The sequence below is a fragment of the Solidesulfovibrio magneticus RS-1 genome (assembly GCF_000010665.1).
GTDB lineage: Bacteria > Desulfobacterota > Desulfovibrionia > Desulfovibrionales > Desulfovibrionaceae > Solidesulfovibrio > Solidesulfovibrio magneticus.
The window spans coordinates 4,353,912-4,467,125 of the sequence record NC_012796.1 but is presented as its reverse complement, the minus strand read 5'-3'; the positions used below and the strand labels follow the sequence as shown (position 1 = coordinate 4,467,125).

The window sequence follows — 113,214 nt, the reverse complement described above, 5'->3', positions numbered from 1 at the left end:
CATGCCCAGGAGATTTTCGCGGCCAAGCAGGAAAAGCTCATGCTCGACACCGAGTGGGAGATCGCCCGGCGCAAGAAGAACCGCCTGCTCATGCCGCAGTAGCGGCGCGGTGTTGTGGGGAGCGCGTCCAGGCTATGCAAACTACTAGTCGAGAAGCCCAGGCCGGCAAAGCGACGCGCGTTGTCGCGGCAGCCGCGTCCGGGCTTCGCCCTGGGCCGGACCGGCGCGGCCGCCCAGGCTCCACCGCCGGCCCTCGCCCGGAAAGGGCAAGGGGCGGAGAGGGGACCGGGACAAGGATTTGTACCGCCCCATGAGGCGCGGCCCCGGCCATGGCCATCTCCGGGTGTCCCTTGCCTGCAGAAGCCGAAAGGGCATTGGCTAATATTCCTATTTTACATGGTTTTTTGACAACTGGCCGGCCGGGTACAAATTCCTGGCCCCCTTGTCCGGGACTTGGCGGCCGGGGTAAAAGTTTTTGCACCGCGCATAGCCCCGAAACGGCCTATTGCGGGCTGGGCTGCTTGAATAACTTTTTATTATGTATTGATTTTATTGGATAAAATTATTATATTCCGGCGTTGGCACGGCTGTTGCTATTAGAGAATCATCCTTCCTCCGAAAAGGACATTTCTGAAAGCGGCTCCGGGATGGCGACCTGGAGCCGCTTTCATTTGTTGGGGCCGAGTCGTTGGGCGGCTTGGGCAACAAAAAACGCCGTCTCGGCTTGGGACGGCGTTTTTTTGTGAGTCGGGCGCAGAGGCGCTATTTGGCCGGGAACTTGTTGCGGCAGGCGCGTTCCACGCCCCAGGCCTGTTCGTCGCGTTCGGCCGCGCCGGTGTTGGAGATGATGCAGTCCAGGGCGGCCTGGGTGAAGTCCTTGCACTCCGACGCCTTGGGATCTTGGTAGCGGCATTTGCAGGCCCGGCGCATGATCATGCCGCCGTCCTGGGAGAGGGCTTTTTTGGCGTAGAGCATGGCGCAGTCGGGATAGTTTTTGGGAGCAAACGATTGGGCCGCCGCTGGCAAGGCCGTCAACAGCATGAGGATAACAGCCGAAAACAAGCGAATCATCCGGTCTCTCCTTGTTGCAGTGGGCCGAGCTTGGCGCAAACGGGCAGGCGCGTCAACCAAGGGGGCGGGCTGGGCCTAGGAAGCCGGAGGGCGGGCCTCAATGGCAAAGAGGGCGTCTTGGGCCGGGGTTGCCTGCCGGGGCGGCGGCAGGGCGGCTTTAGCCCGTATGGCCGGGGCCGGCGGAAGATCGAGGGGCGCGGGCAGCGCGGCGTTGGCGAGGCCGGCGTCGGTGGCCGTCGGGGCCGTCTGGGCGGCCGGAGAGGGCGCGTCGGCAGCCGGCGGCGCAGGCTGGGGCACGGCGGGCGTTGGCGGCGGCGCAGTAGGCGCGGCCGGCACGGGGGCGGCTGGTTTGGCCGGGCGTTTGGCGGGCTTGGGTTTGGCCGGCAGCGTGGCGTCGGGAGCCGGCGTGGGCGACGGCGTTTCGGGCTGGTCCGGGGCGGCCGGAAGCGGGCTGCCCGGCGCGGGTGCTACGGGTTTGGGGCGCTTGGCCTTGGCCGCTGGGGCGGTTTCGCTGGCCGGGGGCGGGGCTACGGTCGACGGCGCAGCCGCTGCAGGCTGGTCTTGGGCAGCGGGTTGGGCCGGTTTCGTTGCCTTGGGCCGATGGCCATCGTCGCTGGTGGGCCGGGCCGAGTTGTCCGGTCCGGGCCGCCGGCCGGGCGCGTTGTCCCTGGCCGGATTGGCCGGCTGGGCCAGGCCCAGGCCCAGGGCCTTGGCCGCGGCGGCGTTGCCGGGATCAATGGACAGGGCGCGTTCGTAGGCCCGCTTGGCCTCGGCCGGCTTATCCGCCAGGGCGGCGGCCAGGCCTTCGTCCTCGGCCAGGCGCGACAGGAAAAATCGCGCCCCGGCCGCGTTCGGGTCCAGGCCAAGGGCTTGCCCCCAGGCGCTGGCGGCCAGATCGGCCTTGCCCTGGCGACGGTAGACCAGCCCCAAAAGCTCCAGGGCGGCCGTGTTGCGCGGTTCCAGTTCCAGGGCCGCCTCCAGCTCCAGCCGGGCGTTGGCCGGGGCGTCGAGGTTCCAATAGACCAGCCCGCAAAGCACGCGCACCAGAACATCGGCCGATTCGGCCTGCTGCACCTGGGCCAGGCCGGCCAACCCTTCGGCCGTACGCCCGGCTTGCAGGGCGCACAGGGCCAGCCCCAGCCGGCCGCGCAGGTTGCCGGGGTCGGCTTTCCCCATGGCGGCAAATCGGGCCTTGGCTGCTTCGGGCTGGCCGGCCAGCAGGTCAAGGCTGCCCAGGCTCCACAGGGCGAACAGGTCGTCGGCCCGGGCGGTCAGGGCATTGTCCAGTTCGGCCCGGGCGGCGCGGACGTCGCCGCCTCCGGCCAGGGCCAGGGCCAGCCGGGTGCGGGCGTAGGGATTGTCGGGATCGGCGGCCAGGATGGCGGCAAAGGTCTGGGCCGCCAGTTCGTAGCGGCCGCGCATGAGGGCCTCGGTGCCGAGAAACAGCCGGTCGTTGCCCGTAAACGCGCCCAGGCCTGCCGGGGCAAGGCTCAGGGCGGCCGCGAGGACCAGCATGGGCAGAAAGCGCATGTGCGGGGCTTGGCAAAGCCTCGGCTGCCTGTCAAGACCGGGTATGGCCGGCCGGGGCGGTTTGGTGTAGAGGACGAAACCGCCTTGCCCCGCCCCGGGGGCCGGGCCGCGCGAGGATCGCCATGCCGCAAAAGCTTTTTGCCATCGCCGGGCTTGTCCTGGCCGCCGCCCTGGCCGGGACGGGCTGCGTGCGCCAGGAAGCGCCGCGCCAGCCCGTGGCCACGTCCTATCCGTCGCCGGATTTTCCGCCGGCCCAAGGCGCGGCCGGCCCGGCCGCGTCGCCGCCGCCGGCCGCGGGCACGCCGCCCCTGGCCGAACGCCCTCTGGCCGCGCCGGTCGCCCGGCCGGCCGTTCCGGCGACAGCGTCCCCGGCCGCCGTTCCGGCGAGTCCGGCCGCCCTCTCGGCCATCGACGCCGATGGCAACGGCCGCATCACCCTGGAGGAATGGCGAAATTTCCAGGAACGCGAGTTCCGCCGCCTGGACCGCAACAACGACGGCGTCATCAGCCGCGAGGAAATGGCCGCGCCAAGCCCCTCCCGGACTGCCACGGCCCGACCCGCGCCCTGACCGGCCGCCTGCCGTCTCCCCTTGTCATCATCAAACCACCCAAGGAGCGCCGCCATGCCATCGCCCGTGATTCCCGTTCCCAAGGGATTTTCCTTTGCCACGGCCTCGGCCGCCTTCAAGTACACCACCGGCCGCGACGATCTGGCCCTTATCGTCAGCGATTCCCCGGCCGCCGCTGCCGGCGTTTTCACCCAGAACCTCTTCCAGGCCGCCCCGGTCACCGTGGCCAAGGCCCAGCTGGCCGCCTCCGGCGGCCATGCCCGGGCCATACTCATCAACGCCGGCCAGGCCAACGCCTGCACCGGCGCGGCCGGCATCGCCGACTGCCGCGAGACCCTGTCCCTGGTGGCCAAGGCCACCGACCTTTCCCCGGAGGAGATTCTGCCGGCCTCCACCGGCGTCATCGGGGCGCGGCTCAAAATGGACAAATGGAAGGCCGTGGTCCCCACCCTGGCCGAAAATCTCGGCCAGACCCCGGCCATGGCCGCGGCCAAGGCCATCATGACCACGGACAGCTTCCCCAAGATCGCCTGGGGGACGCTCACCACCGAATCCGGCGAAGTGCGCGTGCTCGGCATGGCCAAGGGAGCCGGCATGATCGCCCCCAACATGGCCACCATGATCGGGGTGCTTTTGTGCGACGCCAAGGTCGGTTCGCTGTGGTGGCAGGAGGCCGTGGCCGCCGCCGCCGACCGCAGCTTCAACAGCGTCACCGTGGACGGCGACACCTCCACCAACGACTGCGTCCTCGGGCTGGCCAACGGCGCCTCGGAAGTGGTCATTGACTCGGCTGAGGGCCGGCAGGCCCTGCTCGCCGTCATGGCCGAGGTCTGCCAGACGTTGGCGGCCATGCTCGTGCAGGACGCCGAGGGCGGCACCAAGGTGCTGCGCATCAAAGTCACGGGCGCTGCTTCCCCGGCCGAGGCCGAGCTGGCCGCCCGGGCCGTGGGCAATTCGCCCCTGGTCAAGACCGCCTTTTTCGGCCGCGACGCCAACTGGGGCCGCATCGTCTGCGCCATCGGCCGCTCGGGCGCGGTGTTTGATCCCGACGACGTGGCCGTGCGCATCGGCGGGGTGCCGGTCTTTGAGCAGGGGATGCCCGTGGCCGACGACCTCGACGCCTTGCTCGCCCCCCACATGCGCCGGGGCGAGATCCCCGTGGACATCGAACTGGGGGCCGGCCCGGGCCGCTACCTGCTTTTGGCCTCGGACCTGACCTACGACTACATCAAGATCAACGCCGACTACCGCACGTAGCCGCCTTGCCGCCCGCCCCGCCCCAAGGCGGGGCGGGCGTACCACGAGAAGCGCCCATGACGACGGACGACCACGCCACAGTGGACATGAGCGACCGGGAGCGGGCCACGCGCCTGGCCGACCTGGTCTTCGAGGCCGGGATGCTGCGCAAGACCCCGCGCACCGGCTACCAGTTTCTTGGCACCGGCTCGGAAAACGTGGCCGAGCACAGCTTTCGCACGGCCATGATCGGCTTCATGCTGGCCGGCCAGGCCGGGGCCGACCCCTACCGGACCATGGCCATGTGCCTGTTCCACGATTTGCACGAAGCCCGTACCGGCGACTTCAACTACGTCAACAAGCTGTACAACACTTGCGACTCCCGGCGCGCCCTGGCCGACGCCCTGGCCGGCACGGGGCTGACCGCCACGGTCATGCCGCTGCACGACGAGCTTGAAGCGGCCCAGACCCTGGAAGCGCAACTTGCCCAGGACGCCGACCAGATCGACCTCATCGCCAACTTGAAGGAAGAGCTTGATCTCGGCAACCGCTACGCCGCCGCCTGGATTGAGGCGGCCATGGCCCGGCTGCGCACCGACGCGGGCCGCGCCCTGGCCAGGACGTTGGCCGAAACCGATCATGCCGAATGGTGGTTCAACGGCCCGGACCGGCAATGGTGGAACCGCAAGAACGGGCACGCCCCCAAGGACTGACCATGCGCGCCGCCGTCATCTCCGACAGCCACCTCGCGCGGCCAAACGCCTTTTTCGAGGCCGTTTACGCCGAGTACCTCGCCCCGGCCGATTACCTGATCCACTGCGGCGACCACACCGGAGCGGCCCTGTGGAGCTACCTCATCCAGCATCCTGGCCACATCTCCGTTGCCGGCAACTGCGACGGCTTCGCCCTGGGCGGCGATCCGCCGGCCCTGGCCGAGCTGGTGCTGGAAGGCGTGCGCGTGGCGGCGGTCCACGGCTGGGGGCCGCGTCCCGGCCTCTCGGCCCGCATCGCCGAGGCCCTGACCGGCCGCTTCGACGTCATCTTCTTCGGCCATTCCCACGCCGCCGAGGATACGACCTACGGCGACACGCGGCTTATTAATCCCGGCGCGCTGACGCCCGGCGGGTCGCTGGCCCTGGTGGATTTCGACAAGAACGGCTGTGACGTCCGGTTCGTGTCCCTCTAGAGTCGCGTCCGGGCGTTGTGGGAGCGCGTCGCGTCAGGCCCGGCGTGTCTACGCTTTGACGGCAAAGCCCATGTAGGAAACCGAAAGGTCGTTGCCCTCCCTGAAGTCCAGTCTTTTCCCAAGCTCCTGAAAGGTCAGCAGTCCTTTTGCCCGTTGCCGCAGCCCCAGCCAGCAGGCGAGCGGGTTGCGGCTGGTGGCGATGCCGCGCTGTTCCCGGGGGTCAAGGTCGTGGCGTCGCAGCATGGCCGCGACTTCGGCGGGCTTGAGGAATTTGTCCCATACGTGGGCCTGGACCGGAACGCCGGCATCGAAGACGGTCGTGGAGGGCCAGTCCTGCATCAGTTTGATGACGGCAAACCAACTGCGCAGCGTCCGGTTGACGGTGTCGTAGAGGAGCAGGCCGCCGGGCTTGAGCACCCGGGCCATCTCCGCGATCACGGCCGCCGGTTCGTCCACATGCTCCAGCACATCGCAGCAGGCGACGGCGTCGAAGGCTTCGTCGACAAACGGCAGGGCCTCTCCGCGCCCAACGCGGTAGACGATGTCGAACCCTGCCTCGGCGGCATGGGTCCGGGCCGTTGCCACGGATTCCGGCGCGGGGTCGACGCCGGTCACCCGCAGTCCCATCCGGGCGAATTCCTCGGCCAAAAGCCCGCCGCCGCAGCCGACGTCCAGCATCGTGGCCCCAGTCTTCCCCAGCAGGCCTTCCTGCCGCAGCACCCGGGCAAAGTAGTTCGCCCGGGGCGGATTGATGAAAAAACGGATGGTGCTGTACGGGCCGGCGTCGTCATCCCACCAGGCATGGCCCAGGCGGCGGTACAGGTCGTTGTCCACGGTGTTCATGTCAGGCTCCGACCAGAAAGCCGTGGGCGGCAAAGAGCGTCGCCAGGAGCATGACGAGTCCAACCAGCAGAGCCTCGGTCCCAAGACCCGCCGCACTCGCGCCCATGGCCCGTATCTGGCCCAGCAAGGGGCGTCGATTGAGCCAGGCATGGCCCACGGCGGACGCCACGAACAGGAGGCCAAGGGCGTTGTGGGCGGCCATCCAACCATGCCGCTCGGGCGTCAGTGAAGCAAATCCCAGGTAATGATTGGCGATGCCGGTCACGGGAAGTCCGAGTCCGGCGAGAATGAGCATCAGGTTCACGAAAGCGCGCGCATTAAACGGCCTTGTCCGATGACGCATGGTGTTCTCCTTGGGGTATCGGTTTGCGACGGCGGCTGGGGACTTGCCTGGCCAGGAGCGCCGGACAGCGGCGTGGCCGGCAGGACCGGCTCACAACGCTTTGTCGTTGGGAAACGCGTCCAGGAAATCGCGCAGCTGCGTCAAAACCTCCACGGCCGTACGGACGTTGTCCGGGCCGACGGCTGCGGCAAAAGCCTTTTCAAGGGCATGGCTGCGTTCATGCAACGCCATGAACAGCTGCATTCCCTGGGGTGACAGGCGCAGCCAACTGCGCCGGCCGTCCTGTGGGTCATCGCAGCGCTCCACAAGTCCTTGCGCCTCCAGCTCCTTGATCTGGCGCGTCACGGCAGCGGCATTGACGCCCAGGTTGCGGGCGAGATCCATGATGCCGACCGGTTCGCTGGCCGTGGCAAGAAGGCGCATCAAGGCGACGCGCGCGGCTGGCTGGCCGATTTTTCGCGAAAAACCGGTGACGAGCATCTGATGGGTTCGAATAATTTCCCGCAGCAGGTGCGGTTCGTTGCCCTTGTGGCCGAGGTGTGCGGGGGGTGGCGTGGTTTGCGACATGGAGGCACTATAACCATATAGTTGATCATGTCAATGACCTGGTCAAGTATATAGGCCTCGCAAAGCAAAGGGCGAGGCCAGGACGGATTGTCCTGGCCTCGTCGGCTTAAATGCGCACCTTGATGACGGCCAGCAGGTCGTTGACGTAGCCGTCGCCGCGTTTGTACTCGCGGTAGCCGCAGGCGTGGGCGCAGCCCACGGCGTAGAGCCGGTCGCCCTCGGCCACCAGATGGGAGGCGAGCTGGCCGCAGGCCAGGTCGCAAAACACCCCGGCCAGGTCGACCACGTCGCCCGGGGCGTGCTCCGGGTTGGTCGAGGCCACGACGCGGCCGCTCGTTTCCACGAACATCCCTTCCGACCCTTCCAGAATGTCCCCCGAGCCGTCCCGGGGCAGGCAGTCGTTTAACATGGACAAGAACTGCGGCTCGCTGTCAAAGACGATGCCGATGCCGCCGATGGTCGCGCCGGGACTGGTCAGCGAGGTGATCGGCGCGCTGTAGATGTAGGTCGAGCGGGGTTGGCCGCCGGCCTCGTAGAGATCGGTGGCCTCGAAATCCGAGACGCGGTAGAGTTGGGAATCGGCGATGGCCAGGGTCTCGGAGACGTAGCGGGCCGAGACGATCCGGCCTTCCTGGCGGTGCTCGTCGGGGTTGGAGCAGGCCAGGATCCGACCTTCGCGGTCGTAGACGAAGAGGTTGGTGTACACGGTGTAGAGGCTGTTGATGTAGGCCAGGATCTCGCGCATCCGGGCCCGGTCGGCCTCGGCCAGGCGGGGTTTGTCGAGGAAGCGGCGGAAATCCGAGGTCAGGGCCCACCAGCGGCAGTCGTTGGCCCGCTCGTAGAGGTTGCGGTCCATGATGTCGATGGCCAGGGCGGCCAGGAACTGCACGTCGTGCAGGCGCGAGGCCGTGACCAGCTTGAGCAGGCCGCCGGTGGATTCCTGGAAGACGTGCTGCACCTGGTCGCCGATCTTTTTGACCTCGTTGAGGACATGGGGCAGGGCTTGGGCCTCCACGCGCTCGGACGGGTCGGCCTGGACGGATTTTTTGGCGGCCATGATCTCGCCGTTTTGCACCACCAGTTCCAGGTCGGACAGGACGTTTTCCGAGGCTTCCTCCACCTGCACCAGCCGGCCGGAGAAAATGGCGTTTTGGCGGATGGCCGCCTCGTCGAACCGATGCCCGTTCACGCCGTTGCGAAAGGCCGTGGCCACCCGTTTTTGCACGTGGCCGTACCAGGGCAGGCCGAAAAAGCCCTGGTAGCCCTTGGTCGGCAGGGTCTTGGCCAGATAGGGTTCGCCGACCAGCTGGGTCATATGGAAATCGTCGCGCAGGGCCAGGGGATAGGCGCGTCCGGCCGGGGCGCGGACCGGGTCGCTGGTGGCGATGGCCCGGCCGTCGCCGTCCAGGATTTCGATGATCATGTCGTCGGAGGAGCGCTTCAAGCTCTCGAAGATGCCTTCCATCTCGCCGACGAAGTCAAAAAGCAGGGTCAGCACGCCGATGGGTGCGCCGGTGTCGGGCTGGCGGATGGCCTGGGAATAGGCCAGCACGTCGCCGCGCCCCGGGGCCAGGTCGGTTTCCCGGTAGGTCTCCACGTACTCGCGGCAGCCCATGGCCTCGGCCAGCAGGGGGTCGGCGCTGCGGGTCAGGGGATTGTCCCGGTCGAGGTGGGCGCGCACGACGCCGTCCGTGTCCATGACCACGATTTCCCAGTAGACGGTGTACTTGTTGCGGTATTCGAGCAGGCGCTCCTCGATGATTTCGACGGCGTCGCGGGAGAAGTCGCCGGCCAGAAGGAAGCGCACGATGTCGTCGTCGGTGGCCAGAAACCCGACGTCGGCGGTGCGCTCGAACAGGTTGCGCTTGAGGATGTCGATGGCCACCTGGGCCACGGCCGCGATTTCCAGGACCACCTTCTGGGTGTTTTCCAGCACCAACGTGTCCACCAGGTTTTTTTGCAGGGCGGCAAAATTGTCCTGGGTGGTGATGATGAAGTCGATAAGCGTCTGGGCGATGCGGCTGCAATTGATCTTGCCGGTCAAGGTGGCCCGGGTCCACTGGCGGTCGAGACGCCCCAGCACGTTTTGGCAGTCGCCGACCGAGGCCATGGCCCGAAGCAGGGTCTGTTCGTGGCGCGTAACGAGTTCCCTGTCCATGAGAACCTCCCTGGGCGTGGTGGCCGTCGCTCGCCGGCCCAAACGTCTTAGGGCGGGCGACGGAGGCTGTCCGGTCCGGCACGACACAACCATGCCCGGGCAGGAACATGCCTGACGAGTGAATTCCGGTTTTGTGAAAAAACCGCGTTTGCGACGGCCGACGCGCCAACGAAAGCCGCGTCGGAAACCGTCTGACTTGAGGTGCGAAACACGCAGAGGAGGGGGCCGTTGCGCCAAAAAAGTCTCGTTTGCCGCTCCCGCAACCGAAAAAATGACTTTTTTGCGCCTCGACAGGGCGAGAAAAGCACCTCTCGACAAAAAAGTCAACGTCTGCGATGGAAGTCCCGGGCCGACGCCCTGGAATAGGGCTGTTGTGGTCGCAATGGTTACGGTTATGCGACAAATCGTGTTGCGCCCTCACAGGCAGGCATGGCGGGCGGAGACGTGGCGGCGTTTCACCTGAGGCTGGAGCAGGAATGTTGCGCGGCCTTAGTTCATCCTTGCGATGGAATCGTCACCTGGGGTATGTTGGTATAAGGCCTCTCTAGAGTCTGGGGCTCCGGCGAGCAAGTGCAATATCGGCAATGCAGTAGTTGAATGTCGAAGGTGGCGTCAAGGCGGCCAGCGGGAATCTGGGTCATGACAAAGGATGGGACTATGCGATCCATAAAATTCAAGATCATGTTGCAACTTGTTCTGGTCATTTCCATTCCCACGACCATTGTATTGGGAATCATTTTCAATACCATCTATGACGACACCGTGGCCCTGCACGTCGCCTCCATCCGCAAGGAAATCGGCCAGTTGGAAAACGCCATGACCATCTTCATGGAGCAGTCCAAGCAAAACGTCACCTTCCTGGCCGGCGATCCCTTGCTGCCCCAAGCCGACGCCACCCTGACCTCCTACGCCGCCACCACGGCCAAGACCAAATCCGTGCCCCGGCCAGACGACCGCCTCGGCCAGGACATCACGGCCCTTTTCGCCCGGGTCCAGGCCACCCATCCGGCCTATGTGGAAGTGTTTTTCGGTTCCGCCGACGGCGGCTTCGTCTCCAGCGTGGCCGGCGAGATGCCGGCCGGCTACGATCCGCGAAAGCGCCCCTGGTATCAGGAGGCCATGCAGACGCCGGATCGGACCATTATTTCCAAGGCCTACATGTCCACCACTGGCGAGGCCGTGGTCAGCGTCACCAAGGTGGTTTCGGATAAAGGCAAGCTGGTCGGGGCCGTGGGCGTCGACATCTCCCTTGGGGTGCTGACCAAGATCGTCAAGGACATCCGCATCGCCAAGACCGGCTACGTGGTCTTTGTCCAGGGCGACGGCGTGGTCATCTCCGACCCCAGCGACGACAAGCGCAATTTCAAAAAGCTCGCGGAGATCGGCGTGCCGGCCATGGAGCGGGCCTTTGCCGGGCCCGACGGCCATCAACTCCTGGACATGGGCGGCAAGCGGTATTTGGTCCAGACGTCCACGGTCTCCGGCCTGGGCTGGAAGTTTCTGACCTTCGTGGACTACGAGGAACTCGTCGGCCCCATGAAGAGCCTCATGTGGAAGGCGGCCGGCGGCTTCGTCCTCATCCTGGCCGCCATCTGCGGCATTTTGCACTACTTCCTGCACACGGCCATCTTCCGGGCCCTGGGCCGCATTATCGGCCACCTCAAGGACATCGCCCGGGGCAATTACACGGCCCGGCTGACGAACACCCGGCGCGACGAAGTGGGGCAGGTCTACGAGGCCCTCAACCAGACCTCGGCTACACTGGAGGCCAACATGGCCGAGATCGAGGCCAAGACCGCCGAGGCGCAACACAAGGCCAGGCAAGCCGAAGAGGCCGCCGCGCGGGCCGAGGAAGCCACGGCCAAAGCCGAAGCCGCCCGGGTGGAAGGGATGCTCCACGCCGCCGACAGCCTCAAGGGCGTGGTCGGCATCGTCTCCACCGCCTCGGCCGAACTGTCGGCCCAGATCGGCGAATCGACCGCCGGGGCCGAGCACCAGTCCGGACGCATCAACGAAACGGCCACGGCCGTGGAGGAGATGACCGCCTCGGTGCTGGAGATCGCCCGCAACGCCGAAGTCACGGCCCGGCTGGCCGAGCAGTCCAAGGCGGCGGCTTCCGAGGGCGGCCGCCAGATGGAGCGGGTCAAGGCCGATGTCCACGGCATCAGCACGGGCTTTCAGGAAGTCTATGATTCGGTGTCGGATTTGAGCCGCAAGGCCGACGGCATCGGCTCCATTGCCCAGACCATCGAGGACATCGCCGACCAGACCAATTTACTGGCCCTTAACGCCGCCATCGAGGCGGCCCGGGCCGGCGACGCCGGGCGCGGCTTTGCCGTGGTGGCCGACGAGGTCAGAAAACTGGCCGAAAAGACCATGACCGCCACCAAGGAAGTGGGCGAAGCCGTGGCCGGCATCCAGCGCGGCGTTGGCGGCACGCTTTCGGGCATGGACCGGGCGCGCCAGATCATCGAGCAGTCCCTTGGCCGCACCGACGAGGCGGCCAAGGGCTTGGCCGCCATGCTCGACCAGTTCGCCCAGTCCTCGGATCAGGTGCGGGCCATCGCCACGGCGGCCGAAGAGCAGTCTTCGGCCACCGAGGAGATCAACCGGCACATCGAGGAAATAAACGGCATCGCCTCCGAGACCGTGGGAGCCATGCGCGAGGCGGCCCGGGCCGTGGCCGAGCTGGCCGAACAGGCCGTGGTGCTCAAAAAGCTCATTGATTCCCTGGAGTCCCAAAGCGCCGCCGTCCGGCAACTGCCGGGCTAGGCGCCGTTCGCCAAAACATGTCTCTGACATTGTAAATAAAAGCAATAATTACGACATGTCGCTGCGTTGGCTGAGGTCAGGGCATTTCCTGAACAGAACACGAAGTTGCGGCGAGGCAGCCCCGGCCCCAGCCAAAGGGCCGGGGCTGCGACATTCGGGTCGGGGCCGTCCGGCACACTGCCGGAACATGCCACCGGGCACGGAACTAGTTGCCAGTCGGCAGGAATTTTCCTATCCGTTACATGTAACAGTCAGGCTGCCCGCCGCATGGGCTGAGGCGGTGGCGTATACGTGAGCCGCATGTTTCCAGTCGTTTCGGGAAATGGAATAATGCCAATATGTCCATGAAATTGCATGGGAGAGGCCGCAATGACAACCATCCGTTCACTGCCGCTTGTGATGCCTTGTCGCTCCCCCCAAACGCGACGCTTGACGCCAGCGATCCGGGCAAAGCAGCCATGGCGCTTGTTCATGAGGATAAACACGGGCATTGTTATTGCCGCAATGTTGTTGTGCGGGTGGCCGCTCGTCGCCCACGCGTTGAATATCTATTTCGACACGAGCGCCTACAGACAAAACGTCTGGATTGTCATCAAGGGGCCGTTTACAGGCTCCTACAACGGAACGAATTACAATCTGGCCGCCAACGCCAATTCTGCCGGCATCGCGCTGGTCGGGGACAGCGTCCCGCTTGTGGTCACCACCGCCAACAGTTCGGCCATATTTGTGTGCTATGACAATCCGTCGAGTTTTCCGTCCTCCGGAGAACCCTACTATTTCACCTCGCCCCTCCGGTACCAGCCCTTTGAACTGACCATGACCGGCAGCGACAGCGACAACGGCAACCTGACGGCCATCAACTACTTCACCGCGCCTCTTGGCATCGCCAGCTACCAGAACGACCCCATCGCCCAGCCCGGCCAGACGCCTCTGCAACGCATCGGCTGGAAGGCCGGGACAGGCGTCATCGCTTCCTGGTTCAGCTCGCCTGCCATCAATACGTCCAACGCGGTCGTCAAGGTGAACGGGCAAATCATCCGTTATATCGGCCCAAGCTCCTACGATCCCAACAATGCCTCTTTGCCCAATCCCTGGCCGTCTTTTCTTCCCTACACCCAGGCCATCCACAGCGCCTCCACCACCTTCAATCTCAACAACAGCGTCCAATACAACCTCAGTAACGGCACCAACGTCTTTCACCTGAACCTGACCGCCTCGGCCGGGGCAGACGGCTCCCTTTCCGCTACCGGTTCCATTACCGTAAGCATCCTGAACAGCCAGGCCGCCCCGATCGTCTATTCCAACGTCGCCGTCTCCGTGCCGGCAACCGCTCCCGCCAGCTTCAACGCCGTCATCTACGGCGGCAACAACATCGATTACACCGGCTCCCCGCCCTACCCGGACCACGCCCTGGGCTACGCCACGATCACCGGCGTGACCGATTTCAGGACCTATGTCGGGAACAATTATTCGACCCAGTCCGGCGATCCGTATATGCCCTATACCCAGTTCATGGACTTCATCTTCGGCGAATTGGCCACAAGCCTCCTGGGCGGTTTTGTGCTGAGCCCCTACGGCTCTCAGCCAAGCTCCGACTGGTGGACGCTCGGAAAGGCGTTCTCGCTGGTCCAGTCCAACCCGAACTATTACAACAAGTACGCCAACGTCGTGTACACCTTGTCCAATAATGAAGTTTACAGCACCTCCTACACGGACAGGTTCGGCAAGGTGTCCATCAACAGCGTGAAGTACGGCGGTGCTTCGGTTAATTCCTGGGTCGTCGGCATCGGCGCGCCGTTGCCGGCCAGCCTGGCGACCGCGCCGCAAAACCTGCTGCTGCTCGACCAGAACTGATCGCGCCGCCGGCCCTGTTTCCCAGGAGGCCCAGGCCGTCAGGCAACAGTCCGTCCGGCCGGGGCGGCGCTGGGGCACTCCGCGGCCCCGGCGCGCCGGGCCGGGCAGACGTAAACAAGGACGCCCATGCCCCGTCTTTTTGTCGGCATCGGCCTGCCGCCGGCTCACCAGGCCGTGGCGGCCGGACTTGTCGCGCGCCTGCGGCCGCTGGCCTGCGGCCCGGCCACCTGGACCCGGCCGGACAATGCCCATCTGACGCTCAAGTTCCTGGGCGAGACCGATGCCGCCCGGCTGCCGGACATCACTGCGGCCCTTGGCCGGGTAGCCTTTGCGCCGTTTCCCCTGGCCGTGGCCGGCGGCGGGTTTTTCCCGTCCCCGTCCCGGCCCCGGGTGGTATGGGCCGGGCTGGCCGAAGGGGCCGACTCTTGCCGGACCCTGGCCGCCGCCGTGGACGCGGCCCTGGCCCGGATCGGCTTCGCCGTCGAAGCCCGGCCCTTTGCCGCCCATTTGACCCTGGGGCGGCTTCGCGACGCTTCGCGCGGGTGCGATGTCCGGGGGATGCTGGCCGTGCTGGGCGAAACCGTCTGGCCGCCGGCGACGGTGGAGGCGTTGACGCTCTACGAATCGACCCTCGGTCCCCAGGGGCCGCGCTATGTCGCGTTGGCCCGCTTTGCCGGGCAGGAAGCCTAGTCTTGCCAGATGGCCGGCTACGGGCCGCCTTTTCGCCGATCTCGCTGCTCTGCTGTTGCCTTTCGTGCGGACCAAAGCCCTGTCGGTCCTCTTATCGGGCCGGAGGCCGCAAAAAAACCGCCCGCGCGGGACGCCGCGGGCGGTTTCGGAACAGTCCTGCGGACGCCGGGCGCGTCCGGGCCGGGACAACTACACGAGGTAGTCGCCCCGATTGAATTTGAACTTCTCGGTAACGGTCATGACTTCCATTTCGTTGACCAGGGAACCGAGGCCGGGGCTTAGGCCTTCGGGCAGATCTTCCTTGAGCTGCCGGACGCCGTTTTCGATGTTTTCCAGGACGCCGTACGCCTGCTTGAGGGAATCGCCGCCGCTGTGGGCGGCCAGCGTGTCGGCGTAATCCTCCCACTTGGCCAGCAAGGTGTCCATGTTGTTCATAACCGCGCGCTCTTGTTCGGTGATGTCCGCCACGGCGTCGGTTTCTTCGACGCCCTGAAGGCTGGCGAGGTCGATTCCGGCCAGGCTCGACAGCGGCGGCGCAGCCAGTCCCGTGGACTGCGTCCCGCCGGCCGAACCGGTTTCCTTGGCCAGGATGGCGGCGAAGGCGTCCGAACTCTCCCGGGTCCCCGTGGACTGTTCCGTGGTCTGCCGCAGGGCGGTCAGTTGGTCGGTCTGGATCTTCATCGGCCTTCCCCCCCGTTGACGTTTGCCAGTTACAAGCAAAAAACCTGCCAGAGAGGTCTTTTGGGCTAACGCGCCGGATTTTCAGTCAAAGTAAATTTTATGGGCGGCATTTTTTGCCTCTTCGCTCCGCCCGCGTCCATTTCATAAGACACCGCAAACGCCTTGTCTATTGGCGGCCACTTTGGCATCCTGGCACAAGACGGATCGTGCCGGTCTTTTCGGCCGATCCGGCCGGAACTTGAGCGCGGGAATGGCCCACGCCCGGAAAAAAGGAGCGCCCTATGGCCAGCGTCAACACCATCGTGTGCGCCGTGGATTTCTCGGAAGGCTCCCCCAGGGTGGCCGAATATGCCGCCACCCTGGCCAAGGCCACCGGTGCAAGGCTCGTGTGCGTCTACATTGCCCCGTCCCTGGCCGAATACGTCGGCTTCAACGTGCCTCAGGCGGCCCTGGACAGCTTTGTCGGCGACGTGGTCTCCTCGGCCGGGCAGACCATGGACGCCTTCGTGGCCGAGCATTTCGCCGGCTTGCCGGCCAAGGGGCTGGTCCTGGCCGGCTATCCGGCCGAGGAAATCCTGGCTGCCGCCGAGGAGCAGCAGGCCGACCTCATCGTCATGGGCACACACGGCCGTACCGGCATCGACCGCATCATCTTCGGCTCCGTGGCCGAAAAGGTGGTCAAGTCGGCCCGCTGCCCGGTCCTGACCGTCAAGCCCCGCGAGGAAGCCTAAGGCTCTACGGTTGGACCATGGTGCTTGCTGGGGGGATGAGAGAAGAGAAAAGATGCCTCCGGCGGCCGGGGGCCTGAGGCCCCCGGACCCCCCACATGGGCCAAACCTCGGCGTGATGGAATGCGTTCCGGCCCTGCGTCGGCAGGGCAATCGGAATATCCCTTCGGGGACGGCCGCTCTGCGGCCGTCCCCGTCACCTTGCCGCCTGCCCGCCACCCCCGCGGCCGGGCAAACATTTTTTGGAGCAGCCCCATGCAGCCCAGCGACCGGGTCCGGGAAGAAGTGCGCGGTTTCACGCCCTACGCCCCCGGCCTTTCCATGGAAGAAATCAAGGAAAAATACGGCCTGTCCCGGGTCATCAAGCTGGCCAGCAACGAAAACCCGCTGGGCGCTTCGCCCCTGGTCAAGCGGGTGCTGGCCCGCAAGGCCGACACCGTCTTTCGCTATCCCCGGGCCGGCAATCCGGCCCTCACCGCCGCCTTGGCCGCCCGCCACGGCGTGCCGCGCCAGTGCGTCGTGGCCGGCAACGGGTCGGACGAGATCATCGACCTGCTCGTGCGCGTCACCTGCCGCCCGGGCCGGGACAACGTGGTGGCTTTCGATCCGTGCTTTTCCATCTATGTTCAGCAGACGCGCCTGTGCGGCGTGACCCTGCGCCAGGCCAAACTCGGCGACGATTTCGCCTTTGACCTGGGCGCCCTGGCCGGAGCCTGCGACGACGACACCGCCCTGGTGTTTTTAACCAACCCCGACAACCCCTCGGGCTACGCCGTGCCGGCCGACGACGTCCTGGCCCTGGCCCGGACCATCCCCAAACGGGCGCTGTTGGTGGTGGACGAGGCCTACGCCGAATTCGCCGAGCCCGAGGCCGTCTATTCCACCATGGCCCGGTTTAACGAGACCGACAACGTGGTGGTGCTGCGCACCTTTTCCAAGCTCTACGGCCTGGCCGGCCTGCGCCTGGGCTTTGGCGTGCTGCCGCCGGACATCGCCGACTATCTGCTGCGGGTGCGCCTGCCCTTTAGCGTCAACCTGCTGGCCGAGGCCGCCGGCCTGGCCGCCCTGGAAGACGTGGATTTCGTGGCCGCAAGCCTGGAGGCCGTGGCCCGGGGCCGCACGCTTTTGGCCGAAAAGCTGGCCGCCCTGGGCTGCAAGGTTTTCCCGTCCCAGGCCAATTTCCTCATGTTCACGCCGCCGCTGCCGGCCGCCGACGTCTTCGAGGGGCTTTTAAAACGCGGCATCATCGCCCGGGCGCTCAAAAGCTACGGCTTGCCCCACATGCTGCGCGTCAGCATCGGCAACGACGAGGAAAACGATGCTTTTCTGGCCGCCATGAAAGACATCGTCGACAGCGGCTTCTAGAAGTCGCCCAAACGCAGAACTGATTTGCACAGCCGCCGATGGCGACATCGGCTCTCCACGGACGCCCATGAACACAGCCGACCACGCCGCCGCGCGGCGCATCATCACCATCGACGGCCCGGCCGGAGCCGGCAAGACCAGCGTGTCGCGCCGGGCGGCCGGAGCCTTGGGGCTGCCCTATCTCGACACCGGGGCCATGTTCCGGGCCCTGGCCCTGCGCCTGGGGCCGGGCGGCCACGAACTGCCGGAGAGCGCCATCGAATCGGCCCTTGGGGCCATGGCCTTTGACCTGGCCGGTCGCGGGACCGACACGCGACTGCTTATCGACGGCGCTCCCCTGCCCGAGGCCGCCCGCACCGAGGCCGTGGGGGCCATGGCCTCGAAACTGGCCGCCCTGCCCGTGGTGCGGGCCGGCCTGCGGGCCGTGCAGCAGGCCCTGGGCCGTCGCGCCGACCTTCTAGCCGAGGGCCGGGACATGGGCACGGCCGTGTTTCCCGAGGCGGCCTGCAAGATTTTCCTGGACGCCGCCGCCGAGGTCCGGGCCGCCCGCCGGGTGCGCCAGCTAGAAGCCCTGGGCGCTCCGGCCGACTATGATGAAATCCTGGCCGCCATCGAAGCCCGCGACCATCAGGATCGCACCCGGGCCGAGTCGCCCCTGGCCGCCGCCGACGACGCCGTGGTCATCGACACCTCGGGGCTGACGGAAGACGAGGTCCTGGCCGCCGTGACCGCCGCCGCCCGGGCCGCCGCGCCGTAACGCCCCGGGCCCATCCAAGGAGTCCCCATGCTCGACCGGTTCAAGAAAAGCCTGCGCCAGGGCAAGGGCTTCGCAGCCGAGGCCAAGTCCCCGTTTCCACAGCAGCCGGTTTTCGCGCCCTATGTCATGGTGTACACCTTAAGCGGCGACGGGGTGACCCTCCGCCGTTACGACGGCCTGGATAAGGACGAACCGTTTTTGCCTCAGGGCTGTGTCTCCTGGGTGCGGGTGGTCGGCGTCCACGACCCCGACTTGGTGCGGGCCGTGGCCCGGCGGTTTTGTCTCCATGCCCTGCTGGTCGAGGACATCCTGGACACCGGGCGTCGGCCGGTCATCGAGGACTACGACGAGCACATTTTTATCTTGCTGCGCCTTTTGACCTACGACCGGGCCGAGCAGCGCGTCCTGGCCGAGCAGGTGAGCCTGGCCGCCGGCGAGGGCTTTGTCCTCACCTTCCAGGAACGCGAGACCAATCTCTGGGACGACGTGGCCCTGCGCCTGGAAAAGGGCAACGGCAAACTGGCCAAGCGCGGCCAGCCCCATCTGACCCATGCCCTGGTTTCGGCCATTCTCGATGAATACATCCTGACCCTTGGCCAATTGGCCGAGGAGATCGAGGGATTCGAGCAGGAACTCCTGGCCGGCTCGGGCGACAACGTCCTGGCCCGCATCTACCACCACAAGCGCGAGGTGCTGTTCCTGCACCGGTCCTTGTGGCCCCTGCGCGAAGTGCTCGGCCGCTTCGTCAAGGACGAGGCCATCGCTTCCGATCCGGCTTCGGCGGTTTTGTGGAACGACATCCAGCAGGACGTGTATCAGGTCCTCGACGCCGTGGAGACCTTGCGCGAGATGCTCTCGGAGATGGTGGGGCTGTCCATGACCAAGGCCGAGTTGCGCATGAACGCCGTGGGCCAGTATCTGACCCTGGTGGCCACGATTTTTTTGCCGCTCAACTTTCTGGTCGGCTTTTTCGGCATGAATTTCGACAATCTGCCCTTCAAGAGTGAGGAGTGGGGCATCTATGCCCTGCTGGGGCTGATGGGCCTGACCGTCGTCGGCATGACGGCCTACTTCTATCGCAAGCACTGGCTGACCGGGGCCTCGTCGGGCGAGGCCCGTTAGGGTCGCCCCATTATTCGGCCGGCGGCAGCTTCGGCTTGGGCGGAAACTCCGTGAAGTAGCGCTCCACGAATTCGTCGATGACGAGGTCGGGCTTTTCGGCCTCCACCACGGCCTTGTCAAAGACCCGCATTTCGCGCGGCGTGGAAGGGTAGGGCCAGACGTAGACCGCCTGGCGGAAGTGCTCGGAGAGAAAGGGCATGAGTTCGTGGGCAAAGGAGTCCCGAAAGACCACGGCCGAAGGCAGCGAGGGGTCGCCGGTGCTCATGGTCACCGTGGGCTGGAAAAGTGCCTTGGGGATTTGGGGATTGGGCACTTCCACGGCCCGGCGCGGGGTTTTCGGCACAAAGGTCACCCGCTCCTCGGGGAAACGGTCGCTTAGGGCCAACATGCTGGCCAGACCGCCGGTCAGGCCCGGGGTGATGCTGATGTCGTAATCCCCCCGGATGGTGGGCGCGAATTCCGGCCGCCACCGGGCCAGGCGCAGCATGATCTCAATATAGCCGGCAAACGCGCCGTAGGTCGTCCAGTGGGTGTCGGTGCGGTAGTAGGCCAGGGCTTTTTCCTTGACCGTGCGCATGGCCGGGCGCAGGTCCAGGATATTAACGCCGGCCGACGCCAGGGCGTCCACGAGCTGGTCGGTGCGGTCCCGGGGACTGGTCTTATTGTACTGGGCCGGCAGATGCTCGGGATAGACCGTGTGCTTGTTGGGCGCCACCACCAGCAGATAGTGGATGCCCCGGGCGGCCAGCCAGTCCTGGCGGTCGCGGTAGACGGCCACCCAGCGGGCCAGGTCACCTGGGCTGTACAGCCGCGTGGCCCGGTAGTCCTCCACCACGTTGAGCTCAGGATTCTCCTGGGCCAGAAAAAGCCAGTTGTCCTTGCCCCGGATCACGGTGTGGTAATGGGAGCTCGCCTGCAGGATGTCCAGGTCAAGGAGATTTTGCAGGCGCACAAGGTTTTTGCGAAACCCGTAGGTCTTGTCCAGAAATCCCCGCTGCAGCACGTTGAAGGCCTTAAAGAGCTGGGCGAACGAAATTTCTGGCAGCGGGGCCGGGTCGTTTTCCATGAGATCCACCGGCGGGGCGATATGAAAAACGCCGTCCAGGGCCGGCAGCGTAATGAACACGAGAAAAATGAGCGCCGCCGCCGTGGCTGTGGCCTTGCGCCAGCGGCTTGAAGTCTGCGGCGTTGTCATGGCGTTGCCCCATCCCGAGGTGCGGGCTTGGCCGATAATCCGCTTTGTACGCCCAGTCGCCGGAACGCTCTGTAGAAATGCAGCATGTTCAAATTGGTGCGGCCTAGAACTGGAAGTAGATGAACGGGTTGTGGGTGCCGCTGGCCAGGGACATGGCGCACAGCACAAAAACCGTCGGCAACACGATCAGGCTGGCCAGGGCCTCCAGGCCCAGGTTGACCGCCGCACCGGCCGGCCGCGCCGCCAGACGCTCCTCCCGCCACCGCACCACCCAGGGCACAATAGGCGTGACGCCGATGACGGCCAGGCACAGCACAATGACCACCTTGGGGTTGAGGAACAGCCCCATGTGCCACACCACCCCCGAGCCCTGGCCGAAGCCGGCCATGGCCTGGAGGAAGGTCAAGGCCTGGGGCAGGGTCTCGGCCCGGAAGAACACCCAGGCCACCATGACCACCACCATGGTGTAGGCGTGGGCGATGACCGCGTTGCCCTGGGTTAGGCGCTTGCCCAGGGGGAAGCGCTCCAGTACCGAGAAAAAGCCGTGGAAAAGGCCCCAGATGACGAAGTTCCAGCTGGCCCCGTGCCACAGGCCGCACAGAAAGAAGATGGCCACCAGGTTGCGGTACATCTTGGCCTGGCCGTCCCGGTTGCCTCCCAGCGGAATGTAGAGGTAGTCACGAAACCAGGTGGACAGCGAGATATGCCAGCGACGCCAGAATTCCTGGATCGACTTGGAGATGTAGGGGTAGTTGAAGTTCTCCATGAATTTGAAGCCGAACATGTGGCCAAGGCCGATGGCCATGTCCGAATACCCCGAAAAGTCGAAATAGATCTGCAAAGTGTAGCACACGATGCCAAGCCAGGCCACGGGCGTGGTCAGATGCTCGGCCGGGATGGCAAAAATCTTGTCCGCCGGCAGGGCCACCACGTTGGCGATGAGCACTTTTTTGCCAAGGCCGATAATGAAGCGGTTAATGCCCTTTGAAAAGCGTTCGATGCCCACGGTGCGGTGCAGCAGCTGGGCCGCGATGTCCTTGTAGCGGATGATGGGGCCGGCCACGAGCTGCGGGAACAGCGAGATGTACAGGGCCGTGCACGGCAGCGACATCTGGGGCGGCGTCTGCCGACGGTAGATGTCCATGAGGTAGGAAATGCAGTGGAAGGTGAAAAAGGAGATGCCGATGGGCAGATGCACCTGCCCCACCGTCATGGTCGGCAGCCCGATGCCGCCAAGCACCAGATTCATATTGGCGACGAGGAAATTCGTGTATTTGAAAATGATGAGCAACAGCAGATTGAACGCGATGGCCACGCCCATCTCCACCTTGGCGTTGCTGCGCTCGTGGGCCTTGTAGATCCAGATGCCAAACAAATAGTTGGCCACGATGGACAGCAGCATGACGACGACGTATTCGCCCTCGCCCCAGGTGTAGAAAAACAGGCTGGCTGCCAAAAGCACCCAGTTGCGCAGATGCGTCCACCGGACGCTGGCGAAATACAGGGCCAAAACAATGGGCAGGAAATAGAACAAAAAGGATGCGGAGCTAAATACCATACGGTTGGGTGGGGGGGTAGGGGGTTGCCCGACGCCGCGCTTTCGCGCGCGCCGGCCTGGAGGCCTTTTGTCGGGGAGGCCTTGCCCGGCGTCTCTCGCGGGTGATCGGTCTTACTCAAGGACTTGCGCTTTGACAACTCCCGGCCTTGGCAGACCGCCATTTTCCAGCTACCAAGCTCCATGCCCTCCCAAAACCGCCAACCGACCGTCGACGACATTCGCCGCCTGCTCGCCGAACTCGATCCCGCCAGCATCTGGCGGCCCGTCCATGGCCCTGACGGCGAGCGCATCGCCGCCGCCGGCGACGGCCGGGAGATTCCCGAACTCGACGAGTATATCGGCAATCTCGACCTGGCCGGCAAGAGCGTGGCCGATCTTGGCTGCAATCTCGGCTACTTCGCCTTTCTGGCCAAACGCCGTGGCGCGGTCAGGACGCTTGGTCTGGACATCGACCCCGAGGTCATCCGGGTGGCCTGCGCCATCGCCAGGCTCCACGACACCCCGGACGTCACGTTTACGGCCTGCGATTTCCTGCGTGTCGTCCCCGAAACCCCCTGCGATCTGGCCATGCTCATTGATTTCATCGGCCGCCAGATCATCGCCAAGGGGCGGGTCAAGGCCGTGGTCGCCGCCGCCAGGAACTGGGCCTCGCGCGAAATATTTTTTACCCTGCGCCCGGTCTACGCCCTTGATGATCTGCCCGTCACCCGGGAAACCCTGGAAGCACTCTACCCCGGGTTCGTCCATGACGACGCCTTTTATCTGGCCGAATTCGTGGCCCACGAACTCGGAACCCAGTGGTCTCTTGCCTGTCTGCCAAACGGCTCCTTCGCCGTCTCGCCCACCCAGCGCCGCTTCAAGGCCGCTTTGCTGTTCACCAAAATTCCCGGCTAATCCCCGACAGGGCGACAGGGCGGCAGGGCGCTGCTCTGCACCCGCACGGGCGCTGCCCGTGACCCGGCAGGGCGCTGCCCTGCACCCGCCGGGGGGATAATCCCCCCGGACCCCCTGGCCGTCTGTGGCGGGCGGGGGGCCGACAAGCGGGCGCGGCAGGCGCGGCGGGCGTGGCAGGAGGAGGGGTTGAAGCTCCTCGTGGCGAGGCGTTACCGGGCCACGACGCGGTCGCGGCCGCTTTGTTTGGCGTCGTACAGGGCCGTGTCGGCCCGGGCGACGAGGCTGTCGGGAGTGTCGTCCGGGCCGGCGACGGCGACCCCAAAGCTGCAGGTCAGGCTCCCCACGGCCGGAAAGCCATGGCGGGCCACGTCGCTGCGCAGGCGCTCGGCCAGTTTGGCCGCTTCGGCGACGTCGGTGCCTGGGGCGATGATGAGGAATTCCTCGCCGCCGTAGCGGCCGAAGGTGTCGTGGTCGCGCACATGGGTCGTCACCAGCCGGGTCAGCTCGGCCAGCACGGCGTCGCCGGCCGGGTGGCCGTAGGCGTCGTTGACGTTTTTAAAGTGGTCGATGTCAAAGATGATGACGCTTAAGGACGCGGGATGGCGCTGGCTGCGGTGGAATTCCCGCTCCAGGGCCTCGGCCAGGCCGGCCCGGTTGGCAATGCCGGTGAGCGCGTCGGTGGCCGCCCGGATGCGCAGGATGCGCCGTTCCTCGGCCAGGGGCGTGATGTCGGTGAACGTGATGATGGTGCGGTCGAGTTCGGGGAAGCCCACGGCCGAGACCAGAAACGTGCGTTCGCGCTCCCCGCTGGCCGGGGGCGGGGCGAAAACGGCCTGGTGGGTGCGGCCTTCGCGCAGGTCCAGGAGCTTTGTCCAGGCCAGGTCGGCCGGATCGAAGGCCCGTCCGTCGAGTTCCAGCACGCGTCCGGCGTGGCGGCTGTCGCGCAGGGCGGCCAGATCGGTCGCGCCAAGGAAATCGAGGAAGGTGCGGTTGACGTAGTCCAGGCTTTCGCCGCCAAGGGTCAGGATGAAGTTGGGGTTGATGTCGAGGATGAAGCGGAACATGCCGGCCCGGGCTTCGGCGGCCCGGGCTTCGAGCAGGACGGCGGCCTGTTTGGCCAGAAGCTTGAGCAGGCTGTCGGCGTCCAGGGGTTTGATCACGTAGCCGTCGATGCCGATCTCGATGGAACGCAGGAAGAATTGGGCGTCGCTGTGGGCCGTGACCAGGATGACGGGCACGGACGGGTCCATGGCCTTGATGGCCTGGGCCATGTCCAGGCCGGAAAGCCGGGGCATGTTGATGTCGGTGACCACGATGTCGGGGCGGTCGTATTTGAAGGCGTCCAGGCCCTCCATGCCGTCGGCGGCGGTGCTGACGCGGCCGGCGAAGCGCGACAGCAGAAGGCTCAACTGCTCCCGGGCGAAACGGTCGTCCTCGGCCACCAGGATGTGCAGGGAACGCAGGCCGCGAAGGCCCTGGGGCAGGTTCTTGCGTTGGTTCATGGGGCGTCTCCGGAGCGGTCGCTGGTGTGGGCTAGGGGCAGGGCGGCCACGAACCGGGCGCCTTCGGTCCGGTTGGCCACGGTCAACACGCCGCCCATGTGGTCGGCGACGATGATGCGCGACATGTACAGGCCAAGGCCGGTGCCGTCCTGGCTGCCCTTGGTGGTGTAGTACGGGTCGAATATCCGGTCGAGGATGTCCGGGGGAATGCCGCCGCCGTTGTCGGCCACGGCCACCACGGCCCGGCCCAGGCGCTGCATGACCCGGATCTCGATGCGGCCCCGGACCGGCTTTCGGGCCAGGATGGCGTCCTTGGCGTTGCCCAGGAGATTGAGGACCACCTGGGCGAATTCACCGCGCGGGCCGTGGACCACCGGGTCGTGGCGGGCGATGAAACGGACCTGGATGCCGTGCTGGGCCAGACTGGCGTCGATAAGCAGCAAGGCGTCGCTTATGGCCGCGACCACCCGGAACGGTTCCGGTTCCCGGTCGGGTTTGAAGAAGTTGCGGAAGTCGTCGATGGTGGCCGACATGCGGCGCAGGATGTCGTAGGCCTGCCGGTGGGCGGTGTCCAGGGCGGCGGTATCCTGGCATACGGCCTCGTATTCGAAACGCAGGTTGGCCAGAAGGATGCTCAGGGCGTTTAAGGGCTGCCGCCACTGATGGGCGATGTTGCCGATCATTTCGCCCATGGCGGCCAGTCGGGTGCGGTTTAAGAGCAGAATGTCCTTTTGCCGGTTTTTCTCGGTTTCCTCGCGCACGCGCCGGGCCAGATCGCGGTTGAGCGCCGAGATTTCCTCCTGGCGGGCGGCCAGGGCGGCGGTGACGCGCTTTCTCTCGGTGACGTCGCGGATATTGGCCAGGATCTGGTGGCCGGACCCGACCAGGATGCGCCGCAGGTAGATCTCGACGTCGATGAGGCTGGCGTCGTGGGGACGCCGGGCCTTCCATTCGAAAAAGCGCTCCGCCCCGGCCAGGGCCTCGCGCCAGGCGGCGGTCAGCCAGGCCTGGGGCATTTCCGGCGCGGACAGGTCCCGGTCGATGCGAAGGGCCGGCAGTTCGTCGCGGCGCAGGTCGAAAAGCTCCAGGGCCTTGTCGTTGACGTCGATGACGGCCCCGTCCTGGTCGTGGAGGAAAATGGCGTCGTAGGTGCTGTTGAAGACCTTGCGGAAACGGTCCTCGGACAGGCGCAGGCGTTCCTCGCCGGCCCGGCGTTCGGAGATGTCGCGGAAAAAGGCCAGGATGGCCGCGCGTCCGCCGTAGGTGACGGGCTGGGCCGATATGTCGGCGTGGAAGACCTCGCCGCCGCGTCGCCGGCAGGGCACGTTTTCCTGAAGTCGGCGGCTGCCGGCGGCGATGTCGGCAAAACGCCGCCGGGCCGCCTCGCGCTCCTCGGGCGGATGCAGGGCGCAGGGTTCCAGGCCGGCCATTTCCGGGGCGGTGTAGCCGAACATGCGGCAGGCGGCGGCATTGACCCGCACCATGGTCCGGGCGGCGGCGTCGGCGATGATCAGGCCATCGGAAGTTTCGTTGTAGATGGCTTCCAGTTCGGCGTTGGTTTCGCGCAGCCTAGCCAGAGCGTCGCGGTAGGCGGTGATGTCCCGGGACAGGGCGACCAGTCCCCGGGGTGAGCCGTCAGCGTGAAAAAGCGGCGCTTTGGTCACGTCGTAATGGCGCATGGTCCCGGCCGGGGCGGCCATGGAAAAGCCGTAGACCGTGCCCGAACGGCTGGCCCAGGCCCGGGCGTCGGTTTCGGCCCCGGTGGCAAAAACGTCGGGGTCCAGGCCGGGAATCGCGGCCAATTCCCGGTCCGTGCGCCCCTGCCACTCCAGCCCGGCCAGGCCGTAAGCCTCGATCTGGGCCTGGTTGGCCACGATCCAGCGGCCGGCGGCGTCCTTGAAGCAGACCGGGTCGGGCATGGCGTCGAGCAGGGTTCGCAGGCGCTGTTCGCTCTCGGCCAGTTCCCGGGCGGCCCGGCGGCGTTCGGCGCTTTCCAGGGCCAGGCTCAACATGTCCGAGAGCGAGCCGGCAAAGGCGATCTCGTCGTCGGACCAGCGGCGGGGTTGACCCAGATGTTCCAGGCACAGCACTCCGGTGGTGCGGCCGCCGAACCGGAACGGCGCGTCCAGCAGCGCGGCGATGTCGCGGCTTTTGAGATACCCCTGGTGAAAGGCCCGGGTCAGGGGCGCCACGGCGGCGTTGTCGGCCACGATGACCCGTTCGTGGAGCACGGCCGCGAAATAGTCGGGATAGGCGGCGCAGACGAGTTCCAGGCCTTCGTCGGCCCGGGCCGTGCCCTGGCCGATCTGGCAGACGAGACGGTCATGGGCCGGGGTGAAACGCCAGATGCCGGCCCGGCCGACGCCCAGGACGGCCATGGCCCGGCGGAGCAGGGCGGCGGCAAAGGGCGTGAATTCGCCGCTTTCCAGGGAAGGCGCGCCGCTTAGGTCGAAGATGGCCCGGGCCTGGGCCCCAAGGCGCACCATGCGGCCGGTGAGTTCCTGCTCGCGGCGGTTGATCTCCTGGAACAGCAGCTGGGACGGCCGGTTGATGCCGACCACCAAAATGGCCTGGCAACTGAGGCCATAGCCCAGCACCTGGAGCAGCCGACTGGTCATGAGGTCGCCCCCGGCCAGGGCCTCAGCCGCGCCGGCGGCGGCCAGGGCGGCCATGGAGGCGACCAGGAGCCTGGCCAGCACCGGCGGCATGGCCAGGCGATCGCGCCAGATGCCCGCGCCGGCCGTCAGGAAGAGCACGGCGGCCAGCCCTCGGGCGGCGGCGGCCAGGCGCTCGCGTCCGCTGGCTTCGGCGGCGTTGGACAGGCCCCAGGCGTCGAGGTAGCCCAAGGCCAGCAGGACCAGGATCAGGCTGGCCGTGAGTCCGGCCAGACAGGCTCCGGCCGCCGCGACGGACAGTGTCCGGCCCCGGATAAGCCAGGCGCCGCCGGCCAGACCGGCGGCCAGGGTGAGCTGGCTTACGGCGTGCAAGCCGACGCTGAAATCGCCAAGGTAAAGCTCCGGCATGGCGGCCAGGGCCAACCGCGCGCCGTCCAGGGCGGCCGCCGCCAGAAAGGCCATGCCGAGCACCAGGAACACCCCCTGCTCCACCTGCCGGCGGGCGTTCCAGATGACCAGAAACGTGGCCATGCCGGCCACGGCGCAGGAAAGGTCGGCCAGCACCGTCAGCAGTTGGCGGTTTGCCCAGCCCAGGCCGGCCAGCACGGTCAGCACGGCGGCCAGGAGCAGCAGATCGGCGCGCAGGGGAAACGCCGGTTCGGGGGGCAAGGCGGTCGGCGACGGCGTCATGGTCATGGAAGCCGTCTCGCCTGGGCAACGGGTCGGGACGCGTGGCGCCCGGGATCGGGAGCGCATCCGCGCGAGTCCTTATGCGACGACCTGGACATGCTGGCTGGCTCCGTGGCCTGAAGTTGCCGAGATTGATACAAACTTTCATTTTCTACGTCGGTCGGGAATGGGCGTCAAGCCGGGCGCTTGGAACGATCCACGAAAAGTTGACAGGCTCGATGGCCGGCGCGTATTGTCAAGGGAATCAGCTGATTCATAGGCTCTTGGCGGACGCCCGAAGGGTGGGCCGCCGCAGGGGAGTTTTGCCATGTCGTGCCATGTTCGCCGTCTGACCGTCGCCTGTCTGGCCCTGTGCCTGGGGCTTGCGACGGCCTGTCAGAAACAGCCAAGCCCGCCGCCGCCCGCGCCCGCGCCCACAGCCGGCCAACGCCTGGACGCGGCCCGCCAGACCGTGCTGGCCGGGGATTGCGCCCGGGCCTTGCCGGAGCTGGAAGCCTTGACCCGCGAGCTGCCCCAGTCCGGGGAGACGTTCTTGCTGCTTGGGCTGTGTCGCGCCAAGCAGGGCCAGTCCGACCGGGCCGAGGCGGCCCTGGCCAAAGCGTCGTCCCTGGAGCCGGGCAATCCGCGTCCCCTGGAGGCGCTGGGCATCCTGCGCTACGGCCAGGGACGCCGGCCCGAGGCCAAGGAAGCCCTGGGCAGGGCGGCCGACCTCAAGTCGGCCAATCCCCAGACCTACTACTACCTCGGCAACCTTGCCATGCAGGCCGGGCAGTGCGTCCAGGCGCTGGATTACTACCGCCTGTCCATGGTCAAGGACCCGGCTTTCGGCGACGCCTTCAAGGAATACCGGGCGGCGGCGGCGGCCTGCTCCAAGTCGGCGCGGCCGACCGTGCCGCCGCCTGGGGCCGCGCCGAAGAAGCCGGCAGTCCCGGCCGCTGCGCCGGCGGCGAAAAAAACGGACGCCAGCCCGCCGGCCGCTCCCGCGTCGCCGTCAGCCCCGGCCGCGCCGAAAAAGGCGGCGACAAGCCCGCCGGCCCCGGCCGCGTCGCCCACGCCGGCTTCTCCCTCCAGTCCGCAATAACGAATCCCCGGTCGAAATCTTCGGCCGGGGATTTTTTTCTTTGGGATTCTGGGCCGGTGGTCTCCAGGCTGCGGCGGCCCGGCTCATGATCGCCGGAGCAACGGCGAGGCCCTTGAACTCTCGGGCATTGGCCGCCCAACTCGCCGGCCCCCACCCAAACCCCTTTAACCCTTTTCCCCTTTTGGGGGGTCTGGGGGCCTCAGGCCCCCAGCCGCCGGAGGCATCTTCCTCTTTCTCTTCCTCTTATTTTCTCACCCTTGGCCGCAGTCCGACGGGTCGCCGCGCAGTTTGTCCAGGCCGTGGGGGATGGCGGCCATGACGGCGGCCAGGGTTTCGCGCACGGCCTTGGGCGAGCCCGGCACGTTTATGACGATGGCCCGGCCCACGGTGCCGGCTGTGGCCCGGGACAGCATGGCGTGGGGGGTTTTGCTCAGGGAGGCCATCAGCATGGCCGTCTCGAAGCCGGGCAGGCGTTTTTCGATGACGCCCAGGGTGGCTTCGGGGGTGGTGTCGCGGGGCGAAAGTCCGGTGCCGCCGGTGGTGACGATGCAGTCAAAGCCCTGGGTTACGGCCAGATCCAGGAGCAGGGCGCGTAGCTCGGCCGGTTCGTCGGGGATGAGGTGCCCCTGGGCCAGGGCGAGGGGCAGGGAGGCGGCGCAGGTTTCGGCGATGGCCGGGCCGGCGGCGTCGGCCCGCAATCCCTGGCTGCCCTTGTCGCTCAGCGTCACCCAGGCCAGGGTCAGCCCCTTTTTCGTGACGGCGAAGGGGGTCTGGCCGGCCGGGAGGACGCCGGCCTCCAGGGCCTTGGCGGTGTAGAGCCGGCTGGCCGGGGCGTCGCCGTCGCCGGGAACCGGGGCGACGCCGACGAGCATGAGGGCCGGTCCGGTCGGCGGGGTCAGGGTCAAGCCAACGGCCAGGCGCGGCAGGCGGCCGGCGGCGACCAGGCGCGGGGTGAAAAGCGCATTGTCGGCGTCAAGGACGGCGACGCGCTCGCCGGCGGCGAGGGTCAGGGGGGCGGCAACGAGGAGAGAGGCTTCCATGGCGGCATCCTTCGCGGGCCTTGCGGTTTTTAGGTGGTTGGGTCAAAAGCGTGGCAACGATACGTCCGGCATGGACGGCTTATCAAGCGAGGAAACCGGATGAAAGGCATCATCTTGGCCGGCGGGTCCGGCACGCGGCTCTATCCCATCACCCGGGTGGTGAGCAAACAGCTTTTGCCCATCTATGACAAGCCCATGATCTACTACCCGTTGTCGGTGCTGATGTTGGCCGGCATCCGGGAAGTACTCATCATATCGACGCCGACGGATCTGCCGCGTTTTCAGGAGATGCTTGGCGACGGCAAGAGCCTTGGCATGTCGTTTTCCTACAAGGTGCAGCCCAAGCCCGAAGGCCTGGCCCAGGCGTTTGTTTTAGGCAAGGACTTCATCGGTTCCGACTCGGTCTGTCTGGTCCTTGGCGACAACATCTTCTACGGCCAGGGCCTGGCCACGGTGCTGCAGCGCTGTGCCAAACTCACCGAGGGTGGCGTGGTCTTCGGCTACAAGGTGCGCGACCCCAAGCGCTACGGCGTGGTGGAGTTCAGCGCCGACAAGCAGGTGATCAGCATCGAGGAAAAGCCCGAGCAGCCCAAGTCGAAGTACGCCGTGACCGGGCTGTATTTCTATGACAACGACGTGGTTTCGGTGGCCGAGGGCCTGACGCCTTCGGCGCGCGGCGAGTTGGAGATCACCGATCTCAACAACGTCTATCTGAAACGGGGCAAGCTCAAGGTGGAATTTCTGGGGCGCGGCTACGCCTGGCTCGACACTGGCACCCACGAATCGCTGCTGCATGCTTCGAGCTTCGTCCAGGCCATCCAGGAACGCCAAGGGGTGCTCGTGGCCTGCCTGGAAGAGATCGCCTACCGCATGGGCTACATCGACGCCGCCCAGGTGGAACGGCTGGCCAAGGACATGCTCAAAAACGACTACGGCCAGTATTTGATGGACATGATCCACGAAGCCTAGTGTAGCGTCCCTTGAAAAACGATAGTATTTTTTTAGAAACAATCATGGTTTAGCTACGTTGCCTACGAAATGCCTTATGCGCTTTTCGTGGACGCGACACTAGCGCCGCATCCCGTGCGCCCAGGCTTTGCCCGGCGCGACAGCGAGCAACGAGGACGCCATGCACTACGACATCGTGTTTCATCTCGATCAGGGCCAGGACGAGCTGAACATTGCGCTGAGCAACATCGCCAACTACTTGAAGGCCTTGGCTAGCGAACAATTCACCGCCGTGCTGCTGGTCAACGGCCCGGCCATCAAGCTCATGGTCAAGGACGCCGACAACTGCGCCAAACTGACGGCGCTTTGCGAACAAGGGTTGGAGTTGCGGGTGTGCAACAACGCCCTGACCCATTTCGGCATCGCCCCGGCCGAGCTGTGCCCTTGCTGCCGCATCGTACCGGCCGGGGTGGTGGAGCTGGTCGATCTGCAGCGACAGGGATTCGCCTACGTCAAGCCCTAGGCAAAGGCCGCCCGACATGCACGCCACCCCCGCCCAGATACTCCAGAAGCACAAGCTCTTCAGCAAACTCAGCGGTCAGGTCGTGTGGAATCTGGCCGAGGAAGCCGGGGCCGGCGAAGGCCAGCTCGACGCCTTCATGGATTTTTTCGAGGGCCAAAAGGCCCGGGCCGTCGCGTTGCTGGAAGCCCTGGCCCGGGACCCGGACGGCTGGCTCATCCTGGAGTTGGACGATCCGGCGACCGCCTGCCCGGCTTGCTCCCGGCTGGCCGGCCTGGCCGTCCCGGCGAACCATCCCGAACTGCTCGACTACTTGCCGCCCTTTGGCCTGGGCTGCCGCCTGACCGGCCGGCCGGGCATCCCGGATCGGCAGCAAGCCGTCGCCGATCTGCCGCCGCCCCCGGTCCACAAGCTGTGCTGCGACGCCCGCTCCCTGACCCGCCTGCTGGCCGAGTTGCCGGACGCCGCCGACACGGCCTGACCCCGGCGGCCAGCCGTCGAGGGCCTGGGTCTCGCCGTCCGGCCAGAGCTTTGCCGCTTCTCACGGACCACGGTCCGAAACGGGCCGGCCCTCCCGATCGTGCCTTCACGCCGGTCGCTCGCCGACCTACAAGTGTACACCTATAATTTATCCATATTTTGCCGGTCACCAATGAACGAAGATTTAGTTTTACGAATTCCACTCTCCCTTATGCAATATTATAAATTCCCCCTGGATCCACTCTTTGGGATGAGTCTTTTAAATATGAGCATGTTATAATTAACTATCTTTTCTTTGCCGCCGCTAAAGCAACCTGCAGCCTCTGCAGTCGTTATACTTTCCATGCTGTGAAACTCCCACCCACCTACCGCCTCCTTGTTAATGAGCAACCCAAAATCAGCGATAGCTTGATCAGCATCATTCTGTGTCTTTATGCTTAAAACCATGGGCGCAGAAACTGTCTTATACTCATAATCCATACAGAACCTCCTTCGAAAGTTTCCAATACTTTTATGGATAGTCTACGCCGCCATTTGGCGGTCTACAACGTACCAGACGCTTCGTTGAAAGCCATAATCCAGTGAGCACTCCAAATTTTTGTACTGCCAGCACCGTATACTCAGAACAGGTTGGCTCAAAGCGACAGCGCAAATGCAAAGGAGACTCTTGACGTTGATACCAGCGAACGCAGAGTATAACAAAAGACTTTATCATTTTACCGATCTCCGCCCAGCAATAATGCTGTTTTTAGATATAGTCCAGAGAAAGTCCCAGCTGACAAAATATGCCGCCCCCCAAACGGCAACGGCCGCCGGCCGTCCGCGACACAGGCGGACAGCCGACGGCCGTCGTTCGGGCAATGCCCTTGGGGCCGGCGTCCCTGACAGGGACGCCGGCACGAGCCTAAGGCCCGATGTAGATGGGCGGCAGGTTGAGCTGGATGCCCGGGGCCGGCGGCGGCACGGGGCGGCAGGCCCCGCCGCGCCAGTAGGTGCCCGGCGGGCAGGCCGGCACGTACGGGTACGGATAGGGGTAGGGGTAGTAGCCCGGCGGCGGCGGCGGCGGCACGGCCACGGGATAGGGCATGCAGCCCCGGGGGCCGTCCCAGAAGTAGCCCGGCGGACAGGGCGGGCGGGCTTCGGCCTCGCTCGCCGCGACCACGGCCGCAGCCATGAAGCCGGCCAGCAGGCACAGACAGAGCAGTTTTCGCATAACCATCTCCTGGCTTGGGGCAGGCCGCAAGACGCGGCCAAGCCTCCGAATCTGGCTTGTGGCACACTCCAGAGGCCTTGGCAAGATGGGCGATTTACGGGCTTACGGAGCCGGCCGGCCGCCCAGGCTGATCTGATTAAGCGCCGCGCCCAGGCGTTCCATGGCTGCCTCGTAGGCCGCCCGGCCGCCGGCTTCGCCGCCGAGGTAGGCGGCCAGGGACGCGGCCGCTTCCCGGAAAGCTTCGTAGTAGCCGATTAAAAGCGTCAGGTCGCGCCGTTCCTCGGGGGCAAGCCTTCCCATGAGCCGGTCCTTGAACACGGCCAGGGTCACGTCGACGTAGTGGGTCATGTCGGCCAGGGCGCGCCCGGCCTGTTCCCGGCCGATAAGCCGCTTTTCCGCCCGCCCGGCCAGTCCGGCCAGGGCCTCGCGGCCAAGCCACAGCCCCTGGCCGGCCAACATGCCGATGGTTTGCAGCATGACCTCGCGACCCGGGTCCTGGGCCGGAGCCGATGGCTGGGCGGCCGGTCCCGCCCCGGGCGCGGCCGGTCGCGGCCCCGGGGCCGGCCCAACCGACATGCGGGAAGCGGCCAGGGCCGGCGACGCCCCGGCCAGGCTTGCCGCCAGACACAGACCCCAGGCCAGCCGCCGGCCGATCCCCCAAACGTATATTTGCATCTGCCCAACATGGCCCAAGGCCGCCCGGGGCGCAACCCCTTGCCGCGCCCCGCCCCCATGCCTATCTCCGGGCTATTGCAAGGAGAAAACCCATGCGCATCGACCGCGACTGCAACGCCGACCTGCTCTTTGAACTGCGCTACGAAGCCGCCGGCCGTCGCCACACGGTCCGCCACTTCGGTCGCAAGGCCAATTTCTGGCGCGACATCTTCCCGGCCGACCTCGGGGAACGCCTCCTGGGCCTTGCCGCCGGCCAGTCCGTCGAAGTCCGCCTCGCCCCCGGCCGCGACCTGCCGGTCCGCGACCCGGCCAAGGTGCTGCCCCTGGACCGCCGCCGCTTCGCCCCGCGTCCGGTGGACGGCCGCCGCCTGTCCCCGGTCCCGGGCCGGTTCTATCCCCAGGGCGTCCTAGAAGGGCTGGCCGGGGTCTACCCGTCCACCCGCACCCCGTTTCGCCTGCTGGCCGACGACGGGGCGTCCCTGGTCTGCGACTGCAACCATCCTCTGGCCGGCATCGAGGCGAACCTTACGGCCACGGTCCTGGATGTGCGCCCAAAGCCCTGTGAAACTGGCGGTTCGCTCCATGTCTGGCTGGAAGAACTCCTCGACGGCCCGGGCATCGAAACAGGCCTGGCCGGACAGACCGTGCGGTTTATCGCCGAACCCGGCGACTTGTCGCGCCCTGACGAGGGGGCGGACACGGCCTTTTACGCCGCCCCGCGCCTGGTTCCCCACATCGACGCCAAGGCCCGGGAGCGCCTGGCCGCCCACTACGCCACGCTCCTTTCGCCCGGCGACACGGTCCTGGACCTCATGGCCTCCCATCTTTCCCATCTGCCGCCGGAGTTTCCCCTGGGGCCGGTCACCGGCCTTGGCCTCAACGCCGGCGAACTTGCCGCCAACCCGGCCCTGGCCGAGCGGATCGTGGCCGACCTCAACGCCGACCCGACCCTGCCCTTCCCGGATGCCGCCTTTACGGCCGTCGTGTGCGCCATGTCCGTGGAATACCTCGCCGCCCCGGCCGACGTGCTGGCCGAGGCGGCCCGGGTGCTGGCTCCGGGGGGCGTGCTCGCCATCAGCTTCTCCAACCGCTGGTTTCCCCAAAAGGCCGTGCGGCTGTGGAGCGAACTCCACGAATTCGAGCGACTGGGCTTCGTGGCCGGGCTGCTCGAAGCCACGCCGGGCTTCGGCGAGATCGAAACCCTGGCCGAACGCGGCTGGCCCCGCCCGGCCGACGCCCGGGACCGGTTCTGGCCGCTGCACCAGCAAAGCGACCCGCTCTACGCCGTCACGGCCCGGCGCGTCGCGCCTTAGAGACGCGCGCGGGAAGGGACGGGACATGCCTCCGGCGGCCAGGGCTTTGCCCTGGACCCACCGGGGGGATGATCCCCCCGGACCCCTCGACGGAAAAAGGGGGCAAGGGGGGTGAGCGTTGCCGACGACTGGAAGGGGGTTGGGGAGAGCGAAGGCAATCGGGATTGCCGTCCGCCCGGACCGCCCGCTCCCACATCCCGCGAAAGGGGCGACCGAACGCCAAAAAGGCCGCTCTCCCGGAGGGAGCGGCCTTTGAACATCGGGTCGGACCGGCGGACGCCGGGCGCGGCCTAGTGGTCTTCTTTCAGAAACTGGCGGATACGGATGAAAGCGACGGTCACGATGATGGCCATGTACACATAAATGGCCGTGACCCCGAAGAAGCCTTGTTCGGTGGAATGGCCCATGTTCGTGACGAGTTCCGAAACCATGCTCATAGCCTTACTCCTTCGGGTCGATCGTGAAATTGGTGACGATGTCCATACGCCGTCCCGGCCGTTTTCGTCAACCGTCGCGTGGCGTTTGGCCGTCCCTTGATCCGCGCGGCAATCTGGAGGGATGCCGGCCGGGCCGCTTCCGTTTTTTCCCCAGGCAGTGTATCTGTTACTCTGGTGAGGTAAGCGTGGAGCAGCCCAGTCCCCTCCCCCCTGCAAAGGGCTTTTGGATCGCCCCCATGGCCGGCGCGGCCACGGCGGGGGTGCTTGCCGTGGCGTTGGTACTGGCGGCCGGCTGGTATCGTGAACATTTATGGCTGGTCTGGGCCCCCGGCGACTTGCGTCTTTTTTATGCGGTATTGGCGCTTTGCGTCGGGTTGCCGGCGGTGTTGGTGGGATTTTGCGCCGACCGCCAACTCCGGTTGCGTCAGGCCCTGGCCGGCCGCGAGGCCGAAGCGGCCCGCATCAGCGAAACCCTGGCCCGCACCCAACGGGGGCTGGTGGCCCTGGGCGCGGTCAGCCACGAACTGCTCCGGGCCACCGACCGTGACAGCCTGATCCAAAACATCTGCACCATCTTGGTGGAACAAGCCGGCTACAGTCTGGCCTGGGTGGGCTTGGCCGAACCCGGTCCAGACAAGCGGGTTCGGGTGGCGGCCTGGGCCGGACAGGACGGAACCTGGCTCGACGCCCTGGGCCTGCGCTACGATGACTCGCCCCAGGGCCGAGGCCCCACGGGCACGGCCATCCGTCTGGGGCAACCGGTCATTGTCGCCGATATGCACGAAGAGGCGTTTTTCCGCGACTGGCCGGCCCGTCCCGAGGCTCTGGGCCGCTATCGCAGCGCCTTTTCCTTTCCTCTGCGCCAGGCCGGACGTGTGGCCGGGGCGCTGACTATCTTCGAGCTGTCGCGACGGGATTTTGGCGACGAGGAACTCCGGCTGCTCACCCGCATGGCCGACGACGCCTCCCACGGTCTGGAGCTGTTGCGCCTGTCCCAGAGCCGGGACCGCACGACGACCCTGTTGCGCCAGGCGCTTCGCATGGGCGCGGCCATGTCGCGCACGGCCCTGGATCTGGCCGGCGGCGGCCAGGACCTGCGCGAGCTGGCCGCCCGGACCCTGCGCCACGCCCTGTGGCTGACCGGCAGCCCCATCGGGGCCATCGGCATGTCCTCGCGGCCCACCGGACGCCTGGACTGGCTGGCCGTGGCCACGGCCGACGGGACCATCCGCTCCCTGCCGCCCGAGGACTGCACCCTTTTTCCCGACGACGCCGGCCGGTTCGCCGGCCCCTTTGCCGAGGCCATAAACGTCGGCAAACCCGTTATGGTCAATCATGGCGCTGATCTCGACGGCTACGGCCCGCCCGATGCGGCGTTTTTGCGGGTGTCGCGGTTTCTGGCCATGCCGCTGCGGCGCGAGCAGCGCGTGGTCGGCGTGCTGCTGTTGGCCGACGCGCCCAGGCCCTACGCCGAACGGGACATTCGCGGCACGGGCCGGCTGGCGGTGCTCTACGGCATGGCGGCGGCCCGGCGGCGCATCGAGAAGGATCTGATCGCGGCCCGGCGGCGGGCCGAGGCGGCCAGCGAGGCCAAAACCCAGTTTCTCGCCAACATCAGCCACGAGCTGCGCACCCCCATAAACGGCATCCTGGGCATGGCCCAACTGGCCGTGCTGGAGGGCGGCACGGCCGGCCAGAACGAATACTGGCAGACCGTGCGCGACGCCACCGACAAGCTCATCGAAATTGTGGACAATTTGCTGGAACTGGCCAACGTCGAGTCCGGGTCGCTATCGCCCATGCTGCGGGAATTCAGCCTGCGCCGGCTGGCGGAATCCCTTCGCGGCTCGTTTTCGGTGCGTGCCGGCCTGGCCGGCCTGTCGTTTAGCTTCGACCTTGACGGCGCCTTGCCGGACAAGCTTCTGGGCGATCCCTTCCGGCTGCGCCAGATTCTCTCCAACCTCATCGATAACGCCATCCGTTTCACCCCGTCGGGCAGCGTGACGGTGCGGGTGCGCCGGCTGGAGCCGCTGGCGGCCGTGGCCCAGCGGCGGGTGCTGGTGGCGGCGGATTTCAGCGGCCTGTGCCTGGAGTTCGCCATCTCCGACACCGGCATCGGCATCCCCGTGGCCATGCAGGCGGCCATCTTCGAGACGTTCGTCCTGGCCGAGGAGCCGCTGACCAAGCGCTACGGCGGCACGGGCATGGGGCTATCCATCGCCCGGCGGCTGGCCGAGCTCCTTGGCGGCAGCATCCGGGTGGAGAGCCGGCCGGAATACGGCAGCACGTTCTATCTGGCCGTGCCGCTGTGGCTGGCCAGTCCGCCCATGGACGACGACGGGGGTGAGGACCGCGAACCGGTGCGGCTGCCGCGGCTGCGCATCATGGTTGTCGAGGACGAGGCGGTGAACCGCCTGGCCCTGGCGAGGGGGCTTCGCAAGCTTGGCCACGACGTCATCGAGGCGGGCAACGGCGAGGACGCCTTGCGGCGGCTGTCCATGGAGCCGGTGGACGTGGTGGTGATGGACATCCAGATGCCGGTGATGGACGGGCTGACGGCCGTGGCCCACATCCGCAACGGCGAGGTGCCGGGCACGAACCGGCGCTTGCCGGTGGTGGCGTTGACGGCCTACGCCCTGGAAGGCGACCGTGAACGGTTCCTGGCCGCCGGCATGGACGAGTTCGTGACAAAGCCCTGCGACATGGACGCGCTGCTGCGGGCCGTGGCCAAGGTGGTCAAGGACAAGCCGGCGGCCTGAGCGGTCAGGCCGCCGGTGCGAACGGACGCAGCGTCGAGGGAGTTACGGATTGCCCTGCTGGGCAGGCTGCGTCTTGGTTCCTCGTACCTTGTCAATGGCCGACGCCTTCACCGAGTCGACCACGGCTAAAACGAAATCCTCGGAATAGCCGGCCACAAAGCTCCAGAAGGCCAGTTTGGCCCACTCGCTGAAACTCAACCCGGATGATCGGTACATGTCGATGATCGTGCCGCTATATTGCGCGGGATCATCTGTTTTGAAATTAGGAAATATTGGCGACGAGACGATTTGCGATAAAAAGAAAAAGTAGAGAATGACGGCCAAAATTCCGCCGATAAGTGGGCTTATATACAGGTGCAGCAATGACGTTGCATACAATTCAAGCGCTTCCTCGTCCATTGTCTGAAGTCGGCGGTGTATGCTGATAAATCCGCCGACGCCTCCAATCAAAAAGACCACCAGAGGAGTTGAAAGCGGAAGCCCCAAGAAATATGTCCCTGTCGTCCAAACCGTGAAGGCCGCAGCCACGTAAAACAGGCCAAGGAAAAGCTTGACTGTTACGAGTTTAATTTTTTCTTGTCGAATGCCCATTGCTGCCTCCTGTGGAATAAGTTTGTTTATTTCATAAACTCTATTCTCCTCCTGTTGTCTAGCTCGTCCGCTGCCGGTCCAGCCCCCGCAGATTGACCGCCTCAGCCAGATGCTCCACCCGAAGCCCGGCCTCGCCGTCGAGATCGGCGATGGTGCGCGCGATGCGTAGCACCCGGGTATGCGACCGGGCCGACAAGCCCAAGCGCCGCACAGCACCCTCCATGAAGCCGTGACCCTCTTCCGACAGCCGGCAATGGGCCGAGAGATGCCGCCCGGACAGCCGGCCGTTGACCGTAAACGGCAGCCCGGCGTAGCGCGCCGCCTGCACCTCGCGGGCGGCCAACACCCGCTTCCGCATGGTGGCCGAGGTTGTGGGCGAAGCCTCGGCCCGCAGTTCCTTATACGGCACCGCCGGCACTTCCACCTGCAAATCGATGCGATCCAAAAGCGGCCCGGACAGCCGCGACCGGTAGCGCCGCACCTCGGCCTCGCCGCAGGTGCAGGCATGGCGCTCGTCGCCCAGATAGCCGCAGGGGCATGGGTTCATGGCGCACACCAGCATCACGTCGGCCGGGTAGGCCAGCGACACCGCCGCCCGGGCGATGGTCACCTTGCCGTCTTCCAGGGGCTGGCGCAGCACTTCCAGCACGGACTTCTTGAATTCCGGCAGTTCGTCGAGAAAAAGCACCCCCCGGTGGGCCATGGACACCTCGCCTGGCCGGGGGTAGGAGCCGCCGCCAATCAGCCCGGCGTCGGAAATGGTGTGGTGGGGGCTGCGAAAAGGGCGCAGTGTCAAAAGCCCCTCGCCGTCCAGGCGGCCGGACACCGAATAGATGGTCGTGACCTCCAGGGCCTCCTCGAAGGACAGGGGCGGCAGCACCGTGGGCAGGCGCTTGGCCAGCATGGTCTTGCCCGAGCCGGGCGGGCCGATAAACAGCAGGTTGTGGCCCCCGGCCGCCGCGATCTCCACCGCCCGCTTGGCATGGTCCTGGCCCTTGACCTCGCTGAAATCCAGCAGCCCCTCCAGGCCGGGCGCGGCCGGGGCGAACGGCTTGGGGGCCACTGGCGACAGTTTCTCCTCGCCAGTGAAAAAATGCAGGGCTTCCAGAAGCGTGGCCGGGGCAAAGACGTCCAGGCCTTCCACCACCGCCGCCTCGGCGGCGTTGGCCGCCGGCGCGATAAGCCCCCGCGCCCCCAGCCGACGGGCCAGGGCGGCCAGGGGCAATACCCCAGGCACGGACCGCAGTTCGCCGGTCAGCGACAGTTCGCCGGCCATGAAATAGCCGGCTGCGGCCTCCGGGGAAAACGCGCCGGTGGCAGCCAAAAGCGCCATGGCCAGGGGCAGGTCGTAGGCCGAACCTTCCTTGCGCATGTCGGCCGGAGCCAGATTGACCGTGATGCGGGCCGGCGGGAGCTTGAGGCCCGCGTTTCGTAGCGCGGCCAGCACCCGCTCCTTGCTCTCCCGCACCGCGCCCTCGGCCAGGCCGACCATGGAAAACGACGGCATGCCCTGGCGCGACAGATCGACTTCCAGAGACACGGGATAGGCCTCGACGCCAAGCAGTGCGGCTGTTCGGATAGAGGAAAGGCTCATAAGCGTTGGAAAACCGATACCGCGCCTGGACGCTCCAGGCAAGGTTTTCGCCGGCCCGGGCTTTTCATTTTATACTGGCGATGCTACCTGTTATGCCGCGACAGTAAATTGTTCTGCATGACACGGGACGGCAAACGGCCAACGACAATGAAACTTCCCCGGTACTTCCAGACCCGCTCCGTGGGCGGCGCGGTGCTCATGACGCTGGTGTGCGTCAACACGCTGCTGTTGGCCGTCTTCGGCTGCATCGACTATTATGGGGAAAGACAGCGGCTGGAAGACGAATTACGTTACGATCTCCGGGTCGTTGCCGAACAATTGTCGGCCAACATGGCCGAACCCCTGTGGTTCCTGGAGTCTGGCAACCTCGCCCGGCTGTTGGACGCGGCCATGAAAAACGACCGGTTGGCCGCCGTGGTGGTCTATGAAGCGGACGACGGCGATTTTCTGGCCGGGCGCAGCCGCGACCGGAGCTGGCGCGCCTCGGCCGTGACGGCCAGGCCGGCCCTGGACAACGTCATCATCGACAGCCGGCCGGTCTATTTCGGCGAGGCCCTGGTCGGCGCCGTCGAGGTCCAGATGACCCGGCGCTATATGGATGACGCCCTCAGGCAGACGCTTTGGCGGGTGGTCCTGCGCATCCTGGCCTTAAACGCCGCCCTGGCCGCCGCCTTGGTCCTGGTGCTGCGCCGCCAGCTCATCCGTCCCCTGGCCAGCCTGGAACGCTACGCCGTCGAGGCCGCCGGTCGCGGCGAGACGGCCGTGCACCCCGAGGGGCTTCGCGGCGAACTCGGCAGCTTGTCCGCCGCCATGCAGGACATGGTCCGCCAGCTCACCGCCGCCCAGGACAAGTATCGGTCCATCTTCGAAAACGCCACCGAGGGCATCTTCCAGACCACCTTTGACGGCCGGCTCCTGGCCGCCAACGCCGCCCTGGCCCGCATGATCGGCTACGCCACGCCCCAGGAGGCCATGGCCTCGATCACCGATCTTTCCCGGGAGCTGTACCAGGACCCCAAGGACCGTGCCCGGCTCCTCGACCAGCTCCTGGCCGAAGGCGCGGTGGCCGGTTTCCAGACCCGGTTCATGCGCCGCGACAAGCAGACCATCTGGGTGCTGGTCAATATCCGGCTGGTGCGCGACGCCGACGGGCGGCCGTTGTATAATGAAGGCACGGTGGTGGACGTCACGGCCCGGGTGCGGGCCGAGCGGAGGCTGGAAATCCTCAATCGCCACCTGCGCGAAGCCGTCAAGGAGCGCACCGGCCGCTTGGCCGTCAAGGCCGCCGAGCTGGAAGCGGCCAACGAGCGCCTGCAAGAGCTCGACCGCCTCAAATCCGGCTTCCTGGCCACGGTCTCCCACGACCTGCGCACCCCGCTGACTTCGATCATGGGCTTCGCCAAACTCATTTCCAGGGATTTCAACAAATTCTTCGCCCCCTTCGCCCCGGGCCACGAGCGCCTGACCCGGCAGGCCGAGCGCATCACCGCTAACCTCGGCATCATCGAAAACGAAGGCGAACGCCTCACACGGCTGATCAATGACTTTCTCGACCTGTCCAAGATCGAGTCCGGCCGGGCTCAGTGGCGCGACACCGAAGTGGACGTCTCGGCTGCCCTGTCCCGGGCGGCCAATGCTGTCAGCGCCGATTTCGCGGCCAAGCCCGAGGTGCGCTTCACCATGGCCCTCGAAGGCGGCTTGCCGCCGCTTTACATCGACCCCGACCGGCTGACCCAGGTGCTCGTGAACCTGCTTGGCAACGCGGCCAAGTTCACCGACCAGGGCGAAGTCAAACTGGCCGCCGCCGCGTCGGACGGCCTGCTACGGGTGGTGGTCACGGACACGGGCCATGGCATCCCCAGGGAATCGCTGGAAAAGATCTTCGACAAATTCCATCAGGCGCAAATCGGCGACACCATGGAGGAACACGGCCGCCGCCAGGGCACGGGCCTGGGCCTGGCCATCTGCCGCCAGATCGTCGAGCACTACAAGGGCCGGGTCTGGGCCGAATCCGAGCTTGGGCGCGGCAGCACGTTCATTCTGGAGCTGCCCCTGGCCGGACCGCCGCCCGCCGAGGACGGCCAGGACCAGCCGGCCTGAACCGCCCAACGCCTCACGCCGCGCCGGTCGTTCCACGGCCGGACAACAAGAAACCGCCGCCGCCCCTGTCCGGGACGGCGGCGGTCGTCTTACGATGGCCCAGAGCTACTCGCCGGTTTTGGCCGGCTGGACGCAGCCCGGCCGGGCGGCCAGGGTCTCGCCGGCGATGCGGATGTCCGTGGCGTCGCCCACCGCCCCCATCTTGAAGAACTTGCCCGTGCCCACATGATACTCCAGACGGTTGATGGCGAACTGGGCCTCGTAGCCGGTGACGTCCACGCAGGGCATCATGGGATGGGGCTTGGTCCCGAGCAGGCGCACCGGAATGGTCACCTCCCTGGTCACGTCCTTGATGGTCAGCTTGCCGGTGACCCGGGCCAGCCGCGTGCCGGCCGAGACGATGCGGCTGCTCTCGAAACGCATTTCCGGGTAGACGGCCGTATCCAGGAAATCCGCCGTGCGCAGGTGCTTGTCCCGGGCGGCCACGCCCGTGTCCACGCTGTCGGTCTTGACGCTAAAGGCGATGCGCCCGTCGGCCGGCTTGCGCGGCGGGATGGCGACGACACCGGACACGGCGTCAAACCGGCCGGCCACCGGGGCCACGATGTGGCGTATCCAGAAGGTGGCCGAGGTGTGGGCGCTGTCCAGGGTCGCGCCGTCCACCACCGGCCCGGCTTCGGGCTTGGCTTCGGGCTTGGCCGGGGCGGCTGGCGCGTCGGTCGGGGCCGGAGTCTCGGCGGCCGCCAGCAACAGGAAGTCGGCGGCCGGCCCGGCCTGGGCCGAGGCAGGCATGGCCGTCAGCGCCAGAACGGCCAGGGCAAAGGCAACGATGGTGCGACAATACGACATGAAAGCGCCTCCTTTAGGTTTCCGGGAGCGTGAAAAGGATATCCTGGGCCGCAAACCGCCACTTGGGCGGGGCGACGGCGACGCCGGGGCGCAGCCGGCCCACGGCCATGATGAGCGGAATCCAAAACTGGTCAGGCACGCCGAAGGCCGCCTTGACCGCGTCGTGATCGAAGCCGTCCATGGGATGGGTGGCATAACCGGCGTCGGCGGCGGCGTACATGAAGGACATGGCGAAAAAAGCCGTGTTTTTGACGGCAAAGGCCAGGGACTTGTCCGGCGTCGCGCCGTAGAGGCTTTCCGTGGCCCCGGCGAATTCGCCGCGCTGCTCGGGCGTGTAGGCCCCGGACTGCATCAGGTACGAGAACTGGCGCTCGAAGGACGGCGAATACATCTTCCAGGCCTCCCGGTCGGCCAGAAATAGCAAGATGACCGGGGCTTCGGTGACCTTGGGCTGGTCCCAGGCCAGGGCGCGCAGCTTGGCTTTCTGGGCAGGATCGCGCAGCACGGCCACCCGCCAGGGCTGGAGATTGAAGCTCGACGGCGAGCGGGCGGCGGTTTCCAGCAGCGCGTCCAGGGTATCCTTGGGCACGTCGGCCTTGGTGTCGAAGAAATTGATGGCCCGGCGGGCCGTCATGACGTCTTTGAAATCCATGTCTCCCTCCTTTTTCGGGATGCTGCCTATGTGCGCCGGGAAAGCGCCCGCGTCAAGGCCGCAAGCGGACTGACGCTACCGCGCGCGCCACTTGACTAATGCGGCGGGGGGAGGCATGCAGGGCGGACTTTTCTCTTTTCCCCCAGACAAAAAGGACTCCTCCATGGCCCTCAACGTGACCCAGAAGATCATCAAGGACCACCTTGTTTCCGGCGAGATGATCCCGGGCGGCGAGATCGCGCTGCGCATCGACCAGACGCTGACCCAGGACGCCACCGGCACCATGGCCTATCTCCAGTTCGAGGCCATCGGGCTGCCCCGGGTGCGCACCGAACTGTCCGTGAGCTATGTGGACCACAACACCCTGCAAATGGGTTTCCGCAACCCCGACGACCACGCCTACCTGCGCACCGTGGCCGCCAAATACGGCATCACCTTCTCCCCGGCCGGCACGGGCATCTGCCACCAGCTGCACCTGGAGAATTTCGCCAAGCCGGGCAAGACTCTGGTCGGCTCCGACTCCCACACCCCCACGGCCGGCGGCGTGGGCTCAATGGCCATGGGCGCCGGCGGCCTGTCCGTGGCCCTGGCCATGGCCGGCGAACCCTACGTCATCGCCATGCCCAAGGTGGTCAAGATCCACCTGACCGGCAAACTGCCGGGCTGGGCCACGGGCAAGGACGTCATCCTGCATCTTTTGGGCAAGCTCACCGTCAAGGGCGGCGTGGGCAAGGTCATGGAATACGCCGGGCCTGGCGTGGCCACCCTGTCCGTGCCCGAGCGCGCCGTCATCACCAACATGGGCGCGGAACTCGGGGCCACCACCTCGATCTTCCCGTCCGACGAGGTCACCAAGGCCTTTTTCACGGCCATGGGCCGGCCCGAGGACTACGTGCCGCTCACCGCCGACCCCGACGCCACGTATGACGAAGTGGTGGAGATCGACCTGTCCGCCCTGGAGCCCCTGGCCGCCGCGCCCCACATGCCCGACCGCATGGTGCGCATCGCCGACCTCGACGGCATGAAGGTCGATCAGGTCTGCATCGGCTCGTGCACCAACTCCTCCTACGCCGACCTCAAGGCCGTGGCCCAGATCCTGGCCGGCAAGCGCATCGATCCGACCACGGACCTGCTCATCTCCCCGGGTTCCAAGCAGGTGCTCAAGATGCTGGCCGCCGAGGGCCTCATTGATCCGCTGCTGGACGCCGGCGCGCGCTTGCTCGAGTGTTCCTGCGGCCCGTGCATCGGCATGGGCGGCTCGCCCACTTCGGCCGGCGTCTCGGCCCGCACCTTTAACCGCAACTTCGAAGGCCGCTCCGGCACCCAGGACGGTCAGGTCTATCTGGTCAGCCCCCAGACGGCGGCCATGGCCGCCCTGCGCGGGGCCTTCACCGATCCGGCCACCTGGGGCGAGGCCCCGCAAAAGGCCGAGTTTCCGGCCGAGGTCCCCAGCATCCGCCACCTGTTCCTGACGCCCCCGGCCGACGGCTCGGACGTGGCCATCCAGCGCGGCCCCAACATCGCCCCGCTGCCGCCCTTTGGGGCGCTGCCGGCCGCCATCGAGGCTCCCGTGGCCCTCAAGGTCGGCGACGACATCACCACCGACCACATCCTGCCGGCCGGGGCCCAGATCACGGCCCTGCGCTCCAACATCCCGGCCATTAGCGAATACATCTTCAGCCGGGTGGACGCCGACTTCGTGTCGCGCATCAAAAAGCTCGGCAAGGGCGTGATCCTGGGCGGCGAAAACTACGGCCAGGGCTCCAGCCGCGAACACGCCGCCCTTGGCCCCCGTTACCTGGGCGTGGCCGCCGTGGTGGCCAAGTCCCTGGCCCGCATCCACCGGGCCAACCTGGTCAACTTCGGCATCCTGCCGCTTCTGCTCGTGGACAAGGCCGACTACGACCGCATCCCGGCCGGAGCCGACATCCGCCTCGAAACCGCCGCCATCGCCCCGGGCCAGCCTTGCCCCATGACCGTGGCCGGCGTGGGCGAAGTCATGGTCATAAACGACCTGACCGCCAAGGAACTCGACATCATCAAAGCCGGCGGCCTGCTCAACCAGGCGCGCAGGGCCCAGGCCTAACGCGCGCCGCCCCCGCGCCAAGGAGAATCCATGCTTGATCCCATGCGGAAATATGCCCAATCCTGGGGCATCAAGATCGTCTTCGGTCTTATCATCATTGTCTTCGTCTTTTGGGGCGTGGGCAATTTCAACGGCGACAGGGCCACGGTCCTGGCCACGGTGAACGGCCAGCCGATCCTGATCAAGGACTACGAAAAGCAGTACCAGGAGAATTTGCGCCTGGTCAAAAACAAGAATCCCAACGTCACGGACAAGGATCTGCAGGACGGCGGTTTCCGCTGGCAGGTCTTCACCAACATGGTGACCACCAAGCTGCTGGAAGACCAGGCCAAGACCCTGGGCATCGCCGTGACCGCAGGCGAACTGCGGTCCGAGATCGCCAAGATTCCGGCCTTCCAGAACGAGTCCAAGCAGTTCGACGCCAAGCGCTACGAGAATCTGCTCAAGGCCAACGACGTCAGCCCCGGCGAGTTCGAGGCCGATTTCCGCCAGCAGCTGCTGCTGGAAAAGCTGGCCGCCTTTGTCGGCCTGCCGGCCCAGGTGGCTGAGGCCGAAGCCCGCTCCATCTTCGACTTCATGCGCGAACAGGCCATCATCAAGTACATCCCCTTTGCCGCCACCGACTTCACCAAGGGCGTGACCATCTCCGACGAACAGATCGCCAAGTATTACGAGGCCCGCAAGGACGAGTTCGCCACCCCGGCCCAGGTCAAGATCGACTTCGTGGAGTTCACGCCCAAGGCCATGGCCAAGCCGGCCGAGATCACCGACACCGACATCGAGGCCGACTTCAAGGCCAACCAGAAGAAGTACGAGCGCCCCGAACAGGTGCGCGTGCGCCACATCCTCATGATGCTGCCCCCCGACGCCCCCCAGGAAGTGGTGGACGCGGCCGAGAAGCGCCTGAAGGCCATGGCCGACGACGTGCGCAAGGGCAAGGACTTCGCCACGCTCATTCCCAAGGACCCGGCCAACGCCGACGGCATCATCGGCGAGGACTGGGCTTGGTTGCCCAAGGGCAGCCTGCCCAAGGAATTCGCGCCCTTCGAGGAAAAGGCCTTTACGCTCAAAAAGGATGAAGTCAGCGACCCGGTGCGTACGAGCCTGGGCCTGCACCTCATCCAGGGCGGCGAGAAGCAGGCCTCCGGCCAGCGCGCCCTGGCCGAGGTCAAGGACGAAATCCGGGCCGATCTGGCCGAACAGCGCGCCGCCGACAAGCTGACCAAGTCCCTGGACGCGATCCAGGAGAAGCTGTCCTCGGGCGAACCCCTGGAGGCCGCCGTGGCCGCCGAGAAGCTGGCCGTCAAGACCTCGGCCTTTTTTGCCAAGGACGCCCCCCCGGCCGAGCTGGGCCTGTCCGAGCCGGCCGTGGAAGCCATCTTCGCCCTGAAAAAAGGCCAGACCGCCGACGCGCCCCTGTCCACCCAGGACGGCTTCGTGGTGGTGCGGGCCGCCGAGGTCAAGGAGCCCGGGTTCGAGCCTCTGGACGCCGTCAAGAGCGTCATCAAGGGCCGCCTGACCGATGAAGAGGCCATGAAGCTGGCCAAGGCCAAGGCCGAGGAAACGGCCAAGGCCATGGAGACCGAGGACGGCCTCAAAAAGGTCCTGGCCGACTACAAGGACAAGATCCAGACCTCCGCGCCGTTCACCCGCCAGGGCTTCATTCCCGGCCTTGGCATGTCGCCGGTGCTGGCCCAGACAGCCTTCGAGGCCAAGGGGCCGGGCTGGTTCAAGACGGCCTTTGGCGTGTCCGGGGCCTATGTCGTCGCTGGTCTGGACAAGACCGTGCCGGCCGACATCTCGCTGTGGGACAAGGAAAAGGAACGCTGGGTGGCCACCCTGACCCAGTCCAAGCAGACCGAGCTCTTCCGCGCCTACCTGCAGACCCTGCAGGAAGCCGCCCGGGTGGAGATCGTCAACGACGCCATCCTGGGACCGCGTCCGGCCCAGGGCGGCGGCGGCAAGACCGTCCAACTCCAGTAGCGTCTGTTTCTCTCGACCAGACCGTGGGCGCGTCCGCAAGGACGCGCCCTTTTTTTCCGCCAGGCTCAAGGCACGGCAGTCTCCCCCGCCAAGGGCATTTCCCGCAGCCGGCGTCCGCCTCCTAGTTCACTGCCATGGCGAACCCGACGCCAGGAAAACCGTCACGCGCTGGCATGACAGGCCGTCAGGCAGCCTGGCGCGCGATTTCGGCCTTTTCTGCGTAAAGGAACACGACGGGCGGAAATGGAGGCAGAGCATTGGCCAGAGCCAGGAACACGACGTGCGCATGCCGACAATCAGGAACGCGGTAACCGTTGGGAGGCAGTCTCGTAGCACCAGGAATGCCCGGACGAGCCGGTGAAGAGATCGGGAAGGCGGCAGGGTGCTAACGTTTTTGGGCTGGAGGGAACGCGGCGACAGGGCTGCCCTGGGACGGGCCATAGGGGATTCAGGCGCAGAGACATGACCAGGGCAGGGCAAGGCCACACAAGCGGCGTACGGCCAAAATGGGGCCGGAATTGGGACAAGACGCGGATAGGGCGCGGATAGGGCGGCCCTGGTCTCCAGGGCCGCCGGAACAGTAAGGTGTCGTTGTGCCGGGCTACTGGCTGTGAATGGTCAACTGCGACCCGGCTTGGAGCGCGCCGCCGCTTTTGATGTTGTTCCAGGCCATGAGCGAGGACGGGTCCACGTTGAACTTCTTGGCGATACCCCAGAGCGTATCGCCGGGGCCGACTTTGTAGTTGACGGATTTGCCGGCGGGCTTGGTTTGTTTTTCGGTAGCCTGTTGCTTGGCGGTCGGGGCGGCTGCGGTCGGCTGGGGCGCGGCCTGGGCAAAGGCTTTGGAGGCGGCCGGAGCCGGGGCGGGCTGGCCGAAGGTTTTGGCGGCGACGGGTTGGGGCGCGCCTTTGGCGGTGGGCGTCTGGGGCGCGGCTGCTATCTGGGCTGGGGCGGCCGTCTTGCCGGGCAGCGCGAGTTTGTCGCCGGGGCGCAGTTTGTCTTTGCCGCCGTTGGCGGCGACGACTTGTTTGGGATCGAGGCCGTTTGCCCGGGCGATGGCGTGCAAGGTGTCGCCGGCTTTGACGGTGTAGCTGGCCGAGGCAGGGGCCGGCGCGGGCTGGGGCAGGGCGGCGGCGAGCTGGGGCGCGGCCGGGGCTGCCTTGGCCGCCTTGCCGGGCACGGTGAGGCGTTTGCCGACCAGGAGATCCTTGGCCGAGCGCATGTTGTTGGCGGCCATGAGTTCCTGGGGCGAGACGCCGTATTTGGCGGCGATGGAGCCGAAGGTTTCGCCCTTGGCCACGGTATGGGTGGCGCTGGGGGCGGCCTCGGCCAGGGCTGGGGCAGGCTTGGCGGCGGGCGCGGCCGGAACGGGCGCGCCGGGCACGACGATCCAGGAGCCAAGCGTGAGGCGGCCGGCGTGCTTCATTTTGTTGGCGGCCAGCAAGTCCTTGGTGGAGACGCCGTATTTGCGGGCCACGCTGTCCACGGAATCGCCCTTGGAGACGCGGTGTTTGATGGGTTTGGACGAGGCGACCACGGGTTTGGGGGCGCAGGCGTCGGGGCCTTCGGCCAGGGCGGAGTTGTCGGCTCCGGAGGCGCTAAGGGCCACGCGCACGGTTTGTCCGGGCGGCAGGGTCTCGGGCAGGGAGGCGTTTAGCTGGCGCAGTTCGGCCACGGGCATGCCGGTGCGCCGGGCGATGGCCCACCAGGTGTCGCCGGCCTGGGCGGTCAGGGTTTGCGCGCCGGAGGACGGGTAGTTGCCGGGATTTTGCAGGAAGGCCAGGGCGACTTGCTCCTTGGCCACGGGCACGTAGACGTTGACGGTCATGTCCGGCGGGCTGATCTGGCGGCGAAAGCCAGGGTTGTATTCGCGGAACTGTTCCCAGGGCATGTTGCAGGCCTGGGCCAGGGCGGCCAGGTCGGTGCCCCCCGGGGCCGGCACTTCCTTGAGGTTGGGGCCGGCCTGCCAGTTGACCTTTTTAAAGCCCAGGGTCTCCAGGTTCTGGAAGATTTTGAGCACGGCCAAGAACTTGGGCACGTAGTGCCGGGTTTCTTCCTTGAGCAGCTTGGGGTCCTTGGCGATGTCGAAGAAGTCGCACTGGCCGCTGGCGGCCATGACTCGGGAGATCTTGCCTTCTCCGGCGTTGTAGGCGGCCAGGGCCAGATTCCAATCGCCGAACATCTGATAGAGCTTGGTCAGGTATTTGGCGGCGGCCACGGTGGATTTGTAGGGGTCGCGACGTTCGTCCACCCACCAGTCCACGGTGAGGCCAAAACGGCGGCCGGTGTAGGGCATGAACTGCCACATGCCGCCGGCTCCGACCGGGGAGTAGGCCATGGTGTTGTAGCCGGATTCGATGAACGGCAGGGCAATGAGGTCGGGCGGCAGGTTGTAGCTGGCCAGCACGGCGCGCACGTAGGGCAGGTGCGGTTCGGCCCGGCGCAGCCAGGTGTCCATGGAGCCGCGTTTGTCGATGGAGAAGTACTGGAGGAAGACCTGCACTTCCTCGTTTTCCTTGACGTCGAGGTCGAACTGAATGGCCCCGCGGGAGGCCAGGGCTTTTTTCTCCTGTTCGGTCAGCGGCCGGCCGCGCTGGAGATTTTTCAGAATCTGCGAGGTGTCCCAGAGCTCGGGCTCCAGGTTGGCTTTCATGTCGGCGTTGGATTTGTCGTATTGCTTGTCGGCGCAGCCGGCTGACAGCAAAAAGGCAGGCAGGAGGACGAAAAGCAGGAGGTATCGGCCCATGCACCTTACTCCAAAAGGAAAAAAGACCGGCGGGCGGACGCGGCCGGCCCTGTATGGGGATCGACGAAGGTCGTAACGGTCCAAAAAGACTAACAATTCCAAACTATTTAGTCCAAAGTGGACGAAAATGCAAGGAAAAAAAAGTCTTGTGGTCCCGGCCAGTTTGAGACATTTTGTGGCATGATCAAAAATGAAACCTCCCGCCGGCCGTCCACAGACCGCCGGTCTTTTGCCGATGTCCTGTCCACCCCCTCCGGGGAACGCGGCCAGCGCCGCTCTGCTGCTCTTGCCGGCTCCAAGGGCGGCTCCGGCCGCCCCAGCGGACCGCGTCCCGCCGGCCGTCCCGGCCAAGGCGGCCAGAGCGGCCAGGGCCGTCCCCGCCGCGACGATGACCGCTCGGGTTCGGGCGGCCAGGGGCGTCCGCGCCGCGATGACGACCGCTCCCAGGGCGGCCAGGGTCGCCCGCGCCGCAACGACGACCGGCCCGGTCAGGGCGGCCAAGGCGGCCAGGGCCGTCCCCGTCGCGATGACGACCGTTCCCAAGGCGGTCAGGGGCGTCCGCGTCGCGACGACGACCGGTCCGGCCGTCCGTCCGGGCCGCGCGGCCAGGGGCGTCCGCCCCGCTCCGATGACCGTCGCTCCGGCCAGGACCGTCCCCAGGGCCCGGGCAAGCCCCGCTTCGACCGCGACGACGACCGCCGCCCGCCGCGCCAGGACCGGTTCGAAAACGACCGCCGTCCGCCGCGTCCCGAACGCTTCGAGGACGACCGGCCCGCGCCGCGTTCGGTCGCGCCGACGGCTCCGGTCGAACTGCCCGAGGACATCCTGCCCGGCCGCAAACCCGTGCGCGAACTCGTCGAGCAAAGCCCCAAATCCGTGGACGACGTGCTCCTGCGCCAGGGCCTTCGCGGCGCTGACGTGGACGCCATCGTGCGGGCCTGCGAAGCGGCCGGCGTGCGCTACCGCTTCATGCCCGGCCTGGACATGGACCGCCTCTATCCCGGCAACCACCAGGGCGTCATGGCCCGGTTGGCCGCCGGCCCCCTGGTCAGCCTGGAAGACGTGCTGGCCGCCGGCCTGGACGCGCCGCTCCAAGTGATCCTCGTCCTCGACCGGGTCCAGGACCCGGGCAACGTCGGCGCCCTGGTCCGCACCCTCTACGCCCTGGGCGGCGGCGGCATCCTCGTGCCCAAGCACGAAGGCGCGCGCCTGGGACCGGGCGCGGCCAAGGCCTCGGCCGGAACCCTGGCCCGGCTGCCCCTGGCCAAGGTCACCAACCTCTCCCAGGCCCTGGATGCGGCCAAGGAAGCCGGCTACACCGTCATCGGCGCGGCCGGCGAGGAAGAGGCGCAAAACGTCCACCTCGCCAAACCGCCGTTCCCCCTGGCCCTGGTGCTGGGCAGCGAAGAAGAAGGCATCCGCCCGGGCATCCGCAAACGCTGCGACGCCCTGTGGCGCATTCCCCAGGCCCGGCCCATCGATTCCCTCAACGTCGCCCAGGCCGGTGCGATCATGATGGGGCGGATGGCCGCGTTTTTGGGAATGGGAGAGGGGTAAGACGGGGGAGTGCCTCCGGCGGCCAGGAGAGGCGCTGCCTCTCCTTGACCTCTCCGCTGGGGGCCTGAGGCCCCCAGACCCCCCATCTGAAGAAAATGGTGAAAGGGGTTTCGACGAGGAGCGGCCCTCTGGGCGTCGGGAAGCTCGAATGGACGTTTATGGCGCTGACAGGTAACACCGTCGTTCCGGCGGCCGTGCCGCCGTCAGCGTCAGTCGTCGCCGCACTCGGCCAGGGAGGCGGCGCGGCGCGGGCGTTGGACCGTCCAGGGCGCTTCCCAGTCCGGCGGCACGCAGTACGCTTCCTCGGGCAGGATGACCCGCCAGGCGTGTAGCCGCAGCGGCGTCGGCCCGCCGCCGTACTTGGCGTCGCCGACCAGGGGATAGCCCCGGGAGGCCAGCTGGGCGCGAATCTGATGGGTGCGCCCGGTCTCCAACCGCACTTCGACAAGGCTTGCCGTGGGCGCGCGACTGATCAGCCGAACCTTGGCCACGGCCTCCTTGCCGTCCTCACCGGCCGTGACCCGCTCGCGGCCCGGCCCGCCCGACTTGGCCAAGGCGTCGCGCATGGTCACCCACTCGTTTTCCTCGCCTAAAAGCCACTTGCCCCAGACCCAGGCGAAATAGTCCTTGCGCAGGGTGCCGTCCTGCATGGCCTCGTGCAGGGCGCGCAACCGGCGGTACGACTTGGCGACAAGCAGCAGCCCGGTGGTGTCGCGGTCCAGACGGTGGGCCGGCGTGGGTTTGAAGGGCGCGTGGGGGGCGTGGGCGTGGAGCAGGGTGGTCAGGGCGAAGGTGTGCCCCGAGCCGGGATGCACGGGCAGGCCGGCCGGTTTGACGACCACGAGCAGTTCGTCGTCCTCGTGCAGGATTTCGAGGGCCGGCATGGCCCGGCCGCCGGTCCGGTGGGCTGCCGACGGGGAGGTCTTCACCGACAAGGGGCCGGGCTTTGGCCGGCCGGTCGGCACGGCGGCCAGCTCGGGCGCGCCCAGAGCGCCGCCGGCCGGGCCGGCTTCGTCCAGCTCGAAGGGCGGCACGCGTACGACCTGCCCTTGGGCCACGCGGTCAAAGGGTTTGCAGCGTTTGCCGTCCAGGCGCACCTGGCCGGTGCGGATGCATTTCTGGAGCGCGGCCAGGGGCAGGCCAGGACCAAGACGCCGGGCCAGATACTGGAGCAGCTTCTGTCCGGCCTCGGCGGCGGTGACGGTGATGTGCTGGACGGGTGTTTTCATGCAAGCGCGCCGCCGGCACGACCACGGCGCAATCCTTCCGGCTTAACGCATCTCCCCCTTGGAAAGTTTTTGGGGAGGAGAGCGCGAGAGGAACCCCTTTTTTCAAAAAGGGGTTCCTCTCGCATCGTCATCTTCTTTCTCTTCTTTTCGCTCTCTACGGCGCCAGCTTGTAGCGGTTGCTGTCCACGATGAGCATGACCATGGAGTCCGGTCCCAGGCCGTTATGGTCCTGGGAGGACATGGTGTAGACGCCGGAGACGCCGACCACGCGTTCGAGCTTTTCCAGAGCCGCCCGCAGCGCCTCGGGCTCGGCCTTGCCGGCCTTTTCCAGGCCGGCCCGCAGCAGGGTCAGGGCGTCGTAGGCGTAGCCCGAGTGGGTGTTGAGCGGGAACTTCTCCTGGATGCCGTTATCCTTGTAGGCCTTGATGAAGGCTTCGATGACAATTTTCTGGGGATCTTCGTCGGGCAGGGATTCCGGGGCCATGAGCTTGGTGCCGGGCATGACCGTGCCGCCGGCGGCCTCGCCGGCCAGTTCCAGGTAGGTGGGGCCGGGCTGGCCGTGGCACTGCACCAGAAGCGGCCGTTCGCCGGGCAGGGCGGCGAAGTTCTTGGCGGCGATGGACCCCGCCGGTCCGATGGTCCAGACCACGGCGGCCTGCGGCTTGGCGGCTTGCAGCTTGAAGGCCTGGGCCGAGAAATCCGTGCCCTTGGGATCGAAGGTTTCCTCGGCGATGATCTCGATGCCGTACTTGGCGGCGTTGTCCTTAAGCTCGGTCAGGCCGTCCTGGCCGAAGGCGTCCTTGGAGCTTAACACCGCGATTTTCGAGATGTTCTTGCCTTTGAGGTAGTCGTAGATCTTGGCCACGGCCGTGGCGGTGCGCTGGGGGGCCTTGAAGGTCCAGTCGTAGGGGCCGAACTTGCCGCCGGCCACCACGGCGTCGCCGCCCACGGTCATGATGACCGGGACGTGCTTTTCCTCGGTGTACTTTTTGACGGCCAGTCCTTCGCCCGTGGAGGTGGGACCGATGATCGCCAGCACCTTGTCGCCCTCGACGAGCTGGCGGGCCTGGCGCAGGGCCACGTCTGGGGAGGATTCGGTGTCGTAGGCGACGAGCTTCACGGGCCGGCCGAGGATGCCGCCCATATCGTTGATTTGTTTGACGGTCATTTCGGCCACGAGTTTGCTCGGGGTGCCGACCACGGCGGCTGGTCCGGACTGGGCGAAAAGTCCGCCGACGACGATGGGTTCGCCGGCTGGCGCGGCGGCGTGGGCAGCTGCCGGGCAAAGCAGAAGGGCAGCGACGAGCAGGAGAAATTTGGCCATGGGGAAGCCTCCGGTGCGGTCTGGTCTGATCGAAAGCGGCAGGGAATTTTTACCGCATCGGAGGCTGTTGTAAATGATTTTTCGGCAAGGTCTGGGCCGGCGGCCCTGTGGGGGGGCGAAAAAAACTTAGCGCGAGGCACGCCAGTAGCCGGCGAGCAGCGCCGCGCCCAAAAGTAGCCCGTTGACCAGGGTGCGGGCGTCGCCCAGGACCGACAGCCAGCTCATGGCCGTCTCCAGGACAAGGGCGGCCAGGATGGGCCGCAGGAGATTGCCCGGGCCGCCGATGACCAGGAACAGCAAGGCCTTGAGCGAGAGTTCCAGATGGTACTGCTCGGGGCTGATAAAGCCGGTGTAGTGGCCGTGGATCACCCCGGCGGCGGCCGACAGCCCTCCCCCCAGACCAAAGGACAGGGAGCGCACGGCGGCCCGGTCCACCCCCAGGCTCGACGCCGCCTGGGCGTCGCCACGGCAGGCGGCCAGGGCCCGGCCGAGCCGGCTGTCGCGAAGGGCCAGGAAAATATAGGAACCCAGGGCCAGCAGGCCGGCGAAGCAGAAAAACGTGGCCCGGTCGCCGGAAAGGGAGCCCAGAAGCGGCAGGGCCAGACGGGCGTTGGCCATGTGTCCGGCCGAACCGCCGGTGACGCTTTCCAGGGTCAGCACGAGGTTGGTGAAAACCAGCGACACGCACAGCGTGGCCATGGCCAGGAAGCCTTCGCCTAGCCGTTCCATGGGGCGGCTGAGCATGGCGGCCAAAAGGCCCGTGCCCAGCACCACGGCCGGGACGATAACAAGGGTCGCCTCGGGGAAGCGGTCGTGGAGCAGCACCGAGCCGAACGCTCCCAGGCCGGCGAAGGCGGCCTGGGCCAGGGAAATCTGGCCGCCAAGGCCCAAGCAGAAATTGAGCGCCAGGACATTGACCGCCAAAAACAGGTGCTGGTTGACGGCCAGGAGCTGAAAGCCGGGCGTGGCCAGGCCGACCACGGCCAAGGCGGCGAAAAACAGGCCAAGGGAGAGATTTCTGGGCACGGTCATGGCGTCAGGGGCGTTCGTCGTGTTCTCGCGGCGCGGCCACGAGGAGGATGGTGATAAGCACGTAAATGGCGGTTTCCTTGAATTCGCCCGAGACGGTCAGCACCATGGCCGCCTCGGCCAACCCCAGAATGATGCCGCCGGCAAACACCCGGCCCAGGGAGGTGTAGCCGCCGATGGTGGCCGCGGCGAAGCCCTTGAGGCCAAGTCCCAGGCCCATGTCGTAGCGCAGCCCGGTCTGCGGCCCCACGGCCAGGGCGGCCAGGGAGGCCAACGCTCCGGCCAGGGCAAAGGACAGGGCATGGCAAAAGACCGTGTCCACGCCCTGGAGCCTGGCGGCCACGGCGTTTTGGGAGGTGGCCCGAAGCGCCCGGCCCAGGCGCGTGCGGCCCAGAAACAGCCCCAGCACGATCACGGCGGCCACGGCCAGGGCCAGGGCGGTGACGGTGTCGCGGCCGAGAAAAAACAGGCCTAGCCGCAGGTCGGGCAGAGGCAGCAGGCGCGGCGGCATGAGGGGATTTTTGCCCCAGCACAGGATGGCCACGCCCTGGAAGACGAGGCTTGCCGCCACGGTGAGCATGAGCTGGCGCAAGGGCGTGGCCCGCAGGGTCAGCCCCAGGGTGGTGGAGAAAAGCGTGCGCCCCAAGAGAAAGCCGGCCACGGCGGCGGCCAAGAGGGCGGCGGCCGGTGGCAGCTGCATGACGCCGGCCAGGCTCATGATGGTCAACCCGCCCAGGAGCAAAAGCTCTCCCTGGGCGAAGTTGATCAGCCGGCTGGCCGAAAAGATCAGCGAAAAGCCCAGGGCCATGACGCCGTAGACGGCCCCCAGGGCCAGTCCGGAATTGACGATCTGGGCCAGATACAAGGCGAGCAAGGCAACCTCGAAAACCAGGGGTGGACGAAAAAAAACGGGGGAACCGCCGCACAATGCGGTTCCCCCGTCGAGACGTCAAGTGGAACGGGCTATTCGCCGGCTTCCTTGTCGATGCCGAACTCGCCCGGCTGGCTCATGCCCGAGGCGTCGAGCTTGTAGGCCAGCACGATGGTGCGGCGGGCGTAGACGCCGGCCGCGCCCGGCCAGGTGTTGAGGCACACCACCATTTCCTTCTGGCCGTCGTTGTCGATGTCGGCCAGGGCGTAACCGGTGACCGTGCCCTTGATGCGGCGGGTCTTCCACAGCAGGTTCATGCCCACGCCGTCCCAGTACAGGGCGTGGATTTCGCCCTGGGAGAAGGTGCGGAAGGTCTCGAAGAACTGGGCGGCCAGGGAGATGTTCTTGCTGACCAGCACTTCGTAGCGGTCGTCCTTGTCCAGGTTGGCCACGATCATGGGCAGCGGAATGTAGTAGTAGGTCCAGAGGTGGTCGGTCTTGGGCTTTTCCATGGGGGCCATGAGCGGGTCGTATTCCAGCCCGATGGCCGAGCCGCAGTACTGCTCTTCGGTGGCGGCGATGCGCTCGCCCTTGGCCGTGTAGACCACGATGCGGTCCTGGTCGTCGTTGATGATGACCTTGTAGCCGCTCTTTTCCGGCAGATAGGCGAAGTTGAAGGGGTTGGCCTTGGTGGGCAGGGGCAGGCGGGTGGACAGCTGGGGCTGGCCGCCGGCAAAGATGACGTTGTGCACGCCGGGAAGGAACAGTTCCTTGGTTTCGCCCTTGGAACCCACGAGCTGGCGGTTGAAGTCCGGGGCCACGGCGGCCACGTTGAGGTAGAGTTTGATGTCTTTGTAGAGTTCCGTCAGCTTGTTGCCTTCCAGGGACAGGATAAACGAGCGCGGTTCCTTGAAGTAGCTGGTGGAGACGATGATCTCGGCCTTGCCGTCGCCATTGATGTCCATGGCGCTGATGTTGAGCAGATTGAGGTTCGGCGAGGTCGCGTACTTGGCGATGGGCATGAGCTGGCGGTCTTTGTAGTTGAAGACCTCCACGGAATTCTGGGCCAGGATGGCCACTTCCTGCTGCCCGTCGCCGTTGAAGTCGGCGATGGCGATGCCGCGCGAGACCAGCGGCATGGACTGGCTGCGCCACACGCCGGCGGTTTCGGTGGGGCCGGCGTAGCGGAAGCTCGGGTTGAGATAGGCCTTCTGGCCGTCGGCCCCGGTCTGGTTGACCACGAAGTCCGAGTTGAGCTGGCTGCCTGGCGCGCCGCCCTGGGAGCCGGAGGCGGCCTGGGACGGGCGCTGGAAAATCTCGTTGTTGAGGGCCTGGGCCGTGCGCTCCATGGCCGGGATCAGGTCGGCGATCTTGGCGGACAGGGACTTGGGCCATTTCTTGCCGTCGCGCCCCACCACCATGATGTCCACGCTGGCCTGTTCGCCCGAGATGGTCACCGAGCCGTAGGCCAGAAAGTCCACGCCGAGTTCGGCGGCGGTCTTTTTCGCTTCGGCCTCCGAGGCCGGAGCCTTGGCCAGCTTGGCGCCGGCCTTGGCCTTGTCCATGGGGGCCAGATGGCCCGGCCAGTTCATCCGGGATTCGAGCATGCTCTGCACGCCCTGGCTCAGATACTGGTATTTCTCGGGGCCGTGCACCGTAAACGGGGCCACGGCAAAGGTCTTGACCTCAGCGGCCAGGGCAGTCGCCGGCAGGCACGTCAAGGCCGCGACCAGCAGGACAAGGCGACGAAAAAGCGTCATAAGGGTTCCTCCGGGTCCGCTTGGGGACCGTGTTGTCCGGGGATACGGCTGCGGCCGGGACAGGCCGGTACGCCGCGAGGCCTGCAATACTATCATGCCGCTGGCCTTGCAAGGGCTGGCGGCGCTGTTTCCCGGGTCCGGTTTCCGTGCAGTCGTCGCCGGCCGTCTTCGGTTACACCGCCAGGCGTCGTTGGCGAAGGCTTTTGGTTACATGGCTTGAAGTGTCACAAAAATGTCGCGCCAAGCCCCTTGCCTCGGGCGGCGTTGCGGGCTACCCCGGCCTCGCCCCCCGGAGGTTGCCCGTTCCTATGTCCCGCTTCCTGCCCTTGACTGCCGCCTTGGCGCTCTTGCCCATGCTCCTGTTCGCCTCGATCCCGGCCCCCGCCGCCGACCTGCCGGCCCCGGCCGAGACCGTCACCGTGGCCGCCGACCAGACCCTGCGCAAAACCGACCGTCGCCTGCTCGGCATCAACCTCGACTATTTCATCGACCACGACGCCAACCGCCCTCAGGGCGCGCGGCCCCTGGCCAACGCACTGGCCGAGCTTGGCGTGGGCTCGCTGCGCTACCCCGGCGGGGCCAAGTCCGATATCACCCTCTGGGCCGCGCCGCCCTACCGCAAACCCCACCCGACCCTGGCCCGCCTGGGGCCGGACGAATGGCCGGCCAGCGACCGCCGCGTCTACAATCTGGCCGAGCATCGCTTCAATACCACGCCGCTGGATTTTGACGCCTTCATGGCCCTTTGCCGCAAAACCGGAGCCGAACCCGTGGTGGTCATCCCCCACGACGCCATGTACAAGCCTCCCGCCCCCGGCTCCGTGGCCCCGGACATGGCCACGCTGTTGCAAAACGCCGTGTCGCTGGTGCGCTACGCCAACATCGAGCGCGGCTACGGCGTCAAATATTTCGAAATCGGCAATGAGTCTTATTTCTACGTTTATGACGGCGGTTCGCGGGCCAAGGACTACGCCCGGGACCTCAACCTGTTCGCCGCCGCCATGAAAGGCGTCGATCCCTCCATTTTCATCGGGGCCAACGGTCCGGTGGGAGCAAACGACGTCGGCAGCCTGGACAACATGATGGGCGACCCCACCGTCTGGTGGCAGGCCGTCTTTGCCGAGGCCGGCCGGAATATCGACTTCGTCTCGGTCCACGAATACCCCTGCTACGAATGGGGCGGCTACGATCCCTACCGCACCCAGAGCGCGCCCATGCTCGGCGTGGGCGAAATCGACAAGGCCGCACGGGCCTGGGGACCGCCCGGATTGGCCGGGCGCCTGCGCTATCTGCTCACCGAAATCAACTCCGCCGACTGGTCCGGGCACCCCAAAAACCTCGGCTGGAAGCACGAAAACACCCTCGGCCACGCGCTGGTGCTCACCGACATGCTGGCCCAGGCCCTAAGCGACCCCCGGGTCGTCACCACGCAGATTTGGGCCACCCGCTGGCTGGGCAACAACCAAGCCCCTGAACTCTGGGACGCCCTGGACAGCCATAACAACCCGCTGCCGACCGGCACAGCCCTCAAGCTGCTGGCCGAGCGCCTGGGAACCCGCGTCGTGGCCGCAACCGACGCCCCGGGCGTTCGGGCCTTCGCCACCCGCGACGACAAACGCAAGACCCTCTCCGTCTTTCTCATCAACAAAGACACGGCCCGAACCGTCGCCGTGCGCGTCGCCGGAGCCAAGCCCGGCAAGGCCGCCGCCCACGCCGTCTGGAGCGGCGCAGGGCCGGACGACAAGGCGCCGCGCCTGGTCTGGCGCAACGCCGCGCCTGTGGCCGGCAACGAAGTGACCGTGGCCCTGCCGGCGGTGTCGTTGACGATTTTGACGGTGCCGGTGTCGTAGGGGGGGGCGTTGGCATGGGGTTTGACGGGGAGGAAGAGGCCTCCGGCGGCCGGGGGGCTCAGCCCCCCGGACCCCTGGTATGGGGGGCTGTCGGTCGGGCGGGGATGCGTCGGCGGGCGCGGCACGAGAGCAAAGGGGGCCGGAATTTGGCCTTCCTCCCCCAGGCGGAAGCCACCTGGGGGAGGAAGGCCAAATTCCGGCCCCCAACTCGCCAGCGAAAAGGGCTGTTTTGGGCGCGAGCAAAGCCTCGCGCCCAAAACAGCCCTTTTCGCATAGGGAGAAGACGGATCTGTTAGGCTAGCCGGGCGGATTCGATGTTGTCGAGGAACCACTGGTAGGTTTCGGCCAATCCGGCTTCCAGACTGATGGTGGGGGTCCAGCCCAGGGCCTTTAAGCGGCTTATGTCCACGAGTTTGCGGGGCGTGCCGTCGGGCCGGGACGGGTCGAAAACGATGTTGCCGGCGAACCCGGTGACCTTGGCCATAAGCCGGGCCAGATCGGCGATGGCGATTTCCTGGCCGGTGCCGATGTTGATGATCTCCTCGTCGTCGTAGCGCTCGAAACAGGCCACGGCCGCCTCGGCCATGTCGCGCACGTGGAGAAATTCGCGAAGCGCCTTGCCCGTGCCCCAGACCGTGACTGCCGCGTCGCCGCGCGTCTTGGCTTCGTGGAAGCGGCGCATGAGCGCCGGGATGACATGGGAATTGACCGGCGTGAAGTTGTCGCCGGGGCCGTAGAGGTTGGTTGGCATGAGGCTTATGGCGTCAAAGCCGTATTGGCGGCGGTAGGCCTGGCACATTTTGATGCCGGCGATCTTGGCGATGGCGTACCACTGGTTGGTTTCTTCCAGGGGGCCGGTCAAGAGCGCCGATTCCGGCATGGGTTGCGGGGCGAATTTGGGGTAGATGCAGGATGAGCCGAGGAACACGAGCTTTTGCGCGCCGCTTTTGTAGGCCGCGTCAATGACGTTGGTCTGGATGAGCAGATTGTCGCGGATGAAATCGGCCGGATAGGCGCTGTTGGCGTGGATGCCGCCGACCTTGGCCGCGGCCAGGAACACGGCGGCCGGCTTGGCGGCCGCAAAAAAGGCGCGGACGTCGGCCTGGCTGGTCAGGTCGAGTTCCCGATGGGTGCGGGTGAGGACGTCGTGGCCTTTGGCGGCGAGAACCTTGGCGATGGCGGAGCCGACAAGGCCCCGGTGGCCGGCGACGAAAATGGGGCCGGCGGCGGCTTCATGGGGCGTTTTCATGGACGCGACAGGTAGCACGACCGGGCCGGGCTGCCTAGACCGCCGGTCGGGGAAAATCTCGCCGAATCAGCCGGGCAGCAGCGTGGCCAGCGTCTGGCGCAAGGTCGCGGCGGCGCGTCTGGCCGGGGCAATTTCGCCTTGGCGGGCGGCGGCACAGGCGTGCTCGGCGGTCTGGGCTAGCTCGGCCAGGCCGAGGTTCAACAGATTGCCCTTGAGGTCATGGGCGGCCTCGGCGCAGGCGGCGGGGTTATGGCTGGCCGCGGCCTGGTCCAGGCGGGCCAGGGTCTCGGCCAGGACCGGTCCGGCCACAGCCAGGGCTTCTTCGGCCTCGGCCGCGAGCAGCTCGTGTTCCCCAAGCAGGAAGACCAGGGCGCGGCGTCTGGGATCTTGCATTATGTCCAGGTCCGGTTGGGCGCGGCGGCGATTTCGGCCAGCACGGCCTCAAGGTCGTTTATGCGGTAGGGCTTGGAGAAATAGGCGTTCATCCCGGCCTGGCGGCACTGGGCGTCGTCGTCTTCGGTGGCCTGGGCGGTCAGGGCGATGATGGGCGTCGTCACGCCGTGCTCCCGCAGCCGGCGGGAGGCTTCCAGGCCGTCGAGGATGGGCATGCGCACGTCCATGAACACGACATGGTAGGGAGCGTCGGCATCCCGGGCGGCCAGCACCAGACGCACGGCTTCCTGGCCGTCGCTGGCGAAGTCGGCTTGGCCCACGCCAAGTTTTTGCAGGATTTTTTGCAGCAAAAAACGGTTGTAGGGGTTGTCCTCGGCCACCAGGGCGCGCAGCCCCCCGAAGTCGGCGGCCGAGGGCAGGGGCAGCTCCGGCCGGGTGTGGGCGGCCTGGGGCTCGGGCAGGGCCAGGGTGAAGGAGAAGACGCTGCCGCGCCCGGGGCTCGTGTCCAGCTCCAGGCCCGATCCGCCGAGCAGCTCCACCAGCCGGTTGGAAATGGACAGCCCCAGGCCCGTGCCGCCGGGGTTGCGGGCCACGGCGTCATCGGTCTGGACAAAGGGCTCGAAGATGCGTTCCCGAACCTCGGGGGTGATGCCGGGGCCGGTGTCGTGCACGGCGAAGGTGACGCGCGGGGGACCCTCGTGGCCCAGGTTGGCCGTGGCGCGCCTGGCCGACAGGGTCACACGGCCGCTGGGCGTGAACTTGATGGCATTGGACAACAGGTTGAGCAATATCTGTTTCAGGCGCACCGGATCGCACAGCACCACCCGGGGCAGGGACGGGTCGCGTTCGATGGCCAGGGTCAGCCCCTGCTGGTCGGCGGCCTGGGCCATGACCCGGCGGACTTCCTCCAGGAGCCGGTCGATGTCCATGGGCGCGGGCCGGATTTCCAGGCGGCCCATCTCGATGCGGGAAAAGTCCAGGATGTCGTTTAAGATGACGAGCAGACCCTCGCCGGCGGCCCGCATGGTTTCGACGCATTCCCGCTGTTGCGGGGGAAGATTGGCCCGCAGCAGCAGTTGGGACAGGCCCATGATGGCATTGAGCGGCGTGCGGATTTCGTGGCTCATGTTGGCCAGGAAGGCCGATTTCATACGGCTGGCTTCCTCGGCCTGAACCTGGGCCCGGATGAGGTCGGAGACGTCCACGAAGGATTCGATGCCGCCGGTGATCTGGCCGTCGGCGCCCAGGATGGGGGCGGCGTTTTTGAGGATGGTGAGACGCTTGCCGCCTCGGGCGGCGATGGTGGATTGACGTTTTTGCACCGCGCCGTCGCCGGGGGCGGTCGAGCAGGGGGAGAGCGGCGATTCGCGCAGCAGCTGGACCCGGGGCCGGCCCAGGGCCTGGTCCCGGGTATAACCGGTGATGGCCGTGAATTCGTCGTTTATCGTCACCACCACATCGTCGCGGTTGACGATGCAGATGGCCGCGCCGGCGATGGTGATGACTTGTTCCAGGAAGCGTTTTTCGCGCTCCACGCCAAGCCTCGCCTCGACCAGCGGGGTGACGTCGATGAGCGAGACAATGAGGCCGGCGAACATGCCGTCCTCAATGACGGGCTGGAGCTTGACCGTGACGTCGCGCGCCCCGATCCGGCTTTCGAAGGAGACCGGCGCATGGGCCACGCCGCGGCGGAAGAGGTCGAGGAAGGCGGCGGCCTGGTAGTCCTCGGTATCCAGGTCGAGGACTTCGAGGCGCGCGCCCAGCACTTCGGCCCGGGAGCGCCCGAGCCAGGTCAGGTAACGGTCGTTTATTTCGGCGATGACGCCCGAGGGCGCGATAAAGGCGATGGCCTGGTCCAGGGCGGCGATGATGGAGGTGAGCCGGGCCAGGCGTTTGTCGGACGTGGCGTTTTGTCCGGCCCGGACCGGGCGTGCGCCGGGCGGAGAGGCCGCCCGACGGCGACTGGGGCGGCTAGGCCGGTTTGGAGTCGGCCGCCGCGTGAAAGACATCGAGGCGTTCCTTGTAAGGAGGGTGTCCGAAAAAGGCCGAGCCCGAAACTAGGACATCGGCTCCGGCGGCCAGCAGGGCGGCCGTGTTGTCCGGGGTCACGCCGCCGTCGACTTGGATGCGGAACGCCAGTCCCCGCTCCCGGCGCAGGGCGCTTAAGGCCCGGATCTTGTCCAGGCAGAAGGGGATGAAGGACTGGCCGCCGAATCCCGGGTTGACGGTCATGATGAGCACCATGTCCAGCTGGGGCAGCAGCCATTCCACGGCCGAAAGCGGCGTGGCCGGATTGAGCGCCACGGCCGGGGCCGCGCCCAGGCGGGCGATCTCGGCCACGGCCCGTTCCAGGTGGACGGTGGCCTCGGCGTGGACGCAGATAAGGTCCGAGCCGGCCGCCCGGAATTCGGCCAGATAGCGCTCGGGCCGCTCGATCATGAGGTGGGTGTCGAAATACAGCCGGCTCGTTTTGCGCATGGCGGCGATAAGCGGCGGCCCGAAGGTGATGTTGGGCACGAACTGCCCGTCCATGACGTCAAGGTGGACCCAGGATAATCCGGCCGCTTCCAGGGCGGCCAGTTCGTCGGCCAGCCGGGCGAAATCCGAGGACAGAAGCGAGGGCGACAAAATAAACGGCGGCGTCATGGCGGCTCCGGCTGAAGGATTGTGACGCGCACGGCGTCTTGATCCCATGGATAGACCGCCGGCCGTTCCGGGTCAAGGCAGGCGAGGTGGCGGCGGGCCGTTCGGGACCGTTGTCACAAATCCGCCCGAGGCGTATGCCGGAAATGGCGCGGAAACGGACGGCGGAACCGACGTCACGCGTTCTTGTCCCCCGCGTCACCGGACCGTAACGGAGCCTTTCTACCTTCACCACGTCACCTGGGGCAATTCGCGCCAACCTTGCGCGACCATCACTTTTATACGGAGGATTCTCATGAAAAAGCTTATTGGCATCGTGGCCGCGTTTCTGATGATGGCCTCTACCGCTCTGGCCGACACCACCATCAAGGTCGATGGTTCCACCACCGTCCTGCCCATCATGCAGAAAGTCGTCGAAGCCTACATGAAGGCCCATCCCGACGTGAAGATCTCGGTTTCCGGCGGCGGCTCGGGCAACGGCATCAAGGCGCTCATCGACGGCGCCACCGACGTGGCCATGGCCTCCCGCGCCATGCAGCCCAAGGAACTCGACCTGGCCAAAACCAAGAACATCGCGCCCAAGCAGATCGTGTGCGCCGTCGACGCCATCGTGCCCGTGGTCAACCCGGCCAACAAGCTCACCGAGATCACCACCGACCAGCTCAAGGACCTCTACATGGGCAAGATCACCTCCTGGAAGGACCTGGGCGGCGACGGCCCGGTGGTCGTCATCTCCCGCGACACCTCCTCGGGCACCTACGAGAGCTGGGAAGAGCTGGTCATGAAGAAGGAGCGCGTGTTCCCCGGCGCCCTCATGCAGGCTTCCAGCGGCGCCGTGGTTCAGGCCGTGAGCAAGAACAAGAACGCCCTGGGCTACGTCGGCATCGGCTATCTCGACGCCTCCACCAAGGCGCTGAAGGTCAACGGCGTCGAGCCCACGGCCGAAAACGCCAAGGCCAAGAAGTTCCCCGTCTCCCGCGACCTCTACATCTATACCAACGGCGAGCCCGCCGGCGCGGTCAAGGGCTTGATCGACTTCCTGCTTGGCGCCGAAGGCCAGAAGCTCGTCAAGGAAGCCGGCTTCGTCTCGATCAACTAAACCCCGCCCGCCCCACGAAGAACCCTTCGCGCCCCGGACCGCCAAAGCGGGCCGGGGCGCGCTCCCGGGAGAGACGCCATGGCCATGTCGCGCCAGTCCAAGGACAACCTGATCCGCAACGCCTTTTTCCTCACGGCCTTAAGCTCCATCGTGGCCCTGGCCTTGATCATGCTCTACCTCTTCATCGAGGGCCTGCCGATCTTCAAGATCGTCTCGGTGACGGACTTCCTTTTCGGCCACTACTGGTATCCCACTTCCGAACCCCATGAGTTCGGCATCTTTCCGCTCATCGTGGCCTCGCTGGCCGTCACGGCCCTGTCCTCGGCCATCGCCATCCCCCTGGGCGTCATGACTGCCATCTACCTGGCCGAAATCGCCAGCCGCCGCACCCGCGACATCTTCAAGCCCATCGTGGAGCTGCTGGCCGCCCTGCCGTCCGTGGTCATCGGCTTTTTCGGCATGGTGGTGGTTGCGCCCTTTATCCAGGAAACCTTCGACCTGGCCACCGGGCTTAATCTTTTCAACGCCGCCATCATGCTGGCGTTTATGTCCGTGCCCACCATCTGCTCGGTGTCCGAGGACGCCATCTACGCCGTGCCCCGGGAACTCAAGGAAGCCTCCCTGGCCCTGGGGGCCACCCATTTCGAGACCATCTCCAAAGTGGTGTTGCCGGCCTCGCTGTCAGGCATCTCCACCGCCGTCATGCTCGGCATGTCCCGGGCCATCGGCGAGACCATGGTCGTCCTCATGGTGGCCGGCGGCGCGGCCATGATCCCCAACTCGATTTTCTCCCCGGTGCGGCCCATGCCGTCGAGCATCGCCGCCGAAATGGCCGAGGCCTCCTTTCGCGGCGACCACTACCGGGCGCTTTTCGCCATCGGCATCGTGCTGTTCCTTTTCACTCTGGCCTTTAATCTCATCGCCAGTCACGTGGCCGAAAAGCACAAGCAGGTCGGCGCGGCCACCCTGTAAGCGACCAGGAGCGACATCATGAACCAGACCGCCCTCACCCATGCCGGGCTGGCCCGCCGCCACCGCACCCAAAAAATCATGTGGGGCGTTTTCGGGGCCTCCTCGCTCATCAACATGGCCGCCCTGGTGCTCATCTGCGGCTTTCTCCTCGTCAAGGGCCTGCCCGCCATCAGCTGGTCGTTTTTAACCGAGATGCCCCGCGACTCCATGACCGCCGGCGGCATCCTGCCCTGCATCCTGGGCACCATCTACTTAAGCCTGGGAACCATGTGCGTCGCCTTTCCCCTCGGCGTGGCCTCGGCCGTCTACCTCAACGAATACGCCCGGCCCGGCCGCACCCTGCGGCTGATCCGCCTGGGGATCAACAACCTGGCCGGCGTGCCCTCGGTGGTCTTCGGCCTTTTTGGCCTGGCCTTTTTCGTCACCTTCTTCGGCCTGGGCGTCAGCCTCTTGTCGGGCATCCTGACCCTGTCCATCCTCGTGTTGCCGGTCATCATCGGCACGGCCGAGGAGGCGCTCAAGTCCGTGCCCCAGACCTACCGCGAAGCCTCGCTGGGCCTTGGGGCCACCAAGTGGCAGACCATCCGGCTGGTGGTCCTGCCGGCGGCCATGCCCGGCATGCTCACCGGCGCGATCCTGGGCCTTTCCCGGGTGGCCGGCGAAACCGCCGCCATCATGTTCACGGCCTCGGTCTTTTTCACGCCCTACCTGCCCACCAACATCACCGATTCGGTCATGGCCCTGCCGTACCACATCTACGTCCTGGCCACGGCCGGCACCGACATCGACAAGACCCGCCCCCTGCAATACGGCACGGCGCTGGTGCTCATCGTCCTGGTGCTGGGCATGAACCTCGGGGCCATCCTCTACCGGGCCAAGCTGCAAAAGAAGCGGTAGTACGCGAAGAGAAAGCCAGAAAGATGCCTCCGGCGGCCGGGGGCCTGAGGCCCCCGGACCCCCCAGTTGAAGAAAGGGGATAAGGGGGGAGGCAGGAGGGTGCGTTTGGACGGTAGGTTGGTCCGAACCGGCACGGCAACGAGCCGGAAAAGATGAAAAAAGGCGGCGTGGACGCATAAGGCGTTCCGCCGCTTTTGGTTTGGCCCGGGACTCCGGGCCGGGACTTGTCCGCAAACGCCGGTCCGATGGGGCCGCCGGTCGCCGGGGGGCGGCCGGCCAGATCGTCGGCCCGGCGAACCAGGGAGGCTTCCCATGACCGATGGCGGCGACGCGACGGGACGCAAGAACTACGTCCTGGACACCAACGTGCTCATCGAAAACCCGCAATGCGTGCTCAAGCTGCGAAACGGCGTGGAAAACGCCATCCACATCCCCTACCACGTGCTCATGGAGTTGGAGGCGCTCAAAAAAACGCCCAAGCTGCGCCATATCGTGGCCAACGTCATCGGCGTTTTAAGCGACAACCGCGACCGCATCCATTTCATCCAGAACGACAAGAGCCACTCGGCCTTCACCGACATCGTCGACAACCACATCCTCGACGAAATCCAGGCCTCCACCATCGACGATCCGGTGCTCGTCACCAACGACCGGATCCTCAAGCTCCAGGCCGAGCTGCGCGGCATCAAAAGCGAGGAACTGCGCGATTCCAAGCCCTTCGAATCCGAATCCCAGCGCTACACCGGCTTCGTGGAAGAGGGCGAGGAACCCGTGCCCAACTGCTTCAGCTGGCGCGAGGGCAAGCCCGTGCTCCACGCCCCGGACGGCGAACGGGTCATCAGCCACACCTGCGACGTCTGGAACGTGCGCCCGCGCACGGTCTACCAGAACCTGGCCCTGGAGCTCATCATGGCGCCCCACATCGACCTTGTCTCCATCCAAAGCGAGGCCGGCTACGGCAAGACCTTCCTGGCCCTGGCCGCCGCCCTCTACGCCGTGCAGGAGAAAAAGCAGTACGACAAGATTTTCGTCTTAAAGCCCACCATCGAGATCGGGGCCAAGCTCGGCTACCTGCCCGGCGACGTCTCGGAAAAGATGGAACCCTACGTGAAATACGTCTTCGACCTGCTGGTCAAGCTCCACCGCTGCCGGGCGGCCAACAAGGTGTTCCTCAACCCCAACGACGAAATGCTGCGGGTCAATCCCAAGAAGTTCGAGATCCTGCCCCTGGCCTACGTGCGCGGCATGAACATCGAAAACGCCTTCGTGGTCATCGACGAGGCCCAGAACCTGGCCCGCTCGGAAGTGCGGGCGCTTCTGACCCGCATGGGCGAGGGCGTCAAATGCGTGGTCCTTGGCGACACCTCGCAGGTGGACAACCCGTATCTCAACGAAGCCAACAACGGGCTGAACTGGATCGTGCGCAAGTTCAAGGGATTCCCCAACTACGCCCACATCGTGCTCAAGGGCGAGCGCTCGCGCGGCCCCATTACCGATATGGTTTTGAAGTCGAAGTTGTAGGGAGAGGGAAGACTGGGGATGCCTCCGGCGGCCGGGAGGGGGTAACCCCCTCCCGGACCCTCCCTGATTGGGGGCCGGGCAAGGTCCCCGGAAAGCGCCGGGCGCGGAAAGAGGCGGGCCTGCGCGCTCTGGCCTATTCCCGGGGCAGGGCCACGCTGACGGTGGTGCCGGCGGCTTCGGACACGTCGAGGCGGATGGTCCCGCCCTGGCATTCGGTCATGAGCCGGGCCGAGTAGGTGCCCAGGCCATTGCCCTTGGTTTTGCCGGCGGTGGCGTATTTCTCGAAAAAGATCGGGATGATTTCGGCCGGCGGGGGGCTAGGGTTGGCGATGGCGAAGCCGGCCTGATCGCCGGCGGCGAAAAAGCCCACCACAACCGTGGCCCCGGCCGCTTCGGCTTCCAGGGCGTTTTTGAGCAGGTTGCCGGCCGTGGTCTGGACGAGCAGCGCATTGCCCAGGGCAAAGACCGGCGGCTGAGCCGGCGGGAAGGCGACGGCGACGCCCCGGGTCCGGGCCAGGGGGGCGAGCATGTCCACCACCGTGGCCACGATGCGGGCCAGATCGATGCGCTGCAGCTCAGGCCGGAAGGTTCCGGTTTCCATCTTGTAGAGGTCCAGGGAAAGGTCGATCTGTTCGAGCATGAACCGTCCGGCCTGCTCGATCTCGGCCAGGATGTCGCGCTGCTCCTCGTTGACGTCGCCCAGGGCGGCCACCAGTTCGGGCAGATTGACGATGCTGCCAAGGGGCGCTTTGAGGTCGTGGCGCATGATGCGCTCCACGTCCTCGCGCACGTTTTCCAGTTCCTTGCGGGCGGTGATGTCGTCGAAAATCCAGATGGAGCCGGCCTGGGGGGCGGCCGGATCGATGAGGCGGCCGTGGACGGCGCACCACAGCGTGCGGCCGTCGCGGTTGCGGAAGCGTTCCTCCACCGAGGCTTCCTGCCCGGCGGCCACGGCGGCCAGAATTTCCCGGCGCAGCGCGCTACGGCGCTGTTCGTTTTCGTGGATGTCCTCCAGGGGGCGGCCGGCCAAGCCGTCCGGGTCCAGTGCGAAAAGCGCGCCGAACCGGGCGTTGGCCCGGATCACCCGGCCGTCGTGGCCCAGGTGCACGATGCCCACCGACGAGGCGTTGAAGATGGCCTCCAGCTCGGACATGAGCCGGGCCAGGCGTTCTTCGCGGGCCTTTTGCTCGGTGATGTCCTCCTTGACCGCCACGTAGTGGGTGACGACCCCCTGGTCGTCGCGGATGGGGGAGATCGACGAATCTTCCCAGTACAGTTCGCCGTTGCGCTTGCGGTTGCACAGTTCCCCGCGCCAGATGCCGCCGGTCCGGAGGGTGTCCCACATGGCCTGGAAAAAGGCCCGGTCGTGGACGCCGCTGCTTAAGACCCGGGGCGTTTCGCCCAGGGCTTCCTCGGCGCTGTAGCCGGTCAGCGCCGTAAAAAAGGGGTTGACGTATTCGATGGCGCCGTCGGCGTCGGTGATGACGATGGAGGCCGGGGACTGTTCCACGGCGGCGCGCAGCAGGCGCAGGCTGCGTTCCTGTTCGTGCTGGAGGGTCACGTCTTCCACCGAGGCGATGACCGGGGTGGGGGCTTGGCCGGCCGCGACAGGGTTGAACATGGCCCGCAGTACCCGGGTGCGGCCGCCCAGGACCGAAGTGTAGGGGCCTTCCATCCGGGTCGCGCTTCCGGCCAGGGCGGCAGCCAGGGCCTGGCGGGCGGTCTCGGGCATCCGGGCCAGGACGTTGGCCCCTCGGGCCATGTCTTCGGTTGTGCCGATGATTTCCAGGAAGCGGGCGTTGCATTTGAGGATGGCGCCGTCCGGGGCGAAGGCCACAAGGCCCAGGGGCGAGTTGTCGAAAATAATGCGCAGGGTGCTTTCCTGCTCGGCCAGGGCCTGCTCGGCCTGGTTGCGGCTGGTGACATCGATGCAAAAGCCTTCCAGACGCACGGTCTTGCCGGCGGCGTCGCGCACGGCCCGGGCGTGCAGCGACACCCAGATGACGCGGCCATCCCGGGTCCGGCGGCGGGTCTCGTGGCCGGACAGGGAGCCGCGCTGCGTTAGCAAGGCCATCAGCCGCCGCCGGTCGGCCGGGTCGACGTACATCTGGCTTTCGATGTCCGTCACCTGGCGCAGCATGTCCTCGGGGTCGGCGTAGCCGTACATGCGGGCCATGCAGGCGTTGACCGTGAGATAGCGGCCCGTGGGCAGGGAGGTGAAAATGCCGATGGGCGCGTTGTCGTAAAGGTCGCGCAGGGACTGCTCGCTTTGGCGCAGGGCGTTTTCGGCGACCAGGCGGTCGGTGACGTCGTAGACGTAGCCGCCGACCCCTGTCTGCCCGCCGGGCAGGGGCACGGGGAACTTGCGCACCTCGAACACCCGGTCGCCCAGGGTTTCCAGGGCGGTGAGCATGGCCGTCCCTTGCTGGGCGGCCAGATCCGAACGGCGGCATTCGGCGAGCAGCTCCGGCGGCATGACGGCGGCGTCGTCGCGGCCGATGACGGCCTCGGGAGGCAATCCGTAGAATTCGCACAGGTTGCGGTTGACCACCAGGTAGCGCAGGTTTTCGTCCTTGAAAAAAGCCATGCCGCTGGTGGCGTCGATGAAGGCCCGGTAGCGGGCATCGCTTGCGCGCAGGGCCTCGTTGGCCGTGGTCAGGGCGGCGGTGCGCTCGGCCACGGTGCGTTCCAGGTCTTCCTTGGCGGCGTCCAGGGCGGCCGTGGCCCGGGCCACGGCCTCGGCCAGCCGGGCCGGCCAGGACAGGAGCAGGAACAGCGCCGCCGACAGCACGACCCACGAAGCGAAACCACCGGCCAACAGCGGCGGCGGCACGGGCAGCCGCGTCCAGCCGCCGGCCGGCACGGCGGCCAGTTCCCAGGGGCCGCCCGGGGTCTCCAATTGCGCCAGGACCGGGTTGTCATGAAATACGGAAGGGTCGCCAGCCAGGAGTCGTGTGGTTCCTGTGTCGGGATCGGTGGCCCGCACGGCCAGCCGCAGCCCCGAGGCCGGGGAAGCGGCCAGCTGGAAAAATTCCTTGGCGTCGAGAATGGCTGTGGCCAGGCCCCACAGCCTGGGCGGCGCGTCGTTTTCGCCCGGCAGCCGGACCGGCAGGCGCAAAATGAGGCCCGTGCCGCCTTGGAGCAGGGGCACAGGGCCGTCGAGGACCGGGGCGTTGTTGTCGATGGCCCGATGCAGGGCCAGCATCTGGACCCTGGGCAGGCTGTCGGCCAGACGCAGGCCCAGGATGCCGCCGTTATTGATGGTCGGGTAGACGTGGGACACGGTCAGGTCGCGGGCGAGCTGCAAGGAGCGCACATCGGGCAGGCCGGCGGCCAGTCCCGAGGCAAAGACGGAAAAATCTTTTTCGCCCACCTCCGGCCGGGCGGCGGCCAGGGCGGCCAGGGCGCGCAGGATGACCAGGCGGCCGGCCAGGGCGGCGTCCAGGGCGAGCCGGGTCTCGGACAGGAGCAGACTCGCGTCGGCGCGTTTCTCAGCGGCGTAACGGTCGGCCTGGGCCCCGTAGATGAGCAGGCCGGCCGGCAGCGTGGCCAGAGCCGCGCCCGCCAGGGCAACGGCGGCGCAGATCACCGTCCTGAGGCGGGCCTTGACCATGCGGGAAACGTCTCCTCCCTGCCGCGAAAAGGGGGGCCGGCCCGGGCGGCACGGACCCCGCAGCATGGGAAACCATAGCCTCGGCGGCCGGCGCGTGGCAAGGGGATTGGTTGGATGGCCCGTTCCTCACAGGAAAAGCCAGACGGCGGCCAGGCCCGACAGGCTCATGGTGATGGTATAGGGCAGGGCTTGCTTGACCATTTCGCCGTAGGACAGGCGAATCAGCGGGGCCAGGGCCGAGGTCAAAAGAAACAGGAACGCGGCCTGGCCGTTGGGCGTGGCCACGCTGGGGATGTTGGTGCCGGTGTTGATGGCCACGGCCAGCCGGTCGAAGTGAGCCAGGGCGGCGACAACGGCCGGCCGGGCGGCCTCGGGCAGTCCGGCCAGGGCGGCCTGTCGGCCCACGGCCGGATCGGCCAGCCGGGCCAGGAAATCGGCCCCGGACAGGCCCAGGCCGGGCACGGCATCCAGGAGCTTTACGAAATGGGCCTTGGTCTCGGTGATATAGACCGTGGCCACGAACACGTTGTCGCTGATCATGGAGAGCAGGCCGTTGGCCAGGTAGTAGGCGGCGGTCTGGGTGCGGCCGGAAAGCGACAACACGAAGTTCGTCACCGGGGCGAACAGGTGCTGGTCGTGGATGACCGCCACCACGGCGAAAAAGACCACGAGCAGGGCGGTAAAGGGCAGGGCTTCGACAAAGGCGTGGCCGATGCGGTGCTCTTCGGTCACGCCGCAAAAGGCGGTGAGCAGGATGATGATGGACAGGCCGATGACCCCGACCTCGGCCAGGTGCAGGGCCAGGGCGGCCACGAGATAGACGGCGGCCGCGCCCTGGACATAGAGGCTGGCCCGCTGGCGCTGGGTCATGGCCGCGTCGCGTCGGGCGTCTTCGGCGGCCAGCACCCGGCGCACCTCGGCCGGCAGCTTGAAACCGTAGCCGCACAGGGCGAAGCGTTCGACCAGGACGGTGGTGGCCAGGCCCACGAACAGCACCGGCATGGACACCGGCGCGACCTTGAGAAAAAACTCCCCGAAATGCCAGCCCATTTCATGGGCAATGAGCAGATTCTGCGGTTCGCCGACCAGGGTGCACACGCCGCCAAGGGCCGTGCCCACCGCGCCGTGCATCATGAGGTTGCGCAAAAAGCCGCGAAACTGGGCCAGATCCCGGCGGCAGGCCTCGTCCATGGCCGCTTCCTCGCCCAGCCGGCATTTCCCGGCCGAGGCGTGGCGGTGGTAGACCTCGTAAAAGCCGTAAGCCACGGCCATGATGACGGCGGTGACGGTGAGCGCGTCGAGGAAGGCCGAAAGAAAGGCCCCGGCGAAGCAAAAGAGCAACGACAGGGCGATTTTTCCCCGCACCTTCATGAGAATCTTGGTGAACACGTACTGGAGCATGTCCTTCATGAAGTAGATGCCGGCCACCATGAAGATCAAAAGCAGGATCACCGGGAAATTGTGGGCGGTCTCATCGTAGAGGGCCTGGGGCGTGGTCAGCCCCATGAGCACGGCTTCCAGGGCGAGCAAGCCTCCGGCCGGCAGCGGATAGCAGGACAGGGCCATGGCCAGGGTGAAAATGAATTCGGCAATGAGCAGCCAGCCGGCGGCAAAGGGGCCGGCGGCGGCCAGCAGGATGGGGTTTATGACCAAAAAGGCAAGGATGGTCAGCTTGTACCAGTCCGGCGCGTTGCCAAGCACGTTGGCGAGAAAGGCCCGGGGCAGTGTCCGCGGCATGGGCGAGGCTCCTTGGCGTTGGCGGTGGCGGGGAAAAACCGCCGCATCCTAGCCCAGGCCGCCGCCAAGTCCAAGGCGCTCGGACTTGCGGGACAGCTTTGCCAACACGCTGCCCCGACGTGATTTTTTTTCTTTCCTTCAAGTCGGGGCGGTTAGAACGGGAAACTTGTTTTCTCACGCCCCGGTTGCGGCCGCCGATTGATTGGCTCTGGCCTTCTTCCCAGCCTGGCGCAGAACCTCGGCCAGGGCATCGACGTCGGCCGGCTTGTCCAGCACGGCGAAGGCGCCAAGGGCCAGGCAGGCCTGGCGTTCTGCCGGGCCGGCCGCTCCCGAAAGCACCACCACTTCCAGGTCGGGCCGGGCGGCCTTGGCCCGGCGCAGGGCTTCGAGGCCGTTTATGCCCGGCAGCCGCAGGTCCAGCACCAGCACGTCCGGGGCCTCCCCGGCCACGGCGGCCAGGGCCGTCTCGCCGTCGAACACGACATGGACCCCGATCTGGCGCAGGCTCAGGCGGTCGGACAGCGTCTGGACGAAATCCCGCTCATCATCCACCAGCAGCACCCGGGACGGCATGTCGAAATCCGCCCGCCGATAAATGTCGGACTGGTAGAAGCCCTTGCCCACCTTGACCAGCACGTCGGCCACGCCGGGCACGGCGGCGGCGATGGCCCGCAGCTCCCGCTCCAGGCTCGACAACAGCAGCACCTTGCGTTCGATGGTGAGGCTCACCAGCCCGTCGTGGGCGGCCACGCGCACGTCGTGGCCCTTGGCGGCCAGGGCGGTCTGGACCTTGGCGGCCAGGAGAAAATCGGCCGCGGCGGCCCGGGTGGCCTCGGTGGGCTGCACGGCGGCGTCGCCCAGATGCCCGACGAGGCAGTCCACGGCGGCCGCCAGGGGCAGCTTGTCCATGGGCAGGACCATGTCGAAGAGCATGGGGTCCCAGGGATCGGCCGACCCCGTGGCCCGGGCGGCCAAGGCGACCCGGTCGGCGTCGGCTGCGGCCAAAAGTTTGCGCGCGCTCTGGGCGTCGTGGCCGGCCTCGGCGGCCAGACGGCGTCTGGCCGGGGCGTCGGCGATCAGGCAGGCCCGCAGGATGTGGCCGATGGCGCGCGGCGGCAGCAGGGCGCAGCCGCCGACCAAAAGCAGCGCGTCGTTTTCGGCCAGCCGTTCGGCCAGGACCAGACGCAGCCAGGCCAGAGCCTGGTTGGTTTCGTGGGTGAAGCGGTCAAAAACCGAGACCTTGGCGGCAAAGGCCCGGGCCACGGCGGCCGGCCCCAGGCCCGAGCGCTCCCCGGCCTGGCGGATGCAGGCATCATCTGTGACGACGGTCAGGTTCGCGGCCGCCGCCAGGGCGTCGGCCACGGCTTTTTCCTGGCAAAACGCGCCGTGAAACAGGGAAACAACGGGCATGGCGACTCCTTGACGGCCGCCCGGCGGCCGGGGGCCAAACGACAACAGCGTCCCGCTTGCGGGAGCGGACCTGGGCGGCATGGGCCGCCGGGGGCTGATTCCTTCACCCGGCGGTCCGCGTTGTCAAGACCGGCGGCAGTAAGCGCTCCGGGCCGTTTGCGCGGTTCGCGCGTGGAGGGCCAAGAGCATGGACCGATTTTGGGAGCCGTTGTCTCGACCGATGGCCTTTGCGTTGACGCCTGCGCGCCGTTTGTCTACCATCTACGTATGGATGCCGCTCCATGCCTGCGGCGCTTTGGCCGCAACACCGCAGGAGGCCTTACCCCATGAAACTCACCACGCGAAGCCGCTACGGCACGCGCATGATCCTCGACATGGCCCTGCACGGGCAAAACGGTCCGGTGCGCATCAAGGACATCGCCGCCCGCCAGGGCGTGTCCGTGAAATACCTGGAGAAACTCGTGCGCGACCTCAAGGAGGCCGGTTTCGTGCGCAGCCGGCGCGGGCCGCGCGGCGGCCACGAACTCGACAAGCCCCTGGACGCCATTTCCGTGGGCGACATCGTGCGGGCCCTGGAAGGCGACCTGTCGCTGGTGGAGTGCGGCGACGAGACCGGCCCTTGTCCACGCCAGGCCGACTGCCTCACGCGCGGCGTGTGGATGGAGGCGGCCCGGGCCATGCACGAAAAGCTTGATTCCATCACCCTGGCCGACTTGGTGGCCGGGGCCACGGGCTGCGCCCTGGGCGCGAACGCGGAAGCGGTCGCCATATAACGCTTGAACGAAGCCGCCATTGTGGCCTAGTATCGGGAAGTGTCCCAAAGACGCAACCCGTGAGGCGATGCGAGGCATGAACGGCGGAAACGACGACGGCGCAGGCGTGCTGCTGGCAGCGGCCGGGACCCGGGTTCCGGACGGGCTGGCCGGTGAGCTCGCGGCCCTGGGCCATGTTGTCGGTTCCCTGGAAGCCCCCCCGGCCCGGCCCGTGGCCGGCGTGTTGGCGGCGGCCCCGGGCGGCCTGGAAGCGGCCGAAGGCATCCTGCGCGACTGGCGGTTGCGCGGGCTGGCCGCCGTGTGTCTGGCCGACGGCGGCGACGCGGCCTTTTTGTCCGCCCTGGCCGACTTGAAGCCCGCCGCCCTGCTCCCCCTGCCGGTGTCCCGCCCGGTCCTGGCCGTGGCCCTGGCCGGGGCCGCCAGCCAATGCGGCGAGGATGTGGGCGAGCGGCTGGCCGTGCTCAAAAGCCTCATGGACGCCGCCGTCAATCCCATCTACGTCCAGGACGCCGCCGGCCACTACATCGGCGTCAACCGCGCCTTTGCCGCCTTTCTCGGCGTCACCATCGAAAGCGCCCAGGGGCTTACGGCCGGGGCGATTTTTTCCGACGAGATCGGCGACTACCTGGCCGAACGCGACCGGGAGATCCTGGCCCAGGGCGGAGTGCAGCAGTTCGAGGTGGCCCTGGAGGACGCCTGGGGCCGGGAGCGCCATCTGGTCTTTCACCGGGCCCGGTTCGAGGACGCTGCCGGCGTTCCCCAAGGGATCGTCGGCGTGGCCACCGACGTTACCGACAGCAAACGGGTGGAAAAGGACCTGCGCGACGAGCAGGAAGTGCTGCGCCGCATCCTGGCGGGCATCCGGGCCGGCATTTTCATCATCGACCCGCGCACCCAGGTGGTGGAGGACGTCAATCCCATGGCCGAGGAGCTGTGCGGCCGCGCCCGGGAGGAGCTCGTCGGCAGACGCTGCGGCGACATCGCCTGGAGCGATCCCGAAGGCCGGCCCCTGCCCACCTGCTCGGTGCTGGCCGAGCGCAACATCCTCAATGAGGAAATGCGCCTGGCGCGCCCCGACGGCCGCATCCTGCCGGTCATCAAGACCGTGGTCACGGCCAAACGCCGGGGCGAACTGCGCCTTTTTGAGATCGTCTTCGACGTCAGTGAACGCAAGGCCCTGGAACGCCAGCTGGCCGTGGCCCAGAAGCTCGAATCCATCGGCGAACTGGCCGCCGGCATCGCCCACGAAATCAACACCCCCACCCAGTACATCGGCGACAACCTGCATTTTCTTTCCACCGCCTTTGACGGCGTGAGCCAAGCCCTGGCCAAGGTCGAGGCCGTGGCCCGCCGGCTGGCCGAAGGGGCCGGCGACGCCGCCGCGCTGGCCGCCGTCGAGGCGGCCCGGGCCGAGGCCGATGTGGATTTCCTTCTCGACGAGGCCCCCCACGCCCTGGAACAGTCCGTGGAAGGCGTGGCCCGGGTCACGGCCATCGTCTCGGCCATGAAGAAATTCTCCCATCCCGGTGGCGAGGAAAAAACCGCCGTGGACCTCAACGCCGCCGTGGAAAACACCGTCACCGTGGCCAAGAACGAGTGGAAGTATACCAGCGACGTGATCCTCGAACTGGACAGGACCCTGCCGCCGGTCTACTGCCATCCCGGCGATTTCAATCAGGTCATCCTCAATATCCTCGTCAACGCCGCCCACGCCGTGGCGGCAAAGGTCAAGGGCACCACCGACAAGGGCCGCATCGTCATCCGCACCGAGGCCGACGGCGACGCCTTCAAGCTGTCCGTGGCCGATACCGGGACCGGCATCCCGGCCGAACACCGGCGCAAGATCTTCGACCCCTTCTTCACCACCAAGGAGGTGGGCAAGGGCACAGGCCAGGGCCTGGCCATCACCCACAACATCGTGGTGACCAAACACGGCGGCTCCATCGATTTTGAATCCGAGCCGGGCAAAGGGACCACCTTCACGGTGCGCGTGCCGTTCGGGGCGCCGCCGCCCGCCCCCGGCGCGCCAGGGGAATTGTCGTGAAAACCCGCATCCTTTTCGTTGACGACGAACCCAACGTGCTCTCCGCCCTGCGCCGCATGTTCCACGACATGCGCGGGGAGTGGGAGATGGATTTCGCCTCGGACGGCCCGTCGGGACTGGCCATGATCGCCGAGCAGCCCTACGACGTGGTGGTGGCCGACATGCGCATGCCCGGCATGGACGGGGCCATGTTTTTGCGCGAAGCCCAGGTCCACAATCCCGGGGCCATCCGCATCGTGCTGTCGGGCCACTCCGACCGGGACATGATCCTGCAGACCGTGCGCCCGGCCCACCAGTTCCTGCAAAAACCCTGTCAGCCGGCCGAACTCAAGGCCGTCATCGCCCGGGGCCTGTCGCTGCGCGAAGTCTTCCTCGACGACCGGGTGAAAAATGTGGTGGCCCGCCTGGACCGGCTGCCCACCGTCCCGCGCCTCTACGCCGCGCTGCTGGACGTGCTGTCCAAGGAAGACCCGTCCATGCGCGAGGTGTCCGGACTCATCGCCCAGGACGTGGGCATGTCGGCCGGCGTGCTCAAACTCGTCAACTCGGCCTTTTTCGGGCTGCGCGTCCACGTCTCCAGCCCGGCCCACGCCGTCAACCTGCTGGGCCTGGAAGTGGTCAAGGCCCTGGTGCTCGGCATTGGGCTTTTCGACCGCTTCGACAAGGAAGCCTTCCGCGACTTCGATCTGGAAAAACTCTGGAGCCACTGTCTGGGCACGGCCCGTTTCGCCCGGGCCATCGCCGAGACCGAGGCCGCCCAGGCCGCCACGCGCGAACACTGCTACATCGCCGGACTCCTGCACGACGTCGGCAAACTCGTCATGGCCACCAACTTTCCCGAGCGCTACCAGGAAGTCATCCGGGCCTGCCAGGCCGGCGAAGGCACCATCCTCGACATGGAGCACCACATTTTCGGCGCCTCCCACGCCGAGGTCGGGGCCTATCTGCTCGGGCTATGGGGCGTGGAGGACGAGGTGGTGCGGGCGGTCTACCTGCACCACGAACCGGGCCGCGACCGCCGGGCCGGATTTTCGCCCCTGGCCGCCGTGCACGTGGCCAACCGCCTGGAACACGAAATGGTGATCCTAAGCCCCGGCTACGCCATCAATCCCCTGGACGAACTCTACCTCATGGCCTCGGGGCTCGACGCCCGGATGCCCGAATGGCGCGCCGCCTGCCAGGCCGTCCTGGACCAGCCCGGCCGCGACGAGGACTGAGCGGGAGCGAAAGCGGGAACGCGAGAAGAGAGAAAAGGAAGATGCCTCCGGCGGCTGGGGGCCTGAGGCCCCCAGACCCCCCGAATAAAGGGTAACAAGGGGGGCAGGTGGTATCGCGACGGGCTAAGCGAGTCCGCAAACCTGAAACCACGCTGCGGCCGTCGTCGGCCAGGCGGCGGGGGAGCCATGGAACTGTCCGCGCAACTGTCTGGAACCTGCCTGGTGGCGACGGTCGGCGTGTCCGAAGTGGACCATACCGTCAGCGACGACTTCCGCGACGCGCTGCTGTCCCGCTACGAGCGCGCCGGGGCCGTCGATCTGCTCCTGGACCTGACCCAGGTGGCCTTTATGGACAGCAAGGCCATCGGAGCCATGGTGTCGGTGCGCAAAGCCGTGGCCGCCAAGGACGGGCGCATGGGGCTGTGCGGCTTGCACCCCCACGTCGCCAAGATCGTACGCGTGGTCACCCTCGGCGCGATCTTCGACGTCTTCGCCGACGCCGATCAGGGCTTGGCCCAGTATCGGTGAGGATGAAGACGGGAAGAGGAAGAGGCCTCCGGCGGCTGGGGGCCTGAGGCCCCCAGACCCCCCAGCCGGGGAAAGTGTTTCAAGGGGGTGGTTGGCACTTTGGCCGGATGGTGAGGGCGTCCGGAGGCGAGGCTTTCCGGTCCCTGCAACGGCGACTGGAAATGCCTCCAGTTACGCTAGGCGGTCGCCCGGAGCCAGGCGGCGCACGGCCACCATGGCCAGGTCGTCGTGGAGAATGCCCATGCAAAAGGGCAGGGCCGTTTCGATGATCTCGCCGATGAGATCGCGCGGGGCCGTGCCCGGCCGCAGCTTGCCGAGCACCCGCTCCTCCCCGAAAAATTCCCCTTCCGGCGAACGCAGTTCGGTCAAGCCGTCGGTGTAGAGAAACAACGTGTCCCCAGGCGCGAAGGTCGTGGTTTGCGGCGTCCAGGCGCAGTCCGGCAGGATGCCCAGGGCCGGCCCCTGGGACGGCAGCTCGGTCAGCCCCGAGCGCCCAAGGACGTAGACCGGCACATGGCCGGCCGAGACCACCGTCAAAAGCGGCGCGGCCCGGTCGATGCGGCACAGGGCCATGGTCATGAACATGTTGTCGAGATCGCCGCCCAGCAGCAGGTCGCACAGCATGGCGTTGAGCGAAGCCACCAGTTCCACCGGCCCCAGCCCGGCCTGGCGCAGGGATACCAGATAGCCCTTGCAGGCGGCCATGAGCATGGCCGCCGAGGCCCCGTGGCCGGAGATGTCGGCCATGAGCACGTACACGGCCGCGCCGTCGTCCCAGGCGTCGTAGAAATCGCCGCCCACCTGCTCCTGGGCCTGGTACACCGCTGCCGATTCCAGACCCGAAAATTCCAGATCCCGGGGCAACAGCTGGCGCTGGACGCAGCCGGCCAGATAGCGCTCCCGGGTGAGCAGGTCATTTTGACGGCGCAGTTCCTGGCCGAGGCTGGCGAGCTTGAGGTGCAGGTTGATGCGGGCGGCCAGTTCCGAGCGGTGGTAAGGCTTGGGCATGAAGTCGTTGGCCCCGGCCGACAGGGCCTCGGCCCAGACGCGCCGGTCGGTCTCGGCGGACAGGAAGATGATGGGCACGTCGGCCAGGCGCGGATTGGCCCGGATGCGGCGGATGACCTCGATGCCGTCCAGGCCCGGCATGACCAGATCAAGCAAAATCAGGTCGGGATGGCGGGTTTCGGCCAAATCGACGGCGTCCAGGCCCGTGGCGGCCTCGATGACGTCATAGCCGAACAGCGAGGCCACGTGCCGTTTGAGCACTTCCCGGAAGATCGCGTTGTCGTCGGCGATGAGCACCTGCGTCATGGCTTCGCCTTGTGTCGCTCCAAAACATGTCCCACCCCCTTTCCCCCATTGGGGGGTCCGGGGGCCTCAGGCCCCCGGCCGCCGGAGGCATCTTCCTCTTGCTCGTTCTCTTTTCCTACTTCGGCACCAACACGTAAGCCTTGGCCGTGCCCTTCATGAGGCCGGCCTGGTGGGCGGCTTTTTCGCCCGGGCCGAGGTAGAGGTCGAAGTGGTTGCCCCGCATGCAGCCGGTGTCCTGGGCCATGACGAAGCCGGTGAAGCGTTCGACGCCGGGCCCCGTGCCGGGCGGGTAGCCGGGCAGGTCGCCGTCAACAGCCAGAAGCGAGCCGTAGGGCATGAATCCCGGGTCCACGGCCACGCTGGCGTGGGGGGTGACGGGCACGCCCATGGCCCCCACCGGTGTGGTCTGGGAGGCCTTGAAAAAGATATAACTCGGATTTTTAGTCAGATATTCGCGCACCTGGGTCGGGTTTTCTTCCAGGTAGCGACGGATGCGCTGCATGCTCATCTCTTCCTCGGGGAAGCAGCCCCGTTCCACCATGACGCGGCCCACGCCCACGTAGCGGTGGGCGTTTTTGCCGTCGTAGAGGGCGTAGACCGTGGAGCCGTCCTCGATGTAGCTCAGCTTGCCCGAGCCTTGGACATGCAGGAAAAAGACAGCGATGGGGTCCTTGGCAAAGCCCAGCTCCAGGCCTTTGCCGGAAAGCGCGCCGGCGTAGTCGATGGCGTCGCGGCTGTGGTGTTTGCCGGCCCCTCCGGGGTTGCGGTAGATGCCCCAGACGTAGGGGCCGTGCTTGGTGCGCGAAACCTCGATGGTGGGTTCGTAGTAGCCGGTGAGCAGGGTATCGGTGGAGAGCGGAACCCAGGTGAAGTATTTGGACAGCACCGACGGATCACGGTCCAGTTCGGGCAGGATGCGGCGGAAAGTGGTCAGTCCCTGGTGGAGCTGGCCCCAGGTCAGGCGCACGCCGGGCTGGTCGATGGCGACGTTTCCGGCCGGCTTGCGGGCGACAAAGGCGATGGAGCGGTCCACGGCCGGGGCCAGGGAGGCGAAGCTTGGGATTTGCTGGCTGGCCGGGCTGACGCGGGTGTTCCAGGGCGTGGTCGGAGCCGGCGCGACCGGGGCGCGCATCTGGGGCGGCGCGCCGGCCGGGGCTGTCCCTGGCGCGGCCTGGGCCGGTCCGGGTCTGGCCGGCGCGGCTGGCGGCACGTCCTCCACGCCGGCGCAGGCGGTCAGGCAAAGCAGGGCGGCAAGACACAGGGCCAGGGTCGACAGGCGGGCGGGGGGCGTGTTGTGGCGCATCATCCTTGCCATATAACGCGGCGGGCGGCCCAGGGGAAGGGGCCGGCCCGCCGGGGCGCGATAGCCTCGGTCCTGAACAATAATGGTTCCAGGCTGTTGCCCACGAAACACCCCCGCCGCTTTTCGTGGACGCGGCGCTAGAAATTGAGGATGCGGTCGGCGGCCTTCATGGCCGCGTAGAGGAAGGGCATATTGGACAGGGTCACCGGCGCTTTCGCCTCCACGCCGTGGAGGCCCAGGCACTTGCCTCAGGCGGCGAGCACGCCTTCGCTTAAGCCAAAAAGCTTGGCCTGCTCGGCGATGGGGAAGGTCGGGCTGTCGCCGGCGGTCAGGTCCACGGCCGGGCCATTTAAGAAGATGGTGACGTCCTCGCCTTCGTTGAGCAGGAAGTTGCCGAAACGCACGGCGTTCCATTTGATCTCGGGCTCGGGGCTGGAGAGCACGATAAGTATTTGCATTGCTGATGCCTCCTGCCTAAATCGATAGATAAAATCGATTGCAGAAGCAAGCCGTGAAAAAGGCCGGCCGCGCCCAGCGGGGCGTGACCGGCCGATCATTTCGTGAAAGAGGCGGAGGCCGGAACCACGGTGGTTTCCGTCAAAGGCGAACCCCCGTTACCACTTTTCCCGTCGAGGGGGTCCGGGGGGGATCATCCCCCCCGGCCGCCGGAGGCATCTCTTATTTGTGCGAACGCCGAACTAGGGCACGGGATTTTTGCGGGCGTAGGCGAGGAGGTCTTCGTAGATCTGCTGGCAGGTGGCCACGGGCACGTCCGGGGCGTGCAGCACGGTGGGGCGCTCTTCGCTGAACAGGGCGGCCCAGGGTTTGCCTTTCAGATCTTCCCAGGCTCCGTAGCGGCCGTAGCTGATGACGCCCTGGACGGTCTGCAGGCGCAGATCGAAGGACTCGTAGGCCATGGGGTTTTCGTGCAGGACCTGGGGCCGGGAGGCGTGGAACGGGCCGGCCTGGGCCGAAAAATAGAACCAGCCGCCGATCTGGATGTCGCCGAACCAGCGGTCGCCGTCTTCCAGGCGGTCCGATTCCATAAGAAGCGTTCTGAAGTCTTCGGCCATGGGCGGTTCTCCTTTCAAGATGTGGACAGGTCTTCTAGCCCGCCCGCCCGGCCCGGGTCAACGCCGGGAAAGGGCCAGCAGATAGTTGAAGACCGCCGAGACGTAGCGGCCCGAGGCCACGTCGGGCAGGGCGAAATGGGGCAGGGCCTCGCCCACGGCCGTGCCGGCCAGGGCCACGAACACCTGGCGCGACAGTTCGCCCAGGGCCGGCTCCAAGGTCTTGTCCCACAGCGCGGCCTGGGCCGCGGCCGGCGCGCCGAACAGCCGGCAGGCCACCGGCCGGGAATCGAACACCAGGCAGGCCCCGTCGCGGGACAGCGGACAGCGCCGCGACCAGCCCGACACGCACAGCTCATGGGAGTCGCCGTAGCGCTGGGTCAGCTCGTCCATTTCCCGGGCCGCGCCGGCTGCGTCCTCGATGACGGATTGGCGCACTTGGCTCGTCAGGCCCACGTCGATAGCCCGGGCCAGGGCCACGGCTTCAATCAGCGACAGCCACAGGGGCCGGCGGCAGCAGGCGTCGTGGTCGCGGCCACAGGCCGGGATGTCCCCGGCCGCCTCCTGGGCCATGGCGGCCAGCCCGGCGTAGTCGGCCAGAAACGGCCCCAGGTCCACGGGTTTGCCGGCTTCCAGGCGTGGTTCGCGCACGGTGAGCTTGCCGGCCGCCTTGCCGTAGCGGCGAATGGTCCACCATTGGTTGAAATTGGCCGGCTTGGCCCGCAGCGGCCGCAGTACCCGGGCCGCGCCCATGTGGCCCAGGCCCCGGCGCAGCAGGTAGGCGTTTAAGACCGTGCCGGTGCGGCCGATGCCGTGGCGGCAGTGGATGAGCACTTTCTTGCCCAGGTAAACGGCTTCGTCGAGCCAGCCCAGGGCGTCTTCCAGGGCGGGAAGGTCCGGGGCGTGTTCGTCGGGAATGGGCAGGTAGTGCACCTCGAAGCCGGCGGCGGCCTCGATTTCGTGGAGGTCGCAGAATTCCGCGCACAGGTTGAGGATGGCGGTCACGCCCTGGGCGCGCAGGGAATCCAGCTGGGCGTAGGACATGGGCGCGCCGCCCACGGCCAGATGGTCGGTGACCCAGGTCAGGGGATAGGCGGGAACATCGGCCATGAAGCACCCTTTTTTGGTCAGTCTGGCCTGTCCGCGTCAAAGGGCGCGGGGGCTTGGGTCGCGTCTTCCCAAGAGCCGGCGGCCTTTGGCGGGCGACGCGAGAAAACCACGGTGTTTATTCAAAAATACGCTCGTGTTCTTTAAGGGTTGCCGCGCTACCGGTCCGTTCGTTCGAGAAAGCCGGCCACCCAGGCGTCGGCGTCGGCCTCGGAGGCCAGCCGGATGTCGAGCATCCGGGTGGCGGCCAGCAGGCAGCCGAGCATGGCCAGCCGTTTTTGGGCCACGTGTTCGGGCAGGCGCGACAGCGAGGCGTCCAGCAGGTCGCCGGCGGCCCGCACGGTGAAGCCGAAGTGGGCCAGAACCCGGCGCACGCAGGACAGGCGCAGGGAGCGCTGGTCAAAGCCCGCGCCGCCGCCCTTGAAGCGGAAATTGACGTAGTTCTGGCTGTCGTCCGGGCCGCACAGGGCGTCCACCACGGTGAAATGGTAGCCAAAGCGCAGCATGACGTGGGCGTAGGCGTCGGAGATGACGGCATAGCTGGCCAGATGCTTGGAGTCGTTGAAAAAGATGCCGGCGCTGGTGCGGTCGAAAGCTTCGTCGTCGGTGATGGGCGGCCCGGCTGGCCAGGGGGCGTCGTCGGCGGCCAGCCCCGACCACAGGGCCCACATGGGGGCGCACTTGATCTGGTCGGGGCGGATTTCCTTGTCCCCGGCCGCCGACTCGAACACGCCGCCGCCGAGGTCCAGGACGTACATGGTCAGGGGCAGGTGGCTGCGCAGCCGTCTGGCCGAGGCCAGCCCCCGGCCGGAATCGCCGACCAGGGAGAACATCTCGGTGACGGCCTTTTCGTGGGCAAAGCGCACGATGTCGTGCAGCGAGCGCACTTTGGCCGGGGCGAAATCGGGCGAGGAAGGGTCGGTGAGCGTCAGTCCGGCCACCAGCGGGATCAGTCGGGCCAGGCGCTCGGCCACGGGCGAACCCGCCGCCGCCCGGGGCGCGGGCGGCCGGTCGAGCAGGGCCGGCACGCGGCCGGGATAGACGCAGCCGGCGTCGGCGTCCACGGTGACGTCCAGTCCCTCAGGCAGGGCTTCGAAGGCGTCGGCCATGCCGGTGATGACCGGCAGGCCGAACTCCCGGGCCACCGAAGCGAAATGGCCGGCCCGGCTGCCCGAGACGGCGACCACGGCGGCCAGCCGGTCCACGGCCCGGGCCAGAACCGTGGGCAGGGTGTGGGTAATAAGCACCGTGCCTGGGGCGATGTCGTCGATGTCCAGGACGGCCGAAGCCAGGCGGACCACGCCGGCGGCGCAGCCGCCCGAGGCCCGCATCCCGTTGCACAAAAGCGGCGTGGGCGCGCCGGCCGGCCGGGCGCCCAAGGACAGCTCGGGCAGGCCGTCGGCCTTGGCTTCCACGGCCATGGGCCGGGTTTGGAGAATAAAGGGCGCGCCGTCCTGGTCGATGGCCCATTCCACGTCCTGGGGCGCGCCAAAGGTCTTTTCCAGGCGCAGGGCCAGGGCGGCCAGCCGGCCGGCCGCTTCTTCGGACAGCACCTCGGCGTCCAGGGTCTGGCGGTCGAGGAGAAAATGGGGCGGCGTGTGGGACAGGGCCAGGCGTTCCGGGCTGACCGCTCCTTCGACCAGGGCCCCGCCGAGGCCCGGCACGGCGTAGACGGCCATGGGAGCCTCGGGGTCGGCGCTGTCGCGGGTGTAGAGCACGCCTGAGGCGGCGGCCGGCACCATGGGCAGCATGAGCACGGCCATGGGTGTTTCCTCGTCGGCGTAGCCGGTGAGCACCCGATAGGTGATGGCCTTGGCCGTGTACTTGCCGGCCAGGACCCTCAGGTAGGCGGCCACGGCGTTTTCCGGCTCCACGCCAAGCAGGCTCTCGTACTGGCCGGCGAACGAGGCCCGGCCGTCCTCGGCCACGGCCGAGCTGCGAAGGGCCAAGAGCATGGGCTGGCCGCCCGGGCCGCGCCCCAGCCGCCGGGCCGCCTCGGCCAGGGGCACGGCCACTTCTTCGGGTACCCGGGCGGCGAGAATGAGTTCCCGGGCGGCAGCGGCGGCCTCGGCCACCTCGCCCGGCCGGGCCAAGTTCACCCGGCGCAGGATGCGGTCGATGGCCGGACGCAGTTCGCAGGCTTCAAGCAGGTAGCGGAAGGCCCCGGTGGTGGCCACGAAGCCCTCCGGGGCCGGAACCCGGGCCTCGGCCACGGCCCGGGCCAGGTTGGCGGCCTTGCCGCCGGCCCGGGCCACGTCGCCGGCCAGCTCGGCCAGGGGCAGGACAAAGGGCGGCGACATGTCGCCGGACGGCAGGTCCAGGGCCATCTGGACGTAGAAATCGACCTTGCGGGCGTACTCGGGCAGATCGAGATGGCGGGCCGGAGACAGGCGGGCCAGGCGTTCCACCAGCTCATTGACGGAAGTGCGCAGCCGCCGGGTCAGATGGACCACCCGGGTCCAGTCCACGGCCGCGCCGCCGTAATGGACGTCCTCCAGGGCGGCGATGAGTTCCAGGCAGGCGTCGTCGTAACGCAAAAGTTCCCGGAAGGCGTTGTACTTCTCGCGCAACAGCACGCCCGGGGCAAAGACCTGATAGGTCCAGCGGCGGAAAAGCTCCTTGGAAAACACGGTTTCTCCGTCTAGCCGGCGGCCAGGGCCTCGGCCACCTTGCGCTCCAGCTCATCCTTGTCGATGGGCTTGACGCAGTATTCGCAAGCCCCCAGGCGCACGGACTCCCGGGCGGTCTCCAGGGTCGGGTAGCCGGTCAGCATGATGACGCGGGTTTCCGGGGAGCGCTTGCGGATTTCCTCCAGCACTTCCACGCCGCTGAGTTTTTTGAGCTTCATGTCGAGGATGGCCAGGTCGGGATGTTTCTTGGCCACATGGGCCAGAGCTTCTTCTTCCTCGGTAAAAACGGCCACCCGGTGGCCCTTGCGCTCCAGGATGCGTTTGATGACGACGCCGGCGTCGATGACGTCGTCGAGAACGATGATTTCGGCCATGGACGTTATGCCTCCGTAGCGTTGGCGGGATGCCCGCCGCCGATGGTTTCCTCGTGGTCAAGGGGCAGGTCGATGACGAAGACCGTGCCGGGTCGATCATGGCCCGGGTCGTCGAGGGCGTCGAAAAAGCCTTCCGGTGCCGGGGTTTCGACCCGGATGGAACCGCCGTGGTCCTTGATGATGCCGAAAGACACGGAAAGCCCCAGGCCCGTGCCCTGGCCCACGGGCTTGGTGGTGAAAAAGGGGTCGAAGACGCGCCCGAGGTTGTCGGGACTGATGCCCGGGCCGTCGTCGGCGAACCAGGCCGTGACTTTTTGCTCGTGGGCGAAAAGGCGCGAACGCACGAGCAAGGTGCCGCCCCGGCCCTCCAGGGCGTCGCTGGCGTTGGAAAGCAGGTTGATCCAGACCTGTTTGAGCTTTTCGGGGTCGCCGTAGATGATGGGCATGCGTTCGTCGAGGTCGGTGGCGATGACGACCTTTTCCAGGGACAGGGCGTGGCGCACCAGCGTAATGGCTTCCATGAGCGAATTGTTGAAGCACATTTCGATCTTGGCGCTTTCGGCCTGGCGCGAAAACCCGAGCAAGTCGGCCACGATCTTGCGGCAGACCTTGGCCTGCTTCTCGATGGTTTGCAAATCGGCCTGGATCTGGCTGCCGCCGGGCACGTCTTCCTGCAGGAGCTGGGAGTAGCCCAGGATGACGCCCAGGGGGGTGTTTATTTCGTGGGCCACGCCGCCTGCCAGTTTGCCCAGGGATTCCATCTTCTGGGACTGGATGAGCTGTTCCTGGAACTGCTTGAGCTGGGTGACGTCGCGGGCGGTGCGCAAAAGCCCGATGACCCGGCCCGAGGCGTCGACCACGGGCACGCGCACGACGTGGAACCAGACCGGCGAGCCGCCCCGGCGCAAGCGCACCTCGCGGTCACTGGGGCGGCCGGCGGCCAGCACGCGGCTGTTTTCCTCGTGCATGGCCTGGCCCTCGTCCTCGGGGAAGACGTCGCGGTCGCTGGCGCCGACGATTTCTTCGCTGGTCAGGCCCAGGAAATTGGCGAAAGCCCGGTTGACGGCCAGGTAGCGGGCGTTCTCGTCGACCAGGCAGACAAGGTCCGGGGTGGCGTCGAGGATGGTGCGCAGCAGCCGCTCCTGGCGCGACAGCACGCGCTCGGCCCGGCGCAGTTCGTCGAGGTGGGATTTGAGCGACACGGCCATGACGTCGAAGGTCTCGGCCAGGTCCTGGATCTCGTCGCCTTTTTGTTCGCGGTAGACCGGGCAGTCCCGGCAGGACTCCGGACCCTCGCCGCGCTGATCCGGGGAGGCGGTGAGCCAGCAGCGGCTGGCCCGGTCGCCGTGGGCCGGGCAGCGGGTGTTGTCGCAGGACAGGGTGTCGGAACAGGCTTTGGCGGTCACCGGGCCGGCCCGGTGGTCGAGGTTGCCCTTGACCACCTCCTCGGCGTGGCGCTTGAGACGGTTGATGCGCTCGGTGACGCGCCGGGCGAACAGCGTGGACGGAGCCAGGGCGGCCACCATGGCGGCGGCGGAATAAAAAACGATCATGAGCGCCAGCCGGTCGGCGGCGGCCTCGGCCTTGGTGCGCGACAGCCCGATGCGGGCCGTGCCGAAGGGCGTGCCGACGATGGTCACGGGGGCGGCGAAGTCGTCGATCAGTTCCCGGCCGGTGTCCAGGAGCCGGATGTGGGGCTTGGGGCCGTCCGGGGCGTTGACCTCGGCCAGTTCCACGGGAAAACCGCCGCTGAAGGTGTGGACCAGGACGCTGCCCTGGCGGTCGAGGATGAAGGCGTAGCTGATGTCGTCGACCTTTTTGAGCTCGTCGACCATGTTCTTCATGCGCAAAAGGTCCATGGAGAGCATGGCGTCGGAGACCCGCATGGCCAGGTTTTCCGACAGGACCAACCCGCGCTTGCGGGTTTCGGTTTGCAGGGATTCGGCGGCGGCCCGCCAGGTGAGGTAGGCCAGGGGAATGGCGATGAGCCCGACGATGAGCACGATGCCGCAGTTGATTTTCGTGCGAAAGCTGAGGGCCGAAAGGCGCGGGATCATTCCTCGCCTCCGGGCAGGGCGTCGAGGCCGAGTTTTTCAGCCAGCCGGCGTACGGATTCGTAGTCGGCGTCCACGGCGGGAATGATGCCGCGCATGCCGGCGGCGGACAGGATGGCGGCGTCGTCGGGGCGGTCGTAGCGCAGGGCGAACATGGCCCGGGCGATTTTCTCGATGATCTCGGGCGAAAAGCCGGCCCGGGCGCAGTAGACCCAGCCGGGATAGGATTTGCTTTCGGCCAGGACGCGGATCTGGCCCAGATCGATGCGGCCGCGCAGGATCTCCAGGGTGCCGTCGCGCACCGAGCCGATGTCGCAGGCCCCGGCGAACACGGCCAGCACGACTTTTTCCTGTTTGCCGCCCGGCCCCGGGGCAAAAGTGATCTCGGCGAAATCCGAGCGGCGGATGCCGTTGTCGAAAAATTCCCCCAGGGCGTAGATGTAGCCGCCGGCCGAGGACGGGTCCACGGCCATCCAGCGCTTGCCCCGGCAGTCGGCCAGGGTCTTGAGTTCCTTGTTGTCGCGGCGGCAGATGATCTGGCTTTTGAAGTCGGGTTTGCCCGAGGGTTCGATGATGCGGGCAAAGGCCCGTGCGCCGCTGGCCGCCATGCGGATGTAGGCGAAGGGGTTGGAGAAAGAAATATCGATTTCGCCGCGCTCGACCATGCGCACATGTTCCTCGAAGGTGTCGGGGAAGACCTGGCGCAGGGGGATGCCGGTGGCCCGGCCGATGTAGTCGAGGAGCAGGCGGTGGCGTTCGTAGGAGACGGTGTGGGCGTACTGCGGGAGGTAGGCGTAGGTGACGGCCCGGGGGAGCTGGCGCAACACGGGTTCCTCACGGCGGGAAAGATCCACGCGCACGGCGTCCTCGTCCCGGCCGCAGGCGGCGAGAAACGGCAGGCAAAGTCCCGCCAGCAAAACGTCGCGTCGCCGCATCCATTTCCCTCCCGGGCGGGGAGGATACGTCAGTTCGGGCCGGGAGGAAAGCGGGTCGTTACGACCCGGCCCGGTCACGGCGGGCGGCCCAGATGCGGCGCGCCCGGCCAAGGCCCCACTGGAATACGAGATAGGCGGGGATGAAAAAGACGGCCGGTCCGGCGGCCTCGCCCACCAGGGGCAGGGGGACGCCGGAAAAGCGCCAGGTGGACCAGGCCAGGACCATGAGCGCCGGCCAAATGAGCGCGGCGGCCCGGCCGGCGGCCAGGGCCATGGCGTTGCCGTAGGCCTCCTGGGCCAGATGGTTGGCGGCCAGGTAGGTTTCGCGATCCTTGACGGCCAGAGCCGAGAAGGAGGTGTCCTGGTGGCGTTTGATTTCGGCTTCCTGGCGGGTTCTCTTGACCCGCTGGACCCGGTCCACGGCGGCGGCGCAGGCCCGGCCCAGAAGGGCTGCGCCCAGAGCCGTGGCCAGGATGCCGCAGGCAAAGCCGGCCCTGGCGTCGTCCACCAGCCGAAACGGGGCGATCAAGACGGCGTCGAGGCCGAGAAAGGCGTGCAATAAAAAGTCGTTCATAGGCCAAAAAGCTCCCCGCCCCAGGTAGCCGGGACGGGGAGCCGTGTCCAGGGAGTCCGAGAGATTTCTACACGCCGGGAATCTTGTAGTTGAAGAAGCCGGCCAGCAGGTAGCCGATGCCGACGTAGAGGGACAGCACGATGAACAGGCGCTTGAGCCAGACATCGGAGAAGTACTTGGAGGTCATGGGGCCGACGAAGGAACCCACGGCGATGCCGAGCATTTCCAGGCCGATGAAGTGCCACTCGATGGGGGTGCCCTTCATGAGCAGGGTGATGATGCTCGTGACCATGCTGACCAGAACGGCCAGGGCCGAGGTGCCGGCGGCCAGGTACATGGGCAGCTGGGTGACGCTGGTGAGGAAGGGCACCAGCAGGAAGCCGCCGCCGACGCCGAGGAAGGCGGCCACGGCCGAGATGACGATGCCGCCCAGGAACGGGATCAGCGGATTGAACTGGAAGGGCACGCCGTAGAAGGTAAAGGCGCACTTGGAGATGGAGAAATGGTTGATGTGCAGGCCGATCTTGGTGGGATCGACGGATTCGCCCGAGGCCTGCTTTTTGGCTGCGTCCTCAAAGGCCTTGGCGGCCTTTTTGGCGGTCTGCTTCTTGGCCTGGCCGGCCGGGGTGGTTTCGTAGAGGAGCCAGCCGCCCAGCAGCAGGACAAAGAGGCCAAAGTAGCCCTGGTAGGACTTGAAATCGAGCTTGCCGGCCGAGAGTTCCTGGGCCAGCCAGGCGCCGAGCAGCGAACCCAGGCCCAGGGTGACGGCCAGGGGCACGACCAGACGTTTCATCTTGAGGTAGTTAAACGAGCTGATGGCGGCGGAGAGACCGACCAGGAACTGGTTGGAGGCCTTGATGGAGTCGGTGACGATCTTGCCGAGGTCCGGCGCGGTCTTCTTGAAGCTGCCGGCATAGGTGCCGAAGCCGAAGACGCTCATGTGGCCCACGCCGGCCATGACGCCGCCGAACGCGCCCACGGTGGAGAAGATCCAGCCGACCCACACGGCCCAACAGAAGGCCAGGATGGGGTTGACCACCGGGGAGCCGGGAATGCCGAGGAAGCCGGCCGGCTTGGACGGATCGATCTGGCCGGGTTCGGTTCCCTGGGGAGCCTTGGCGATGGCGTCGGAGAGTTTGTCGGCAAAAGCCGGCTCGAACCACAGGGCGATGGCCACGATGGCCATAAGCCCCACAGGCAGGGTCCATTTCCAGTTTTTCACGTCGGGCCTCCTTGTCGTTGGCGGCGAACTGCGTCGCGGGGTGAAATACGGCGGCCAGGTGGCCGCATAAGCCTTGTTGCCGCTGGCGGGGAGACGCGAAGCCTGCCGCCGCACCGCTGGCCGGGACGCTGACGGCTTCGCCGCGACACGCAATGCGGTTCAGGAGGGCTGCATCCGACGTGTCGCGGCAAGGCCGCATCAGCATTGGGCCAAGCCTTGCCGGCCCGTTGCCGGGCCGTGGGACTTTTGTCGCAGCATAGACCATTACAGCCTCGTCATGTCAAGAAACTCCTGCTATTATACTGTTTTTCACAATGAAGAGCGAAAAGGGCGATGCAGGGGGCTGGCCGGAGAGGAAACTTTGTGATAATTTTCACAAAGTCAGGCCATAAAAAAGGGCGTCGCCGGAGTCGGCGCGCCCAGAGTGGGGTGGTGTTTCCCGTCGCCTCTACCATGCACGTTTTTCCCGGCCCCGGCAAGCAGAAAAACCATCCCCGACATGGCCCGCGACCCTTTGACCCGGACAAGGCTTGGCGCTATATGCGGCCAGCTTCGGCGACGACGCCGGGGCATGTCGTCGCCTGCGGAGGCCTGGTCCCATGCTGCCTTTTTTTCGTCCCAAAAACGACAAGGATATCGGCGACAAGCTCGTCGGAAAGCAGAAAAAATACCGGCTGGCCCGCAACGGGTCGGCCGTGGCCGTCACGGGAACGCTGTTGGCGTATTATCGCCGCGACGTGCTGCCCGACGGCCTCATGCCGCCGTCAGGCGGGCGGGTGGAGCTTTTCGCCGTCATCCGCACCCAGGCCGGCCGGTTTTTCTGCTACTACATCGTCACCTACCCCGAAACCGAGGACATCGCCGGCCGCCAGGAATACGCCCATGTGTGCGCCGATTTCGAGGCGGTGCGGGCCTTTCTCGGGGCCATGGCCTATCCGGGCAAGGCGAAGTTCGTGCCGGCGCTTTTGGCCGCGGCCCAGCACACGCTGGAGATCCTGGCCGGGGGCGGCAAGGTGAAAAAGGCCGCCAAGGCCGTTGCCACGGTAGCGCCGGAGGCCGAAAGCGTGGCCGGGGAACCGGCCGGGGAGCCGGAAGGAGCGTCGGCTGCCGACGCTGCCGCCGATGAGACGCCTTCGCCCCAGGCGGCCGAAGCGGCCCAAGCGCCGGCCCCGGCGGCTGGCGTCGGTACGGCCGGCGAAACCGAGGCCGGCGACGACGAAGACGTTTCGGCGGCCCTGGCCCGACTCGTGGCCAGGGCCCGCGCGGACATCGCCAAAGAGGCCGAGGCCCAGAAGCGGTCCGCCGCCGCCCAGGTCGATGCGGACATGGCCGAAGGGGGCTTGGCCGTCGCAGCGCCGGCCGGAGGCGGAAAGCGGCCGACCGTCCCAGCGGATGCGGACTTGGTGGAAATGGTCAGGGGCGATGCTGCGCCAGCCAAGGCCGATACGCGGCCCGCCGCCCAGGCGGATGTGGCCCTGTCCGAAAAGGCCTCGGCCGTCGATGCGCCGGCCGAAGGCGAAAATCCGACCGCCGCCGCCCAGGCGTACAGCGAGCCGGTGGCCCCGTCGTCCGCCGCCGCTGCCGCGATCCAAGAACCGGCCTCCCCGGACGCGCCCCAAGCGCCCGCCGGCGACCACGCCGCCGGCCGTCTGGTATCGGTGGCGGACATGCTGGCCGACGCGCCGTTTGCGGGCGGCAAGAAGTCGAAGAAAGCCTCGAAGTGCGTTTGATCGAGGAAATGGCGCGAGGCCGGTCGGGATCGGCCGCGCCGGCCGGCCGGGCAGGCGACAGGCAGCTCCTGCCGCGCCCGCGAAGATCCGCTTTGGCGTTTCGTGGGCAACAGACCAAAACCATTGGTTTTTCTTGAAAAGTACGGTCGTGTTTTTCCAGGGTCGCGCCGCTAGAACCGCCGGTCAAGCAGCTGGCGCAGCACTTCCTCGTCGTCAGCCGTGTCCAGGCCGGCCAGTTCCTGCCTGAGCCCGGCCAGAGCCGCCCGCTCCACGGCGATGTGGGCGGCCAGGGCTTCGCGCCGCTCCCGGATGGCGGTCAATATGACCGCCTTGCGGGCGTTGGCCGAGCCCAGCCGCTGCCGGACCACCTCGGCCAGGCGGCGGAAGATGCGGATGAGGAAATCCTCGCGCTCGGGGCTTTGCAGGAAATCCACATAGCCCATGTCCACCACCAGACAGTCGCAGGGCGTTTGCGCCGTCACCGTGGCCGTGCGGCCCTTGCCCAGGACAAAGCTCATTTCGCCGAAGATCGTGCCGGCCGCGTCCAGGTCGGCGACGTGTTTTCCGGCCCGGACCACGGCCACCTGGCCGCGCAGCAGCACGAAAAACGTCTTTTCGTAATTGCCTTCCTCGACAATGGCCTCGCCCGAAGCGTAGCGGGCCAGCCGTACCGCCCCGACCCGCAGCAGCAGATCGAGGTCCTCGTCCGCGAAATCCGCCCACAGGGGCAGTTTGCGCATCAGTCCCAAAAGCGCCCCGGCGTCGGCCGGCTCAATACGCTGCACGTTTTCTTCCTGTTGTTGCCGTCGCGGCAACGCCTTGAAAAATCAGTCTTTCATACTCTCGCTTCACCGCCGCCGCGCCGCCGGTCCCCTTAACCCCAGGTGGGGGGTCCGGGGGCCTCAGGCCCCCGGCCGCCGGAGGCACTCTTCTCCTCCTCCTCCACCTCCGCCCGCCCGGCCTCGGCGGCCAGGGCGGGGCGGTCGTGGAGGGCCACGTCGCGGCCGGTGACGGTGACCAGGCCCGCCTCGGCCAGTTTGCGGAAGGCGCGGGAGAGCGCCTCGGGCGTGGCGCCGACGATCTTGGCCAGTTCGCGGTGGCTGATGGCCAGGCGGACGGGGCCTGTGCCCGGGGAGCGGTCCGCTTCGTGGAGCAGAAAGCCGGCCAATCGGCCGGTGAGCGGCAAAAGCGCCAACGATTCGACCATGGCCTGGGTCTGCTTGAGGCGGCGGCACATGAGCCGCAGCAGATCAAAGAGCACTTCCGGGTCTTCCCTGGCCGCCGCCGCCAGGGTCCGTGCCGGAAAAGCCAGCACCCGCGTATCTTCCAGGGCGGCGGCAAAGGCCGGAAACTCCCCGTCATCCACCAGCGAACACAGGCAGAACGGTTCGCCGGGGCCTAAGATATAGAGCGTCTGCTCCCGGCCGTCCGGGCCGATCTGGTAGAGCTTGGCCCGGCCCGAGGCCACCAGATAAAAGGCTTCGCCGGCGTCGGAGCGGGCGGCGATGAGCTCTCCAGGCCCGTGGCGCGAGACCACCGCCCCGGCCGCCATCCGGGCCAGCCGCTCCTCGGGCATGCCGCCGAAAAACGGCAGCGACCGCAACAACACCATCCGCTCGACCTGTTCCATGCTTTTCCCCTGTTCAACCGGCACAGTGGCGGTGAGCGGATGCTTGCGTCAAGCCGCAAAATCGCGCCGCGTTGATCCACATCAATGCGCCCGGCTCCGTCCATGGGCTAAGTCTCAAGGCGTCCGGTCCGCCGGAAAGGAGCACCATCCCATGAACAGACGCGCCTTCCTCAAATCCCTGGGCACGGCCGTGGCCGCCGCTCCCGTGGCCGCGCCGCTTTTGGCCCGCGACGCCGCCGCCGCCTCGGGCGAACAACTGGCCACGCTTTTCGATCTGTCCAAGTGCGTGGGCTGCGGGGCTTGCGTGGCCGGGTGCCGCGAGGCCCACGCCGCCGATTACCCCAATCCGCGAAAGCCGTTCCCCAAGATGTATCCGCCGCGCGTCAAGGTCGAGGATTTCTCGGACAAGCGCGACGTCGAGGACCGCCTGACGCCGTACAACTGGCTGTTCATCCAGACGGCCACGGTGACGCGAAACGGCAAGGCCATAAGCCTCAATATTCCCCGGCGCTGCATGCACTGCGTGCATCCGCCCTGCGCCGAGCTGTGCCCCTGGGGCTCGGCCGTGCGCCACGACGACGGCGCGGTGGTCATCGATTCCAACATCTGCCTGGGCGGCTCCAAATGCCGCGACGTCTGCCCCTGGCATATCCCCCAGCGCCAGACCGGCGTTGGGCTGTACCTCGACCTCATGCCGGCCTTTGCCGGCAACGGCGTCATGTACAAGTGCGACCGCTGCCACGGCCGCGTGGCCGCCGGCGGCAAGCCCGCCTGCATCGAAGCCTGCCCCAACGACGTTCAGACCATCGGCCCCCGTCGTGAAATCATCGCCGCCGCCCACGACCTGGCCCGCCAGACCGGCGGTTTCATTTACGGGGAAACCGAAAACGGCGGCACAAACACTCTCTACGTCTCGCCCATTCCCTTCGAAGAACTCCACGCCGCCCTGCAACCCGGCCCGGGCAACCCCGGCTTGCAGGCCGCCGCCGACGTCATGGGCAAGGAGAAAAACCTGGCCACGGCCGTGCTGCTGGCCCCCTTTGCCGGCATCGCCGCCGGCATCCTGCGGGTGGCCAACAGGGCCAGGAAGGCCGCCAAGGAGGACGATCATGTCTAAACCGCTGTTCCCGGTCTGGCAAAAACGCCTGACCCTAATGGCCGCCCTAGGGCTGGCGCTGACCGGCATGGGCCAAATGCCCATCTTCTCACGCTACTACATCGCCGACCTGCCCGGCCTGGGCTGGCTCGGCAATTACCAGATCACCGCCGCCCTGCACCTCACCCTGGGCGCGGCGCTCGTCTTTCTCCTGGCCAGCTACGCCACCTCCTGGCTGGCCGCCGGCAGACTACGGCCCATGCTGACCGCGGCCGGCAAATGGCGCGTGGCCCTCTACGGCGCAGTGGCGCTCACCGGCATCGTGCGAGTCATCCAAAACGGGTCCTGGGCCATGGTCGGACCGATGCACGTGCGCTATTTGGATTGGCTGCACCTGGGGCTGGCCATGGGGCTGCTGGCCTTCGCCATGGCGGCGGGCCGTAAAGCGGCGGTTGTTGTTGGCGGGGAGAGGTAGAGGGAGATGGAGAGGAAGAGTGCCTCCGGCTGCCAAAGGGGGTGACCCCCTTTGGAAACCCCGGATGGGGATGGTAAGGGAAGGGGGCGCAGCGGCGGGCGGAGGTGCCTGAAGCGCTTTGAGCGCTGGCGCGCTTGGCGGCTGCGCCGCGTAGGTCGTTGGAATTTCGCGGGCTTCGATGCGCCCGGCTGTCGCCGGGTGCTCGAAGCCCGCGAAATTCCAACGACCCGGTTCGCCAGGGGCTACCCGGCACGGGACAGGTGGGGACTGCCAAGCTTGAACCGACCTTTTGGGTTAGTCGCCGGGGCCGGCTTGCAGGATGCGGCGCAGGGTGTCCTTGGTGATGTCGAGTTCGCGGCAGGCGGCCATGGTTTTACCGTTGTGCCGGGCCAGCGCGGCTTTGGCGGCGTGGTATTTGGCGGCCCGCATGGTGGTGGGGGCGTTGGCGGCGGGCGTGGCCGAGGTGTTGGGTTTGGGGAGCAGGTAGTCAGGCAGGTGTTCGGGGGTGATGCGTCCGGCGGAGCACAGGATGCAGGCGTATTCGATGATGTTTTGGAGTTCGCGGACGTTGCCGGGGTAGTCGTGGCGCAGCAACCGCCTTGTGGCGGCGTCGGACAGGCCGGTGACGGCTTTTTGGCCGATGAGGTTTTGGCGTTCGATAAAGGCATGGGCCAGCAGCGGGATGTCCTCGGGCCGGCTGCGCAGGGGCGGCAGGGCCATGCGGGCGACGCTTAGGCGGTAGAAGAGGTCGCGTCGGAAGGTTCCTTCGGCGATCATGGTTTCGAGGTCGCGGTTGGTGGCGGCGACGATGCGGGCGTTGGTGGTGGTGGACGTGTCGGACCCCAGCGGTTCGTAGGCGTGTTCCTGGAGCACGCGCAGGAGTTTGACTTGCAGGGGCAGCGGCAGCTCGCCGATTTCGTCGAGGAACAGCGTGCCGCCCTGGGCCATGGCGAAGCGGCCTTTGCGGTCGGACTTGGCGTCGGTGAACGCGCCGCGCACGTGGCCAAACAGCTCCGATTCCAGCAATTGGCCGGGGATGGCCCCGCAGTTGACGGCGACGAAAGGGCCTTTGGCGGCAGGGCTCAGATTGTGAATGGCCCGGGCGAAGAGTTCCTTGCCGGTGCCGGATTCGCCGAGAATAAGGACGGCCGCGCCGGATTCGGCGATGGGCGGCAGCAGGTCGAGAGTGTGGGCCAGGGCCTTGTTTTTGGTGAGGATGTCCTCGACGGTGCGCACGCCTTCGAGTTCCTTGCGCAACCGGCTTAAATCCGAAATGTCGCGGAAGCTTTCGACGCCGCCGACGATGCGGCCCGTAGCGTCGCGCAGAGGCGCGGCGCTGATGCTGACCGGCACTTTGACGCCGTCGGGGCGCACGATGAAGATGGACTGGTTTTGCAGCGTGTCGTCGTTGTCGATGCAGTGGCCCAGGGCGCAGGCCCCGTCGCACAAGCTGGAGTGGAAGACCTCCCAGCATTTGCGTCCCAGGGCCTGCTCGGGGGCGATGCCGGCGATGGCTCCGGCGGCGCGGTTAAACGACGTGATGGTGAAGTCGGCGTCCACGGTGAAGACGCCATCGGCCAGGGATTCCATGATGGATTCGCACAAAATGTCGCGAGGGAGCGCCATGCTTGCCGCCTTGTTGCTGGTCGGGAGAATGTAACCGAGGTCGTCGTTGCTGTCCAAGGGCCTAAAAGCAATTGACTTTGTTTCGTGCTGGCCGGATAGAGCGGGAAAGCGGCCGCCCCTGACGGGCGGCCTGGGGAGGAGATGTGATGGAGGATGGCAAAAAGCCGATGCTGATGATCGGCACGCCGGCCTACAGCGGCCAGGTGACGGTGGCGTATTTGCGGGCGGTGGTGTCGTGCATCGGTTTTCTGGACAGCCAGGGCATCAAGACCGGGATGCTGACGCCGTCCCAGGAGAGCCTCATTCCCCGGGCGCGCAACCTGATCGCCAACGAATTTTTGCGGCTTAAGGAATATACCCACCTGCTGTTCATTGACGCGGACATCGGTTTTTCGCCGGAGTTGCCGCTGAAGTATCTGGAAGCCGACAAGGACGTGGTCTGCGGCATTTATCCGGTCAAGTACCTGGATATCGACAAGCTGCGCTGCATCGACAACAAGGTGCTCTCACGGGTGGCGGCCGGGGCGTCCATGCACTACGCGGTCAAGCTCAAGCCGGGCGGCCGGCCCGAGCCGGTGACGGGGCTATTGCCGGTGGAGTACGGGGCCACGGGGTTCATGATGATCAAGCGCGAGACCCTGGAACGCATGGCGGCGCATTATCCCGAGCTTGGCTATGATTATTCCCATACCAATGATCACAACATCAACAACGTCGCTTTCTTCGATACGGCCATCGATGTGGAGAACCGGGAGTATCTGCCCGAGGACTATGCCTTTTGCAAACGCTGGACCGACATGGGCGGTGAGATTTTCGCCGATGTGCACAGTGTGTTCACCCATGTAGGGTCCTTTGAGTTCACGGGCAACTTCACGGCCTTTCTGACCCATCTGGGCGCTGGGGGCGAGGAGTAGGGCGACAACATCCGAGCTTTCGAGGGGGAGCTGCCATGCAGAAGGTGTTTTTCCTGGTGTCTTGCGGACCAGACGAGCAATCCAAGGCCACTCGCGCGTTCCAGTTCGCCAAACTGGCGGCCGAGCGCGGGGCGCTGGCCGGGATGTTGCTCGTGGACGACGCGGTCTATCTGGCCAAGCCCGAGATTGCCGAGCGGGTGCGGGCCGTCACCGGCGACAGCTTGGCCGACCATGCCGGCTGGTTGCGCGAGAAGGCCAAGGGCCTGCCGTTTTACGTCTGTACGCCGTGTTGCCACGCCCGGGGCGTTACGACCGAGGATCTCGACCCCATGTGGGCGTTGGGTACCGGCGGCCAGACCATGGACTTGCTGGTCCAGGACGGGGTGAGCTGTTTGTCCTTCTAGCTTCACTACTGCCTGGAATGCTTATTTTTTTGAGGAGCCGGCTTGGTCCGGCTCCTTTTTTTGCGCAATTGAGCAAAACAATCTCGATTGGTCTTGACCTTCGGGAGACGGCGCTTATTTTGCTCATATAAGCATTTTAAAGGAGACGACCATGCCCAGACATCGCCAGCATCGCCGGGTGGCGGCCGCGCCGGCGGCCACGTTTTTCAAGCCCCAGGGGGCATCGCTTCGGGAGACCCAAGAGGTGGTGTTGCCGGTGGAAGGGCTGGAGGCCCTGCGCCTGGCCGATCTGGAAGGCCTGTGCGCCGAGGCGGCGGCCGAGGCCATGGGTGTTTCGCGCCATACGTTTGGGCGGGTGTTGGCCGAGGCGCGTCGCGTCACGGCCACGGCCCTGGTCGGCGGGCTGGCCCTTCGCATCGAGGGCGGCAGTTACCGGTTGGCTGGCGAAGGCCCGCGCAACCCTGAAAACGAACAGACGGGACCGGCCGGTTGCGGCGTTGCCGGCCCCGCCGAGGAGGACACGGACATGCAAGGACAAGGACAAGGACAAGGACAAGGACAAGGACGAGGTGGTCGCTGCGGCCGCGGCGGACAGGGGCGCGGCGGTCTGGGCGGCTGTGGCGGCCAGGGACAAGGCGGCCGGGGCGGGCCGGGCCGTGGCCTGAGCCAAGGACGTGGAACCGGTCGCAGACGTGGACAGGCGGCGGTGGGCGAGGAGTTGCTTGGGCAAAAGTCCCTGGAACGACTGTGCCCGGCCTGCGGTGCGGCTTCCGCCGGAGCGTTTTGCCCGGGCTGCGGCGCAGCCATGGGCGCGTAACGCGGCTGGCCATAGCACGGGGAGCACGTCTGCAGCTGGCTGCCTGTTACATCCAGTCGGGCCGGCCGGTCGGGAATCCACAATGTTTTGCCGATTTCCCGACCGGCCGGTTTTCGTCGTTTCTACACTCCCCGGTGAGCTAAGGGAGCGCTAGCACGCCTGTTCGGCCACAGACCCGGCTGGCGCAAATGGGCAAAGTCTGATAGGCATAAAACACGTCGGAGAATTGAGGTATGGTTTGACACTGGTTCATTGTGGAAAGCCAGAAAGGGATGGAGTGAAAGCATGGCGGCTTGTTGAGGGCTTATCGAGAGCTGTAAGCGCTGCGGAGTAGTCGTGATATACTTCAAAAGATTGGCCCTGATAATCAATATCCTGCTGGCAGCCGGCATGCACGGCTATACGGCCTATTACCTTTATCAACATCACGGACAATCCTGGGCCATCGCCGGCCTGGCCCTGCCCGGCTTTGCCGAGCTGGCCTTGTGCTTCGTTTCTGTCTACGATCATGATGCGGTATTCAATCGCTATACCATCATTTTTTTTTCTTACCTTATTGTCGGCTTTGGCGTGCGGTATGCCTTGGATGACTTGTGCGTCGCCCTTGCCAACAGAACAGCCCGGGATAAAACGGCGGATGCTGAAAATGCGCTGGTTCTTGAAGCGGTCCAGGCGGCTGAGAACGGCGACTACAAGCTGTCCTGCCGGAAATTCCTGGCAGTCTTGCGGCATAACCACACCAGCGGCACGGCCTGTTTCGGCGTGGGAACGAGCCTGTTGATGCAGGGCAAGGGACAATTGGCCCTGCCCTACATCGAAAAGGCGGCCTTTCTGGGTTGCGTCGAAGCCAGAAGCTATCTCGCCGGCCTGGGTATGAACCGGCCCAAGGCCATTTGAGCGCCCCTGGCAGCGGGAGCCCTTGGCGTTAGTCCACTTCCGCTTTGATCCGAAGGCCGGCTGCGGCAAGCGTGCGACTGCTTCGCGGGCATGAGTCCGTCGGCGGCGCTCCATAACCAAGGGCCCGGGCGAAAACGCCCGGGCCCTTGGTCGGTAAAGGCCTGGCCCTGGTTGTAGCCTTTGACCAAGCAGCGCCAAAACACTAGCCCAGGTTCGCCCCATCGACCACGGCGGCGCTCAGATCGGCTTCGGCCACCACGACGCCGGCAACCGAAGCTTCCGCCCGCATCTTGCACAAGGTCATGCGGCGCTTGAGGTCAAAACAGCGCAACACAAGTTGATCCCCCGGCACGACCGGCTTGCGGAACTTGGCTTTCTCCACGCCTGTGAACATGAAGATGCGGTCGCCCAAGGGGCCTTCCAGGGATTTGGACACCAATACCCCGCCGGCTTGCGCCAGGGCTTCCAGGATGAGCATCCCGGGCATCACCGGTAATCCCGGGAAATGGCCCTGGAAGAACGGTTCGTTGATGGTGACGTTTTTGATCGCCGTGATGGACTGTCCCGGGACATGCTCCACCACCCGATCCACCAGCAGGAAGGGATAGCGATGGGGCAAAAGCTTTTGGATTTCGGTGATGCCGATCACCGTATTGTTCGTCTCGGCCATGGCGGTCTCCTCATGAGAAAAGGGCCGGGACGCGGCAGCGTCCCGGCCCTGGATTGGCTGGATGGGGTCCCTTATTTGCTCTTGTCGAATTCAGCCTGGATGGCGGCGGTGACGTCGAGCTTGGGATCGAAGTAGGGCACGGAGCGGGACTCCAAGATGACGGAGAAGCCGTTTTTCGCGGCGTAATCGCTGACGACCTTCTGCAGGCGGGTCAGCAGGGGCTGCAGCACGGTCTGCTGGGACTGCTGTTCTTCCTGCTGCAGCTTGTTGCGGTCTTCCATGTACTTGCGGGCCTTGGCTTCAAAGTCGGCGGCCTTGGCCTTCATGGCGTCCTGGGACAGGGCCACGCTTTTCTTCTGCAGCTCGTCCTGCATTTTCTTGAGCTCGTCGCCCTGGGCGGCCAAAGACTTTTCGCGAGCTTCGAACTTCGACTTGAGGCTGCCCAGGGCAGACTTGCCGGCGCTGGAGTTGGACAGGGCGTCATCGAGGTTGATGATGCCGATCTTTCCCTGGGCAAACGCCGCAACCGGCATCGCCAACACGGCCATGATAAAGAAAACCCGAACCATAACGCCCATTATTTCGCTCCTTGATCCATTCACGTTTGCGGGGGGCATTGGCCCCCCGTTGGTCTGTATTCCGAAAGGGCCGGAAGCGTGTTCCGGCCTTCGCCCACGTCGCGGACTGCCTAGAAGGTCTGTCCCATGGAGAAGCCGATCTGGGACGGCTGCAGATTGTGTTTGTCGGCGTCGAGACCGTAGCCGTATTCCACCCGGATCAGGCCCAGGGGCGAGTACCAGCGCACGCCGGCGCCCACGGCCCGGTAGAAGTCCCAGCAGACCTGGTCGTATTCGCGCCAGGAGTTGCCGGCGTCGAAGAAGGCCACGCCGAACAGGCCGTTGGACTTGCTGATGGGGAAGATGGTTTCGAAGTTGGTGAAAAACTCCGCCTTGCCGCCGATGCGCTCGCCGGTCCAGGGGTCCTTGGGCGAGATCTTGTCCAACTCGTAGCCGCGGACGTTGTTGATGCCGCCGAGGTAAAAGCGTTCGTAGACGGGGATGTCGCCGCCGGAGTTGGGCAGCAGCACGCCGGCCTGGCCCCGCCAGTGGAAGACGAGATCCATGGGCAGCGGGTAGAAGAAGTTGGAGGTGAACATGGGCTTGACGAAGGCGTCGTCGCCGCCTACCGCGCCGCCGGCGTATTCCAGCGACAGGGTATTCTTGGTGCCCTTGGTGGGCTTGGTGGCGCTGTCCACGGTGTCACGGTCGATGGAGGCGAAGACCGAACTCGACCAATGCCAGCCGGCGGACTCGGTGATGACGCTCGAAGCCCAAGGGTTGGTATTGTAGATGTGGTAGTGGTCCAGGCGGTAGTCCCACGACAGGATCGTGTATTCGCCCAAGGGGTAGGCGAAGCGGAGCTTGGCGCCGGAGGTCGATTTCTTGAAGTCGTCGTAGGCGCGGTAGACTTGGTAGATGTCGGCGCCCACGGACAGGTTGGTGTCGTAGACGTAGGGGTTGGTGAACGACAGGATGCCGCGGCTGGACTTGCCGCTGAACATGCCCTGGAACTTGGCGTGGTAGCCCTTGCCGAAGAGGTTTTTCTCCTCAACGGAGCCGCCGAAGAACACGCTGTCGGAGGTGGAGTAGCCGGCGCCGAGGCTGATGGAGCCGGTGTTCTTGTCCTTCACCTTGACTTTGATGTCCACTTCGCCCGGGTTGTCGGTGGGCACGGTCTCGATGTCGATCTTCTCGAAGTACTCGAGCTTGTCCAGGCGCTCGTTGGAGCGGCGCAGCTTGGAGCCCGAGAACATGTCGCCGTCGGCCAGCTTGACCTCGCGGCGGATGACGTTGTCGCGGGTCTTGTCGTTGCCCTCGATGGTCACCCGGCGCACGTAGACCTTGCGGCCCTTGGCGATCATGTAGGTGATGTCGATGGTCTTGGTGTCGGCGTGTTTTTGCATGTCGACGTCGGCTTCGGCAAAGGCGTAGCCGTCGTCGGCGTAGAGTTCGGCCAGGGCGTTCAAATCGTCGCGCACCACCGACCGGTTGAAGTATTCGCCCTTGCCGGAGAGCTCGTCGAGCTTGACCCGGTCCATGAGCTTGGGCTGGTCGAAGAGCAGGTCGCCGGAGAAGGCCACGGAACCGACCTTGTAGCGGTCGCCTTCCTCAACCCGGAAGATGACGGTGATGCCGTCGTCGCCGTAGATGACCTCGGGCTGGCCGACCCGGGCGTCGACGAAGCCGCGGTTGGCGTAATAGGATTCCAGGGCGGCGGCGTCGCGCTCCAGCATTTCTTCCTTGAGCACGCCCGAACCGGTCACCCAGGACCAGAAGTGGCGGGTGGAAGTGGCCAGCTCGTCCTGGAGATCGCCGGCGCTGATCTGCTTGGCCCCTTCGATCTTGACTTCTTTGATATAGAGCTTTTTGGGCTCCTTGATCACGATGTTGAGCCGGGCGATGCGGGGATCGGTCTGTTCCAGCTCGTAGGTGACTTCGGTCTTGTAGTAGCCTTTCTTGCTGTAGAGCTCGCGGATCTTGCCGAGGTCGTCGGCCAGGACCTTGAGGTTGAGCACGCCGCCGGCCTTGGTGCTCATGGCTTCCAGGATGTCGTCCTTTTTCACGTCCCCGTTGCCGGTGACGCCGATGGCCTGGATGCGCGGCTTTTCCTTGACCACGAAGGTCAGGCGCTTGCCGCCAGCCACGTTGTCCAGACGCACCTGGACGTCGTCGAAATAGCCCATGTCGAAGAGCTTTTTGACGTCGTCGTTGACGGTCTTGGGATCATAGGCCTGGTTGACCTGGCTTTTGACCTTGAGAATGACCACTTCCTTGTCGAGGATGGAGTTGCCTTCAACGTCCACTTCGACAATGCGGTCCGAGCCGCCGCCCGCAGCCGTGGACACGGCCACCAGGGGCTTGATTTTGTCGGCCAGCTGGGCGGCCGCGCCGTCCAGGCCCATCACCGTCGCCGCCGAGGCGAACACGGCCTGGGGCTCCCCACCCCCGACCTTGGCCACCCGCGCGTCGAGGCTCAGTCCCTCGCCGACCTTGGAAATGCTGCCGAAAACGACGTATTCGGCCCGGGCCGCGCCGGCCAGCTTGCGGGCTGCGGCGGCGTCAGGGGCGGCCTTGCCGCCCTCGGCCTGGGCGGTGACGCCCAGGGCCTTGAGCTTTTCAGCCAGAATCGGAGGCAGGCTTCCCTGTACGGAATGCAGGGCGTCGGCAGCGTTGACCGCGAAAGGCACGACCAGCACTTTGCCGGACTGGGCCAGGGCCTGCCCCGCCGCCGCCAACAAGAGTGCGGCGAGCAAAAGCCCTTTAAGACCGATTCGTTTCATTCCGCGCATAGAGTTCTCCACCCTGCAGCTCCAGTCTCCGGCCCATGAGAGCGGCCAGGTTATGGTTGTGGGTGACCACAACCAACGTCATGCCCAGATCGGCGTTGAGGCGGGCGAGCATATCGCCGACCCTGCCGCCTGTGGCTTCGTCAAGATTGCCGGTGGGTTCATCGGCCAACAGAACGGATGGCCGCAACAGGACAGCACGGGCGATAGCCGCCCTCTGCCTCTCTCCCCCGGAAAGGGTTGTTACCCTGTGTTCCACCCTTTCATCAAGTCCCACGAGCGACAAAGATGCCCTGGCCCGCGCAAAAGCTTCTTTTCTTTCCATGCCGGCAATGAGCGCCGGCATGGCCACGTTTTCCAGGGCGGTGAATTCCGGCAGCAGGTGGTGGAACTGGAACACGAAACCGATGTCCCGGTTGCGCAGCGCCGCCGCCTCCACCGGCCCAAGGCCGGCCAGGTCCCGGCCGTTAAACAGGATCTGCCCCGACGTCGGCCGGTCCAGAGCCCCCAAAAGGTGCAGCAAAGTGGACTTGCCCGAGCCGGAAGAGCCCAAAATCGCAAGTGAATCGCCCTTGGCGATGGCGAAGTCCAGGCCCGAGAGCACCGTCACTTCCTCGGCCGGCCCCTGGTAGACCTTGCGCACCTGGCGCAGTTCGTAGAGCAGCGGCTCAGTCATGGCGCAGGGCCTCCACGGGACTCAGGCGCGCCGCCTGCCGGGCCGGATACATGGTGGCCAGGAAACACAGGGCCAGGGCCGTGACGCCGATGATGACCATGTCGGACCAGTCCAGACGCACCGGCAGATGGTCCATGGGGTAGACGTCGCCGGGAATCTTGATGAATTGGTACTTTTCCAGGGCCAAAGCCACGCCCAGGCCAAGGGCATAGCCCAGGGCGGTGCCCACGACGCCGATGATCACGCCCTGGAGCATGAAGATCTTGCGGATGGCGGCTGGCGTGGCCCCCATGGACATGAGGATGGCGATGTCGCGGGTTTTTTCCATGACCAGCATGATCAGCGTGGTGATGATGGAAAAGCAGCCCACCACCACGATCATGACGAGAATCACGAACATGGCCGTTTTTTCGAGATGCAGCGCCTTGAACAGGTTGCCGTTCATGTCGATCCAGGTGCGCACGAAAAGCGGCGGTCCGCCCAGCGCCGCCCGGACCTTGGGGGCCAGCGCGTCCACGGCGTCCACGTCGGCGACCTTGAGCTCAAGGCCGGTGGCGATGTCGCGCTTGAACCCCAGCAGTTCCTGGGCGGCCGGGATGGTGACGTAGGCCAGGGTCGAGTCGTATTCGTACATGCCGGACTTGAAAAGCCCGCGCAGCACGAAGGTCTTGACCTTGGGCGAGAACCCGGCGGCGCTTTCCTTGCCGGCCGGGGACATGAGGTTGACCGTCTCGCCGACGATCAGGCCCAGCCGGTCGGCCAGTTCGCGCCCCAGCACGATGCCCGGAAACGGCCCAGGAATCTCCAGGTCGTCCAGGCTGCCGACGATCATTTCCTTGGGCAGGGCCAGCACCTTGCCGGCCGAAGCCGGGTCCACGCCGCGAAGGACCACTCCCTTGACCCCGCGCGCACTGGACAGCATGACTTCGGTATAGACAAAGGGCGTGGCGCCAAGGACTCCGGGCACGGCCTCGGCCTTGCCCATGAGCTCGCGGTAGTCGTGCATGGCGCCGCCGGCCACGGCCGCCACCATGTGGGCGTTGATGCCGAGGATCTTGTCGCGAAGCTCGGTGGAAAAGCCGTGCATCACCCCGACCACGACAATGAGCGAGGCCACGCCAAGGCCCACCCCGAGCACCGAGATGAGCGAGATGACGGAAATAAACGCCTGCTTTTGGCGGGCCGTCAGGTAGCGCCTGGCGACGAAGAGTTCGAAACTCATGACCCCGGCTGGCCCTCGGGGCGCAGCAGCGGAAAGAGAATGACCTCGCGGATGGACGCCTGGTCGGTCAGCAGCATGACCAGACGGTCGATGCCGATGCCTTCGCCGGCCGCCGGCGGCATCCCGTACTCCAGGGCCCGGACGTAGTCCTCGTCCATGCGGTGGGCCTCGTCGTCGCCGGCCTCTTTCTCGCGCACCTGATCCTCGAAGCGCTGGCGCTGGTCCACGGGATCGTTGAGCTCGGAAAAGGCGTTGGCCATTTCGCGTCCGGCGATAAAGAGCTCGAAGCGGTCGGTGATCTCCGGGTTCTCGGTGTTGCGTCGCGACAACGGCGAGATTTCCGTGGGATAATGGTAGATGAAGTGGGGCTGGATGAGCTTGGGCTCGACGAAGATGTCGAAGAGCTTGGCCTGGACCTTGCCGAGCTTGTCGCCCTTGAGCACCTTTTCACCGCTTTTTTCGACCAGGGACTTGGCCTTGTCGTAGTCGCGGATGATCTCGGGATCGATGCCGCCCACCTTTTCGATGGACTCGTGGAAAGACAGGCGCGCCCAGCCCGGGGCGAGGTTGATCTCCTGGCCCTGGTAGCTGACCGCCTCCGACCCGGTGACGGCCTTGGCCAGGCGGGCAAACAGCCGCTCGGTCAGGTCCATGAGGTCGGTGTACCGGGCGTAGGCCCAGTAGAACTCGCACATGGTGAATTCGGGATTGTGCCGGGTGGACACGCCCTCGTTGCGGAAGTTGCGCCCGACCTCGTAGACCTTCTCGAAGCCGCCCACAAGCAGGCGTTTGAGGTACAGTTCCGGGGCGATGCGCATGTACAGGCCCATGTCCAGGGCATTGTGGTGCGTCACGAAGGGCCGAGCCGTGGCGCCGCCGGGGATGGCCTGCATCATGGGCGTTTCCACTTCCATAAAGCCCGACGAGTCGAGGAAGGCGCGCAGTTCCCGGATGATGGTGGTGCGGGCCTTGAAGATCTCCACCGAGCGCGGGGTGACGATGAGGTCCACGTAGCGCTGGCGGTAGCGGGTCTCGACGTCCTTTAAGCCGTGGTACTTCTCGGGCAGGGGCCGCATGGACTTGGTGACCAGGGAGAGCGTGTCGGCATGCAGCGTCAGTTCCCCGGTCTTGGTGCGAAACAGCCGGCCCGTGACGCCGACGATGTCGCCGATGTCGAATTTCTTGAAGACCGTGTAGGCTTCCTGGCCAAGGGTCTCGCGCTCGGCAAAGACCTGGATGCGGCCCGAGGCGTCCTGGATGGTGAAAAAGGCCACCTTGCCAAACGAACGCAGGGACACGATGCGGCCGGCCAGGCGGAAGGTCCGGCCCAGTTCGGCCAGGGCTTCCTCGGTCAGGGGCTCGTGGGCCTCGGCCACCGGGCCGATGTCGTCGCCTTTGGCAAAGTCGTTGGGATAGAGCGGCACGCCGTCGTCCAGGAGCTGGACGGCCTTGGCGATGCGGTTCTTGAAGACTTCGTTGAGTTCGTCGCGGGCGTCCAGGCTTTCGAGCAGGGGACGGAAGTCCTCCACCCGCTTGGACTTGACCGGGAGCTTGTATTCTTTCTTACGTGGCGCGTCGCTGCCCACGGCGGTTCTCCGTTGCTGCATGTCGTTGCCCCGGCCGATACGACCGGACAAGCGCATTTGCCTACGAGAATTAGCGTGCCCCGTCAAGAATGGGCCGGCCGGCCCGCCGCGCCCCGGGGTGTGGGGCGGGGAACTTTTTTTCGCGTCAGGGAATTTTTCGCTTGACGGGTGGGAGGGTCGAGGATAAACACCTTTCTCGCCTCAACGATCCCCGGTAGCTCAATTGGCAGAGCGGGTGGCTGTTAACCACTAGGTTGGCGGTTCGAGTCCGTCCCGGGGAGCCAGCAGATTCAGGGAGTCGGTTTAACCACCGGCTCCCTTTTTCTTTGGGCAGCTTTTCGCCTTCCCCCTCGCGCATCCCCAGAACGACGCCCGCCCGGCCAGGCTTCTTGCCCGGACAACCCGCCAGATAGCGGCGGGAGGGGCCACGGGCCTTGGACATATTGCTTGATGACATGCCCCCAGGTCCCTGTTATTGAGAAGCATGGAATGGATCTTTATCAGCCTTGCCGTAGGACTTCTTGCCTTGGTAGCCATCTTCGCCATCGCAGCCAACAGCAATGTCAGTGCGACTGCCCCAGGATTCATCGACTTTGATAAATACAAGTCCCAGGAACTTTCCACGCGCGGGCTATTCAACAAGACCAAATGGTGATGCCCTTGGCGCGGCGTTTCAGCCGAGCAGGGCCGAGGACAAATTCTTGCCCCATGTTGGCTTTTGTTACAGAACTGGTATAGAATGCCATATGTCTCGGGCGGGATTATGAGGAAATCGGGAACAGACGGCAGGGGGAACTGACCGGATTTTCGTTTCAAAAGGGGAAGGCGCTCGGCATGCGCCCTTGGGCGCGGCTGCTGTACTTTACAGATCCGCCTTCCGCCGACTGTGGATTGACGAGAAAGGCTTTTGGGGTGGCTCCCGGAAGCCTTTTTCCTTTTAGCGTCGCCGGCCTCACCGCAGACCAGGCGTTTCCGTCCTTGCTGGAGTGTTCGTAGAGGCGCAGGCGCGAAATCGCCCATGCGGGTGCGGCGCGAGGCGGAGACGAGGAGGTTTTCCAAAGGCTGTCGTCGGCGAAACGGCATACGCGGGCGCGGCCCGAGACGGCGGCCTGGGCAACACCCTTGCCTGGCCCGGGGGCCGAAGGAACTGGCGAGCCGTTGCGGACGGGATGGAGCCTGGCCCATGCCTCAGGCCGGCGGCCCGGCAGACAAGGCAATGCCGCCGTGCCGACTTGGCCGAGGGGGGTGCCGTCAACAGGCCGCAAACATCCCCCGGGACCATGCCCAAGCGCCCAATGCCACGGGCGTCGTGGCCTTGCCTCGCGTCTGTCGCCGTCGCGTCGGCCGAGATCGGGCCGACGCGAGGGAAACCCGTTTCCCGGCTAGGCGTTTTGCTCCGACGCGTTGCCGTTGGCAATGGCGTTGATGGCTTCCTGCAAGGTCGAGAGCGATTCACGGCGGACGCCGATGACGCCCTTGCTCCCGTCCTCCCGCTCGTAACGCAGCAAGGCTTTCTGTTCCTTGTGCGAATAGATTGGTTCGTAAAAAACCGAGATAAAAGCATTTTTGTCAGTGTGGCTGGCCATGGTGATTCTCCAAGCGAGTAGAGTGCCCTGTCACCTTGACCGATAGCCCCAAAGCGGAGCTCCGGGCTACTCTAAATAATTATGGGGCCGGCGTGTTGCGTCGTATCTAATATCCTGTATAGCCATGTTGTATCGATCCGATGCACGGATTTTTTCTGCAAATTCGTCGCGCTGTAGGCAGGTTGCATGTCTTGCTGATGAATGGCCGAGAGGCGCGGGGTGTCGAACACTGGTAGAACTATCTAGTAACAATGCAAAAATTTTTTATTATAATAAATAAGTAAATCAATAACAACTAGAACTATTGACAGGTTATGCGTTATTAAATCCTCGATATGCATGTGCGAACAAGGAGGTCGCACATGCAAATCGAGTACAATACGGGCGAACGCCTGGACAACGGCATCCCCCTCGGCCTGCCGTATGCATCCGCCCAGGACGTCACGGCCAGGGTGCTGCAGGCGCGGGACGTCCCGTCCGCCTATGGGTTGCGGCACAAGGTGTTTGCCCAGGAATTGCGATGGGTGCCGCAAAGCGACGACGGCCTGGAACGGGACGTCTATGACGCCCATGCCCTGCATTTCGGCGTGTTTCGGGACAGGAAGATCCTTTCCTACCTGCGCCTGGTTTCGCCGGAGCATCGCTACATGCTGGAAAAGGAGTTTCGCGCCCTGGTCTCGCCGGACCATGACATCCGCAAGGCCCCGGACACGCGTGAGGTTTCCCGGTTATGCGTCAGCTTCGACGAGCGCGGCACCAAAGTGCGGACGTCCCTTGGTTCCCTGGGCGTGTCCATGCTGCTGTATCGCCAGGTCTACCAGTGGTGCGTCCCCAACAAGGTCCGCTATCTGTATCTGGTGGTCGAATACAAGGTGCTGCGGTTGCTTAAGATGTTCGGCTTTCCGTGCGTGCTGGTCGGTGAGCCGACGCGGATGCCCGACGGCGTGGTGGCGGCGGCGGCGATCATGGACTGGCGGGAATTCGAGGCGAAAAACCTGCTCTCGCGGCCCGAACTGCTGGACTGGTTCAATCAGGATCCAGAATACCGAGGTGGGTTGCTACCGCCACCGCCTGGGGCCTATTCTGGACGTCAAGTTTCTTTATGATGTTGTAGATATGATAATTGACCGTGCATTCGCTTATTTGCAGTATGGTTGAAATGTCCCAGGAGCTTTTGCCGTGCTTGAGCCAGCTGAGGACTTCCCGCTCGCGCCCGGAGAGTAATTTGCGGTTGTGCTGGATCAGGC

Annotated in this window: 97 protein-coding genes and 1 tRNA gene (2 of these 98 running past the window's edge); 42 read left to right on the top strand and 56 right to left on the bottom strand. The window is 66.2% G+C overall.

Annotated elements, in window-relative coordinates:
- Positions 1-102 carry the 3' end of a hypothetical protein gene (locus tag DMR_RS18515; protein ID WP_015862571.1) on the top strand. Its footprint begins 147 nt before the window's first position, so only the last 102 of its 249 coding nucleotides appear in the window; its start codon lies off the left edge, out of view; it ends in the stop codon at positions 100-102.
- Positions 103-762: 660 nt separating this feature from the next.
- On the opposite strand, the gene DMR_RS18510 is transcribed toward DMR_RS18515, so the two are convergent.
- Both DMR_RS18510 and DMR_RS18505 read right to left on the bottom strand, forming a co-directional pair.
- Positions 763-1,071, bottom strand: coding sequence for a hypothetical protein (locus tag DMR_RS18510; RefSeq protein ID WP_015862570.1), 309 nt, complete (start codon positions 1,069-1,071; stop codon positions 763-765).
- A 75-nt stretch (positions 1,072-1,146) separates the two neighbouring features.
- Positions 1,147-2,601: a tetratricopeptide repeat protein gene (locus DMR_RS18505; RefSeq protein WP_015862569.1), complete on the bottom strand. Its 1,455-nt coding sequence runs from the start codon at positions 2,599-2,601 to the stop codon at positions 1,147-1,149.
- Between the two features lie 122 nt (positions 2,602-2,723).
- Between DMR_RS18505 and DMR_RS18500 the strand changes: the two genes are divergently transcribed.
- The 4 genes from DMR_RS18500 to DMR_RS18485 are packed head-to-tail and all read left to right on the top strand — an operon-like array spanning position 2,724 to position 5,592.
- The gene (locus tag DMR_RS18500) at positions 2,724-3,170 is read left to right on the top strand and encodes an EF-hand domain-containing protein (RefSeq protein ID WP_015862568.1); all 447 of its coding nucleotides are present in this window, start codon (positions 2,724-2,726) and stop codon (positions 3,168-3,170) included.
- 54 nt (positions 3,171-3,224) lie between these two features.
- A complete protein-coding gene (gene argJ / locus DMR_RS18495) occupies positions 3,225-4,427 on the top strand; it encodes a bifunctional glutamate N-acetyltransferase/amino-acid acetyltransferase ArgJ (RefSeq protein ID WP_015862567.1) in 1,203 nt (400 codons plus the stop codon).
- Positions 4,428-4,483: 56 nt separating this feature from the next.
- On the top strand, positions 4,484-5,119 hold the full coding sequence (locus DMR_RS18490; protein WP_015862566.1) for an HD domain-containing protein: 636 nt from the start codon (positions 4,484-4,486) through the stop codon (positions 5,117-5,119).
- A gap of 2 nt (positions 5,120-5,121) precedes the next feature.
- A complete protein-coding gene (locus tag DMR_RS18485; protein WP_015862565.1) occupies positions 5,122-5,592 on the top strand; it encodes a metallophosphoesterase family protein in 471 nt (156 codons plus the stop codon).
- A 48-nt stretch (positions 5,593-5,640) separates the two neighbouring features.
- Here DMR_RS18485 and ubiG read toward each other — a convergent pair whose 3' ends face one another.
- From ubiG to DMR_RS18465, 4 genes are all read right to left on the bottom strand, one after another.
- Entirely contained in the window at positions 5,641-6,435 is a 795-nt protein-coding gene (gene ubiG / locus DMR_RS18480; RefSeq protein ID WP_015862564.1) for a bifunctional 2-polyprenyl-6-hydroxyphenol methylase/3-demethylubiquinol 3-O-methyltransferase UbiG, read from the bottom strand.
- Position 6,436: 1 nt separating this feature from the next.
- Complete coding sequence (locus DMR_RS18475) at positions 6,437-6,778, bottom strand: DUF4405 domain-containing protein (RefSeq protein WP_015862563.1); 342 nt, start codon at positions 6,776-6,778, stop codon at positions 6,437-6,439.
- Between the two features lie 90 nt (positions 6,779-6,868).
- Positions 6,869-7,345: a MarR family winged helix-turn-helix transcriptional regulator gene (locus DMR_RS18470; protein WP_015862562.1), complete on the bottom strand. Its 477-nt coding sequence runs from the start codon at positions 7,343-7,345 to the stop codon at positions 6,869-6,871.
- A 106-nt stretch (positions 7,346-7,451) separates the two neighbouring features.
- On the bottom strand, positions 7,452-9,503 hold the full coding sequence (locus tag DMR_RS18465) for a cache domain-containing protein (protein WP_015862561.1): 2,052 nt from the start codon (positions 9,501-9,503) through the stop codon (positions 7,452-7,454).
- Between the two features lie 657 nt (positions 9,504-10,160).
- On the opposite strand from DMR_RS18465, the gene DMR_RS18460 reads away from it, so the two are divergent.
- The 3 genes from DMR_RS18460 (at position 10,161) to thpR (ending at position 14,819) form a co-directional block, all read left to right on the top strand.
- Positions 10,161-12,275 (top strand): methyl-accepting chemotaxis protein, encoded by a 2,115-nt coding sequence (locus DMR_RS18460; RefSeq protein ID WP_015862560.1) that lies wholly within the window; start codon positions 10,161-10,163, stop codon positions 12,273-12,275.
- 369 nt (positions 12,276-12,644) lie between these two features.
- On the top strand, positions 12,645-14,129 hold the full coding sequence (locus DMR_RS18455; RefSeq protein ID WP_232502833.1) for a hypothetical protein: 1,485 nt from the start codon (positions 12,645-12,647) through the stop codon (positions 14,127-14,129).
- Positions 14,130-14,255: 126 nt separating this feature from the next.
- Positions 14,256-14,819, top strand: a complete 564-nt coding sequence (gene thpR, locus DMR_RS18450) for an RNA 2',3'-cyclic phosphodiesterase (RefSeq protein ID WP_015862558.1) — start codon at positions 14,256-14,258, stop codon at positions 14,817-14,819.
- A 189-nt stretch (positions 14,820-15,008) separates the two neighbouring features.
- On the opposite strand, the gene DMR_RS18445 is transcribed toward thpR, so the two are convergent.
- A complete protein-coding gene (locus DMR_RS18445) occupies positions 15,009-15,500 on the bottom strand; it encodes a hypothetical protein (protein WP_015862557.1) in 492 nt (163 codons plus the stop codon).
- A 281-nt stretch (positions 15,501-15,781) separates the two neighbouring features.
- Between DMR_RS18445 and DMR_RS18440 the strand changes: the two genes are divergently transcribed.
- From DMR_RS18440 to corA, 4 genes are all read left to right on the top strand, one after another.
- A complete protein-coding gene (locus DMR_RS18440) occupies positions 15,782-16,231 on the top strand; it encodes a universal stress protein (RefSeq protein WP_015862556.1) in 450 nt (149 codons plus the stop codon).
- 252 nt (positions 16,232-16,483) lie between these two features.
- Positions 16,484-17,593 (top strand): histidinol-phosphate transaminase, encoded by a 1,110-nt coding sequence (hisC, locus tag DMR_RS18435; RefSeq protein ID WP_015862555.1) that lies wholly within the window; start codon positions 16,484-16,486, stop codon positions 17,591-17,593.
- A gap of 67 nt (positions 17,594-17,660) precedes the next feature.
- Positions 17,661-18,350, top strand: coding sequence for a (d)CMP kinase (gene cmk / locus DMR_RS18430; RefSeq protein ID WP_015862554.1), 690 nt, complete (start codon positions 17,661-17,663; stop codon positions 18,348-18,350).
- A gap of 27 nt (positions 18,351-18,377) precedes the next feature.
- Positions 18,378-19,472 carry a magnesium/cobalt transporter CorA gene (corA, locus tag DMR_RS18425; protein WP_015862553.1) on the top strand — a complete coding sequence of 365 codons (1,095 nt, stop codon included), beginning with the start codon at positions 18,378-18,380 and terminating at the stop codon, positions 19,470-19,472.
- A gap of 10 nt (positions 19,473-19,482) precedes the next feature.
- Here the strand turns inward: corA and DMR_RS18420 are convergent, their stop codons facing one another.
- Positions 19,483-20,667, bottom strand: coding sequence for an alginate O-acetyltransferase AlgX-related protein (locus DMR_RS18420; RefSeq protein WP_015862552.1), 1,185 nt, complete (start codon positions 20,665-20,667; stop codon positions 19,483-19,485).
- 103 nt (positions 20,668-20,770) lie between these two features.
- Positions 20,771-22,225: an MBOAT family O-acyltransferase gene (locus DMR_RS18415; protein WP_015862551.1), complete on the bottom strand. Its 1,455-nt coding sequence runs from the start codon at positions 22,223-22,225 to the stop codon at positions 20,771-20,773.
- Positions 22,226-22,405: 180 nt separating this feature from the next.
- On the opposite strand from DMR_RS18415, the gene DMR_RS18410 reads away from it, so the two are divergent.
- Positions 22,406-23,119, top strand: coding sequence for a class I SAM-dependent methyltransferase (locus DMR_RS18410; RefSeq protein ID WP_043601928.1), 714 nt, complete (start codon positions 22,406-22,408; stop codon positions 23,117-23,119).
- Positions 23,120-23,328: 209 nt separating this feature from the next.
- Here the strand turns inward: DMR_RS18410 and DMR_RS18405 are convergent, their stop codons facing one another.
- Entirely contained in the window at positions 23,329-24,621 is a 1,293-nt protein-coding gene (locus DMR_RS18405; protein ID WP_015862549.1) for a GGDEF domain-containing response regulator, read from the bottom strand.
- Positions 24,618-27,932 (bottom strand): PAS domain S-box protein, encoded by a 3,315-nt coding sequence (locus DMR_RS18400; RefSeq protein WP_043601094.1) that lies wholly within the window; start codon positions 27,930-27,932, stop codon positions 24,618-24,620. The genes DMR_RS18405 and DMR_RS18400 overlap by 4 nt, the downstream gene beginning before the upstream one ends.
- Before the next feature lie 301 nt (positions 27,933-28,233).
- On the opposite strand from DMR_RS18400, the gene DMR_RS24750 reads away from it, so the two are divergent.
- Positions 28,234-29,007 carry a tetratricopeptide repeat protein gene (locus DMR_RS24750; RefSeq protein WP_015862547.1) on the top strand — a complete coding sequence of 258 codons (774 nt, stop codon included), beginning with the start codon at positions 28,234-28,236 and terminating at the stop codon, positions 29,005-29,007.
- 251 nt (positions 29,008-29,258) lie between these two features.
- Here DMR_RS24750 and DMR_RS18390 read toward each other — a convergent pair whose 3' ends face one another.
- Entirely contained in the window at positions 29,259-30,047 is a 789-nt protein-coding gene (locus tag DMR_RS18390) for a MogA/MoaB family molybdenum cofactor biosynthesis protein (RefSeq protein ID WP_043601092.1), read from the bottom strand.
- 99 nt (positions 30,048-30,146) lie between these two features.
- On the opposite strand from DMR_RS18390, the gene rfbA reads away from it, so the two are divergent.
- From rfbA to DMR_RS18375, 3 genes are all read left to right on the top strand, one after another.
- On the top strand, positions 30,147-31,016 hold the full coding sequence (gene rfbA / locus DMR_RS18385) for a glucose-1-phosphate thymidylyltransferase RfbA (RefSeq protein ID WP_015862545.1): 870 nt from the start codon (positions 30,147-30,149) through the stop codon (positions 31,014-31,016).
- Between the two features lie 160 nt (positions 31,017-31,176).
- On the top strand, positions 31,177-31,518 hold the full coding sequence (locus DMR_RS18380) for a DsrE family protein (protein ID WP_015862544.1): 342 nt from the start codon (positions 31,177-31,179) through the stop codon (positions 31,516-31,518).
- Positions 31,519-31,534: 16 nt separating this feature from the next.
- Positions 31,535-31,996 (top strand): hypothetical protein, encoded by a 462-nt coding sequence (locus tag DMR_RS18375; protein WP_015862543.1) that lies wholly within the window; start codon positions 31,535-31,537, stop codon positions 31,994-31,996.
- Positions 31,997-32,214: 218 nt separating this feature from the next.
- Here DMR_RS18375 and DMR_RS18370 read toward each other — a convergent pair whose 3' ends face one another.
- The 4 genes from DMR_RS18370 to DMR_RS18360 all read right to left on the bottom strand — a co-directional run bounded on the left by DMR_RS18370 (position 32,215) and on the right by DMR_RS18360 (position 33,883).
- Entirely contained in the window at positions 32,215-32,475 is a 261-nt protein-coding gene (locus DMR_RS18370) for a DUF4177 domain-containing protein (protein ID WP_043601089.1), read from the bottom strand.
- Positions 32,476-32,506: 31 nt separating this feature from the next.
- Positions 32,507-32,710, bottom strand: coding sequence for a membrane protein insertion efficiency factor YidD (gene yidD, locus DMR_RS23865; protein ID WP_015862542.1), 204 nt, complete (start codon positions 32,708-32,710; stop codon positions 32,507-32,509).
- Between the two features lie 189 nt (positions 32,711-32,899).
- Entirely contained in the window at positions 32,900-33,208 is a 309-nt protein-coding gene (locus DMR_RS18365; protein ID WP_006919412.1) for a hypothetical protein, read from the bottom strand.
- Between the two features lie 102 nt (positions 33,209-33,310).
- Entirely contained in the window at positions 33,311-33,883 is a 573-nt protein-coding gene (locus tag DMR_RS18360) for a hypothetical protein (RefSeq protein ID WP_015862541.1), read from the bottom strand.
- Positions 33,884-33,975: 92 nt separating this feature from the next.
- On the opposite strand from DMR_RS18360, the gene DMR_RS18355 reads away from it, so the two are divergent.
- Positions 33,976-35,196 carry a methyltransferase domain-containing protein gene (locus tag DMR_RS18355; protein ID WP_052279015.1) on the top strand — a complete coding sequence of 407 codons (1,221 nt, stop codon included), beginning with the start codon at positions 33,976-33,978 and terminating at the stop codon, positions 35,194-35,196.
- Positions 35,197-35,486: 290 nt separating this feature from the next.
- Here DMR_RS18355 and DMR_RS25105 read toward each other — a convergent pair whose 3' ends face one another.
- A complete protein-coding gene (locus DMR_RS25105; RefSeq protein ID WP_173362485.1) occupies positions 35,487-35,633 on the bottom strand; it encodes a hypothetical protein in 147 nt (48 codons plus the stop codon).
- Positions 35,634-35,869: 236 nt separating this feature from the next.
- Between DMR_RS25105 and DMR_RS18350 the strand changes: the two genes are divergently transcribed.
- Positions 35,870-38,392 carry a hybrid sensor histidine kinase/response regulator gene (locus DMR_RS18350; protein ID WP_232502832.1) on the top strand — a complete coding sequence of 841 codons (2,523 nt, stop codon included), beginning with the start codon at positions 35,870-35,872 and terminating at the stop codon, positions 38,390-38,392.
- A gap of 42 nt (positions 38,393-38,434) precedes the next feature.
- Here DMR_RS18350 and DMR_RS18345 read toward each other — a convergent pair whose 3' ends face one another.
- Both DMR_RS18345 and DMR_RS18340 read right to left on the bottom strand, forming a co-directional pair.
- Positions 38,435-38,983 carry an inorganic phosphate transporter gene (locus DMR_RS18345; RefSeq protein ID WP_015862538.1) on the bottom strand — a complete coding sequence of 183 codons (549 nt, stop codon included), beginning with the start codon at positions 38,981-38,983 and terminating at the stop codon, positions 38,435-38,437.
- Between the two features lie 58 nt (positions 38,984-39,041).
- Complete coding sequence (locus DMR_RS18340; protein ID WP_015862537.1) at positions 39,042-40,577, bottom strand: YifB family Mg chelatase-like AAA ATPase; 1,536 nt, start codon at positions 40,575-40,577, stop codon at positions 39,042-39,044.
- A gap of 147 nt (positions 40,578-40,724) precedes the next feature.
- Between DMR_RS18340 and DMR_RS18335 the strand changes: the two genes are divergently transcribed.
- Positions 40,725-42,677 (top strand): sensor histidine kinase, encoded by a 1,953-nt coding sequence (locus DMR_RS18335; protein ID WP_043601084.1) that lies wholly within the window; start codon positions 40,725-40,727, stop codon positions 42,675-42,677.
- A 105-nt stretch (positions 42,678-42,782) separates the two neighbouring features.
- Here DMR_RS18335 and DMR_RS18330 read toward each other — a convergent pair whose 3' ends face one another.
- Both DMR_RS18330 and DMR_RS18325 read right to left on the bottom strand, forming a co-directional pair.
- The gene (locus tag DMR_RS18330; protein ID WP_015862535.1) at positions 42,783-43,526 is read right to left on the bottom strand and encodes a YceI family protein; all 744 of its coding nucleotides are present in this window, start codon (positions 43,524-43,526) and stop codon (positions 42,783-42,785) included.
- A gap of 13 nt (positions 43,527-43,539) precedes the next feature.
- On the bottom strand, positions 43,540-44,178 hold the full coding sequence (locus DMR_RS18325; protein WP_015862534.1) for a nitroreductase family protein: 639 nt from the start codon (positions 44,176-44,178) through the stop codon (positions 43,540-43,542).
- Positions 44,179-44,341: 163 nt separating this feature from the next.
- Between DMR_RS18325 and DMR_RS18320 the strand changes: the two genes are divergently transcribed.
- A complete protein-coding gene (locus tag DMR_RS18320; RefSeq protein WP_043601081.1) occupies positions 44,342-46,264 on the top strand; it encodes an aconitate hydratase in 1,923 nt (640 codons plus the stop codon).
- A 30-nt stretch (positions 46,265-46,294) separates the two neighbouring features.
- On the top strand, positions 46,295-48,247 hold the full coding sequence (locus DMR_RS18315; protein WP_015862532.1) for a SurA N-terminal domain-containing protein: 1,953 nt from the start codon (positions 46,295-46,297) through the stop codon (positions 48,245-48,247).
- 601 nt (positions 48,248-48,848) lie between these two features.
- On the opposite strand, the gene DMR_RS18310 is transcribed toward DMR_RS18315, so the two are convergent.
- Positions 48,849-50,993 carry a LysM peptidoglycan-binding domain-containing protein gene (locus DMR_RS18310; RefSeq protein ID WP_043601078.1) on the bottom strand — a complete coding sequence of 715 codons (2,145 nt, stop codon included), beginning with the start codon at positions 50,991-50,993 and terminating at the stop codon, positions 48,849-48,851.
- 180 nt (positions 50,994-51,173) lie between these two features.
- On the opposite strand from DMR_RS18310, the gene DMR_RS25710 reads away from it, so the two are divergent.
- The gene (locus DMR_RS25710; protein WP_198408666.1) at positions 51,174-52,550 is read left to right on the top strand and encodes a TrmH family RNA methyltransferase; all 1,377 of its coding nucleotides are present in this window, start codon (positions 51,174-51,176) and stop codon (positions 52,548-52,550) included.
- Between the two features lie 209 nt (positions 52,551-52,759).
- Here the strand turns inward: DMR_RS25710 and DMR_RS18300 are convergent, their stop codons facing one another.
- The 5 genes from DMR_RS18300 to DMR_RS18280 form a co-directional block, all read right to left on the bottom strand.
- Positions 52,760-53,779: an RluA family pseudouridine synthase gene (locus tag DMR_RS18300; RefSeq protein WP_015862529.1), complete on the bottom strand. Its 1,020-nt coding sequence runs from the start codon at positions 53,777-53,779 to the stop codon at positions 52,760-52,762.
- Between the two features lie 154 nt (positions 53,780-53,933).
- Positions 53,934-55,103, bottom strand: coding sequence for an ABC transporter substrate-binding protein (locus DMR_RS18295; protein WP_015862528.1), 1,170 nt, complete (start codon positions 55,101-55,103; stop codon positions 53,934-53,936).
- Positions 55,104-55,229: 126 nt separating this feature from the next.
- A complete protein-coding gene (locus DMR_RS18290; protein WP_015862527.1) occupies positions 55,230-56,135 on the bottom strand; it encodes a branched-chain amino acid ABC transporter permease in 906 nt (301 codons plus the stop codon).
- A gap of 4 nt (positions 56,136-56,139) precedes the next feature.
- Positions 56,140-57,006 carry a branched-chain amino acid ABC transporter permease gene (locus DMR_RS18285; RefSeq protein ID WP_015862526.1) on the bottom strand — a complete coding sequence of 289 codons (867 nt, stop codon included), beginning with the start codon at positions 57,004-57,006 and terminating at the stop codon, positions 56,140-56,142.
- Positions 57,007-57,095: 89 nt separating this feature from the next.
- Complete coding sequence (locus DMR_RS18280) at positions 57,096-58,763, bottom strand: FG-GAP repeat domain-containing protein (protein ID WP_015862525.1); 1,668 nt, start codon at positions 58,761-58,763, stop codon at positions 57,096-57,098.
- Positions 58,764-59,071: 308 nt separating this feature from the next.
- Here DMR_RS18280 and DMR_RS18275 point away from each other — a divergent pair, with 308 nt between their 5' ends.
- On the top strand, positions 59,072-60,613 hold the full coding sequence (locus DMR_RS18275; protein WP_043601075.1) for an alpha-L-arabinofuranosidase: 1,542 nt from the start codon (positions 59,072-59,074) through the stop codon (positions 60,611-60,613).
- A 292-nt stretch (positions 60,614-60,905) separates the two neighbouring features.
- Here the strand turns inward: DMR_RS18275 and DMR_RS18270 are convergent, their stop codons facing one another.
- The 4 genes from DMR_RS18270 to rpe all read right to left on the bottom strand — a co-directional run bounded on the left by DMR_RS18270 (position 60,906) and on the right by rpe (position 64,901).
- Positions 60,906-61,862, bottom strand: a complete 957-nt coding sequence (locus DMR_RS18270) for a GDP-L-fucose synthase (RefSeq protein WP_043601074.1) — start codon at positions 61,860-61,862, stop codon at positions 60,906-60,908.
- 66 nt (positions 61,863-61,928) lie between these two features.
- Positions 61,929-62,255, bottom strand: a complete 327-nt coding sequence (locus DMR_RS18265) for an Hpt domain-containing protein (RefSeq protein WP_015862522.1) — start codon at positions 62,253-62,255, stop codon at positions 61,929-61,931.
- Positions 62,255-64,264, bottom strand: coding sequence for a hybrid sensor histidine kinase/response regulator (locus DMR_RS18260; protein WP_015862521.1), 2,010 nt, complete (start codon positions 64,262-64,264; stop codon positions 62,255-62,257). Before DMR_RS18260 ends, DMR_RS18265 begins: the two co-directional genes overlap by 1 nt.
- Complete coding sequence (rpe, locus tag DMR_RS18255) at positions 64,227-64,901, bottom strand: ribulose-phosphate 3-epimerase (RefSeq protein ID WP_015862520.1); 675 nt, start codon at positions 64,899-64,901, stop codon at positions 64,227-64,229. The genes DMR_RS18260 and rpe overlap by 38 nt, the downstream gene beginning before the upstream one ends.
- Positions 64,902-65,193: 292 nt before the next feature.
- Between rpe and DMR_RS18250 the strand changes: the two genes are divergently transcribed.
- The 4 genes from DMR_RS18250 (at position 65,194) to DMR_RS18235 (ending at position 69,387) form a co-directional block, all read left to right on the top strand.
- A complete protein-coding gene (locus DMR_RS18250) occupies positions 65,194-65,997 on the top strand; it encodes a PstS family phosphate ABC transporter substrate-binding protein (protein ID WP_015862519.1) in 804 nt (267 codons plus the stop codon).
- A 78-nt stretch (positions 65,998-66,075) separates the two neighbouring features.
- Positions 66,076-66,969: a phosphate ABC transporter permease subunit PstC gene (gene pstC / locus DMR_RS18245; protein WP_015862518.1), complete on the top strand. Its 894-nt coding sequence runs from the start codon at positions 66,076-66,078 to the stop codon at positions 66,967-66,969.
- Between the two features lie 18 nt (positions 66,970-66,987).
- Entirely contained in the window at positions 66,988-67,866 is an 879-nt protein-coding gene (pstA, locus tag DMR_RS18240; protein WP_015862517.1) for a phosphate ABC transporter permease PstA, read from the top strand.
- 312 nt (positions 67,867-68,178) lie between these two features.
- Positions 68,179-69,387 (top strand): PhoH family protein, encoded by a 1,209-nt coding sequence (locus DMR_RS18235; RefSeq protein ID WP_015862516.1) that lies wholly within the window; start codon positions 68,179-68,181, stop codon positions 69,385-69,387.
- 133 nt (positions 69,388-69,520) lie between these two features.
- Here the strand turns inward: DMR_RS18235 and DMR_RS18230 are convergent, their stop codons facing one another.
- From DMR_RS18230 to DMR_RS18220, 3 genes are all read right to left on the bottom strand, one after another.
- The gene (locus tag DMR_RS18230; protein ID WP_043601072.1) at positions 69,521-73,000 is read right to left on the bottom strand and encodes a PAS domain S-box protein; all 3,480 of its coding nucleotides are present in this window, start codon (positions 72,998-73,000) and stop codon (positions 69,521-69,523) included.
- A gap of 126 nt (positions 73,001-73,126) precedes the next feature.
- A complete protein-coding gene (gene nhaB / locus DMR_RS18225; protein WP_015862514.1) occupies positions 73,127-74,737 on the bottom strand; it encodes a sodium/proton antiporter NhaB in 1,611 nt (536 codons plus the stop codon).
- A gap of 174 nt (positions 74,738-74,911) precedes the next feature.
- A complete protein-coding gene (locus tag DMR_RS18220) occupies positions 74,912-76,147 on the bottom strand; it encodes a response regulator (RefSeq protein WP_043601069.1) in 1,236 nt (411 codons plus the stop codon).
- A 326-nt stretch (positions 76,148-76,473) separates the two neighbouring features.
- Here DMR_RS18220 and DMR_RS18215 point away from each other — a divergent pair, with 326 nt between their 5' ends.
- The 4 genes from DMR_RS18215 to DMR_RS18200 all read left to right on the top strand — a co-directional run bounded on the left by DMR_RS18215 (position 76,474) and on the right by DMR_RS18200 (position 80,709).
- Entirely contained in the window at positions 76,474-76,920 is a 447-nt protein-coding gene (locus tag DMR_RS18215; RefSeq protein WP_015862512.1) for an RrF2 family transcriptional regulator, read from the top strand.
- A 76-nt stretch (positions 76,921-76,996) separates the two neighbouring features.
- The gene (locus DMR_RS18210; protein ID WP_232502831.1) at positions 76,997-78,964 is read left to right on the top strand and encodes an ATP-binding protein; all 1,968 of its coding nucleotides are present in this window, start codon (positions 76,997-76,999) and stop codon (positions 78,962-78,964) included.
- Entirely contained in the window at positions 78,961-80,181 is a 1,221-nt protein-coding gene (locus tag DMR_RS18205; protein ID WP_015862510.1) for a response regulator, read from the top strand. Before DMR_RS18210 ends, DMR_RS18205 begins: the two co-directional genes overlap by 4 nt.
- A gap of 186 nt (positions 80,182-80,367) precedes the next feature.
- A complete protein-coding gene (locus tag DMR_RS18200; RefSeq protein WP_015862509.1) occupies positions 80,368-80,709 on the top strand; it encodes an STAS domain-containing protein in 342 nt (113 codons plus the stop codon).
- Between the two features lie 171 nt (positions 80,710-80,880).
- Here DMR_RS18200 and DMR_RS18195 read toward each other — a convergent pair whose 3' ends face one another.
- From DMR_RS18195 to DMR_RS18145, 11 genes are all read right to left on the bottom strand, one after another.
- Entirely contained in the window at positions 80,881-82,023 is a 1,143-nt protein-coding gene (locus DMR_RS18195) for a PP2C family protein-serine/threonine phosphatase (protein WP_015862508.1), read from the bottom strand.
- 115 nt (positions 82,024-82,138) lie between these two features.
- Positions 82,139-83,338, bottom strand: coding sequence for an MltA domain-containing protein (locus DMR_RS18190; RefSeq protein WP_015862507.1), 1,200 nt, complete (start codon positions 83,336-83,338; stop codon positions 82,139-82,141).
- A gap of 125 nt (positions 83,339-83,463) precedes the next feature.
- Positions 83,464-83,784: a DsrE family protein gene (locus DMR_RS18185; protein WP_232502830.1), complete on the bottom strand. Its 321-nt coding sequence runs from the start codon at positions 83,782-83,784 to the stop codon at positions 83,464-83,466.
- 240 nt (positions 83,785-84,024) lie between these two features.
- Positions 84,025-84,399, bottom strand: a complete 375-nt coding sequence (locus DMR_RS18180; RefSeq protein ID WP_015862505.1) for a hypothetical protein — start codon at positions 84,397-84,399, stop codon at positions 84,025-84,027.
- Between the two features lie 57 nt (positions 84,400-84,456).
- On the bottom strand, positions 84,457-85,506 hold the full coding sequence (locus tag DMR_RS18175; protein ID WP_015862504.1) for a protein-tyrosine phosphatase family protein: 1,050 nt from the start codon (positions 85,504-85,506) through the stop codon (positions 84,457-84,459).
- 155 nt (positions 85,507-85,661) lie between these two features.
- Positions 85,662-88,133, bottom strand: coding sequence for a PEP/pyruvate-binding domain-containing protein (locus DMR_RS18170; protein WP_043601065.1), 2,472 nt, complete (start codon positions 88,131-88,133; stop codon positions 85,662-85,664).
- Between the two features lie 11 nt (positions 88,134-88,144).
- Positions 88,145-88,507 carry a response regulator gene (locus tag DMR_RS18165; RefSeq protein ID WP_015862502.1) on the bottom strand — a complete coding sequence of 121 codons (363 nt, stop codon included), beginning with the start codon at positions 88,505-88,507 and terminating at the stop codon, positions 88,145-88,147.
- A 5-nt stretch (positions 88,508-88,512) separates the two neighbouring features.
- The gene (locus tag DMR_RS18160) at positions 88,513-90,564 is read right to left on the bottom strand and encodes a PAS domain-containing protein (RefSeq protein WP_015862501.1); all 2,052 of its coding nucleotides are present in this window, start codon (positions 90,562-90,564) and stop codon (positions 88,513-88,515) included.
- Positions 90,561-91,496, bottom strand: coding sequence for a phosphate/phosphite/phosphonate ABC transporter substrate-binding protein (locus DMR_RS18155; protein ID WP_015862500.1), 936 nt, complete (start codon positions 91,494-91,496; stop codon positions 90,561-90,563). The genes DMR_RS18160 and DMR_RS18155 overlap by 4 nt, the downstream gene beginning before the upstream one ends.
- Before the next feature lie 58 nt (positions 91,497-91,554).
- Entirely contained in the window at positions 91,555-92,070 is a 516-nt protein-coding gene (locus tag DMR_RS18150; RefSeq protein WP_015862499.1) for a hypothetical protein, read from the bottom strand.
- A gap of 67 nt (positions 92,071-92,137) precedes the next feature.
- Positions 92,138-93,292: a sulfite exporter TauE/SafE family protein gene (locus DMR_RS18145; protein ID WP_015862498.1), complete on the bottom strand. Its 1,155-nt coding sequence runs from the start codon at positions 93,290-93,292 to the stop codon at positions 92,138-92,140.
- 599 nt (positions 93,293-93,891) lie between these two features.
- On the opposite strand from DMR_RS18145, the gene DMR_RS18140 reads away from it, so the two are divergent.
- Positions 93,892-95,022, top strand: a complete 1,131-nt coding sequence (locus tag DMR_RS18140; RefSeq protein ID WP_043601063.1) for a hypothetical protein — start codon at positions 93,892-93,894, stop codon at positions 95,020-95,022.
- Between the two features lie 170 nt (positions 95,023-95,192).
- Here DMR_RS18140 and DMR_RS18135 read toward each other — a convergent pair whose 3' ends face one another.
- A complete protein-coding gene (locus DMR_RS18135; RefSeq protein WP_043601061.1) occupies positions 95,193-95,807 on the bottom strand; it encodes a Crp/Fnr family transcriptional regulator in 615 nt (204 codons plus the stop codon).
- A gap of 89 nt (positions 95,808-95,896) precedes the next feature.
- Positions 95,897-96,652, bottom strand: coding sequence for a Crp/Fnr family transcriptional regulator (locus tag DMR_RS18130; protein ID WP_015862495.1), 756 nt, complete (start codon positions 96,650-96,652; stop codon positions 95,897-95,899).
- A gap of 151 nt (positions 96,653-96,803) precedes the next feature.
- On the opposite strand from DMR_RS18130, the gene DMR_RS18125 reads away from it, so the two are divergent.
- Together DMR_RS18125 and DMR_RS18120 are read left to right on the top strand one after the other, a co-directional pair.
- Positions 96,804-97,769: a 4Fe-4S dicluster domain-containing protein gene (locus tag DMR_RS18125; protein ID WP_015862494.1), complete on the top strand. Its 966-nt coding sequence runs from the start codon at positions 96,804-96,806 to the stop codon at positions 97,767-97,769.
- Positions 97,762-98,223 carry a hypothetical protein gene (locus DMR_RS18120; RefSeq protein ID WP_015862493.1) on the top strand — a complete coding sequence of 154 codons (462 nt, stop codon included), beginning with the start codon at positions 97,762-97,764 and terminating at the stop codon, positions 98,221-98,223. Before DMR_RS18125 ends, DMR_RS18120 begins: the two co-directional genes overlap by 8 nt.
- 294 nt (positions 98,224-98,517) lie before the next feature.
- Here the strand turns inward: DMR_RS18120 and DMR_RS18115 are convergent, their stop codons facing one another.
- Positions 98,518-99,849 (bottom strand): sigma-54 interaction domain-containing protein, encoded by a 1,332-nt coding sequence (locus DMR_RS18115; protein ID WP_015862492.1) that lies wholly within the window; start codon positions 99,847-99,849, stop codon positions 98,518-98,520.
- Between the two features lie 146 nt (positions 99,850-99,995).
- On the opposite strand from DMR_RS18115, the gene DMR_RS18110 reads away from it, so the two are divergent.
- The 4 genes from DMR_RS18110 to DMR_RS18095 all read left to right on the top strand — a co-directional run bounded on the left by DMR_RS18110 (position 99,996) and on the right by DMR_RS18095 (position 102,881).
- On the top strand, positions 99,996-100,763 hold the full coding sequence (locus DMR_RS18110) for a hypothetical protein (protein WP_015862491.1): 768 nt from the start codon (positions 99,996-99,998) through the stop codon (positions 100,761-100,763).
- A 35-nt stretch (positions 100,764-100,798) separates the two neighbouring features.
- Positions 100,799-101,167: a DsrE family protein gene (locus DMR_RS18105; RefSeq protein WP_015862490.1), complete on the top strand. Its 369-nt coding sequence runs from the start codon at positions 100,799-100,801 to the stop codon at positions 101,165-101,167.
- 151 nt (positions 101,168-101,318) lie between these two features.
- Positions 101,319-101,984 carry a DUF134 domain-containing protein gene (locus tag DMR_RS18100; RefSeq protein ID WP_015862489.1) on the top strand — a complete coding sequence of 222 codons (666 nt, stop codon included), beginning with the start codon at positions 101,319-101,321 and terminating at the stop codon, positions 101,982-101,984.
- Between the two features lie 336 nt (positions 101,985-102,320).
- Positions 102,321-102,881, top strand: a complete 561-nt coding sequence (locus DMR_RS18095) for a hypothetical protein (RefSeq protein ID WP_015862488.1) — start codon at positions 102,321-102,323, stop codon at positions 102,879-102,881.
- 202 nt (positions 102,882-103,083) lie between these two features.
- On the opposite strand, the gene fabZ is transcribed toward DMR_RS18095, so the two are convergent.
- From fabZ to lysS, 6 genes are all read right to left on the bottom strand, one after another.
- Positions 103,084-103,551 (bottom strand): 3-hydroxyacyl-ACP dehydratase FabZ, encoded by a 468-nt coding sequence (gene fabZ, locus DMR_RS18090; protein ID WP_015862487.1) that lies wholly within the window; start codon positions 103,549-103,551, stop codon positions 103,084-103,086.
- Between the two features lie 71 nt (positions 103,552-103,622).
- Entirely contained in the window at positions 103,623-104,129 is a 507-nt protein-coding gene (locus DMR_RS18085; RefSeq protein WP_015862486.1) for an OmpH family outer membrane protein, read from the bottom strand.
- 110 nt (positions 104,130-104,239) lie between these two features.
- Complete coding sequence (gene bamA / locus DMR_RS18080; RefSeq protein ID WP_052279014.1) at positions 104,240-106,900, bottom strand: outer membrane protein assembly factor BamA; 2,661 nt, start codon at positions 106,898-106,900, stop codon at positions 104,240-104,242.
- Positions 106,872-107,573, bottom strand: a complete 702-nt coding sequence (locus DMR_RS18075; RefSeq protein WP_015862484.1) for an ABC transporter ATP-binding protein — start codon at positions 107,571-107,573, stop codon at positions 106,872-106,874. The genes bamA and DMR_RS18075 overlap by 29 nt, the downstream gene beginning before the upstream one ends.
- Positions 107,566-108,795, bottom strand: a complete 1,230-nt coding sequence (locus DMR_RS18070; RefSeq protein ID WP_015862483.1) for a lipoprotein-releasing ABC transporter permease subunit — start codon at positions 108,793-108,795, stop codon at positions 107,566-107,568. The genes DMR_RS18075 and DMR_RS18070 overlap by 8 nt, the downstream gene beginning before the upstream one ends.
- Positions 108,792-110,402, bottom strand: a complete 1,611-nt coding sequence (gene lysS, locus DMR_RS18065; RefSeq protein ID WP_232502829.1) for a lysine--tRNA ligase — start codon at positions 110,400-110,402, stop codon at positions 108,792-108,794. Before lysS ends, DMR_RS18070 begins: the two co-directional genes overlap by 4 nt.
- A gap of 187 nt (positions 110,403-110,589) precedes the next feature.
- Between lysS and DMR_RS18060 the strand changes: the two genes are divergently transcribed.
- Positions 110,590-110,665 (top strand) — tRNA-Asn (locus DMR_RS18060).
- A gap of 200 nt (positions 110,666-110,865) precedes the next feature.
- Complete coding sequence (locus tag DMR_RS25100) at positions 110,866-111,036, top strand: hypothetical protein (RefSeq protein ID WP_173362484.1); 171 nt, start codon at positions 110,866-110,868, stop codon at positions 111,034-111,036.
- 727 nt (positions 111,037-111,763) lie between these two features.
- Here DMR_RS25100 and DMR_RS18055 read toward each other — a convergent pair.
- On the bottom strand, positions 111,764-111,967 hold the full coding sequence (locus tag DMR_RS18055) for a hypothetical protein (protein ID WP_015862481.1): 204 nt from the start codon (positions 111,965-111,967) through the stop codon (positions 111,764-111,766).
- Between the two features lie 362 nt (positions 111,968-112,329).
- Here DMR_RS18055 and DMR_RS18050 point away from each other — a divergent pair, with 362 nt between their 5' ends.
- A complete protein-coding gene (locus DMR_RS18050) occupies positions 112,330-113,073 on the top strand; it encodes an acyl-homoserine-lactone synthase (RefSeq protein WP_015862480.1) in 744 nt (247 codons plus the stop codon).
- Here DMR_RS18050 and DMR_RS18045 read toward each other — a convergent pair.
- On the bottom strand, positions 112,994-113,214 hold the 3' end of the coding sequence (locus DMR_RS18045) for a LuxR family transcriptional regulator (protein WP_015862479.1). Its footprint extends 553 nt past the window's final position; 221 of the gene's 774 nt are visible here — the last part of the coding sequence; the start codon falls outside the window, past its right edge; the stop codon is at positions 112,994-112,996. The two genes, DMR_RS18050 and DMR_RS18045, sit on opposite strands and share 80 nt — an antisense overlap.

What these genes read in the sequence shown, in the direction of transcription:
- DMR_RS18180 (WP_015862505.1), bottom strand. Translation starts at nt 84,399, where the DNA reads ATGGCCGAAGACTTCAGAACGCTTCTTATGGAATCGGACCGCCTGGAA.
- cmk (WP_015862554.1), top strand. Translation starts at nt 17,661, where the DNA reads ATGAACACAGCCGACCACGCCGCCGCGCGGCGCATCATCACCATCGAC.
- argJ (WP_015862567.1), top strand. Translation starts at nt 3,225, where the DNA reads ATGCCATCGCCCGTGATTCCCGTTCCCAAGGGATTTTCCTTTGCCACG.
- bamA (WP_052279014.1), bottom strand. Translation starts at nt 106,900, where the DNA reads ATGCGCGGAATGAAACGAATCGGTCTTAAAGGGCTTTTGCTCGCCGCA.
- DMR_RS18405 (WP_015862549.1), bottom strand. Translation starts at nt 24,621, where the DNA reads ATGAACCAACGCAAGAACCTGCCCCAGGGCCTTCGCGGCCTGCGTTCC.
- DMR_RS18335 (WP_043601084.1), top strand. Translation starts at nt 40,725, where the DNA reads ATGAAACTTCCCCGGTACTTCCAGACCCGCTCCGTGGGCGGCGCGGTG.
- DMR_RS18195 (WP_015862508.1), bottom strand. Translation starts at nt 82,023, where the DNA reads ATGACGCAGGTGCTCATCGCCGACGACAACGCGATCTTCCGGGAAGTG.
- DMR_RS18075 (WP_015862484.1), bottom strand. Translation starts at nt 107,573, where the DNA reads ATGACTGAGCCGCTGCTCTACGAACTGCGCCAGGTGCGCAAGGTCTAC.
- DMR_RS25105 (WP_173362485.1), bottom strand. Translation starts at nt 35,633, where the DNA reads ATGAGCATGGTTTCGGAACTCGTCACGAACATGGGCCATTCCACCGAA.
- DMR_RS18365 (WP_006919412.1), bottom strand. Translation starts at nt 33,208, where the DNA reads ATGCGAAAACTGCTCTGTCTGTGCCTGCTGGCCGGCTTCATGGCTGCG.
- DMR_RS18475 (WP_015862563.1), bottom strand. Translation starts at nt 6,778, where the DNA reads ATGCGTCATCGGACAAGGCCGTTTAATGCGCGCGCTTTCGTGAACCTG.
- rfbA (WP_015862545.1), top strand. Translation starts at nt 30,147, where the DNA reads ATGAAAGGCATCATCTTGGCCGGCGGGTCCGGCACGCGGCTCTATCCC.
- DMR_RS24750 (WP_015862547.1), top strand. Translation starts at nt 28,234, where the DNA reads ATGTCGTGCCATGTTCGCCGTCTGACCGTCGCCTGTCTGGCCCTGTGC.
- fabZ (WP_015862487.1), bottom strand. Translation starts at nt 103,551, where the DNA reads ATGGCCGAGACGAACAATACGGTGATCGGCATCACCGAAATCCAAAAG.
- DMR_RS18265 (WP_015862522.1), bottom strand. Translation starts at nt 62,255, where the DNA reads ATGCAAGATCCCAGACGCCGCGCCCTGGTCTTCCTGCTTGGGGAACAC.
- DMR_RS18110 (WP_015862491.1), top strand. Translation starts at nt 99,996, where the DNA reads ATGGAGGATGGCAAAAAGCCGATGCTGATGATCGGCACGCCGGCCTAC.
- DMR_RS18445 (WP_015862557.1), bottom strand. Translation starts at nt 15,500, where the DNA reads ATGAAGATCCAGACCGACCAACTGACCGCCCTGCGGCAGACCACGGAA.
- DMR_RS18210 (WP_232502831.1), top strand. Translation starts at nt 76,997, where the DNA reads ATGAACGGCGGAAACGACGACGGCGCAGGCGTGCTGCTGGCAGCGGCC.
- DMR_RS18200 (WP_015862509.1), top strand. Translation starts at nt 80,368, where the DNA reads ATGGAACTGTCCGCGCAACTGTCTGGAACCTGCCTGGTGGCGACGGTC.
- DMR_RS18500 (WP_015862568.1), top strand. Translation starts at nt 2,724, where the DNA reads ATGCCGCAAAAGCTTTTTGCCATCGCCGGGCTTGTCCTGGCCGCCGCC.
- DMR_RS18400 (WP_043601094.1), bottom strand. Translation starts at nt 27,932, where the DNA reads ATGACCATGACGCCGTCGCCGACCGCCTTGCCCCCCGAACCGGCGTTT.
- DMR_RS18380 (WP_015862544.1), top strand. Translation starts at nt 31,177, where the DNA reads ATGCACTACGACATCGTGTTTCATCTCGATCAGGGCCAGGACGAGCTG.
- DMR_RS18115 (WP_015862492.1), bottom strand. Translation starts at nt 99,849, where the DNA reads ATGGCGCTCCCTCGCGACATTTTGTGCGAATCCATCATGGAATCCCTG.
- DMR_RS25100 (WP_173362484.1), top strand. Translation starts at nt 110,866, where the DNA reads ATGGAATGGATCTTTATCAGCCTTGCCGTAGGACTTCTTGCCTTGGTA.
- DMR_RS18460 (WP_015862560.1), top strand. Translation starts at nt 10,161, where the DNA reads ATGCGATCCATAAAATTCAAGATCATGTTGCAACTTGTTCTGGTCATT.
- hisC (WP_015862555.1), top strand. Translation starts at nt 16,484, where the DNA reads ATGCAGCCCAGCGACCGGGTCCGGGAAGAAGTGCGCGGTTTCACGCCC.
- DMR_RS18085 (WP_015862486.1), bottom strand. Translation starts at nt 104,129, where the DNA reads ATGGGCGTTATGGTTCGGGTTTTCTTTATCATGGCCGTGTTGGCGATG.
- yidD (WP_015862542.1), bottom strand. Translation starts at nt 32,710, where the DNA reads ATGATAAAGTCTTTTGTTATACTCTGCGTTCGCTGGTATCAACGTCAA.
- lysS (WP_232502829.1), bottom strand. Translation starts at nt 110,402, where the DNA reads ATGCAGCAACGGAGAACCGCCGTGGGCAGCGACGCGCCACGTAAGAAA.
- DMR_RS18105 (WP_015862490.1), top strand. Translation starts at nt 100,799, where the DNA reads ATGCAGAAGGTGTTTTTCCTGGTGTCTTGCGGACCAGACGAGCAATCC.
- DMR_RS18415 (WP_015862551.1), bottom strand. Translation starts at nt 22,225, where the DNA reads ATGGTATTTAGCTCCGCATCCTTTTTGTTCTATTTCCTGCCCATTGTT.
- DMR_RS25710 (WP_198408666.1), top strand. Translation starts at nt 51,174, where the DNA reads ATGATCAAAAATGAAACCTCCCGCCGGCCGTCCACAGACCGCCGGTCT.
- DMR_RS18370 (WP_043601089.1), bottom strand. Translation starts at nt 32,475, where the DNA reads ATGGATTATGAGTATAAGACAGTTTCTGCGCCCATGGTTTTAAGCATA.
- DMR_RS18190 (WP_015862507.1), bottom strand. Translation starts at nt 83,338, where the DNA reads ATGGCAAGGATGATGCGCCACAACACGCCCCCCGCCCGCCTGTCGACC.
- DMR_RS18455 (WP_232502833.1), top strand. Translation starts at nt 12,645, where the DNA reads ATGACAACCATCCGTTCACTGCCGCTTGTGATGCCTTGTCGCTCCCCC.
- DMR_RS18345 (WP_015862538.1), bottom strand. Translation starts at nt 38,983, where the DNA reads ATGGGCATTCGACAAGAAAAAATTAAACTCGTAACAGTCAAGCTTTTC.
- pstA (WP_015862517.1), top strand. Translation starts at nt 66,988, where the DNA reads ATGAACCAGACCGCCCTCACCCATGCCGGGCTGGCCCGCCGCCACCGC.
- DMR_RS18100 (WP_015862489.1), top strand. Translation starts at nt 101,319, where the DNA reads ATGCCCAGACATCGCCAGCATCGCCGGGTGGCGGCCGCGCCGGCGGCC.
- rpe (WP_015862520.1), bottom strand. Translation starts at nt 64,901, where the DNA reads ATGACGCCGCCGTTTATTTTGTCGCCCTCGCTTCTGTCCTCGGATTTC.
- DMR_RS18270 (WP_043601074.1), bottom strand. Translation starts at nt 61,862, where the DNA reads ATGAAAACGCCCCATGAAGCCGCCGCCGGCCCCATTTTCGTCGCCGGC.
- DMR_RS18235 (WP_015862516.1), top strand. Translation starts at nt 68,179, where the DNA reads ATGACCGATGGCGGCGACGCGACGGGACGCAAGAACTACGTCCTGGAC.
- DMR_RS18150 (WP_015862499.1), bottom strand. Translation starts at nt 92,070, where the DNA reads ATGAACGACTTTTTATTGCACGCCTTTCTCGGCCTCGACGCCGTCTTG.
- DMR_RS18465 (WP_015862561.1), bottom strand. Translation starts at nt 9,503, where the DNA reads ATGGACAGGGAACTCGTTACGCGCCACGAACAGACCCTGCTTCGGGCC.
- DMR_RS18410 (WP_043601928.1), top strand. Translation starts at nt 22,406, where the DNA reads ATGCCCTCCCAAAACCGCCAACCGACCGTCGACGACATTCGCCGCCTG.
- DMR_RS18155 (WP_015862500.1), bottom strand. Translation starts at nt 91,496, where the DNA reads ATGCGGCGACGCGACGTTTTGCTGGCGGGACTTTGCCTGCCGTTTCTC.
- DMR_RS18280 (WP_015862525.1), bottom strand. Translation starts at nt 58,763, where the DNA reads ATGACGCTTTTTCGTCGCCTTGTCCTGCTGGTCGCGGCCTTGACGTGC.
- DMR_RS18325 (WP_015862534.1), bottom strand. Translation starts at nt 44,178, where the DNA reads ATGGATTTCAAAGACGTCATGACGGCCCGCCGGGCCATCAATTTCTTC.
- thpR (WP_015862558.1), top strand. Translation starts at nt 14,256, where the DNA reads ATGCCCCGTCTTTTTGTCGGCATCGGCCTGCCGCCGGCTCACCAGGCC.
- DMR_RS18390 (WP_043601092.1), bottom strand. Translation starts at nt 30,047, where the DNA reads ATGGAAGCCTCTCTCCTCGTTGCCGCCCCCCTGACCCTCGCCGCCGGC.
- DMR_RS18275 (WP_043601075.1), top strand. Translation starts at nt 59,072, where the DNA reads ATGTCCCGCTTCCTGCCCTTGACTGCCGCCTTGGCGCTCTTGCCCATG.
- DMR_RS18165 (WP_015862502.1), bottom strand. Translation starts at nt 88,507, where the DNA reads ATGGCCGAAATCATCGTTCTCGACGACGTCATCGACGCCGGCGTCGTC.
- DMR_RS18070 (WP_015862483.1), bottom strand. Translation starts at nt 108,795, where the DNA reads ATGAGTTTCGAACTCTTCGTCGCCAGGCGCTACCTGACGGCCCGCCAA.
- DMR_RS18055 (WP_015862481.1), bottom strand. Translation starts at nt 111,967, where the DNA reads ATGGCCAGCCACACTGACAAAAATGCTTTTATCTCGGTTTTTTACGAA.
- DMR_RS18310 (WP_043601078.1), bottom strand. Translation starts at nt 50,993, where the DNA reads ATGGGCCGATACCTCCTGCTTTTCGTCCTCCTGCCTGCCTTTTTGCTG.
- DMR_RS18120 (WP_015862493.1), top strand. Translation starts at nt 97,762, where the DNA reads ATGTCTAAACCGCTGTTCCCGGTCTGGCAAAAACGCCTGACCCTAATG.
- DMR_RS18510 (WP_015862570.1), bottom strand. Translation starts at nt 1,071, where the DNA reads ATGATTCGCTTGTTTTCGGCTGTTATCCTCATGCTGTTGACGGCCTTG.
- corA (WP_015862553.1), top strand. Translation starts at nt 18,378, where the DNA reads ATGCTCGACCGGTTCAAGAAAAGCCTGCGCCAGGGCAAGGGCTTCGCA.
- DMR_RS18330 (WP_015862535.1), bottom strand. Translation starts at nt 43,526, where the DNA reads ATGTCGTATTGTCGCACCATCGTTGCCTTTGCCCTGGCCGTTCTGGCG.
- DMR_RS18050 (WP_015862480.1), top strand. Translation starts at nt 112,330, where the DNA reads ATGCAAATCGAGTACAATACGGGCGAACGCCTGGACAACGGCATCCCC.
- DMR_RS18215 (WP_015862512.1), top strand. Translation starts at nt 76,474, where the DNA reads ATGAAACTCACCACGCGAAGCCGCTACGGCACGCGCATGATCCTCGAC.
- DMR_RS18315 (WP_015862532.1), top strand. Translation starts at nt 46,295, where the DNA reads ATGCTTGATCCCATGCGGAAATATGCCCAATCCTGGGGCATCAAGATC.
- DMR_RS18250 (WP_015862519.1), top strand. Translation starts at nt 65,194, where the DNA reads ATGAAAAAGCTTATTGGCATCGTGGCCGCGTTTCTGATGATGGCCTCT.
- DMR_RS18300 (WP_015862529.1), bottom strand. Translation starts at nt 53,779, where the DNA reads ATGAAAACACCCGTCCAGCACATCACCGTCACCGCCGCCGAGGCCGGA.
- DMR_RS18125 (WP_015862494.1), top strand. Translation starts at nt 96,804, where the DNA reads ATGAACAGACGCGCCTTCCTCAAATCCCTGGGCACGGCCGTGGCCGCC.
- DMR_RS18350 (WP_232502832.1), top strand. Translation starts at nt 35,870, where the DNA reads ATGGCCGGCGCGGCCACGGCGGGGGTGCTTGCCGTGGCGTTGGTACTG.
- DMR_RS18140 (WP_043601063.1), top strand. Translation starts at nt 93,892, where the DNA reads ATGCTGCCTTTTTTTCGTCCCAAAAACGACAAGGATATCGGCGACAAG.
- DMR_RS18290 (WP_015862527.1), bottom strand. Translation starts at nt 56,135, where the DNA reads ATGACCGTGCCCAGAAATCTCTCCCTTGGCCTGTTTTTCGCCGCCTTG.
- DMR_RS18485 (WP_015862565.1), top strand. Translation starts at nt 5,122, where the DNA reads ATGCGCGCCGCCGTCATCTCCGACAGCCACCTCGCGCGGCCAAACGCC.
- DMR_RS18175 (WP_015862504.1), bottom strand. Translation starts at nt 85,506, where the DNA reads ATGGCCGATGTTCCCGCCTATCCCCTGACCTGGGTCACCGACCATCTG.
- DMR_RS18220 (WP_043601069.1), bottom strand. Translation starts at nt 76,147, where the DNA reads ATGCCCGTTGTTTCCCTGTTTCACGGCGCGTTTTGCCAGGAAAAAGCC.
- DMR_RS18260 (WP_015862521.1), bottom strand. Translation starts at nt 64,264, where the DNA reads ATGTCTTTCACGCGGCGGCCGACTCCAAACCGGCCTAGCCGCCCCAGT.
- DMR_RS18420 (WP_015862552.1), bottom strand. Translation starts at nt 20,667, where the DNA reads ATGACAACGCCGCAGACTTCAAGCCGCTGGCGCAAGGCCACAGCCACG.
- DMR_RS18295 (WP_015862528.1), bottom strand. Translation starts at nt 55,103, where the DNA reads ATGGCCAAATTTCTCCTGCTCGTCGCTGCCCTTCTGCTTTGCCCGGCA.
- DMR_RS18470 (WP_015862562.1), bottom strand. Translation starts at nt 7,345, where the DNA reads ATGTCGCAAACCACGCCACCCCCCGCACACCTCGGCCACAAGGGCAAC.
- DMR_RS18320 (WP_043601081.1), top strand. Translation starts at nt 44,342, where the DNA reads ATGGCCCTCAACGTGACCCAGAAGATCATCAAGGACCACCTTGTTTCC.
- DMR_RS18490 (WP_015862566.1), top strand. Translation starts at nt 4,484, where the DNA reads ATGACGACGGACGACCACGCCACAGTGGACATGAGCGACCGGGAGCGG.
- ubiG (WP_015862564.1), bottom strand. Translation starts at nt 6,435, where the DNA reads ATGAACACCGTGGACAACGACCTGTACCGCCGCCTGGGCCATGCCTGG.
- DMR_RS18340 (WP_015862537.1), bottom strand. Translation starts at nt 40,577, where the DNA reads ATGAGCCTTTCCTCTATCCGAACAGCCGCACTGCTTGGCGTCGAGGCC.
- DMR_RS18505 (WP_015862569.1), bottom strand. Translation starts at nt 2,601, where the DNA reads ATGCGCTTTCTGCCCATGCTGGTCCTCGCGGCCGCCCTGAGCCTTGCC.
- pstC (WP_015862518.1), top strand. Translation starts at nt 66,076, where the DNA reads ATGGCCATGTCGCGCCAGTCCAAGGACAACCTGATCCGCAACGCCTTT.
- DMR_RS18160 (WP_015862501.1), bottom strand. Translation starts at nt 90,564, where the DNA reads ATGATCCCGCGCCTTTCGGCCCTCAGCTTTCGCACGAAAATCAACTGC.
- DMR_RS18355 (WP_052279015.1), top strand. Translation starts at nt 33,976, where the DNA reads ATGCGCATCGACCGCGACTGCAACGCCGACCTGCTCTTTGAACTGCGC.
- DMR_RS18440 (WP_015862556.1), top strand. Translation starts at nt 15,782, where the DNA reads ATGGCCAGCGTCAACACCATCGTGTGCGCCGTGGATTTCTCGGAAGGC.
- DMR_RS18130 (WP_015862495.1), bottom strand. Translation starts at nt 96,652, where the DNA reads ATGGAACAGGTCGAGCGGATGGTGTTGTTGCGGTCGCTGCCGTTTTTC.
- nhaB (WP_015862514.1), bottom strand. Translation starts at nt 74,737, where the DNA reads ATGCCGCGGACACTGCCCCGGGCCTTTCTCGCCAACGTGCTTGGCAAC.
- DMR_RS18360 (WP_015862541.1), bottom strand. Translation starts at nt 33,883, where the DNA reads ATGCAAATATACGTTTGGGGGATCGGCCGGCGGCTGGCCTGGGGTCTG.
- DMR_RS18375 (WP_015862543.1), top strand. Translation starts at nt 31,535, where the DNA reads ATGCACGCCACCCCCGCCCAGATACTCCAGAAGCACAAGCTCTTCAGC.
- DMR_RS18230 (WP_043601072.1), bottom strand. Translation starts at nt 73,000, where the DNA reads ATGGTCAAGGCCCGCCTCAGGACGGTGATCTGCGCCGCCGTTGCCCTG.